This window comes from Leptolyngbya sp. PCC 6406 (genome assembly GCF_000332095.2).
In the GTDB taxonomy this organism is placed as follows: Bacteria; Cyanobacteriota; Cyanobacteriia; order Phormidesmidales; family Phormidesmidaceae; genus PCC-6406.
The window spans coordinates 1,477,286-1,591,724 of sequence record NZ_KI913949.1 but is presented as its reverse complement, the minus strand read 5'-3'; the positions used below and the strand labels follow the sequence as shown (position 1 = coordinate 1,591,724).

Genomic DNA, 114,439 nt, shown 5'->3' with positions numbered 1-114,439 from the left:
TTGGAGACGTCCGGCATACTGAGCTAGCTTGGCCTCCTGCATCCACTGGCCGTGGAGAGTCGCCAAACTGTAAGCCAGAGCGATCAGTAAAACTAAGGCTAAGAATCGGGTGTCATTGACCTTGGTATCCTCCAAGTTATAGCCCCCAGTCTTAAAGTCTTTGAAGAGCTGTTCAATGCCCCAGCGACATCGATAGACTGCTAAGGCTTGCTTCAAGGTGGGCAGATTAGTCAGGATATACCACGGTTCCTTCGGCCCCTTCTGGCGATAGGAGCGCTTCCAATACACCGCTAAATTAAACGGGCCCATACCATCGCCCTTGTTGCACAAAACTCCCTCATAAAATCGAGACTGGCCCGGTTTGAAGCCAGCGTTTTTGAGGACTTGATAGTCGGTATCGGTATCGGTCTTGAAATGGAAGTCCTTTTTCTGTCGGAGTGCAAAGGACACCCCGCGCTGCTCCAACCAGTCCGCCAGTTTAGGGCTATGGAACTCCCGGTCACCCAGCAGTAGAACCGGGTAGGACTTAAACAAGGACAGGGCCGCTTTCAGCAGTCGCCGTTGCGTTTTCAGGTCACTCGTACCCGCCCGCCCTAAACGCTCCCAATAGACGGGTAAAGCATGAGTCCCCCACACCACGCTGACCATGAAGATATTTCGCCCTTTCCATTCCGTGCGGTCCATTGCCAGAATCCAATAGCCGTGTTTATGGTGTTTGAGCGTTCTCAGACGACGGCGTTGGTCACGGTTCAAGCCCCGTCCCGTTTCCACTTGGCGGATCCAATATTTGAGCAGCGGAAACCACAGCACCTTGAGCGTGAGTTGGGGTAAGGCTAAAAAGCGTTGTAAGTTCCGTTTGCGACTTTGATACTGAATGGGCTGAGGAAAGACGCTGGCTAAGACGGAGAGTTTGACTTGGCGATGCGCTTGTAGCAATAACAACAGTAACTGGAAGGTCAAGTACTGCTTTTCACTGAGATGGGTGAGAAGGGTAGTTTGGTAGAATGTAGGGAACATATTTGGTTGGGGGAGCTGTACTGAGGCTCCCTTTTTTTTGTCCCCTCCATTATCTCAAAACCCTGTACCGTATGACGTTGAGTGCCCTTGTCACCCGTTAAGGTTCTTGGCATGACATCCTTACGGTGCATTGCTTCGCGTGGCTTCGCCCACGCGAAGCAATGCACCGTAAGGCACTCACAAAGGCGAAGTTGACAGACCACTAGCGCGATCGCACCCAGGTACAGCAAGGTAGCCCAATGATGGTGTATTTTCGACCCATAGCCCTGGGCGCGATCCTATTCCCGTATGGCCCATTGAGTGAGGGGTAACGCCATGCAACCAGTGGTAGGGGGGCCACAAGCTCTGTTCCCCCTCAGCAATCCCTGTCTATCCGGCTAGATGGCGGAGAGTAAGATGGGAAGACACCGGGCACAACCCAAGCTCGGCCAAGGGGGGAAAGATGGTTGTCGCCGTAGAGAAAATGGGCCTAGCCGAATTTTGGGCCGCAACCGAGAACCGGGAAGCCCTGTATGAGCTAGAGGCGGGAGAGCTACGGCAGATACCACCAGAAAGTGATCTCAATCAAAGGATTGCCATTCGGCTCTTGGCGTACTTTGTGCAGCAGGGACTCCCCCCCGCCCTGTTACGCATGAAAACTGAAATTGTGGTGAGTGGAGCGCGGGCGACAGTGCGGGTGCCAGACTTGGTGGTGTTGTCCCCCGAGGCAGACGCCGCCCTAGCCGGGGCCACCCGCTCCACCCTCACCCTAGACATGCCCCCACCCCGGTTGGTAGTGGAAGTTGTCTCGCCGGGGAAGGAAAACAAAAATCGCGATTATCGCTACAAGCGATCGCAATACCAATCCCGTGCGATCGACGAATACTGGATCATCGACCCCACCACCCAGCAAGTCACCCTACTAACCCTCCTGGACGGCCTCTACGAAGAAACCACCCTAGCGGGCACCCAAGCCATCCCCTCCCCCCTGCTCACCGAACTCGCCACCGAACTCACCGCCGCCCAACTCCTCGGAGCCGGAAACTGATTCGGTGCATCCCCCTGCCTAACGCCCTCAACATCCCCGAATACTGGATTGTGGGTGCGACGTGAAAGCTGTACCTGCTGACTGAGAGGCCGTCCTCTCTGGGGAATTCTTGCTCCCCATCGTCCCGTAACGGGGTCAATGACCCTGCCTACGTTGCTAGTAAGTAATGAACGCAATGGAATGCAAGGCACGCAAGCACGACCTCTGGCAGCCTCCATCTGGAGAGAGTGCAAGACGAAGACTGTGAAGGGTTAACGCGAGTGAATCATCGTAAGTGTCGTCACAGTAGCCGAGTGAAAGAGGCTGAAACACTCTGACCAAAAGGTAAGTGGGTGGGCGGTCAAAGTCTACGAGTTGACCGTGCAGGAACCGAACTCCCACCGGCATATAGATGGAACCCCCCACAGTCGCAGGTCACAGGTAGGGAACACGGTAAGCCCGATAGGGTCTGAGGCCAGGTCGATAGCCTCAGTAAGCCAGTCTGTAAAGGCGGCAGAACTCCCTAGCGGGTAAAGGAAACTGGAGAAAGCGAAGGCTGTGGGTAATGCCGCAGATAGGGGTTCAAGCTTTGCCCCGGACTGAAAGGTCGCAGACTTCCAGTGGGTCTTCACCGATAAACCACTGTAAAGGAACCTAATCGTGAGTGAAAGATAGAGTCGGCAACGACATCGGAACTACGACAGCGCAAGTGGACTGGCACAGCATCGTCTGGAAGTCGGTCAACAAGCGGTTGCGGAACCTGAGACGGCGAATTTACCGGGCGAGCCAACAGCAGCAGTGGAATCGGGTGAGAAGCCTGATGAAACTGATGCTACGGAGTCATGCCAACCTGTTGTGGTCGGTGCGACGAGTCACCCAACTGAATGCCGGACGCAAGACGGCGGGCATTGATGGTTATACCGCCCTAACACCCGCCCAGCGGGTGCACCTGGTCCATCAGATGTCGGCCTATGCGCCCGGTCAGGTGCGTCCAGCCCGACGGATATATATTCCCAAGGCTAAGGGTAAACAGCGTCCCCTGGGGATCCCTTGCGTCCTTGACCGAGTGGCCCAAAGCCTGGTCAAGAATGCCCTGGAACCCAGTTGGGAAGCTCGCTTTGAGGCACATAGCTATGGGTTTCGGCCCGGACGCAGTGCCCAGGACGCTATCGACCAAACGTGGATTCGCCTCAACCAAGGCCATGACAGTTGGATTCTTGATGCCGATATCAAAAGTGCGTTTGATACCATCAGCCATGACTTCATTCTCGATGCCATTGGGCTCTGTCCCGGTCGCGAATGGATTCGGCAATGGTTGAAGGCAGGCTATATGGAAGCGGAGGTGTTTCACACGACCGATGCGGGCACCCCGCAAGGCGGCGTCATCTCCCCGCTCCTCGCCAATATTGCCCTCGATGGCATGGGCGAGCTCTTGAGTCAGTTCCGGGACCGCAAAGCCTTTCCTCGTACCCAAGCGGGTCGGGAGGGGCAAGTCGGATACCGCCAGGTTACCCGCTACGGGTTCATCCGCTATGCCGACGACTTCCTCGTTACGGCCCGCAGTCGCGAAGCGCTTGAAGCCGTAGTCCCTATCCTGCAAGACTGGCTCCAGCAGCGGGGGCTGATGCTCCATCCTGAGAAAACGCGCATCGTCCACAAAGACGAAGGCTTTGATTTCTTGGGCTTCCATATCCAGTCCCGACAAGGGAAGTGCTTGATTACGCCCCAAGCGGCGAAGGTGAATGCCAAACTGCAAGCGCTACGAGCCTGGCTCAAAGCGCACCTGCACACCTCACCGGCCCTGGTCATCCGTTTCCTCAACCCGATTTTGCAGGGCTGGGGACGCTACTACCGTCATGTCGTGAGTAAGCGGGTCTTCAATGCCATGGATGACCAACTCTGGCGGGCGATTTGGCGGTGGTGCCTCAGACGGCATCCCAACAAATCCAAAACCTGGGTGGCTAAGCGCTATTTCAAAGCCTTTGGCTATCGGCACTGGGTGTTTGCGGCCACGGTTCACACGCCAACCGACGGCGACAAGTCCATCTCATTGTTTCGGCTCGATTCCTTAACGATTGAGCGGCATGTCAAAGTCAAAGGCACCGCCTCTCCGGATGACCCTGACCTGCACGACTACTGGCAACACCGTCAACAGCGGCATGGCAAGCGATACTGGAGTCGAGGCTCCACGTATTATCGACTGGCCCAAAGTCAGCAATGGCGGTGCCCTGTCTGTGGTGAAGGGCTCGTCAATGGCGAGGAAGTCCATGCTCATGACCGCTCTCCTGTCCAGGCGGGTGGTTTGAGTCAGGACGAGAACCTACAATTGCTCCATCAGGCCTGTCATCGGCAGGTACATGGTCAGGCCAAAACACCTGTTGGCTCACAGAGGGCTTGATCCGGATGAGAGGAAACTATCAAGTCCGGTTCTTAGGGGGGAGAGGGGCAGCGATGTCTTTCTCTCCTACCCAACAACATCCCCTCAAAAACTGCATCACCCTCATGCAGCCCGTCGATGACCTCTACGAAGAGACACGCCTCACAGGGGGCGATCTCATTCCCTCACCCACCTTCCCCGACCTCCCCCTCACCGTTGCTCAAATCCTCACGGCTGAGTAGCCTTTACGCAAATTACTTGCGATTTTGGGCAAAAGGAATGCTGTTAAAAACGCGATCGCCGATTCACCGAATGCATTGAACCGCACACAGCCCCTGAGACACCACGGGGTCAAATTCCGCATGATTCAGAAGTCAACAGTTTCCCTTCCAGCTTTTGAGCCAGCGCCAAGGCAAAACAGTCTGCTAATGAAATTCTGCGGAGGCTGGCTTTGTGGGATGCCCCCCGCTTCCATCAATCAGCCTCTACTTGGTCATAGATTTGCACCTCAAAGCTGCGCAAATCAGCCAGCACTTGCGCTGCTGCTTGGCCCCCTGCCCGCAAAAAGTCGTAGTACACCTCGCAAAGATTAATCGCGTGGATCCAGCAGCGATCCTCTTCAACGAGAAAGCGCTCCACTATCTCAGCCCCGGCCTCGCCCCGCTCATAGGCAATCACCGCGCAAGCATCCAAAATGATGTTCATCGATGCCGATCTTCCCAGTCAATTTCAGCCTGCTTTTGCTGGGCAAAGGCTTCACTGCTGTTAGGCAAATGGGCAAAGCGTCCCTTAGCCTGCTGACTCAGGGCGACTCGCTCTGACTGGGTCGTTGCTACACACTGAACGATGGACTCCGCTGAGCCGTTAACGCCCAGCACCTGATCCTGCTGCTGCACAAACTGGGCAAACGTCAGCACCAAATTAGCCTTGCCCTCTGGCAATGTTTTCACGAGTTCGTAAATGGTGTCTGCGATCGCCATAGCAGGAACTTCATCAACTATTAGCTGAACGGGACTGGCGCGATTCGAACGCGCGACCTGCCGCTTAGGAGGCGGCTGCTCTATCCATCTGAGCTACAGCCCCAGGCTGTTGTGACCCAATTCTACGGTTCGTCCAAGACCTATAGGCGCGATTTCTGTAGGCACTATATCCTGTCCCGTCCCCTGAGCCCAGAGAAATGATAGCGGGATTTATGGAGTCGCAAGCCCCTTAGCGGGCAGCGGAGCCTCGATAGATCCGTTCCGCCTGGGCGCGGGACAGGCGGTTGGCCCCCGGCAGATAGCTGGGCAGCGGATCCTCTGAGACAGGGTCGGGGGTGGAGATGGGCAGATCTTGCCGCGCTCTGAGGGTGGCGTCAGGGTCAATTGAGCTGTAGGGAGGGACAAAGGCATGTTTTTCCATGTCGTAGGTCAAGACCTCGCCCAACTCAATCTTGTAGAGCCAAGCGTGGATGGACAGGTCTCCCCGGTAGAGCTTGGAACGAATCACCGGATAGGTGCGAAGATTTTCAATTTGAGTCAGGACATTTTCTGCCACTAGGGCATCTAGCCGCTCCTTTTTATCCAAGTGGCCATAGTGATCTTCAATCAGCTTGCGGGTGGCTTCGGTGTGGTGCAGCCAGTCATAGATCAGGGGCATCTTCTCCTCCAGCTCCCCCAGTTGCAATAATCCCTTCATGGCACCGCATTGGGTATGGCCGCAGATGATCACCTGGCGAATGCCCAGAGCCTCTATCGCGTATTCAATGGTGGCTCCTTCGCCACCATTGGTCGCCTCAAAGGGGGGAATAATATTGCCTGCATTGCGGATGACAAAGAGATCGCCAATTTCCGACTGGGTAATCAGGGCTGGATCCACCCGAGAATCGGAGCAGGCAATGAATAACACCCGAGGATGCTGCCCCTTGCTCAGCTCCTCCATAAGTGCCTTGTGGGAGGGGATGTAGTCGCTCTGGAATTGTCGCAGTCCCTTAATTAGCTTCTTCATGCCTCTTTTTCCCTCGGCCCCTAGGTCTGTCTCAGTCTATCCTGGTGTGTGCTGCGACCCGATGGCTGACCGCAACCGCTTTTCTGGTTATCCCATAGATAGGGGCCTATCGGACAGCAGGTTTGCTTATGGCATCAATTGCTGCCCCTTCTTGATATCCATCCGGCTTGATATCCAGTTGTGGATTGTCACATCCCAGCGGGTGGGTCCATTATGCGAGGCTGTTATTTAAAGCCAGTGCGGGGGGGCGGCATACCGCAGCGACTGCCAAACATATAGGCATAGACAAAGGTCATTTCACTACCCAGCAAAAAGACTTGGCAGGTGAGAAACAACCACAGCATAAGAATCATGACACTGCCCACCACCCCATAGGATCGAAACTGTTCGCCCACTCGAATAATGCTGTTGCTCACTAAATGTTGCAGCAGCATAAATAATCCGGTAGTAACCAAGCCCCCCAGCCACACATCCCCCCAGCGGATCGGGGTTGAAGGCAGTACCTTAAACATCACCATAATCACGGTGGAGAGGATGACAAAAGTAAAGCTGGCCTGGAGCGATCGCAACAGCAACAAGTCATCAATCTGAAGGAAATCCATGACGCCATCCAGATTTGTGATCAGATCTAGAATTACCCTGATCACAATGTTGGATACTAGGGATACCAGCATCAGGGCAGTGGTGCTAAAAACGAGTAAAAACGCCAGCATCCGGTTCCGCAAAAAGGTGCCGACCGCTGTTTTCAGGTTGGTCGGGCTGTCTTCCATGGGATGGGTGCGCCAAATTTTATTCATCGCCCGTGTCAAGGCCCCAAAGACGCCGCTGGCGGTAAAAAAGAGTAATAGAAAGCTGATGATACCCGCCCCGACACTATTGCGATTCAGGTGAATCAGGGTATCGGTGACTAGGGTATAGGCTTCGGGGGGCAAGCCATTTTGAGCAAAAAATAGAATTTGATCGTAAACCTGACTTGTCGGGCCTGTGAGGGCTCCAAATACGCTTAGAATCACTAAAAATAGGGGAAACAGGGAAAATAGGGCGTAATACGATAGGGCTGCTCCCATCTCAAAGCAGTCATCCCGTTGCCATTTGAGGACGGTTTGGAGGACGAGGACAACGGGTTTGGCCTTAAGGAGGCGGAAGGGGGGCGTGTTTTTCAGATTCTTCAAAGGACAATAGGCTTACGAGTACTTCGATCGTACCCGTAACCCGACCTGCTCTATCCCCTGCTATGGACACTATCGATTTTCGTTCTGATACCGTGACTTGGCCCACCCCGGCGATGCGGGCGGCCATGGCGGCGGCTCCCGTCGGAGATGACGTGTACGGTGAAGACCCTACTGTCTCAGCCCTAGAAGCCAGGGCGGCGGAGAGGCTAGGCAAGGAGGCGGGTCTTTTTGTTAGCAGCGGTACCCAGGGCAACCTGATTGCCGCGTTGGTCCATGCCCAGCGGGGGGATGAGGCCATTCTGGGGGAAGATGCCCATACTTTTTGCTGGGAGGCGGGGGGCTTGGCGGTTTTGGGAGGGATTACCCCTCGGCCCTTGCCCACGGATGCCCTGGGGCAGATGGATTTGGCCCAGGTGCAGGGAGCTATTCGAGGGGACAATCCCCACTGGCCTAGAAGCCGCTTAATTCTGACGGAGAATAGTTCTGGCGGCAATCATGGGGCGGCCATTCCCCCCGTCTATTTTGAGGCGCTACGGGCGATCGCAAATGGCCACGATCTTCGTATTCACCTAGACGGTGCCCGGTTGTTCAATGCCACTACGGCCCTGGGCTGTGAACCCACTGCTATTACTCGCTCTGTGGACTCCGTCAGTATTTGCCTGAGTAAGGGCCTCTGCGCTCCGGTGGGGTCGGTGCTGGTGGGCGATCGCGAGTTTATCCATCAGGCCCGTCGCACCCGCAAGCTGGTGGGGGGCGGGATGCGTCAGGCGGGTATTCTAGCGGCAGCGGGGCTGATTGCCCTAGAGGAGATGACCCAGCGCCTGGGGGAAGACCATGCCCTGGCTCAGCGTCTGGCTCAGGGGCTGGCCTCTGTGCCGGGAATTGAGATTGACCCGGCTGTGGTGCAAACCAATATGGTGTTTTTCACCCTAGCGGCGGATGCTCCGCTGACACCCCCAGAACTGGTGGCGAAACTGTGGGATGGCTACGGTATTAAGGTGGGGATCTATTCCTATCGCACGCTCCGTGCTGTTACCCACTATTGGATCACCAATGACCATGTGGAGCTGCTGGTCAATGGACTCCGACACCTGCTGGCCCAGTCCTGATGTTCTGGGGGTGATCTGGAATTGAAGGTGAACTGGAATATTCTCAAGGAGGTTGACCCATGGGCATCCTTTCTCTGCTGGATCGGGCGAAGATGGGAGATGCCGATGCGATCGCGGATCTGATTAACCCGGCTCTCCAGGGCAGGGGGCTCACGGTGCATTGCGATCGCCAGGGTGAGCACCTGACTGTGTGGGTGAGTGGGGCCACCCTACCGCCGGAAAATGCCACCGCTCTGTATCTTCGGCAGGGGATTGAACGGTTGCAAATTCCCATGTTGCGAGAACTGCATATCTATGCCGAGCAGACGGGCAAGGCTGAGCAGACGGACAAGGGCGCTGGTGGCTGGCGCAAAACCATGATCCTCAGCCCTGCCCCTGGGCCGTCTGCCCCCCATCTCCAGGGAACTGCGTCTGGGCAAATGCCTGCTCCAGCTTCTGCGCGGCGTTCTGCGCCCTATTCCCATCCCCATGGGGTTCAAAATGGGGGCGGGAATTCTGGCGGGAATTCTGGCCCCCCGCCTTCAGAAACATCCTGGGAGCAGACCGCCGCCATCGCGGATGCCTATCAGCACCTTCGCCTCCCCCTGGGAGCCCCCTTCGAAGCTGTCAAAACGGTCTATTTCCAGCAGCGATCGGTCCTGATTCGCCAAGGGGAACGAGGGGAGCTAGAGCCCCTGAAAACCGCTTACTTGGTGCTCAAGGCCCATTTAGAGGCACTGCCCTCGGCTACCGATAGTTCTGGAGGAACTGGTCCGCTAGAGGAGGCGGAAATTCCGGCCCTGACCCAGCTTCCAACGCTCTTGCAACAACGGGGCTTCTCTGCCCAAGTCGCCCTCCGTAATGGCCAACTGCACATTGGTCTGCCCGCAGCTCGAACGCCGAATCCCGCTAAGGCTTTGGCCCAGATCTACACGTTTTTGGCCCAGCAAGACCTAGCGGCCCTGGGGCTAGGGGGGGTAGAAACCCTGGTGGTGTCTGGTCTCAGCAGCACGCAGAAAAGTACGCAGAAAAGTACGCCAAAAATAGTCTGGAAACGGACCGCTCTCCTACCCCGCCAGGATGCCCTATCTCCAGACAACACCGATTTATTTTCCTTTCGGAATCGCTATAGCAATACCTATATCTTCCCGGCCCTATTGGTGTTGGGCATGGTGATGAATGCCCTGCCCATCGTCAACTGGCTGCTGTTTGGCATCAAGATTTGGTTCCACGAATTTGGCCATGCTACGGTGGCTTGGCTGGCGGGACGGCGGGCGCTGCCCCTACCCCTGGGTTGGACCGCCGTGGACCCGACGCGATCGCTATTTGTGTATTTCGGTCTGCTGATTTTATTTGGCCTGCTGTTTGCCTATGGGCGGAAGGAGCAGCACCGCTGGCCCATGATCTTGGCCGTCGTGCTGATGGTGATGCAGTTTGCCATGACTTGGCTAATGCCCGCCCAGACCTTCGATATGCTGCTGTCCTTTGGGGGCATCGGGGGTGAACTGTACCTCTGTGCCCTGCTGATGGTCAGTTTTTACTTTCCCCTGCCCCAGTACTTTCGCTGGGACTTTTACCGCTATCCGGTGGTGTTGGGGGCAGCCTTTTGTTTCTGGGGCCAATTTTGGCTCTGGAAGCAAATTGTCCGCTTCCAAGCCTCCATTCCCTGGGGGGCGATGTGGGGCGACCCGGACCATGGTGATATGAATCGCCTTGCCAATATCCATCACTGGACGCCGGGGCAAATCATGGGGACTTATAATGCGATCGCGAATCTCTGTTTGATCGCAATTCTAGGGGTTTATCTTTATTTCTTCTGGAAATACAACCGCCAGATGCTCTTTGCCCTCTCCCAGCGATGGATAGCCCGCTCCCGTTAATTGTCCCCACGCCCTAGAACAGACCAGTGGTGGTCTTGATCTCGTCTAGGGCCACGATCAGGTACCGCTGGTGGATGTGAAGCCAGCCCTCGGCCTTAAAATCCTTGAGCAATCGGGTCACCGTAACGCGAGTGGTGCCGGTGGCATTCGCCAGTTGGTGATGGGTGAGGCGCACGGGAATGCGGACCCCCTCCCGTTCCACTTGGCCAAATTCTTCGGCTATCAGACACAGCAGTTGCCGGAGGCGATCCGCTACTAGCCGCTTGCCCGACAGCGCTAACCATGCCTCGGTTTGTTGTAGGCGCAGCATCAAATGGCGACACAATCCTGCCATCAACACCGGAGACTGTTCCACCTCTACCATGGGCAGGGGCAGCACATCCACATCGGTGAGCGCTGTGACCCAGTAGGGATGAACAATAGTCAGGGGGAGACCCACAGGCATAGATGGCCCTGCCAATCCCAGGAGAGTTTCGCTACCGTCCTGTTGAATGGTGAAGAGTTGCACGACACCACGACAGATCACCAGCACCTCCTCCAGGCGGAGGGGAATGGCTTGACCCGCTCGGTAGGGGGCTAGGGTGCGCTCCTGATAGAGCTGCTCTAGCACCGCCACAAAGCTCCGAGCGGTTAGGGGAGATAGGGGTCGAGACGGCAGCAGTGAGGATTTTGCCAGCACAGAAATCACCTTGATCGCAGCAAGCAGTCCCCGACAGGCGATCGCAGTTTTGCCGTGGGATGACAACCAAAGGGATCATCCGTCCCCCAGTCCTTGAGGGAAGTCGCAACAAGCTGCCGACAGATATGCTTACTGGCTATGGTGGGTGCTGTTTATTAACAGGTGACGATGCCAATATTAACAAGCCGTTAAGCTTTAGCGCTGGGTGCAGGGGCAATGGCTGGCGCGCTTAACAGCGATCGCACATCCCCCACCTTGCCCTCAATGGCGGCGGTGGCCACCATGGCTGGGCTCATCAGCAACGTCCGCCCCGAAGAGGATCCCTGCCGCCCCTTGAAGTTGCGGTTTGAGGAAGAGGCGCTGACTTGACGGCCTTGGAGCTTGTCGGGATTCATGGCGAGGCACATAGAGCAGCCTGCCTCCCGCCACTCAAAGCCAGCCGCCTCAAAGATTTTGTCCAGCCCCTCCGCCTCGGCCTGCTGCTTCACCCGTTCAGAACCGGGCACCACAAAGGCTTTGATACCCTGGGCCACCGAGCGCCCCTGGGCCACCTTTGCGGCTTCGCGCAAATCACTAATACGGCCATTAGTGCAACTGCCGATGAAGCACACATCCACTGGGGTGCCCAGGATGGGGACGCCCGGTTGTAGATCCATGTAGGCGTAGGCTTCCTGGGCGATGGCGCGATCGCCCTCGGCCATCTCCTCTGGTGTGGGGATGGCCTCATCCACCCCGACCCCTTGGCTGGGGGTGATACCCCAGGTCACCGTGGGGGCAATGGTCGCCGCATCTAGAGTGACCACATCGTCATAGACCGCATCGGCGTCGCTGCGGAGGGCATTCCACCAGGCCACCGCCCGCTCCCAATCCGCGCCTTTGGGGGCAAAGTCCCGCCCCCGCAGATAGTCGTAGGTGATGCCATCGGGGTTGACGTAGCCACAGCGGGCTCCCCCTTCGATGGACATGTTGCAGAGGGTCATGCGCTCCTCCATAGACATGGCCTCAATAGTGCTGCCGCCGTATTCGTAGGCATAGCCCACCCCCCCCTTTACCCCCAGGGTGCGGATGGTGTGCAGGGCCACGTCTTTGGCGTAGACTCCCGGTCCTAGGTCGCCGTTGACTTCAATGCGGCGGACCTTGAGTTTCCCTAGGGCTAGGGTTTGGGAGGCCAGGACATCCCGGACCTGACTGGTGCCAATGCCAAATGCGATCGCACCAAAGGCCCCGTGGGTGGAGGTGTGGCTATCACCGCAGGCAATGGTCATACCGGGCTGGGTCAGTCCCTGTTCTGGCGCAATGACATGGACAATGCCCTGGTTGCCAGAGCCAATGTTGTGGAAGGTAATGCCATTCTCTTGGCAGTTTTGCTCCAGAGCCTGCATCATCTCCTCCGCCAGGGTGTCCACAAAGGGACGGGCCTGGTTTTCCGTTGGTACAATGTGGTCCACCGTTGCCACCGTCCGCTGGGGAAACAGCACCTTCAGCCCCCGTTCTCTCAGCATGGCGAAGGCTTGGGGGCTGGTCACCTCATGGATGAGGTGGAGGCCAATAAAGAGCTGGGTCTGCCCCGAGGGCAGTGTCCCCACCGTATGTAAATCCCAAACCTTGTCGAACAGGGTGCCCTGACTCATGGTGCTAATGACTACAAAACCGCAAAGAACCATGGTAGCCCAAAGCCAAAGCCCTTCACTGCTGAGCAGCGACCCATTGTCTCAAATCTTGGCGCTTGATGGCGGCGGCCATCAGGTCAGGAAAGCGATCGGGGGTGCAGGCAAAGGCAGGGATGCCGAGGGTGGTCATAAATTGGGCCGTGGTGCCGTCATAGCAGGGAACGCCGTCATCATTCAGGGCCAGCAGGGTAATCATTTGGACACCGGAATGGACCAGAGAAGAGACACGCTGGCGCATTTCCGCTGCATTGCCCCCTTCAAACAGATCACTGATCAAGACCAAAATCGTGTCCTGGGGATTGCGAATCAGGCTCTGGCAATAGGTGAGCGCCCGGTTGATGTCGGTGCCGCCCCCGAGCTGGATGCCAAACAGAACTTCTACCGGATCTTGCAGCAGGTCAGTTAAATCCACCACCGCCGTATCAAACACCACCAGATGGGTTTTCATGGCGGGAATCATCGCCATCACGGCGCTAAAAATTCCGGCATAGACCACTGAGGTCGCCATGGAGCCGCTTTGATCTACACAGAGGACAATGTCTCGCAGGGCGGTACGTTTGCGGCCATAGCCAATGCGGGTTTCGGGGATGATGGTGCGGAGGGTGGGTTGATAATGCTTGAGGTTGGCGCGGATAGTGCGGTGCCAGTCAATTTCGTTGTGGCGGGGGCGACGGTTGCGGGTGGCGCGGTTGAGGCTACCGGCGATCGCTTGTCGGGTCGGATTCTCTAGCTTTCGGATCAGGTCATCGACGATTCGCCGTACTACGAGGCGGGCTGTTTCCTTTGTTTTTGCTGGCATGATGCTGCTGAAGGCCAGTAGATTCGACACCAGATTCACGTCTGGTTCCATGGCTTCTAGCAGCTCGGGCTCTAGCAGCATTTGACGCAGGTTCAGCCGTTCTAGGGCATCCTGCTGCATGACCTTGACCACTGAGGGAGGGAAGTAGGTGCGAATATCCCCCAGCCAGCGGGCCACCCGAGGGGAGGAGGCTCCTAGGCTCCCCTTGCGATCGCAGTCATAGAGAGCTTCCAGGGTTTGATCTATCGCCCTATCGGCGACGCCGAGGGAAACCTCACTGTCGCCCGCTGTGCCGCCAGCGCTAGTCTCCGCGCCTAGGATGAGCCGCCAGCGGCGTAGTCGTTCTTGGTTTAGGGCACTCAGGGCGTCGGTCATGGGATGGGTAGTCCAAGGAGCTGGGTAATCAGGGGCAGGGCAGCATCGGCACGATGCCAATCAAAGGCATTTGATTTGGCATTCCCCTGAGAACGGGTCTGACCCTGGCGTACCCGTTCAGCCATCTGTCGTCGTTCTGGCGCAGCAAAGGTGGCAAAGGTGCGACGCAATAGGGGCAAGGTGGCGGTGAAGCCCTCGGGGGAAAGCTGCATCACCCAATCCTCTAAGACCTCCCAGAGGGCGGGGTTATGCAGCAACAGCAGCCCGCTGCCGGATAAAAACCCTTCTATCCAGGCGGCGGCTTGGGGCGGATCGGTGGCCATCGATAGGGCAAACCCCAGGCGGCGGCTGGTTTCCTCTGGCGAGAAAAATCCGGCCTCAAAGAGCAGGCGACAGCAGCGCCCTGCAATCAGTCCGTGGAGTCCCTGCTGGTCGCTGAGTTGGGCCAAAACCTGTTGCCATTGGGCCAATGCATCGGGGTGCTGGAGCAGTGCGATCGCACCCTGCACCGAGATCAGCAGTTGATATAGATTGGCGGCGGCTCCATCGTCCAGGGACACTGCTGCCAGGGGGAGGCCAATACAAATCCGAGTGATTAGCCCTTCCACCACCGGAGCCACCATGATCGTGTCTACCTGCCGCACATTGCCGTAGCGCATCACGTTTACCAGGGGGGGCAGGGCCGCCATCAGGTGGGTGATGTCGCTGGCGATTGCCGCTTCTGATTCCAGCCGGGTGATCAAATGGGCGATCGCTTCGGGCAGGTTGGCCAGCAGGGTTTGCTCAATCAGATGGGTCAGGTCTGGCAGGGTGGCTCGATTTGCGCGATCGCAGGTCCAGGCCGTGGTGGCTTGCTCCAGGGTATTCCCCCAAATCCCAGCTTCAATCAGGCGCAGGGCAAATTCCGGCTGCCACTGCGAGAAATGCCAAGACTCGCGGAAGGTTCCCATCCCTTTGGTCCTGGTGGCGTCACGATAGCGAGCCCAGGTCAGCCCCAGCAGCACAAGCCGGTGGAGCAGGTGCGATCGCGCCAAATCCATGGGTTTACGTAGGTCTAAATCTAGCTCCGTATTGGCGGTCTCGGGCTTTAGCCGCAGCCGCTTTAACTGGCGAAACAGGTCTTGCTGGAGAGGCACCATCGGGGTTTCGGCAGGAACTTGCCCCAGCCGTTGGCCGACGATGAGCTGGTTGTGGATGACCCGCAAAGGCAGGGTATCGCCAAAGCACAGCACCGTTTGGGCAGCTTCGTTCAGTTCGCTCAAGCCGGGAAAACTGCGATCGCGCAGAGCCGACAAGGTCTCTGCCAGTCGCACGGCTTCAATCACGCTGGCGGAAGAGGCATCTAAGTCCTGTTGGCGCAGTAGACGCGCCACCCGAGTCATCCAGTGAATCGAGCTGGTTCTAGCGTCGGTTCCCTGAGTAGATCCCTGAATAGATGCCTGAGCAAAGTCCTGGCCAGATTCCGCCGCTTCCCCCTGCTGCCACAAATGCTCATACCATCCCGGCGACTCAATCCCTGCGCCGTAGCCGCTACTTCTAGCTAAATTGCGGTAGGTCCAGGGAATCCAGGTGGCGGTCACCTTCAGTTTGGGTAAGCCCTTCAGCAGCGCCGTGTCGGTTTTTGCGGTGGGCATAGTCGCTAGGGCAGGGGCGTGCCATGCACCGCAGACGACAGCAATGGTTTCAAAGCCCTGCCTCTGAGCCGCCCGAATGCGCTGCCGCATATAGGCTTCTCGCTGAGCCTCCAGCAGTTGCGGTGAAGCCCCTGGCTCCCCTGGAGATGCTTGAACTTCTGGCTGAATTCCTGAAGGTTCCCCTACGGACTGTTCTTCTGGAAACTCTTGAATTTCTGAGGGCTCCCCTACGGACTGTTCCCCTGGAGAGGCTTGAATTTCTGAAGGTTCAATCGGCAAGGATTCCCCTTTGGCCGGATGAACCGCTGCTTGCTCCACTTCGGCCCGCAGAACCGTCATTGCCTCTAGGATGGCGGCAAACAAGTCGGTGCTGTCCCGACGTTGCTCCACCAGATCTTCCCACCAGTGCTCGCTGTCTTGATAGCCTGCGGCCTGGGCCAGGAGACGTAGGGGATCGCTGCGATCTAAGGTTTCCGGGGTTTCCGGGCTGTCGCTGGTGTCGAGGGCAAACCGATGGGCCTGGGGCAGGTCGATCAACCAGACTGGAATCTGCTGGGTCAGCCCATAGTGAATCGCCTGCCATTCCGGGGAAAAGACAGCCAAGGGATAGTAAACCGCCTGTTGGGGGCAGTCAGGTACATAGACCAACAGAGCCACCGGGGGCTGCATCTCGGGATGCACCAGCAGGGGCAGCATTGCTTCAGCATCGGGTGGCCCTTCCACCAGCACAATGTCGGGTTTGAGGTGGGCGAGTGCCTGACAGAGGCTCCGGGCGGAACCGGGGCCGTGGTGACGGATACCGAAAATGTGAACTGACATGGCTTAGGGCTGATCGCAATTCCTAGAGCATCTCGCGGCTGGCGTGGTACAGATCTTGCCAGTCGTCTCGTTCCTTCACGACGGTTTCCAGATATTCCTTCCAGACAATCTGATCCTGCACGGGATCTTTGACGACAGCCCCGATTAACCCCGCCATCAGATCGCTGGCGTTGAGGGTGCCATCACCAAAATGGGCGGAGAGGGAGAGGCCGCTGTTGACGACGGAGATGGCCTCTGCCGGACTGAGGGTGCCACTGGGGGATTTGAGCTTGGTTTTGCCGTCCAGAGTGACGCCGTTACGCAGTTCTCGAAAGATGGTGACCACGCGCTGGACTTCGCCTAGGGCAGGCTTTTCGGCAGGGAGTTCTAGGGCTCGGCCTAGTTGCTCTACCCGCTGATGCACGATGCTGACTTCCTCTTCCATGGTGCTGGGAACGGGCAGCACCACGGTGTTAAAGCGGCGCTTGAGGGCGCTGGACAGTTCGTTGACGCCGCGATCGCGGTTATTGGCTGTGGCGATAACGTTAAAGCCTTTGGCAGCCTGAATCTCCGTATTCAGCTCGGGAATCGGCAGTAGCTTTTCCGACAGAATCGTGATCAAGGTGTCCTGCACGTCAGAGGGAATCCGGGTGAGTTCTTCCACGCGGGCAATTTTGCCATCGTTCATCGCCCGCATCATTGGGCTGGCGGTGAGGGCGGCCATGGAGGGGCCATCGGCCAACAGGCGGGCGTAGTTCCAGCCATAGCGAATCGCTTCTTCACTGGTGCCTGCGGTCCCCTGCACCAGTAGCTTGGAGGTACCAGAAATGGCGGCGGCTAGATGTTCTGAGACCCAGGATTTGGCGGTGCCGGGGACGCCGTAGAGCAACAGAGCGCGGTCGGTAGCCAGGGTTGCGATCGCAACTTCGATCAACCGCCGATTGCCCACATACTTGGGGGTAATTTCAAACCCGTTTTCTAAGGAGCCGCCTAGCAAATAGAGGGCCACGGCCCAAGGAGATAGATGCCAATTCGGAGGCCGATGTCGGGTATCCGTCTTGGCCAGCGCCGCCAACTCCTCGGCAAACTGCTGTTCGGCCTGTTGGCGCAGCAACCCCGATGGGGAGTCTGCCGGAGAGGACTGAGGATCGGACGAATGAGCCTTGGATTTTGCACTTGCCATAGGGTATTTAGGATAAATTTTGTCGTCGCATCGTACTAGCGGAGCAGGCGAACAGGGTTCCTGAGGTGGACAGGCAGACAGAGGTTATGGATCGGCAAAGGCTTGGTGCATTTCCTGGCGAAACTGAAGGATGGCCAAGAACTTTTGCAGTTCCTTCTCGTAATAGTCGTGGAAACGGGGCTCCGCCTGAAGCTGGCCACAGATGGCCGTCGCTTCCGGCAAAAAGTTGGGGTCGATACAGAGAACCGCGACTTTGAGCATGTCGAAGGTGTACCAGGTAGAGCCCTTAGGACTGTTCAGCGTTTGCAAGACGTTTTCCAGTGCTAAACGGGTTAGGTCATGGCTCCAGGGTTCTCGGTCTTCTGCCAACACTGAGAGTAACCAATCGCTAGCCTGGGCGGTCCACTGCTGGCGCGCTTCAACGGTTAGGTTGTCCATTAGCCACCGCACGTCCTTAGAATCAATTCCAACGTTGGTGAGCGTGTCCAAGTAGGTCAGCCATGCCCAAGACCAGCGGGGATTACCTTGGCGTTCGGTGGCCTTTAACCAACCGCGATGGAGAGGCTTCCTCCATTCATGGCCTGTGATCTGATGCAAAAAGGCTTCGACTACCACTCTGTCGTGCAGTTCCCCCTGTTGTTCCCAATAGGTCAGGGGAGTTGCCGCCAAAATTTGCTGTAGCCACCAAGCCCGCTCTCCGATAGTGATGGACTTTGGGGGTTTGGGGTCAATGCCGTCTTGCTCCATCGCCCCATCGCAGACCTCGGGCAAGGTAACTGAAATAGCCCCTACCTTGTCGTCCTGCACCGTCAACGAAATCAACGGCTGAATCCGCGCCACCATGCGCTGGGCCAAGCGTGAGTCGGGTAAATAGGTGAGTAAATGGGCCGCCGTATTGCGAGCTTTTTTGCGGTGATCCTTCAGTACCGCTTCCAAAAACGGTTCATCTGCCATCCTAAGTCCTGCTCGTAATGCCTCCAGCAATTTGGGGGCATCCGGAGCGGCTTCCTCGGGCCAGGTTTCGCAGAGGAGGGTTCGGGCTTGGTCGGGATCCTGCGATCGCAGTTTCTCTAAATAGGCCACCCGCTGCTCAATGCTGCCGGTGTGCCAATGGGCTGAAGTGAGCGGCAGACCATAGTGCCAGTCAGGGTTTTGCGCCGCCAACCATAGCCCCCGCCGTCCCAGCACCGGGAGGATGAAGGGGCGTAAATCCTTTTGTTTTTGTCCCAGCGCCAGCAGGGGAGACAAATAGGATTCGGGCAGGCGCTGCCCAGACCGGGCGACAGTTTCCAGCCATTCGGGCAGGACTTGAGCCTCCCGTTTCAACAACATTTGCTGAAGGAAGCGGCAGGCCAGTGGCCCACAGGGGGGCCGATCATCGACGGGGCAGGGGGCATCCGTGGGGGGCGGGGCCGATGTCGGTAGCCAGCCGATGCGGCGATGGAGGGACAAGGTGGCCGCTGTGGCCAGCAGGGCGACTTCAGGCGGTTGATGGCTCAGTTGGGCCAATACCTGACCCAGCCCCCCTGGGGCACTCGGGGGCTGAAAGGGCTGGCGATCAGTGCCGATGAGGGCGGCAGCCACCACCGCCTGCCAGGGGGAATCAGTTGCTAAGACCATAAAATTCGTCCTTGACCCACACACTTAACGGCATTAACTCAGTGCCATCCCATTCCCCCAGTACCGTGACCGGATGTCCACCACTCAGGGCTAACAGTTGCCAATTCGCGTCTGACTCGAGTCGGTTCGCTAAGGGCAAGACGACGCCTTGGGCATCTTGCAGCAGCCAGCGATCATCGACCCTTATCGGCGTCATCGCCATCAGCAACAGGGGAAAGTGGTCTAGCCAGGGGCAGGTGGTAAAAGCTTGGCTATAGGCTGCGATCGCAGTTTCAATCGACCCTTGACCAGAAGGAGTCTGGGTCTCGGAGATCCCTTCTTGCCGGGTTTTGATCACCGCCCGCTGGGGATAGGTGCTGGGATAAAACACCAGCTCCGCCTGAATTCCGCTGCCTTTGGGCAACACCTGCTCAAAGGTTCGATGTCCCTGGGCAAATTCCAGCAGCAGCGCCTGTTTACCGCTGGCGTCTCCCTGCAACCAAGTGCGTCTTACCTTGAGATTTTTCGCTTCTTCTTCTGTCCGCTGGCCCAGCACCCACCAGAGATCGGAGCATACGTCCGACTCCGCCGTTGTGGTCAAGACTTCTTCCTGGGTCAAGGTCCAGCCAATCTGCGATCGCAAATCTGCCTGTACCGCTGGAGGCAGCGTTTCAATCCGCCCATAGCTTTCCAACAGCAGATAGAGTCGCCCCCATTCTGCCAACATGAGATCGCACCACCCGTCTCCGGTATGGGCCATACCCGCCATGTTCCGCAACCGTCGCGCCAGCCCCGGAGCCTGGGCATCCACCATTCGGGCGGCGATACCATCCCAGAACTGATACGACTCCTGGGGTAACGTGGCTAATCCTTGCCGGACCCGATCCGCCAACCATAGGCGCAGTTCAGCAACGCCCGCTTTGATCTTCTCTTCCCGAGCTGCTGCCCGCTTTGCTTGGGCCTTGGCATCACGGGAGGCTGACGGGGATTTCTGGGCTGACTTGTCTTGACCTTCAGAGGATCCCTTTGGGCCGGTTCTTGCCTTTCGCGCCGCCAGCCATTCCGCCACCCAATCCGGCGGTGGTCCTTCAGCTATACCCTGCGGCTGTTCCACCAGTAACAGAAACAACCCCAACCCATGCTTGCAGGGAAACTTGCGACTCGGGCAACTACAGCGAAACGCAGGCTCAGTGATATCAATTTGGGTGCGGTAAGGGGTTTTGCCGCTGCCTTTGCATTCCCCCCAAACCGCAGGGTGATGGACTCCCAAAGAGAGCCATTTCTGCTGAGTCGCCAACCCCCGCCCGTTTTTAGCCGAGGCAGCATCGGGAGCCAGAGCTAATACTTGTTCAGTGGTCCAGTGACCAGGCGTATCCGCAGGCATAGTGGCTCCCGGTCAGTGAATACCCACCGCTATAATGGCCTCTTTCGGCAAATAGGAGCAACCTTGCTGTCTGGGCAGGGCTGGTCTAAAACTCCCGCCCAGATAGGTCAAAGTTATGAACGGGCAGCGAGGGTCACAGCATCCCCCATGGCCTGTTGCGGTGGTAATACTTCCCCTGTTTCCACGGGCTGCACGATGGGCAATTCCACTGTAAAAGTCGTGCCTGCGCCGGGGCTAGACTGACAGCTAATCTGGCCATGATGTTTTTCCACAACCACCTCACGACTGATGGATAGTCCCAAGCCCGTGCCCACCCCCGTTGGCTTGGTGGTGAAGAAAGCCTCAAAAATCTTAGCTTGGTGTTCCGTAGGAATGCCGGGGCCATTGTCAGCAATATGGATGGCCACGTGATCTGGACCGCTCCGTTCCGTCGTGATGGTCAGGATGGGAGAGTTCGGGGGCTCATCCTGGAAGGCATCTAGGGCATTGCTGAGCAGGTTCATAAATACTTGGTACAGCGATCCTGGGGAGCCCTCGATCAGAGGAATATCCCCGTATTGGAGCACCACCTCCACCCCCTTTTTGAGACGGTTATGGAGCAGCAACAGCGTGGTGTCGAGGCAGGCGTGGAGATCGACGGAGTGACTCGTGTCGTTGTCTAGGCGCGAGAAATTTTTCAGGCTCATGACAATCTGACAGGTGCGCTCTGAACCGATCTGCATGGACTTGAGCAGTTGGGGCAGATCCTCCTCTAAAAATTCCTGGTCAATGTCCTCGGCGACCACTTGGACTGAATCGGGGATCTCAGGCAAAGCGGCTTCGTAGGCATGGATCAGGGAGAGTAAGTCCGTGACATAGTTCTGGGCGTGGATAAGATTGCCATGGATAAAATTCACTGGGTTGTTGATCTCATGGGCAACCCCCGCCAGCATTTGCCCTAGGCCGGCCATTTTTTCGCTCTGGATCAGTTTTTGTTGGGCTACAGCCTCCTGCTCTGTCAACAAGGTCTGCACCCGTTGGGCCAGTCCATTCAAGGCCGCTGCCAAGGTGCCGATTTCATCCCGACTGGTGACGGGAGCTTGGAGAGCAAAGTTGTCTTCGCGGGTGATGCGCTGCGCGATCGCAGTGACCTGTCGCAGGGGTTGGCTGAGGGAATGGCTCAGATAGCGCCCCAGAACGAGAGCTAGCCCAATGGATAGGGTGACGCTGCCCAGAACAATCCAGCGGTTGAGCACAATGGCCTGATCCAGAGTGGCCTGCGTCTGTTGCAAGCGATTGTAGGCCGCTGCCGTCAGATCCTCTAACTCATGGGATAGGTCATCGAGATCCGCAGCGGCCTCGCTGTTGATCAGGGCCAACAGGGCAATCTCTGCCGCTTCTTGAGATACAGTCCCCTGACCTGCTGGGTTGGAAAGCTGGCGGTCTAGAGCTTCAACCTGCTGCAAATAGTCGGTGAGGCTGGCATCAAAAGCCTCAATAACCTGGGGAAGAGAGACTTCAGGATTACCGCCATGCCTGTGATCTTCATGCCCGTGATCTCCATGGCCATGGGGCTCCGCTTCAGAACCATGGCTGTGCTCGGGATCTGTGGCGTCCCCAGAAAACAGGGCTGCCGTCGCTTCCCCTGTTGCCTCTGGACCTGACTCGGCTAAAAAGACCTGAAGATCCCACCAAGCCAACTGGGTTTCCCGGCTATATTCAGCAAAAACAGCGCTCTCTTGGCGCAAACTCTCTGGATTGTCTAGGGCAGAGAACAGCAGATATTCGTGGAGACGGGTTTCCAGAACGCTGGTCCGCAACCGATTCAGCAATTCCGCTTTCGTCTGTGCCCAATTGGCAACCGCAAAGGCTCGCTGCTGGGTATGGGCTCCAATGCCCATACCCAGCAGCACACCACCAATAGCAATGCCTAGGGTTACCCCGTATCCCAGCCAGATTTTTTGGCCTATGCCTAGGACACCTAACCGGAATCCTTTCCCTTTAGAGGCCATAACTCATCATGGATGATCACTGATTCCCAGCAAGTTTTTCCTGCAAAACCCAGCCAGAGGGAAAAGTCTGGGCGAGTTCTACATAGGCTGGCCTACAGTCCGTCGAAGGTTTCCTCTTCGATCTCGATGGGCTGGCTCCCAACCCCGGACTCTTGTCGTAGGGCTTCTTGCTGACGTTGGCGGAAGGCTTCTGCTTCGGTACTAATTTGCCGCCCAGCCTGAACTCGGTACTCTCCAGAACTGATGGAAGGGGCCAGAATGGCCCGGTGGAGCAGATCAAAGGGATTTGAGCTGTCGCCAAACAGATTGGCTCCGGCATCGTTGTTACTGCCCAACCCTTCTAGAGGGTCAATATTGTTGGCTTGGGCCATCGCCCCCGGTACTAATACCGTCAGCCCGAAGGTGGTTAGAGCCGCGATGGTCAAGGACCGGCCCAAACGGGCCATCGCAACTCCATGAATAGAACGCTTGATCAGAGCCATGACCTCAGCCTCTTAAAGTTTTCAAAAATCAACTTCTCAAACCATCCACAGGGGCAATTCTGCCCCCAACCTTAGCAAATATCTACCAGAGATCTTCAGGGATAGGCAGGATTTTACCCAACGCCGAGCAGATCTATAGCAATCTCATTTGGTTTCTGAAGACCTTCGTAGCGTGGGTGAAGCGAAGCGTAACCCACGAAGAGGCTTAATCAAAGCTCATGCAGGATCGCTATAGCCCAGCCAGATCTAGTCAGTCCAGCCCAGATAGATGAGACGCCCTAGGTTTCAGGAAGTTGCCATCACCCTGGACTCATGCCACCTAGGCAATCCGCCGCCGTAACAGGGGTTGCACCAACACCAGGGACCCCAGACAAAATCCTCCCAATACAGCCAGGGCTGCCCCCAACGTAACGGCCCCAAAGGGTGCCGCCATCACCACACTCCCCAGGCCCCACTGGGGATGGAGATATAGATAGCGAATGGGCTCAATGGCATAGCTGAGGGGGTTCAGACTGGCCACCACCTGGAGCCAGGGGGGCATAAAGGCCAGGGGTACCAAGGCGGTGCTGGCAAACAGCAGGGGCAGATTGGTGACAAAAATCACCGCAATCAGTTCAATGTGTCCCGGCAGGGCAAAGGCCAACCCCAGGCTCAGGGCCGTCACTCCTAGCACCAGGGTCAACACGATCAGGGCCACCAGCGCCAACCCCAGGGGACTGGGCAAGCCTGCCCCCAGCGCCGCACTCAGGGCGACAATCGCCGCTGTCTGCACCAAGCTCATGGCAGCGATAAACAGGGCTGAAGCCATGACGATGGAATAGCGAGAAGCCAAGGGAGCCACCAGAAAGCGATTGAGAAATCCGAACTCCCGATCAAACATGATGGGTAATCCGGCATTCAGGGCTCCCCCAAAGGCGGTGAAGACGATGATGCCCGCCCCCAAAAACTGGCCATAGTTCTGGCTTTCCCCAAACAACCCCTGGGGCACATTCTGAAACAGGGCTCCGAACAGAATCAGCCACATCAGCGGCTGCACCACCCCCGCCACCAGGGTCGAGGGTCGCCGCTGGAGCTGGATAAAGAGGCGACGGGTCATGGCCGCCGTTTCCTGGACAAAGGCAGCGGAAAATAGTCCAGGGGGTGGAGTATTGGTCTCTGCGCCCTGGGCCGCCTTCCACTGGCGCAGCTCGGGGTTTTCTAGGGCAAGGGCTTGGGATTCCGGGGTCAAGGTGGTACTCATGGGTTTTATCGGGAAACGTTTTGACTTGTGACCTGGGGTTTTGAATTCGGAATTTTGCAAGTCTGCACTTTGACTGTCCCTAGGCCCCCTTCATGGCCTGCTTGCGCTCCGCTTTGAGGTCGCGGTTGCCCGCTGCCGCCATTTCGGCGTCGATTAGGGTGCGACCTGTCGCAGCAAGGTAGACATCATCTAGGCTGGGACGGGACTGGGCGATGCCAAAGGTAGGAAAGCCTGCTGCTTTGAGGGATTGCTGTACCGTCATCAGGGCATCAGTTTGCGCCGCCACCACGAGGTTGAGGGAATTACCCTGGGCGCTATTCACGATCACGTTCTGCACACAGGGAAGCTGTTGCAGCAGGGTCTTGGCTTGCTCGGCTTCGGGGGCGGGGGTGAATTCTCGCAGGCGCAGGGTGATGCGATCGCCGCCGATGCGATCCTTCAGCTCGTTTGGGGTGCCAGTGGCGATGACCACGCCGTTGTCAATGATGGCGACCCGGTTAGCCAGGGCATCCACCTCTTCTAAATAGTGGCTGGTGATCAGAATGGTGGTGCCGCTGTGCTGCAACTGGCGCAAAAACTGCCATACCGCCGATCGGGTTTCAATATCCAGGCCCACGGTGGGTTCATCCAGCACTAGGACATCGGGCTGGTGCAATAACCCCAGGGCTAGGTCTAGTCGCTTTTTGAGTCCGCCGGAATAGGTGCCGGATTGACGATCAGCCCAGTCTTGAAGCTCCAGTAGCTCCACCATTTGCTGAATGCGATCGCGGGCTACCTTAGCGGGAATGTGGTACAGCGCCGCCTGGAGTTGCAAGAGTTCCCGCCCCGTCAACATCTTGTCTAGGGCGACCTCCTGGGCAATGTAGCCGAGACATTGCCGCGCCAAACGGGGATTGTCCAGCACAGAAACCCCGTTGATCAATACCGTGCCACTATCGGGGGCCGTGAGGGTGCAAAGGCAGCGGATCGTCGTCGTTTTACCCGCCCCATTTGGCCCCAGGAGGCCAAAGATTTCCCCCGGCTCAATGGTGAGGGAAACGTCCTTCACCGCTTCGACGGTGCCATATCGCTTCCGTAAGCCTTCGATGTGAACAGCGGCGGCCATGGCAAGGGACTCAGGTAAGGAATGGGTTTACAGTTCTTATCTTAACGAAAGCTGTCCAGGGAGTTGTAGATGAAGCACCTCACACCCTCACACCCAAGCCCTGATGCCTTCGGCATCGCTACGCGAACGGGCAGGCTCCGCCTTTCTTGAATGCCGTTAGGCTATACACACCCTCATACCCAAATCCCCAACCCCATCCCCGCCAAGAGCAAAAACCCAAGGCCAACATTTTGCCGAAAGATCTGTCCGTACAGCTTAGGGGGAGGATTGTAGCGGCTGAGGAGATAGCTCTGGCGTAGCCACAGCCCTAGGGCGGCGACAAGGGTGAGCCAGTAGGGCCAAGCCAGCCCAATCACGATTCCCAAGGTGGCCAGCAGGGCTGTGGTGCCCACAAAGAAACTGCCCACCGCCAGGGGGGTGTGGGCTCCAAAAAAGCGGGCGCTGGAGTTGACCCCCAACTTTTCGTCAAAGGTGCGATCGGGTATGGCGTAGACTGTGTCGAAGCCCAGGGTCCACAAAACCACTGCCCCCCACAGCAACCAAGTCGCCAGTTCCAAAGCCCCTGTCACCGCTGTCCAGGGAATCAACACCGCAAAGCCCCAGGCAATGGCCAACACCAGTTGGGGCACTGGAAACACCCGCTTGGCTAGGGGATAAACCACAATTACGGGCACCGCAGCGACACAGAGGCCGTAGCTGAGGGCATTCAAGTATCCCGTTAACCCATAGGCACAGAGAAAAGCCGCGATCGCAAGTGCGATCGCAACTGGAACCGAGAGAGACTTCGAGGCCAACGGACGGGTGCGAGTCCGTTCCACCTGAGGATCAATATCGCGATCCCACAGGTCATTGACAATGCAACCCGCCGCACTCGTCACCACCGTCCCCACGACCACGACTCCCAACAGCGGCAATGGCGGGATGCCCCGCGCCGCCAGCACCAAGGCCCACAGGGCAGGCACCAGTAAAATCAGGCGTCCCGCCGGTTTATCCCAGCGCATAAGGCGCAATACCGCCCTCCAAGTCGGCTCCGGTCGGGATTCAGAAGAAGCTTCCATGAACCTAGAAGAAAGTGAAGAGACTTTACTTGTCAGGATAGGCCATAGGGAATCGTAACCCCCTAATCCCCCAATACCCAAACACCCCATCTCCCAATACCCAACCTTCGTCCATCGGCATCTCGCCTATATAATCTAGATGCAGTTTATATAGATGCGGCCTCAAGCCCAGATTGGGTTGGGCGCACTAGATTAGGCGCGCACTAGATTAGACGCACAGTATAGGGAGCTGACAAGGGCGGTTACATGAGTCAAGGCATTGACCTGCAAGGCAGTTTTATTCAACTACTGGTCCAGTTGGGGCTACCCGCTGGGGCAGCAAAGGCCATCTGGCTACCCATTCCCATGACCTTGGTGTTGATTGCAGCCACCGTCAGTATTTTCGTCACCGTTTGGTTGGAGCGAAAAATTTCAGCGGCAGCACAGCAACGTATTGGCCCAGAATATGCCGGTCCTCTGGGAACACTCCAGGCAGCAGCGGATGGGATCAAGCTGCTGTTTAAGGAAGACATTGTTCCGGCCAAGGCGGACACGATTCTGTTCACCCTCGGGCCAGCCATTGTCGTTATTCCAGTCTTTTTCTCCTTTCTGATCGTGCCCTTTGGGCAGCACATGGTGATTACGGACTTGGGCATCGGCATTTTTCTATGGATTGCCCTCTCCAGCATTACCCCCATCGGGCTGTTGATGTCGGGCTATTCTTCCAATAACAAATATTCTTTGCTGGGGGGGCTCAGAGCGGCGGCCCAGTCCATTAGCTACGAGATTCCCCTGGCATTGTCAGTTTTGGCCATCGTCATGATGTCCAACAGCCTCAGCACTATCGACATTGTCGATCAACAGGCCACCTATGGCATTCTGAGCTGGAATGTCTGGCGTCAGCCCGTGGGCCTGGTGATTTTCTGGATTGCGGCTCTGGCGGAATGTGAGCGACTTCCTTTTGACCTGCCGGAGGCGGAGGAAGAACTGGTGGCCGGATACCAAACCGAGTACACCGGCATGAAGTTTGGCCTCTTCTATGTCGGCTCCTACGTTAACTTAGTGCTGTCGGCCCTGATTTTCTCGGTGCTGTACCTGGGGGGCTGGGGCTTCCCAATTCCCGTTGAGATGCTGGCCAATCTCATTGGTGTCAGCGAGACGACCCCTTGGCTGCAAGTGATTACCGCTGGCCTAGGGATCATGATGACGGTGCTGAAGGCGTACCTGCTGGTATTTCTGGCGGTGCTGCTGCGGTGGACAGTGCCTCGGGTCCGTATTGACCAGCTTTTGGATCTGGGTTGGAAGTTTTTGCTGCCGATTTCCCTGGTCAATCTACTGCTGACGGCGGCGCTTAAAATTACTTTCCCCTTTGCCTTTGGGGGATAGTGACTAGACCAGCCCTAGCTTGAGATGAAAGGGCGATGGTCTGCGATGGTCAGAGACCGGCCCAAAGGGGCCATCGCACTTTCATCTCTGAACGTTGACCTGTATTGTGAATTCCCCTATTTTCCCTAAATTGGGATATTGCGACTGATGATGACCTGCTGCGGAGATGTCCCATGCTGAACTTTTTGAAGCAAGTTGGTGACTATGCCCAGGAAAGCCTACAAGCGGCCAAATATATTGGCCAAGGTCTTTCCGTCACCTTTGACCACATGCGGCGGCGTCCTGTCACCGTTCAATATCCCTACGAAAAGCTGATCCCCTCAGAACGCTACCGGGGACGCATCCACTTCGAGTTTGACAAGTGCATCTCCTGCGAAGTCTGCGTGCGGGTGTGCCCCATCAATCTCCCCGTCGTAGATTGGGACTTTGACAAAGCCTCTAAGAAAAAGACCCTAAACCACTACAGCATCGACTTTGGTGTCTGCATTTTTTGCGGCAACTGCGTCGAGTATTGCCCCACCAACTGCCTCTCCATGACTGAGGAGTACGAGCTAGCAGCCTACGATCGCCATGAGTTGAACTACGACAACGTCGCCCTAGGACGTCTGCCCTACAAGGTGACCCAAGATCCCATGGTTACTCCCCTGCGGGAGTTAGCCTACCTGCCCAAGGGCGTCATGGATCCCCACGATCTGCCAGTGGGCTCTCGGCGGGCGGGCAAACTGCCCCAAGAAATTTTGGCCGAGGCGCAAGCCAAGACGGATAATGACCCTGAGCAAAACTAGGGTGCATCAATCCATTCTCAGCCCAATTCTGGGCTGGAACCGTACTGTCAATAGCGTTCAATAAGGGGTTTACTGCGTGACACTTGCAGAAGGGGTTCAACTCGTTTCCTTCGGGCTGCTGGCGGCCATGATGATTGGCACAGCGCTGGGGGTGGTCTTACTCGCTAATATTGTCTACTCCGCCTTTTTGTTGGGAGGGGTGTTTATTAGTATGGCGGGCCTGTATCTGCTCCTGAATGCCGGTTTTGTGGCGGCGGCCCAGGTGCTGGTGTACGTGGGAGCTGTCAATATCCTGATCCTATTTGGGATCATGCTGGTCAACAAGCAAGAGGACTTTACCCCTATCCCACGCGCTTGGATTGGCCGTGTCGCCACCGCTGTGGTCTGCTTTGGGCTCTTTGCCCTCCTGAGCAGTATGGTCTTGGGCACATCCTGGGCTCTGTCTTCAGAGCCAGCGGCGGGAGATGGCGCTACGGTATTGATCGGCCTGCATCTCTTCAGTGACTTCCTACTGCCCTTTGAACTGGCCTCGGTGTTGCTGTTGATGGCTTTGGTCGGAGCGATTATTATTGCCCGTCGCGAATACATCCCCGACGACGTACCCACAGGTAGTACCGTGGACACCCTGAAACTGCCGGAGCGACAGCGAGAATTGGTCCCTGCGGCGGGTTCTGAGAGTTCTAAAGCCTCCTAAACCAACATCCTAAAACAGCGTCCTCAAACCCATGATTCAACTAGAGTATTTTCTGCTGTTGGCAGCGGCCCTGTTTTGTATCGGCATCTATGGTCTGGTGACCAGCCGTAATGTGATTCGGGTGTTGATGTCCATCGAGTTGATGTTGAACGCGGTCAACTTGAACCTCATGGCCTTTGCCAACTATCTGGATCCTGCTACGGCCACGGGGCAGGTGTTTGCCGTATTTGTCATTTCCATCGCAGCGGCGGAGGCAGCGGTGGGGCTGGCGATTGTCCTCTCCATTTACCGCAACCGGGACACGGTGGATATGGAACAGTTCAACCTCCTGAAGTGGTAGCTCCTGAAGTGGTAGATTCCCTAAAACATCCTTAAGGGGCATCAAAATGCGTCGGGCATCACATTCTGACGGATGCAGATCAAGTACCTTAAACCTGGTTGCTGTTGTGCGATGGCCCCTTTGGGCCGGTCTCTGACCATCGCGCTTGGGGCCAGATTCCGGTTTGAAGCCTCTGGGGCTATTGCCGCAAGGCTTACGCTGCATGATGATAGGCTAAGAAAAAGCCTGACGCCTGTAGAGTCTGAGGTCATCCCTGGATGTTGGTGTCCTAGAGATGGTCCGGTTCCCTCCAGGGTACTCCGTCAGTCTGACTTGGTTCGGAGATTTACAAAGCAGCACATGTACAATCCAAGCGTAAGTGGTGGGACCGCCAACTCTGTAGCGGGTAGCCGCCTGTTTGTCTATGAGGTCGAGGGCCTGCGGCAAAATTCCGAAACTGACAACACGGAATATCCCATCCGCCAAAGCGGTAGCGTGTTTATCACAGTTCCCTATGGCCGCATGAATCAGGAAATGCAGCGCATCACCCGTTTGGGTGGCAAAATCCTGAGCATTCGCCCCCTAGACAGCACCAACGGTCAAGCCGCGCCGACAGCAACCGCAACGCAAGACACTGGTAAGGCAATGACTCAAGCGACCCCCAAAGCAAAAAAGGCCGTTCCGGTCAACATTTACCGCCCCAAAGATCCCTTTATCGCCAAGGTAATTTCTAACGAACCCTTGGTGCAAGACGGCGGCATTGGGATTGTGCAGCACATCACCATCGATCTCTCTGGGGGCGACTTTGAGTACCTAGAGGGCCAGAGTGCTGGCATCATCCCCGCAGGTACCGATGAAAACGGTAAGCCCCATAAGCTGCGGCTCTATTCCATTGCCTCCACCCGCCATGGAGACCAGATGGATGACAAAACCGTTTCCCTTTGTGTGCGGGAATTGGTGTACAAGCACCCTGAGACAGGCGAGACCGTCTATGGTACCTGCTCCAGCTATCTGTGCCACCTAGAGCCCGGTTCTGAGGTTAAGGTGACCGGGCCGGTAGGTAAGGAAATGCTGCTGCCCGATGAGGAAGACGCCACCGTCATCATGTTGGCGACGGGCACGGGTATCGCCCCCTTCCGCGCTTTTCTCTGGCGCATGTTCAAGGAAGAAGAGCGCAAGGCTAACCCTGACTATGCTTTCAAGGGCCATGCTTGGCTAATCTTTGGGATTCCAGTCACCCCCAATATCCTCTACAAAGAGGAGTTGGAAGCGATGACGGCCCAGTACCCTGATAACTTCACCCTCACCTATGCCATTAGCCGGGAGCAGCAAAATGCTGAGGGTGGCAGAATGTACATCCAGCATCGGGTGGCGGAGAATGCACCTAAGCTGTGGGAACTGATGCAAAAGCCCAACACCCACACCTATATGTGTGGACTAAAGGGCATGGAGGACGGCATTGACGAGGCGCTTTCCGCTGAGGCGGCGAAGCATGGCGTCAACTGGGACGACTTCCGCAAGCAGATGAAGAAGGAACACCGCTGGCACGTAGAAACTTACTAGTACACCTAGGCTGAAATAGGCTTACTATTCTGTCGTACCAGCTCAACATTTTCTGGTCCCCTCTCCCCCTGGGAGAGGGCTAGGATGAGGGGCCGAGGTGTACCACGATGGAACAGTCAGAGTATTTATGCCGCACAGTACTGATACACCAAGGTGTAAATTCTGTGGGTATTGTGTCGTTACACAAGCCTTTCTAGACCTTTGAAAGTGCACAACAACAGCCGAGGGAAACTCCCTCGGCTGTTGTTGTGTTTAGGATACCGCTATGCCGCCATGGAGGGTGACCGTGCTGTCTCTCCGCCACTGAAAAGGGTTATGGACTGACAGATGCGGAAGGATTCACTTCTGCTTTCTTTGCCCTGATGCCGCTTTAGGCGTGACAGAGGGTGTCTCCCAGCCGTTGACGGCAAAAGTCCACCTCTGTGGCCTGTAGCTCGTCCATATCCACATCCCGCCGTAGCACCATGCCATTGTGGCCCGCTAGGAATCGGGGCAGTTGTTCAAACTCGATTAGTTCCAGCGTCTGGGCATCGTAGGTAGTGTAGGTGGTGAGATTGGGATCGGCAAAATTGATGTCTAGGACTGTAATGGCCTTGCGGGGGGCGAGATTGCTATCGATCAAGGGGCGGGGACCGGAGCCCAAAATACCCATGTGCAACAGTTGCAGATTGCCTCGGTGGGCAGGGTAGTAGGCGTGGTGGTGGCCGCTGATGTAGGTGTGCACGTCATAACGCTCTAGAAGCGTCTGGAGGGCTTCGGCATTCTCCAGCACCTCAGCAGGCTCATTGCGACCCACTGCCACCGCATAGAGGGGCAAATGTCCCAGAACGATCCGTAGTTTAGCCCCCTGGGCGGCTTCACTGGCTAGGGCCGTTTCCACCCATCTCAGTTTATCCTCAGGAATTATGTGGGAGGAGCCATCCCAGGCTAGGAAGAAAACATCGTCGTGCTTAAAGGTGTAGTAGAAGGGAAACTCGAAGCGATCCACAAACTCCACCCCTGGATCATGTTCTGGTACGGCCCAGTAGTCGAAAGCTAGATCCCGATCCTTCTGGAACAGGAACTTACCGCCGCTGCCTATGGCGCTGGAGGCGTCGTGGTTGCCGACGGTAAAGCCAAAGGGCAGGTTGTAGGCCCGCAGCCGACGGGCTACATGGGTTTCAAATCCATCCCACATGGCCTTGATTTGGGCCTCTGACAGGCTCAAGTCCTGACCTGCGACCATGTCGCCACTGCACGCCACTAAGTCAGGAGCCCAGAAGGGCAGGAGGCTGATGCCCTGATCTACCTCGGGGTCGTAGGTAATGGAACCGTAGGAAGCGTTGAGATCGCTGACTACCACTAGTCGCACATCGCCTCGGGGCGGGTTAAACAGCCCTCCCCCCGGCAAACCGTCGAGAACGGCTTGGGTTTCTGGGGGTAGGGGTGCGGAAGTTGCGATCTCAACCTCTTCAACCTCCTCAACACCGGATGGTACCGATTCAGTAACCTCCGGCCCCAATTGTCTCTCCCCAATACAGGCCACCCCCACAGCCATCAAAAAGCCTGCCAATAACAGCAGCAAGCCTTGTCGCCAAGCCCTAGCGGTCATCCTTCATCCCTCAAAATTCCAAGCCCACCATACCCTATCTCTGGGTAGAGGGCGTCTGTCGCAGCCATCCCAACTGGGGGGTAGTCGCCATATCCCACCGCGTCCAGCCCTGGGCTTTGTCATCTCTTTGGCGGAAAACTCGACTAGGCTATAGGGCGGATCTATGCATACGGCATGGATTCCCTCGTCTTGAAGCCGAGTTATCTGATCTAAACCTTGTCCAAGTCCAGAAGTGGAGTTTTCCCACCGGGAAAACTCCACTTCTGGACTTGGTATAAGCAGTCTCCCAAAATGAGATCTACAGTGCTCATGATTTCAGCGCTCCGAAGCTGCTGGTGTCCCTAGAACCTTAACCTTGTCCCCGGTCTTGATCTGGCCCGGTTGCAAGACTCGGGCATAAACTCGGCTAGAGCCAGGATAATGCTTCTGGCTGATACGGCTATAGCGCTTGTCGCTGAACCAGCGCATATTTTTTCGGCAGGGGGTGGTGTAGCTGACTACCTCCAATAGCACGGTGTCTCCTAATTTCAGCCGGACTCCTGGCCCGATTGCCGCCCAGTCCAACCCGGTGAGGGTGACATTTTCCCCGGCAGAGCCCGGTGCCAGGGCATGGCCTTCGGCCCGCAACTGCTGGATCACTTCCTGGGACCAGAGGCACACCGCCTTTTCTAGGCCACCATGGATGTCGGGGGCGTTGTGGCCATCCCCCACCAGTCCGGTCTCGGTTACCTCGACCTCGGGAATGGCAGTTTTGGGCACTCCTCCAGGGGAGATGCTGATTTGCAAGATTTTTGCGGTCATGGCCTTTTGTCCAATCAGCACTGCCAGTGAATCTGTCTCTGCCTGTATCGGTTGAAACTGTCGCGGCTGCGCGCCTACTGCTCCCCTCGCCTCGCTGCCGGGGCAGCTATCCCCTTCTACTTCTTCACAAAGATCGCCCGATATACCGGTAGCCCCTTCCCCAATGTGACCTCTTCCCGATCTGTCTGAGCCGGGAAGGGACTAGTGGGTAGCCAGGACTCAGGGGTTTGATAGAAGCCTGGGTGTTCAGCAAAGCGATCGCTCATGTCTACCGCCACGTCTAGAACATCGGATTGTAGGACGATGTCACCGCCAGAGGGAAGAACAGCGGCAAGGCAAGCCACTAATTCGGGCTGCACGACGCGGCGCTTTTGATGGCGCTTTTTGAACCAGGGATCGGGGAATTGGATGCTGACCCGTTGCAGCGTTGCGGGGGGCAGACTGGCCAAGAGGGGCTGTAGGGAGGTATTGGCGTTGCAGAAGAGAAAATGCAAGTTATGCTGTCCCGCCTCGTCACGCTGTCGTAGACAGTAGTCCACCAAGGGGGCACGAATCTCTAAACCCAGAAAGTTCCAGTCGGGGTAGTGGGTCGCCATCTGGCGTAGAAAATGGCCCTTAGCGGAGCCAATATCCAGGTGTAGGGGCTGCTCAGGTTGAGGATAGAGGGTGCCCCAATCTGGCAGGGCAGGGATGCCCTGGTATTTGTTGCTGAGGGGATTAACGTGCTGACGAACACGAATAAGGGCCAAAAAACACCTCCACATACCCGCAAATGGCTCGGAGCCCTACGGTAATTCGTGATGGAGTGCGATCGCAACTCCGCCCCAGAATTATGAGCGTCTATAAGCTAAGGGCTCATCACAATAATGGGGTATCACACAAGAGGGGGTATAGCATTGCTACACCCCCTCTTGGTTTGCATTGAGAAATACTGGTGATGGCAATAGTCAAAGACTCACCCCCAAGGGCCATTGCATCCAGCCCTAGAACCCTTGTCGAGACACCATCTTCTCAAAATTGGCCTGGGTCTGGTGGAGCAAGATCTCGCGGCGATCACTCTTTTGACTCAAGGAAGGCACAAGGTTACGAGCTTGGAGGGTCATGTGAAGCTGAAGATGAGCCACATAATCGCTGCAAGCTTCGCGGGATGCGTCGATTGCTTCAGTAGAATGCTCAGAGAATGCCAACACGCTTATTATGTCTCCGTTACGGAATGCAACGCTTAACAGGTTTGAAGCTATCACGAACCGTTAAACCCCTTGGCGATCTCGAAATGAACCTTAATGCACCTACCCATGCCCCTATCTGGTGGCCAACCATCCGATGGCTCTCCTGTAGATATGGGTAAGATATAGATACTGCAACAACGGTTCGCTGAAATGATGGATGTTCCTCCAATTCTGCGCTCCGCGATCGCGCGGGCCAAACCCCTAGCTCGACCCCTCTTCGTATCGTCGAGTCTCTTTACCGTGCTGTTGGGTATTTTTGTCTGGGAATATACCCACAATCCCGAGCGCTTTGGGGCCTTTGAAGAAGGGGAAGATGCCAATGCTGATGCTGATCTATCGGGGTTGACCCCTGATGAGCAGGCGCTTTTGGCTAATATTGACAACATTTCTGTATTACAACGCGATCTCGGCGATGTCCCTGCGGAGGGGGACAGTGATAGTGATGAAATTCAGCAAGACCTATCACTACTCCAAGAGCTACTGGGCACCGCGCCTAGGGAAGGTTCAGAGGGGGCACAAGCGACTACGCCACCCCTCTCTGAATATCTAGACCGCTATCAGTTTCTCGGGGCTCCTCAGAGGGCAGAGACCGCAGCCACCAATATCTACAGCGGTTTGTTTGGCCGCAATTCCTTGTCCGCTACTGCCAGTAATACTGCCAGTAACTTTTTTGCCGGAGATAGATCTCAGAACGATCCCACAGCGACTGAGGCTAACCGGACCATCAGTCCCCTAGAGGCTGTTTTGCGGGGCTATGACACTGCGCCGAATCAAAATGCTGCCCAAGGAACCACAACTACGGGCAATAATGGCGGTGGGAATACTGCTGAGACTGCCTCGGGGCAGCGCACTGCTAACACCTCTGGAATCGGCCCTAATGGCCTACCGGCACCCGTTTCAATTCCAGGGGTAGCGGGACCGTTTTTACCCACAACGCCCCAGATGTCGCCGCCGCCAGGAACGACGGGATATACTCCTCCTGCTTCTTTCCAGATAACTCCCACGATTCCCAATGCTACGGGGACATCTAGTAATGGCTTCCCCAACAGTGCCTTTCCCAACAATGCCTTTCCCAACAGCAGTGCACCCCTCAATCTGACAACCCCCAATGCCAATGTGGGCGGGGGATCGGTCTTGCCGACAACACCTGTTGTACCCGCCGCTCCGGCGATTCCCCCTGCTCCCTTCTCGGTCCAGAGACCGCCGGGATCCTACATTGGTGGCGGCTACATCAATACGTTTTCTAATCCTTCTGGACCGCCTCCAGAATATTAGGGGCTGTGGACAATCAAAGCTAGATTCCTGTTTATGGGGCGGTTACAGCCCCTAGCTTGATTCAGCAGAGCGTGGTCATCCCTACCCTGCAAGGGTTTCCTCGCTAATTATCCACACGCCCTAAGGCATTGCTTGGGCCAATTTGCTGGGAGTATTGCCTGAGGCGTCCCTCCTTCCTCCCACCCAGGCTCTGCTGCAAATTCGAGGGGGAGAGGGTTGTGGTTGCAGTGCGATCGCGGATTCTGTTATCGTAGCTGGGCGCTTAGATGCGCTCCCAGGCCGGGATAGCTCAGTTGGTAGAGCAGAGGACTGAAAATCCTCGTGTCGGCGGTTCAAGCCCGCCTCCTGGCATCTTCCAAGCTTTTCACCCTCGTCCCAGGCTCTACCTGGGGCGTATGCTGCGATGTTGTCCGATGGCGCTGCGTTGCCATTAGCACCGATGCCTCCATCCACCCTGCGGTCAGCTCTCCGCCGCCGGAGCGTCGGCTGTGAGCAGCGCCTGAAATCGCAACTGCTCCTGAAAAATTTCAAAAGCGGGCTCGGTGCGTGCCGAGTCTTTGAGCCCCGCAGCCAGCCCGATGGCGGCTTCCAATGCCTCTAACGCCGCAGAACTATTCCCTTGGTGGGCGTGGCAAAGAGCTTTTTGATACCCCTCTGCACCTCTTCACTCTTGATTGAACGTTCCCAGAGCAACAGCAACATAGACCAAAGAGGCAAGAGCACACATCGGCAGAAGGATAATCATCAACCAGGGCACAATGGCTGCTAAGTGAAAAGAGTCCCCTACATCAAGTCCAAACAGGTAACAAGCACCCACACCCCCTTCGTTGAGAGCGCATTGGGCTCGACTCGCAAAGTATGCAACAAACAGGATCCCAGTAATGGGCGGGCAAAATCCCAGATGCCAAACACTGAAAAACCCAATTAAGACACGATACCAGCCGCGAAAGCTTTTGTAGATTAAGACCAACAGACCGACCAAAACTGCCATGCCCAGCAGTGGAATCCCAAATATGATCAGGCTTGTAAACGTAAAAGTCCAGCCCACCAAAAGGCTGATGCTGTGGCCGATATTAATCCCTGCAACCCGACATACTGTCGCCGTTTCGCCTACCATTTGACAACCCGCTATGTTGCCAACAACGGCAAGCAAAGTTGCTAGCAGTATGGGTATGACTAGGCTAATAAGTATGACTCCTATTAACCACTGACGCTGAGTTCTGTGAAAACGGATAGCCATGTCACCTAGGAAAGTCTTCGTGGAAAACAAATTCATGTACCCAGTAGGAGTCTACCAAATGGGTGGGCGTGGTTCTATTCGCCCCCAGTACTGGGGTAGGAATCTGCTACCGTAGGCGGAAGCTCTGTGTCCAGGACCTGTAACGCTGTTGGATCAAGACTCTAGGTTTGCGACTCCGCCGACTCCGCCGACTCCGCCTATCCCACTGAATCCGTCAAATCCGCCCAAACGGCCCCATTCTGCCGCTGTCCCACCGGAACGTACTCTTACCCTCGGGGGCGTCACCATTACCCCTGGCAAGCGGGTCAAGATTGAAATTCCGGTCACACGCCTGCCCACAGGGACCGACCTATCTCTACCCGTCACCGTGATCCACGGTCACCGCGATGGCCCCTGCCTCTGGCTCAGCGCCGCCATCCATGGGGACGAGCTAAATGGTATCGAAATCATCCGCCGGGTGATGCGTCTCCTCAAGCCCAGCCACCTCTGCGGCACCGTCATTGCCGTACCTGTTGTCAATATTTTTGGTCTTCTAGAGCAGTCTCGCTATCTCCCCGACCGTCGGGATCTGAATCGCTCCTTTCCCGGTTCCCCCCGAGGGAGCCTCGGGGCGCGTCTCGCCTCTATCTTTATGCGGGAGGTTGTGACCCACTGCACCCACGGCATTGACCTCCACACGGGGGCAATTCACCGTACCAATCTGCCCCAGATTCGCGCCAACCTAAGGGATCCGGAGACTTACCGCTTTGCCAAGTCCTTTGGGGCTCCTATCGTTATCCATACTGGAATGCGGGACGGATCCCTGCGCCAAGCCGCCGCCCACCGCCACATCCCTACCCTGCTCTACGAAGGGGGAGAGGCGCTGCGTTTTAGTGAAGAGGCGATCGCGGTAGGCGTAGAGGGCATCCGCCGCGTCTTGGATTTTTTGGGCATGTATAGTGTTGCCGCCCCCACCTCTGTACCGCTGTCTTCAGAGGCCCACGATACCCGTTGGGTGAGGGCCTCGCGGGGGGGCTTTTGGCACTGCCGAGTGGGTCTAGGACAGTGGATTGCGCGGCGACAGACCCTAGGAGTGATTGCTGATGCCTTTGGTGATAAGGCGGTGGAGGTGCGAAGTCCCCTAGAGGGCTGGGTGATTGGCCATAACCAAAATCCCTTAGCCCATCAAGGGGATGCACTAGTTCATATTGCGATCGCAGTTAAGCGCGATCGCGACGACGACGGCTCACAAAGCCCAACCCTGCCACTAGCCCCAGACCCAAGACTGTAGTGGGTTCTGGAACCGCAGCGGCAGTGGCAGCCGTACCCACCACCTTGAAGTCAGGACCGTTGTAGCTGGTTTCGCTGGTCAGACGAATGCTTTGAATCGGACCTGAAACCCCCAGATCCGCCAGGGAAACCCCCAGAGAGCCGACGTTCTGGGCACCGCCAATTTCCGTGGTGTCAATTTTGAAGCCAGCATAATCCCAGGTTTTGGAATCCAACAGTAGGAAGTTGCCAACCAAGTTGCCAAAGGCATCCAGAGCTTGCACACCCAGCCTGCTGTTCTGCCCCCGCTCCCAAAACAGCAGATTATCCACCAGACCATTGAAGGTTACGTCGATGATGAATTTGCCGTTGTCCTCGCCATCAAGGATGTTATTTAAGTTCAGGTTGCCCAGTGCCTGCACCACATGGCCATTGGTGGGGTCTTCAACGTTAATGCCGCTGGCATTATCCCCTCGATCAGCACTAGCAGCCCCAGTGTTACCGCCCGTGTAGGGGGCGTTGTAGATAATATTGGCGCTATTCACCACTGCAAAGTTGCTAATGACCTGATCGCCAATGGTGACGGAATTGAGCCAGATATCCTCTTTGGCATTATTGCCAGTGAAGTTGGTGGTGAAGCTAAAGGCATTGGCGCTACCAGCAAGGGTCATCAGGGTCGCGATCGCGGTACCCGTTGCCATAGCGAATCGAGTCGAGTGTGAAGTCATAAGCCGTGTCCCAAACGTTTGATACCGAGTCAAGGTGGCAAGCATCCCTTACCAATGACAGTATCAAAATAGACCCAGATGCCCACAATCAGATGAGTGTCTTTACTGAAAAATTATCGGACGATTTAGCTACCATCAAGATCGACTAGGTCTTTCCCCGGTCATTACCAGAATTCATCACATACCATCACCCCTTCCCCTTTTATACCTGTGGAGGCTCGCCCAAAACACCATTAGAGTTCCAGTTCAACCGGGTAAGTGACCTCCCCCACCTGCACCCTGTCCCCCTGAACCAACTTGCGACCGCGACGGGTTTCCGGCTCCCCATTCACCCAAACCGAACCCGATTGAATCAGCATCTTGGCCTCTCCCCCCGTCTGGGCAAGCTGTTGCCACTTTAAGAACTGATCTAGTTTGATAAACGGCTGTGTCATAGGGTAAAGAAGGGCACTGGTCTCTAAAGAGGTGATGAATACCTGAAAGGCTGATCTTGCAAGGGCTCTAGCTGATTTGCCGCAAACAGGCTGAAACGCATGTCTGGTGGGGCTTCTAGAGGCTGGCCACCCGTCAACAGTCCAGTGCCCCGTAGGGGCAGGTTGCCCTTGTCGCCCGGTGTATAGCCTAACGGCATTCAAGAAAGGCGTTGGCGAAGCCACTCCCTGGAAATTAGCCTGCCCGTTGGCGAGGAGCCTGTCTTTGGCATAGGGCTTAGGGGTAGGGGCGCGGAAACCGCGCCCAATGTAGGGGGTGACAGGTGTGAACCGTGTTGGGCTGGTGTGGGGCTAACTGGATGCCTGTGCGCCGTGGCTGCGGGGATTGTCGCTGCGGATGGAGGGTGGGGTTTCCAGCTCTGAGGTGCGGCCCGTGTGCTGCTCGTAGGGCAAGGACTCGCCGCTGAGGAGGGCATCAAGATTGCTGGAGAGAATTGTCTGGGGCTGCTCCCCAATGGCCATGGACACGGTCTCTCCTCGATCATCCAAATAGACAAAGTGGGGAATGCCGTCTACCCGGTAGGACAACATCTCCGGAAGCCACTTACTGTTGTCGATGTTGAGCATGACAAAGTTGACGCGATCGCGGTATCCCTCTCGCAGATTTGCCATCTCCCCCGCCATGGCTTGACAGGAGGTACACCAATTGGCGTAGAACTCCACCAAGGAGGGTTTGCCATTTATTAGGGCCGATTCCAAGGGCACCGAATCCAGGGCAAGGGCCTCTAGAGAAGCTGCCGGAGTTTCGGTACGGATACCTAGGACTACCAAGACCGACAGGGTCACCGCCACTAAGACAATCAGCAAATTACGCCAGCGTTGGCCTAGGGAGGGGGAAGTGTTAGCCTCCGGTACAGCCCGGTTGATCGCATCAGTGGACTCAGAGGATATAGGCGGAACCGTCATAGGACTCTCCGAAGACATTTTAGGGTTGAGGGTCAGAACTGGGGGAGATAGGGACAGGGCTTGGATGTAAAGCCTGTCTTTACGATAACGAACCGTACGGGCAATCCAGAAACCGGGCTGTCTCCTGAGTTTTGTCAGGAAAGGTTCTGGGTATGCCCGTAAAAATGCATATCCTAGGTGGAGAGTGGGCTGTGAATTCAGCAGCAATACTGAAGAGATGGGAATCCTCAGGGAATACTGGAATTTTACAAGCAGGTGCATCCGTGACGCTGAGAAGTTGTGACATACGGGGCCAAGGTCTAGGTTAAATGGGGTGATGACAGCAGCAGGGCAGGACCAAGCATTACCAGGGCAAGGATCGGAGTCAGCGCGAGATCAGACGGCTGAACTTCAGCAAGAATTGGCGCGCCTACGGCAAGAGAATGAGGATCTTCAGATTGCACTGCTGACTACTACTGAGCACGGCGATTTGATTGAGGCGCAACTTTACCAGACCAACCAACAGTTACAAGCAGAGGTGGCGGAGCGGAAACAGGTTCAAGCCGTACTGCAAGAGATCTTTGAGAAGGTTTCCCAGGACAAGGCGGATCTGGAAATCATGCTGGAGGCTACTGCTCAGCATGGTGACACCGTGGAATATCAGCTCTACACGCAGGCCGTGGAAACCATGCGCCAGAGTGAGGCGCTGTTTCGTGCGATCGCAGAATCTACCCCGATTTTGATGATCCTGTCCCAAGCTCCCGATGGCATCATCACCTATGCCAACTCCATTTCGATACAGCGCCTCATGCCAGAGGAAGAGAGTCTCGTGGGTCGCCGCCTTGGCGAGTTTTTGCCCGACCCAAAAGATGACGAACAATTACAGCAACGTCTCCAGACTTCGGGCTACGTGCGGGACTACGAAGTGCAACTTCGTAATCATCAGGGATGTAACCTTTGGGTCTCAGCTTCCATCCATCCTTTGGTTTTGAATGGACAACAGATCCTGTTAACCACCCTCTACGACATCAGCGATCGCAAACAGGCCGAACTCCTCTTGCAAGACTCTGAGGATAAACTGCGGCAGCAGGCCCAAGAGCTAGAACTGCGCGTGGAACAGCGCACCCGTGACCTAGCGCAAGCTGAGGCCAAATATCGCGGCATTTTTGAACATGCAGCCCAGGGTATCTTTCAAATTACCGCCGAGGGTCGCTATCTCCAGGTCAATCCCGCTTTGGTGAGGATACTGGGATATGACTCCACCGCAGATTTAAAGGAAAACCTCACTGACGCCCGTCGGCAACTCTATGTTGAGTCCCATCGCTGGCATGAGTTGATGGCCTATCTAAAGCGCTATGACACTCTTTCGGATTTTGAATCTGAGGTGTACCGCAAAAATGGGTCCACGATATGGATCTCCGAGAGCATTCGCCCTGTCCGCGATCCCCAGGGCAAACTCCTCTACTACGAAGGCAGCGTCTGGAATATTACCCAACGCAAGCAAACCGAGGCAGCCCTACGCCAGGAGCGCCAGACCTCTGAGCGCCTACTGCTGAATGTGTTGCCCCAACTCATCGCCCAGCGCCTGAAGCGAGGCCAAAAAAACATTGCTGACTACTACGACAATGTGACAGTTCTTTTTGCTGATATTGTTAGCTTCACCAGTCTCTCCAGCCGCATCGATCCTAAGTCCATGGTTGCCCTGCTCAATGACATTTTCTCGACCTTCGATCAACTGGCAGATTACTATCGTCTAGAGAAAATCAAAACTATTGGGGATGCCTACATGGTGGCGGGGGGATTGCCCAAGCCTCAAATCGATGCCATATCCGCGATCGCGGATATGGCCTTAGCCATGCGAGAGGCCATGGACCCCTTCCAAATTGATGGCCAGCCCATTCGACTGCGAGTGGGCATTCATACCGGCCCCGTCATTGCTGGGGTAATTGGCACCCGCAAGTTTACCTATGACCTCTGGGGAGACACGGTCAATGTGGCCAACCGTATGGAATCCCAGGGAGAAAGCGATCGAATTCAAGTAACGGAGGCAGTTTATCAACGCCTAGAACAACGCTACAACTTTGAACCCCGAGGCCCCATCGAGATCAAGGGCAAAGGGCACATTCAGACCTATTGGCTACTGAGCCACAAGAGTGATTAGCAGATGTCTCCCATGCCTTTTGCAAATGCTGTATAGCGGTTCCCTAATGTATGAGGTACACCTCAACTTAACGACACTTCGGCGAACAAGGGGCTTAAGCCCCTTGCCTGTACTTAACCTGAGTGAGAACCGCTATAGAGTGTCCCATTCAAAAAATAATCCATCTGACTCCAATGCCAAAATTTGATGATCAGTTAGAAGCAATTTATGCTAACAATCGCAAAGAATGGAGGGAATGGCTAGAAAAACATCATCGTACTACGCTTGGTATATGGTTAATTTATTACAAAGTTAACAGTAGTCAGCCAAGTATTAAATATAGTGAAGCAGTCAAAGAAGCTTTATGCTTTGGTTGGATTGACAGCAAGGTTCAATCATTAGACGAACAGCGTTATCGGCAGATCTTTACACCCCGAAAATTGAAAAGTGTATGGTCAAAATTAAATAAGCAATATATTGAAGAACTCATTGAACAAGGTTTAATGACTGGAGCAGGTCTTGAAAAGATTAACACGGCTAAACAAGATGGCTCTTGGACTGCGTTAGATGCGATTGAGGCACTCATCATTCCAGCAGATTTGAAGCAAGCCTTAGAAAAAAATGAAACAGCTAGCCAGAACTTTGAGGCATTCAGTAATTCATTAAAGAAAAACGTTCTCTTTTGGATTGATAGTTCAAAACGTTCAGAGACAAGGTTGAAGAGAATTGAAAAAGTTGTAAATTCAGCAGCCCAAAACAAAAATCCGTTGACATAGAGATTTTTGTGATGATTCGGGACGGGATGGTGTCTGCGTTGCAAGATAAGTAGGTTGACCTCGTTAATCCGAGGTGAATCAGAGCCAGAAGCGCTGGATACCAAGCAGCCCAGATTTCATGTTCCGTAACATAAAACGAAATTCTAACGAAATTCTTAGGCCAACCTACTTAACTAGTACTGCCCACCCCACAAAGCCTGCAATTGATAAGGTCAAGCTGGGATTTTCTGTTCCGGAGATCGCCTTAACAATCCCCTTTGCCTCCGACGGGGGTTCGGCGGGAATATTGTCGGTTCGGAATCTCAAAGGAGATAGAACCCCTGGAGGAGGAGGTCGCAACGGGGGTAGGGGTGGGAGAAGGTGGCGGGTAACGGGAGGGTGCTGGGGCTGAGAGGGTGTCTGAGAAGTAGAAAGGCCCTCAAAAACGCTACTCTATCAGTCAGTAAGTACACTTGATAGGGTTTTTGAGGGCAATGCGATTATCCTACCCCACCGATTTGACTGATGAACAATGGGATATTCTCTCTCTCTTGATTCCTCCGGCGAAGCCTGGTGGACGACCTCGGAGCACGGATATGCGAGAAGTGGTCAATGCGATTCTGTACGTTCTGGACAATAGCACCAAGTGGCGGTGCTTACCCCATGATTTCCCGAAGGCCAAAACGGTCTACCATTATTTTCGCCAATGGCGCAATGATGGGGTGTGGGAACACATCAATCACCGATTGCGGGAGTTGGTGCGGTTAACGGAGGGGCGCGAAGCGTCTCCCAGTGCAGCGGTGATGGATAGTCAGTCGGTGAACAGCGATGTCTACATTTCGGAGTCGGTCGGCTTCGATGCAAACAAAAAGGTCAAAGGTCGGAAGCGAAACGTGGTGGTCGACACAATGGGTTTAGTGCTGATGGTTGTGGTTACCGCAGCGAGTCTCCCTGAGCGGGATGGCGCACGAAAGGTGCTAGAAAAAATGCATCAGGTTAGTCAGTGGTTCACTCGCCTGTGTGTCATTTGGGTTGATGGGGGATATAGCGGTAACGATTTCATGAAAGAGATCATGGACCGCTTTCGATGGGTGATTGAGGTGATCAAGCGCCCCGACTGTGCGCAGGGATTTGTGCTGTTACCCAAGCGGTGGGTGGTGGAGCGCACATTTGGCTGGTTTACTTTTTGCCGCCGCTTGAGTAAAGACTATGAGCGCCTACCAGAGACCGCTGAGGCATGGATTTATGTGGCCAATATTCGAGTCATGTTAAGGCGACTAACGTGCTAATTCATACCTACATTCCAGCTTTTCAGACACCCTCTGAATTTGGGGAACTGGAAGACTGGAGAGAAGATGCGGTTAGATTCTCCCGCTTCCCCGCCCGATCTACCAACATCTGAGGATCCGCCGAAATCGGCTGCATCTGGGCCTTGGCTTGGCGGTAATTAGACGCGATCGCGAGACCCAGCCCCCCCAACACCAGCCAGGGTAACCCCAGATCGGGATGGGTAAACCAGCCCTGGTGGCTAAGCCAGTCGTACCCCTGCGCCCCTGCAAATATCACCCCACAGCACAGCAGCCACAGCCGCATGGTTCTTGCCTCTCTACCCTTTCTCTCGAATCCTAGCTAATTCGATCCCCCTGTCAAGGGATTTCTCCGTTTCAGAGGTAGGTCTGAAAGCTACAGTAGATAAAGTAAATATAGCTTTGCTTATTTGCTGAGGACACCAGGCACCTCTCAGATGCTGAGTGCCACAGCAAATTGGTTTACAGTCCTGTTCTAACTGGGCTGGTAACCGCTATATACCGTGTCGCAACGAGATCATCGGGTACCGTGGAACAGCAAGATGTCATTACGCTGCTATCGCGGCGGGAAATTGAAAAAATGCGTCAGGCGGGGCAATTGGCCGCCCGTCTTCTAGACTATCTAGAGCCGATGGTGAAACCGGGTATCAGCACCCAGGAACTCAATGATGCAGCGGAGGCATGGACCCAAGACCACGGAGCCATCAGCGCCCCCCTAGGCTACAAGGGCACCGTCATTGATTTTCCCCGCTCCATTTGCACCAGCGTCAATGAAGTGGTGTGCCACGGCATCCCCAGTCCAGACCAAATTCTCCGTAACGGTGACATTATCAATATCGATGTCACCCCCATCCTAGAGGGCTACCACGGCGACACCTCCCGCACCTTCTTTGTGGGGGAACCGTCGCCCTTGGCCCGCAAACTGGTGGAGGTAACGGAGGAATGTTTGTGGCGCGGTATTCGCGCCGTCAAGCCCGGAGGACGGGTGGGAGATATTGGCGCAGCGATTCAAGCCTATGCCGAGGCGGAAGGCTTTTCCGTCGTGCAGGATTTTGTCGGCCATGGGGTCCATCGCATTTTCCACACTGCCCCCCAGATTCCCCACTACGGCACCGCTGGCAAGGGTAAGAAATTTCGCAAGGGGATGGTTTTCACCATTGAGCCCATGATCAACGTGGGCACCCATGAGGTAGAGATTTTGGCAGATGGCTGGACTGCTCTAACCGCCGATCGCAAGTTATCGGCTCAGTTTGAGCACACCATTGTGGTGACTACCGAGGGGGTGGAGGTGCTGACCCTGCTGCCCGCCCAAGTCCCCGCTTAATGGTCCCCGCCTAGGCCCAACTTTAACGGGGACTATCCCGCCTTGGGCATGGGCACTATTGGGCTTAGGTTGTGTTCCCCTAACGCTCTCCTGACCCTGTTCTTCATTGTGGCTTTATGTATCCCCCCGTCGATCCGATTATTTTTGAAATCGGCCCCTTTGCCCTACGGTGGTACGGGCTGCTAATGCTGGCGGCAATTCTGGCTGCCGCCCAGGTGGCGGTGCGGGAGGTGGAGCGCAAAGGGGAGGATCCAGATACCCTCTGGGATATGCTGTTCTGGATTCTGATTCCCGGCTTCATTGGGGCGCGGCTGTACTACGTATTTATCCAGTCTCCCCGAGGACCGGAAGGGCTGGGCTACTACCTAAGTAATCCCGGCACCATTCTACAAGTGTGGGGCGGAGGCATTCACATTTTCGGTGGGTTTATCTTTGGCGGCATTGCCCTGTGGTTGTTTAGCCGCATTCGCAATCTAGAGGTCCGGCGCTATCTGGATGCGATCGCACTCGGTTTACCCCTAGCCCAGGCCATTGGTCGTTGGGGTAATTTCATTAATCAGGAACTCTATGGTCCCCCCACCACCCTGCCTTGGGGACTACGGATCGATCCTCAGCATCGCATCGCCCCTTACAACGATTTGGGCACCTATCCCCTTGAAACCCGGTTCCAGCCTCTATTTCTCTACGAGTCGGTGTGGAATTTGGTGGGATTTGGGCTAATTTTTTGGCTGTCACGCCGATTTGCTAAGGATTTAAAAGAGGGGGACATTGCCCTGATGTACCTGATTTGGTATCCCTTGGGGCGGTTTTTTATCGAGTTTCTCCGCACCGATTCCTGGTTTTTCCCCGGTACTCCCTTTAATCCAGTACACGTTCTATCTGCGATCGCCATTATCGGAGCAGCAGCAGCCTTGTACTGGCGTCATCGCCCCACTTCGGAGCCGATAGGATGACAGACTGCCCCTACAATACGTCCTCAGGAAAGGCTGAAGCAGTGATCATCCGCTTGGCCCGGACCTCTAAAATGCGAGGACCATCCATGGCCACGACAGTCCATTCCAGCCCTCCATAGACGGTAGTATCCCCCTCCGTGGGAATTTTCTGGAGTTGATGGATCAGAAATCCAGCTAGGGTCTGATAGTCTTCCTCCAGCGGCAGATCCACATTGAGGAATTCGTTGACCTCTTCAATGTGAATCTGGGCTTGGACCTGATAGGTCTGGTCATCTACTATCCGTACCAGCACATCGGGCTCCTCTTCGGGCTCGTAGCCATCCCCCATAATTTCAGCAGTCACATCCGTCAGGGTGACGAGTCCGGCGGTGCCACCAAACTCATCCACCACCATCACCATGGATTTACCTGACCGCTGCATAATTTGCAGGAGTTCATGGAGTTGGGTGTATTCCGGCACAAATCGCGCAGGGCGAATCCAACTTTCAACAAGACTTTCGGGCGTGACCTGCTGGCGGGCCAAGGGCTCCACTAAATCCTTTAGGGACAGTAGCCCCGCCACATCATCCAGAGACTCACCAATCACCGGAAACTGGGCATAGCCCGTTTCCACCATGGTGTCGAGCAGCACTTGCAGGGTCGCGTTCTTGGGTAGCGCAGCAATCTGGGTACGGGGTACCATCACCTCCCCAACGGTGACATCCCGAAACTCAAAGACGTTATTGAGCAATTCTCGCTCCTCCTCCTCTAGGCCAGGGGATTCGGTGGAGGTGCGAATAATCAGATGCAGCTCCTCCGGTGTGACCCGGCTGTACCAGCTCTGGTTGCCGGAGTAGCGAATGCCCACCAGTTGCAATAGCCAGCGGGTGGACTGGTTCAACACCCAGATAAAGGGCATAAACAATCGAGCAATGGTGAGGCTGGGGGGACCCAGGAAACGGGCCAGGGCCTCGGGATAGAGCATGGCAACGGCCTTGGGGCAGAGCTCCCCCAAGACAATTTGCAGGTAGGCAATGGAGAGGAAGGCGACGGGAATGGCCAGGGAATGGGCCAAGACATGGAACCGGGAATCTGGCGGAGACACGGGGGGCAGGGTGTAAAGCAGCGCCGCTGCAATGGTGTCTTCCCCAATCCACCCCAGGGCAAGGCTGGAGAGGGTAATGCCAATCTGGGTCGTGGAGAGGAGCCGATCTAGACTGCGCTGGAATCGCTGTACGGTGCGGGCCTGGATGTCTCCGGCCTCCGCCAATTGATTGATGCGCGATCGCCGCACCGACACGATGGAAAATTCTGCCGCCACAAAAAAAGCATTGATGCTAATGAGCATCAACACCGCCAGTAGCCGCACCGCAATATCTTTTCCAGTCAGTTCCGGTCCGATCAGCAAAGGTAGATCACCGATTTGGGCAACGATCATTGAGCGGCTGGCTCAGCCTCCACTGCCGCTCCCGAGATTCGGGCCTGTACTTCGTTCAAAATATCTTGTTCGCTCCGGAGAACCGTGGCATTTCCAGCAGCAGGGGTAGGGCGGTTGGCGGCGGCACTATTGGCGGGTCGGGAGTCAGGTTGACGGACTCCCATGAGGGCTTGACGACCCAGGGCATATCCCCAGGAGGAGCTAACAATACCGGCTCCCACCATCAGGGCCAAGAGAATGGTTGTGAATGCAACGGCTGGATTGATGCGCATCGCCAGGTCAGGTCAAAAGGATTGGGGCAAAGGTGCATTAATCATAGTGGTTCTTGCCCAAGGCTTCCATTCCAATTTGAGGAAATTCCTATGCACCGCTGGCGCTGGCTAGGTTGGGTTTGTGTAAGTACGTTGATCGTATTGGGGTTAGGGAGCATTCATCCCCGAGGACTAGCCCAAACTGAGCCAGTGCCTCCGCCCTTGGTGGTGTATCAGCCTGTCCAACGGCTGGAGTGGGAGGGGCTCCAGAGAACGCCCCAGGGGCTGGAGTATTTTGCTTTGACGCCCCTACATGAGAATTTTTTTATTCCCAGTGAGGGGGATTTGTACCAGGCTCAGCAAATGGGGAATCGCGAGGCCGAAGCTGAAGCCCTCCTGAAGCTTGGCTTGGCAGACCATTTGGGCGGCAATTTCTATACCCAGGCCGAAGCCTATTACAAACAGGGGCTGGAGGTCGCGCAGGATCTGCGCGATCGCACTTTAGAGATTTTGCTGCTGGGGAATCTGAGCCTGCTGTATCTGCAACACTCCTTTTTCTATCGGGATGCGGTTGACTACCTAGAGCAGCTCTATGCCTATACCTGGCATGGAGCCTATTACTACGAGGGCAGCGATCCCCGCTGGGCGGAAATGGTTCTGGGGAATCTAGGAAACCTTTTTCTCGGTGCGGATTATTATAGCCGCGCCCTTGAGCTGCATCAGCAACGCTTGACCCTAGCCCAGGAACTGAGGGACACCGCAGGGGAAGGCAAGGCTCTGGGGGATTTGGGCACGGTCTATCAAGGGTTGGGGGACTATACCAAGGCCATTGATTATCATCAGCAGCGTCTTACCCTAGCTCGTCGCCACCAGGATGGGGGCGGGCTGGGGCAGGCCCTCTCTAGCCTGGGCATCGCCTATCACAGCCTGGGAGACTATGCCCAAGCGCGGGACTACCAGGAACAGTTTTTGCAGGTGGCCCGCGATCGCAATCAACTGCGGTGGCAGGAGCAAGCTCTAGCCAATTTGGCCGGAGCTTATTTTTTCCTGGGAGACACAGATCGTGCCATTGCCCTATACGAAGAGGCGATCGCGATTGCCCAGCAGATCAACGAAACCCAGATGCTGGCCACTATTCGCAACAATCTGGGGCTGGTTTATCAGCAACAGGGCAACTTAGAAGCGTCCCAATACCTCTATGAGCGTGCCCTCCGGTCCGCCACCTATCGCGATAATCTCCAGGGCGAGGCGATCGCCTGGAATAATTTGGGGGCAGGGCATCTCAAGGCAGGAAATATTGAAGCCGCGATCGCAGCCTACTACCAAAGTCTAACCCGTCTGGAATCAGCCCGAGGGCGGCTCGGCGGCAACGACGCCCACAAAATTTCCCTGTTTGAAACCCAGCGCTTTCCCTACGAAAACCTGCAAACCCTGCTACTGGCCCAGGGGCAATCCGAAACAGCACTAGCGGTAGCAGAACGGGGACGGGCCAGAGCCTTCGTCGATTTGCTCAGTCGTCGCCTGGGGTCTTCGGATGTCGCTGCCATGCAGATTCCCACCGTAGAGCAGCTCAAGACACTGGCCCGCGATCGCCAAGCCACCTTGGTCGAATATTCCCTCCTGTCAGCCCCCGCTGCCCAGGGGAGCCAGCCAAACCGCCTTGCCATCTGGGTTATTTCCCCCGAGGGCAGCATCACTGCCCGCCAAGTGCCCTTCGCAGAGACCTTGCCCACGGGCTCCGGTTCCCTACAGGAATTGGTGTGGATCAGCCGCCTTGCGATCGGCGCACGGGGGCTCGGCATTGCCGCCACGCCCGTCGCCTCCGCCTCTATCAGGGATGCCTCCTCCGGAGATCCGGCCCTCTCCACCTCACGGTTAGCCCGACTCTCCACAGTGCTGATTGATCCCATTGCCGATCTGCTGCCGTCAGATCCTGAACAACCTGTCATCATCGTGCCCCAAGCGGAGCTCTTTCTGGTTCCCTTTGCCGCCTTACCCACAGCAGATGGGCACACCCTGATTGACCAGCACACCCTAATTGTGGTGCCGTCGCTCCAGGCATTGGACCTCTCGACCCGCCTGGATTCTGGTTCCCAAAACGTTGTCAGGAGCGAAAACACGCTAATTGTGGGGAATCCCCAGATGCCTAGTGTGGCCCCCAGCTTTGGGGCCGCGCCCCAGTCCCTGCCGCCCCTACCGGGTACAGAGACGGAGGCCATCGCCATCGGTCAGTTGTTGGGGGTGTCACCCCTACTGGGTGCCCAGGCTACGGAAACAGCAGTGAAGGCCCAATTACGATCGGCGCGGCTGATTCACCTAGCCACCCATGGGCTACTGGATGAAACCCAAGGACTCAGCAGCGCCATTGCCCTTACCCCGTCAGCTCAGGATGATGGCCTACTTACAGCGGCGGAATTACTCTCCCTATCCCTACGGGCGGACTTAGTGGTGTTGAGTGCCTGTGACACGGGACGGGGCCGGATAACTGGGGATGGCGTGATTGGCCTCTCGCGATCGCTCTTAGCAGCGGGAGTTCCCCGCCTCGTCGTCTCCCTCTGGCAGGTGCCCGACCAGCCCACCGCTGACCTGATGACGGCCTTCTACACCGCCCTGCAATCCGGCGCAGACACAGCCCACGCCCTCCGTACCGCCATGATCCAAATCCGCGATCGCTATCCAACTCCCTCTGCTTGGGCTGGCTTCATCGTCGTCGGTGACGGGGTCAGGCGTAGCCCCGCCCAATGAGCTGCGATATGGCTGCTATATGAGGGACGTGTAATTGAATAACACCCCACCACCGACCCAATATCGACGCAAGGGATTTGTCCATTTTTTTGTTTTATCCAGATCCCTGACATCGGGGATACTACCCCCCACGCTACTGAAAGGCAATAAAACTTAATTGGCAACTTATTGAGAATAAATCCGATCTATGGTGAGATACTTATTGACATCGTAAGTCAATAGAGCTGGATCGGTTAAGCGTGAGTCTTCGGGTTGATGGAGCAGGGTCTATGGCCAAGCCCATGCCTTAAGGCATGTCGTGAATCTTTCGTCTTAGAATCATCCATCCTGTTCTGTCGCGTCAGCGATTGCTTTATGAACTACTTCCGTCCTGTTGGACAAGGTTGGTCTAGGGCCAAAGTCTCAATCATTACTGTTGACTTTTAGTATCAATAACAATACCCATGATTGCCCCAGAGAGGATGTGAGGATGTATTGATGGCACAAGGATTATTTTGGATGCCTTTGCTGCGATCTCTAGGCTGGTCGTTTCGCGTCACCGATCAGGTCGGTGCCCCCCTACTAGCCGGTAATGATCGTTTCAAACACCTATCCGGGCGACTGCTCGGTGCCCATGTGGCCCACGCTGGGCTGATTGTTTTTTGGGCCGGGGCCATGACCCTGTTTGAGCTGTCCCAGTTTGACCCAGCGCTACCCATGTACGACCAAGGACTGATCTTGCTGCCCCATCTGGCCACCCTGGGCCTAGGGATCGGGGCAGGGGGCCAAATTCTTAACACCTACCCCTACTACGCCATTGGCATGGTGCATTTGATCAGCGCCGCCGTGTTGGGAGCCGGAGGCATCTACCACGCCGTCCTGGGGCCAGAGCGGCTGGATGAGAAAGGCTTCGGCTACCGCTGGAATGATGGCAGCAAGATGACCACCATCCTAGGCATTCACCTAATGCTGCTGGGCATTGGGGCGCTGCTGTTGGTGCTGAAGGGAGCGTACTTTGGTGGCCTCTACGATCCCCTAGTGGATCAAGTGCGGCTGGTACAACCTAACCTCAACCCGATCCGCATTTTCGGTTACCTGTTTGGCTTTGGCCCCCAGGGCTGGACCCCGGCGGGCATGGCCAGCGTTGACAACCTGGAGGATCTGGTGGGCGGTCACTTTTGGGTCGCATTACTCTGCCTGGGCGGCGGCTTCTTTCACATTATGTCCAAACCCTTTGTCTGGGCCGATCAGCGCCTGATCTGGTCGGGCGAAGCCTACCTCAGCTATAGCCTGGGAGCCCTAGCGATCGCCGGTCTGAGCGTCGCCGTTTTTGTCTCCGTCAACGACATCGCCTACCCCAGTGTCTTCTACGGCCCCGTCAACGGTACTCCCTCTGTCCGCGCTGCCCTGGCCAGCGTCCACGCCGGACTCGGTTTCTTGGCCCTACTTGGCCACCTCTGGCACGCCTGCCGCGCCCGCGCCGCCGTCCGAGGCATAGCCTGGGGCACTTTCTTTGACGTGATGGCGAAGGAGTCGGGGATGGCAGGTGTGAGGGTGTGAGTCCGAACAATCAGCCGACCCATCCATCCACCCATCCACTCTCTACTCAAAGACTGAATTCAATAAGGAGTCTCTATCTATGACCATCACGATGGAATCAACATCTCAAATTCCCTGGCGGGCGGGTAATGCTCGGCTGGTGGATTTGTCGGGGCGATTGCTCGGTGCCCATGTGGCCCATGGGGGGCTGATCGTATTCTGGGCCGGAGCAATTACCCTGTTTGAAGTAGCGGGGTTTGACCCGGCGCGCCCAATGTACGAGCAAGGGCTAATTGTGCTGCCGAACCTGGCCCGGTTGGGCTGGGGGGTGGGTGAAGGGGGCCAGATTGTCGATACCTACCCCTACTTTGTAATTGGGGCGCTGCACCTGATTAGCTCGGCCTTTCTGGGGGCGGGCGGTATTTTCCATGCCCTGCGAGGCCCCGCCAAGCTGGAGGGTAAATTTTCCTTCTTTGGCTATCGCTGGGACGATGCCGATAAGATGACGACGATTTTGGGCATTCACCTGGTGCTGCTGGGGCTGGGAACCTTTTTGCTAGTGACGAAGGCCATGATCTTTGGCGGCCTGTACGACCCAACGGTGCAGCAGGTGCGGGTGATTGCTAATCCCACCCTGAATCCGCTGACGATTTTTGGCTATTTGTTTGGCACCCAAGGTCGGTTTTGGCTGGCCAGTGTGGACACCCTAGAGGATGCTGTCGGTGGTCACATTTGGGTGGGGCTAATGTGCATGCTGGGGGGCATCTGGCACATGCGCACCATTCCTTGGCCCTGGGCAAAGCGGCTGTTTGTCTGGTCGGGAGAAGCCTATCTCTCCTACAGTATCGGGGCAGTGAGCCTGATGGCCTTCGTGGCCACGCTGTTTGTGTCGGTCAATACCCTGGTATTTCCCACCGAGTTCTATGGGCCACCGTTGCAGTTGGTGTTTGACCGGTTCCCGGTGTTTCGCAGCATCGATGGTGCCCTGACGGCGCGGGTGTGGTTGGCCAATGCCCACTTCTGGCTAGGGTTCTTCTTCTTACAGGGACACCTATTCCACGCCCTGCGGGCAGCGGGCTACAGCTTCAAGGAAGGTAGAGTCGTGCAGTCAACACGAGGGCAGGTGAGCTAGCCATGACCGTTACTGAAGCAAATCCCCTCAAGCCCCTCGGCTTTTCCACCGATACGGCCCTGGCCACCAACTATGTGGCAGACTCGCTGAACCCCTATTCCTGGTGGGCAGGCAACTTCCGTTTTGCCAACCTGTCGGGCAAGCTGCTGGGAGCCCACATCGCCCATGCCGGATTGATTGTGCTTTGGGCCGGGGCCATGACCCTGTTCGAGTTATCCCGATTCGACCCCACCCTGCCCATGTACGATCAGGGGCTAATCCTGCTGCCCCACTTGGCCAATCTAGGCATTGGGGTGGGGACCGGGGGCGAAATTACTAGCACCTATCCCTATTTTGTAATTGGGGTGGTGCATTTAATTAGCTCCGCTGTGCTAGGAGCCGGGGGCTTGTACCATACGGTCCTTGGCCCAGATAAGCTCGACCCCAAGGGCTTTGGCTACGACTGGCAGGATGGCCGCAAGATGACCTCGATTTTGGGGATTCATCTGGTGCTGCTGGGGGTGGGGGCGCTGCTACTGGTGGTGAAGGCAACGACCTTCGGCGGCCTCTACGATCCAGCTCTGTCTCATGTGCGCCAAATTACCCAGCCCACCCTCAATCCCCTGACTATTTTTGGCTACTTGGTGGGCATCACCCCCAATGGTTGGAGCTTCCAGGGGATGGCAGCGGTGAATAATCTGGAAGATGTGGTGGGCGGTCACCTGTGGATTGGGGCAATCGCTATCCTGGGCGGCATTTGGCACATCCGCACTGAGCCCACCCCCTGGGCCAAAGGGCTGTTTGTCTGGTCGGGGGAAGCCTACCTGGCCTACAGTCAGGCGGCTCTAGCCTATATGGGCTTTTTTGCCGCTTACTTTGTCTGGGTGAATGGCACCGTTTACCCAGAGGTATTTTACGGCCCAGTCGCTACGACGACAGTAGGCGGGGCGATCACCGCCCGCACCTGGCTGATGCTGTTTCACGTTGTTTTTGCCAGTCTGCTACTAGCGGGGCACTTTTGGCATGGGCTGCGATCGCGGGCCATTGCCGCCGGGTACAACTTCAGCCAAATGCGGTTTAACCCCGATGCCCTCTACGGTGACACCCAGTTCAACAACGGCCCCCTAGTCCAGGGCATCGTTCAACCCTTCCGCCAAGACCCCCAACAGGGCAACCTAGCTACCCCCCTCAACAGCAGCGGCCTTACCCTCACCTGGGTCAAAAACCTACCCATCTACCGCCCAGGGCTCGCTCCCATCACCCGAGGTCTAGAAATCGGCATGGCCCACGGCTACCTGCTACTAGGGCCGTTCCTTAAGCTTGGCCCTCTGCGCAACACCGATGTTGCTCTCCCTGCCGGTTTCGGCGGTGCCTCTGGCCTAGTGGTGATTCTCAGTGTCTGTCTCTTCCTCTACGGCGGTGCCGTCTTCCAGGGGCGCGCCAAACCAAAAGGCGAACTTCCGGGCAACATCGCCACCTACAAAGACTGGAGCCTGTTTACATCCGGCTTCCTGATCGGTGGCCTCGGCGGCGTCACCTTTGCCTGCTTTATTTTGCTTGAGATTCAGCGGGCGGGAATTGGGTAGGTAAGTTTTGAGTTTTGGATTTTTTAGTTATCAATTCAAAACTCAAAGCTAAGAAGTCAAAACCCACCTCTCTCACCCATTCACCCATTCACCCAAAATGACCCTCCCTCTCCTCTCCTACTCCCCCTCCAGCCAAAACCAGCGGGTTCAGAACTTTGAAATCCCTGGGGATGAGCAACCAAGGGTGTTTTCCTTGGATAATGCGCTAGATAGTGTCGAGATGGATGACCTCATCCGAGCGGCCTATCGACAGATTTTCAACGAACAGCAGATGATTGCAGCCCATCGCCAAGTGGCGCTGGAGTCACAGTTGTGTAATGGCCAACTGACGGTGCGCGATTTTATTCGCGGTCTGCTGCTGTCGGACTCGTTTCGGCGGCTGGTATTTGACACCAACAGCAACTATCGTTTTGCCGAGCTGTGCATTCAGCGGGTACTGGGGCGGTCTATCTATAACCAGCGAGAGCCTCTAGCCTGGTCAATTGTGCTAGCGACGAAAGGATTGGCCGGATTTGTGAATGCTCTGCTCGACAGCGAAGAATACCTAAATCATTTTGGCGATGCCTGCGTGCCCCACCAACGTCGCCGCATTCTGCCTCAGCGGGCTCAGGGAGAGTTGCCCTTTGCGCGCATGGCCCGCTACGACAGTCACCACCTTGATCAATTGCTGCGCTCTGGACAACTGCGATCGCCCATCCCCGACATCGTCGATCGCAGCGCCGTAGTCTATCGCCGCGTCATCTTTCTGGTGCCTGCCACCTCGGTCGCTGTACTGCTGGCCACGCTGATTGTTGTAGCAGCGCCGAAATAGGTGTTAGGTGCTGGATCCCAGAACATCAGAATTAATATCGTTTTCGGCTAATTGCCCACAATTTTGAACAGGGCGAACAGCGGTTCGCCCCTACTAAGCAACCAATAGATTTTTGTGGCTAATTAAACAGACTTGATATAATGAGGTTTCAAATTTTGAGTTGTGAATTTTAAGTTGAACAACCCATTCAAAACTAAGAACTCAAAACTCAAAACTAAGAACTCAAAACTCAAAACTAAGAACTCAAAACTCAAAACTAAGAACTCAAAACTCATCCATTCCCGAGTACCCAAAACCCGATACCCCTCCCATGCCCTCCACCAACCTCCCCCTCTCCGGCGTACCCCGCACGATGCTGATGACCACTCGGGCTCGGGTTGAAGAGCACCAACGAGACGATGGTCTATTTCGTGATCCCACGATCGCAGAATGGTGGCCTACTCTACAGTGGGATGAGGCTTTAGACTCGATGTACAACCCCATTGCCCAGCTCACTTGGGCGGTGCGAGCCTATCTATTTGATCAAATTGTGCAGCGACATCTGGGCACCTACACCGATGCCACGGTGGTGGAACTGGGGGCGGGGCTATCGACTCGCTACTACCGGGTGGGGCAGAGTTGCCACCGTTGGATCGAGCTAGATCTGCCCGAGGTGACGGAGCTACGCCGCTATTTTGACCACGAGAGTGATCGCCACCGTTTTGTCAGTGCCTCGGCCCTTGACCCTAGCTGGATGGATACTGTGCCCGATGGTCTACCCGCATCACGGCTGATTATTGCTGAGGGGTTGCTGATGTATTTTGAAAAGGCTCAAGTGCAGGCATTGATTGCTCACCTCAAGCAGCGTTTTCCTGGTGCGACCCTAGCCTTTGATGCTGTGGGCGGGGTAACCCATGGCCAAGGATCTAAGCAGTTGGCGAGGCTAGGAGCCCCTCTGAAGTGGTTTGTCAAAAACGAAGCCGATGTAGTAGCAATGGGGCTACGACTGATGGAGGTGCGATCGCTGCTGCAAGAAAACTGCCGCTACCGCGATCGCATCGGTATTTTTCGATGGGTGCCTTGGTTCAGCCAGTTGCCGCCCCTGCGCAATGCGGGGTTGGTGATTGAAGCACGGCTGTAAGCTGACGGTTAATAGAATCAGAAATTTCCCCTCAAGAGGTCGTGCAGGTAAAAGAGTGGTCCTTGGGATCTGCGCCATGGGACACTAATCCTGTCACCGTGACGGATTGAGGGGCTGGGCATGACGGTTAACTCATTTTCTAAAGGGTCTAACGGGGCATTTGCCCCTGGCATCGAAACCCAAACCCGTAAGGCCGATCATCTGCGGGTGTGCCTAGAGGAAGATGTCCAGTGTCGTCAGGTGACAACGGGGTTAGAGCGGTATCGTTTTACCCACTGCTGCCTACCGGAACTGAATCGGGCCGAGATCAGCCTGGAAACGTCCTTCCTCGGCAAGCGGCTGGGATCTCCCCTGCTGATCTCTTCTATGACTGGGGGCACCGATCAGGCCCATACTATCAATCGTCGCCTTGCCCAAGTGGCCCAGCGCCACCGCCTCGCCATGGGAGTTGGGTCTCAGCGGGTGGCGGTGGAAAATACCCCCCTGATGAAGACCTTTGCCATTCGAGACGAGGCCCCCGACTGCCTCCTATTTGCCAATTTGGGGGCGGTCCAGCTCAACTACGGCTATGGCCTCGACCAGTGTCAGCGGGCTGTGGAGGGTTTGGCTGCCGATGCCCTGATCCTGCATCTGAATCCCTTGCAGGAAAGTGTGCAAACCCAGGGTGATACTAACTTCAAGGGGCTTTTAGGCAAGATTGAAGCCCTCTGCGATCGCATGTCGGTCCCCGTCATTGTGAAGGAGGTCGGCAATGGCATCTCCGCCCCCATGGCTCAGCACCTGATCAATGCGGGGGTACAGGCCATCGATGTAGCCGGAGCTGGGGGCACCTCCTGGGCCAAGGTGGAAGGAGAGCGAGCGCGGGATCTGCGCCAACGTCGTCTGGGTCAAACCTTTGCCGATTGGGGATTGCCCACCGCCGATTGCATTACCGCTGTGCGGGCGATCGCCCCCACCCTGCCCCTGATCGCCTCTGGTGGCATCCGCACCGGGCTAGATGTAGCCAAGGCCATCGCCCTAGGGGCAGACCTCGTAGGGCTGGCCTATCCCTTTCTCCGGGCTGCCGATGAGTCCACCGACGCCTTAGAAACCCTAGTCTCGCTGCTGCGAGAGGAACTGATCACCGCGTTGTTTTGCACCGGACAGGCGACCCTGTCGGAATTACAGGCGGCTCCAACCCTTCAGCGACTACCATAGAGGCATTCTTGACTCCCTTTTCGGTTGAACGGTTCCATGCGTGAATTTTTCAAATGGATGGCGGCTAGCGCCCTCGGCACCCTAGTGGGCCTCGTCACCTTTACAGCCCTAGTGGGCATCGGGGCCGGTAGCCTACTGTTTCTGATCATCGCCTCCACCAGTCGCGAAACGGAAACCACCCTGGAGCCCAACTCCATGCTAGTGCTGGATCTGGCCACGGATATCCGCGACTCGATTCCCCCCTCTGGCGCGGGAATCGTGTTTGGAGACACCCTTGCTGGCACCACCACCCAATCCATCTCTGTTTACCAAGCCCTGAACGCGATTCAGCAGGCTGCAACGGATGACGACATCTCCGGCCTGTTTATCTACGGCAACTCGGACTCGGGGTTTGCAACCCTCTGGGAGCTACGGCAGGCCCTCACTGACTTCCAAGAGTCTGGCAAACCCATTGTGGCCTACGAGGTGGGCTGGTCTGAGCGCGACTATTACATCACCTCCCTAGCGGATACCCTGGTGCTGGATACCACCGGCATTTTGGAACTCAATGGCTTTCAGGCAGAAACCCAGTTCCTCGCCGGAGCATTGGAAAAATATGGGGTGGGGGTCCAGGTGCTCCAGGCAGGACGCTACAAATCCGCAGTCGAGCCCTTCACCCGCAGCGACAATAGCCCTGAAGATCGGGCACAGACAGAGGCTCTACTAGCCAGCCTCTGGCAGGAATTTTTGACGGTGGTAGCGGAAAGTCGGGACTCTACCCCCACGGATCTCCAGCAGCTTGCCGATGCGGGGGGCATTTTGATGGCGACGGAGGCGGAAACCGCCAAGCTAGTAGACCGAGTGGCCTACTACGAGGATGTGCTGACGGATCTCCAAGCCCTCACTGAAAGCGATGCCGACCTAGGGGAAGATATTCCCGCCATTGATCTGGTGTCCTACAGCCATACTGTCTCCTCAGACCATGGCCGCTCCCGCGACGTGGTAGCCGTTCTCTATGCTGAGGGGGAAATTATTTTGGGTGAGGGGGGAATGGGGGTGATCGGCTCCGATAGCTTATCTCGCAGCCTCCGAGATTTGCGTCTGGATGACGATATCAAGGCCGTAGTCTTGCGAATCAATAGCCCAGGGGGCAGCGCTACTGCCTCCGAGATCATTACCGATGCAGTTAAACGACTCCAAGCAGAGAAGCCCGTGATCGTGTCTATGGGCAATCTGGCCGCGTCAGGCGGCTACATGATGGCAGCAGCGGGGGAGCGTATCTATGCCGCTCCCAACACCATCACTGGCTCCATTGGCGTCTTTGGCCTGATCTTGAATCTTCAAGAGTTGGCCAACCGCAATGGCATTACCTGGGATGTGGTTAAAACGGCCCGCTTTGCTGACATGGGCACTATCGCCCGTCCCCAGAGCCCTGAGGAACTCGCCCTGCAACAGGCGGTGGTAACCCAACTCTACGATCGCTTTGTCACGCTGGTGGCAGAGGGGCGGGATCTCACCAAGGCCCGCGTGGAGTCTGTAGCCCAGGGCAGGGTCTGGGCTGGTAATGATGCCCTTCAAGCAGGTTTGGTAGACGAAATCGGCGGGATAGAAGCTGCGATCGCGGCAGCAGCAGAGGCGGCGGAGCTAGACACTTGGCGGGTCCAAGAATATCCCCAGCCCCGGACCCTCAGCGACGAAATCTTCGAGCGTCTCTTTGGCAACGTGGTCAGTCGCCTTCAGGGTCAAAGAACCCACCCCGTTCTCATGGAACTCCAGCGCGCCCAGGCCCAGTGGACCCTGCTAGAGTCCCTCTCCGATCCCCACGGAATCTACACCCGCCTGCCCTTCAATACCGAAATTGAATAGCCCTGAATGTCTGGGAACCCCCTAAAACTCATCGTCGGCAGTCGAGTAACTCGGTGCATCCCCTTCACTGTCCCGCTTCGAGCCCAGGAGTTCCAAGCGATCCACCCGAATCACTGGAGTAGACCGTTGCGCCCCCGTGGCCCTATCGGTCCAACTATCTAGCTTAAGAGACCCTGTCACCCCTATCAATTTGCCCTTACGCACATAATTAGCCGCCACTTCGGCGGTGCGCCCCCACATCTCCAAGGTGAACCAATCCGGTTGATCATTATTGCGGCTGCGGCGATCCACCGCTAGAGAAAACTTGCACACCACACTTCCTGACTCGAAGTAGCGTACATCGGGATCCTGACCGGCTCGACCCACCAGGGTCACTGTATTAATGCTCATGGAAGAAAATGACTCCTGATCACTGCTCCGCTTCTATGGAATACTATCCTGACAGGCGTGGGCCTTGTCGAAAAATCAGTCATAGATTTTTGATGGAGCTAGGGCGTGTGGACAATTAACGAGGAAACCCTTGCGGGGTAGGCATGACCACCCCCGCCCTACTGCATCAAGCTAGGGGCTGTAACCGCCCCATAAGCAGGAATCTGGTTTTGATTGTCCCCAACCCCTAGCTCAACGGATTTTCCTAGGAGAAAGAAATTGGATCTGGCCCCAGAACGTATCGCTAGACGAACCGATACGAAACGTAATAGAATCCACTTCGATTGAACGGCGCAATTTCTAGCCATCATTCCTCCAACAGTTGCTCTGTTTCGATGCTAGGGTGACTCCAAGGTCTAGCCCGTTGATATAAAGTCGATAATTTACGCTTTAGCGCAGACCAATTGGCAATTTCGCTGTTACTACACTTCACAGGTTTTGGGGGCGTATAGACTCGTGGGTTTTTTTGATCGCTTTTCCTTATCTCGGGATATGGGTATCGACCTCGGTACCGCCAACACCCTTGTCTATGTCTCCGGCAAGGGGGTAGTGCTGCAAGAACCCTCTGTCGTCGCCATTGAGCAAGTCCACAAAAAGCCCCTAGCGGTCGGGGAAGAAGCCAAGCGGATGCTGGGGCGTACCCCCGGCAACGTGATCGCACTACGCCCCCTGAGGGACGGCGTAATTGCGGACTTTGACACCGCTGAGCTAATGCTGAAGCATTTTATTCGCCAAGTTCATGACGGACGGACTCTGGTCTCCCCCCGAATCGTCATTGGTATTCCCAGCGGTGTAACCGGGGTTGAGCGGCGGGCGGTGATGGATGCTGCCCAACAGGCGGGAGCCCGCACCGTGTACCTGATCGATGAACCTGTAGCTGCTGCCATTGGGGCGGGTTTACCCGTGGCGGAACCCACCGGCAACATGGTGATTGACATCGGCGGTGGCACTACTGAGGTTGCTGTGCTGAGTTTGCAGGGCACTGTGCTGAGCGAGTCGGTGCGGGTCGCCGGGGATGAGATGAGCGAGGCCATCTCCCAGTACATGAAGAAGGTTCACAACCTGGTCATCGGGGAGCGCACCTCCGAGGAAATCAAGATCAAGATTGGCTCTGCCTACCCCAGTGCCGATGATGGCGAAACCATGATGGATGTGCGGGGGCTGCACCTGCTGTCGGGCTTGCCCCGTACAGTGACGGTCAAGGCCGGAGAAATCCGCGAGAGCATGGCTGAACCGCTCTCGGTGATTGTGGAAGCGGTGAAACGTACCCTAGAACGGACACCCCCAGAACTGGCGGCGGACATCATCGATCGCGGCATTATGCTGGCGGGGGGCGGAGCCTTACTCCATGGCCTAGATACCCTACTCAGCCATGAGACTGGCATTGTGGTGCATGTGGCGGCGGATCCCCTAAGCTGCGTTGTGCTGGGCACAGGGCGGGTGATCGAGAACTTTAGCCAAATGGGTCGGGTTTTCAGCGGCAGCTCCAATATGTAGGCCAGCAGAGCACTAGAGTATGTTTGCACTGCGACAATGGTGGAATCAACATGCCCTGAGGACGGGGTTGATCGCGCTTGCGATCGCAACGGCCTGGGGAATGCGCCAAACCCAAGGGGCTCTGGTGTATGAGACCTACCGCTGGGTAACAAGTCCGTTGCAGCCCGGACCTTCTCGCCAAGCCTTGCTGGAGAGCAGCTACACCCAGGAGCTTCAGCAGCGCATTGTGGAACTGGAGGTGCAGAATCGAAACCTGCGCCAGATGGTGGAAACCGAGCCCTCAGTGCCCCTCAACGATATTCCGGCAGCGGTGATTGGTCGCAGTGCTGGGGATTGGTGGCAGCAGATTGTCATTAGCCGAGGGAGCCGTGACGGCATCCAAGTCGGCTACATTGTTACAGGTCCAGGAGGATTGGTGGGACGGGTCGTGGCGGTGTATCCCACCAGTAGCCGCGTCCTGTTATTGAGTGATGCTAGGAGCCGCGTCGGAGCCCGCATCAGTCGCAGTCGGTCTACAGGCTATATTCGCGGTCAGACCGGGCAACAGGTGGTGATGGAGTTTTTCGACAAAATGCCCGATGTGCGGGTAGGAGATGTCGTTATGACCTCCGCCTACAGCCGTCTGTTTCCCCAAGACATGCCCATTGGCCGGGTCGTAGAGTTGGATCTCAGCAAGAGTCCGGCCCCGGAGGTGACGGTGGAACTCTCTGCCCCGCTGAATATTTTGGAATGGGTACAGGTGCTGCCCTTTGCAGCACCGACAGAGGGTGAGCCCCTCCCCCTCCCCGCAATTGACCAAGACTCAGAGGAAAATGGTTTGGGGGACTTTGAAGTTCCATGACCGCCATCCTACCCGTATCCCCCGCTAGGGCGGCCCACTATCGTCGCCTCAATTTACTCATCATTATCGGTTCCGTGGCCCTCTGTTTATTGGTGCTGCCCATCCGCCCGCCAGGAATGGAAATCCTCGGGGTTGGTCCCAGTTGGCTCCTGATCTGGGTGGTGGCTTGGAGTGTAAAACGAACGGCCTGGGAAGGCGCGATCGCGGGTTTAGTTCTGGGACTAATACAGGATGCCATGACCGGGCCTTACCCGAGTCATGTAGTCAGTCTGGTGATAGTAGGCATCGTCACGGCACGGCTTCAAAAACAGCGGTTCATCCAGGAAGACTTTGTCTCCGTAGCTTTGATTGTCTTTGGCATGGTGGTCATGGCCCAAACCGCTATGGCGGTCCAGATTACGGCCCACCGCTTTACCCAGCCCGACTCCCTCTATCCTGTGCTGACGGAAATTTGGCTGCAACATCAGCGCATTGCCCTCAGCTCCGCGATTCTCAGTAGTCTGTGGGCTCCGGTGCTGTACTATCCCCTCAATCGCTGGTGGTCTTACCTGGAGCGTCACACGATGCCCCCCAGCATTTGATCTCAGCAGATGCACCCATGAATGGCAATCAGGTGCATTACAAGAGGCTGAAACCCTTGAAATCGCGTTAATACTTTCAGAAAAACCTGGTTTTTTCGAGGTACCCCTATATTCCGCCTGGGGAGGGGAGAAGCAAAAGCGAAGAAAACCCTAAGAAAAACCCTTCTTAAGGATTTAACGGGGATCAATATAAATAGGCTGATTTTATAGCCTTGAGGGGATAGATCGAACGACTAAGGGCCTGGAAATGTTGTCTGGAATACCCTGTTGCCAGAGGTATTTTGAATGGCGTTTCTATGACAGGTTCATTTTATTCCCCCCATTTTTGAAGATACTGTGCTACTGCGATGGTGGCGATGATTAGGAGCATCGCCCTAGATCATCTGTTTTATTAAAGCCGCCTTTGGTAGACTGCCCCACTTAAATACCAAAGGATTTTTGTGTTCTACTCCCGGTTTTGCAAAAACACCATTTGCAAAAACACTATTTGCGAAAACACCATTTAAGAAAGGTCTATCTATGCCAGTCGCCAACATAACCCTCGATTTGTCCTCTACTATCGATCTGGCTCAGCGCATTCTTCCCGCCGCTGACCACTTTCAGCAAGCCGATACCGATACTCGCCTCGTCATGCTTTGGATGATGGCCAAGCGTCTCCAGCAGGCATCTACCACAGCGGTTCCCGCTGCCATCTTTTCCCAAGTGGTACAGCGACTTATCCGGCAGCTCTACCAAGTCCGTCGTGAAGACCGCCTAGATGCCCTGCGAGATATGGTGTCTGGGGCTGATACCCGGCTTGCTGAAGCCTACGTCACCCTAGATGCGAATATGAAGTTGGCATTTTGGTATCGCTTGGTCAATGACAGTTCGCGGATGGCGATGGGAGCCCAGTTGACCCATCTTCAGGGACGTGGCCCCATGGAGGCGGTGTTGGAGGATCTGGATCGGCGCGATTTTAATGAGCTAGTGGGCATTTTCAAAGGGGCTGTAGCCGTCACCGGGCCTGCTACACCCTCGGGCGTATGAGTCATTAACGAGAAAACCCTTGCGGGGTAGACATAACCACGCCCGCCCTACTGAAGCCAGCTAGGGGCTGTAACCGATCCCTAGCCAGGAATCTGGCTTCGATTGCCCACAAACTCTAGGACTCTACAGAGTCATAATGCGCCTTCGCCTTCGATGCACTATACGCAGGGGCGAGGGTGCTTTTTTGTGGGTGTATATTTTCTGGACTGCGGGAATCGTTAAGGGGGCTTTACAATAGTCACTTTGGCTCATTTCTAAACTTAGGAAAATTGCGATCGCGGTTTTCCCTGTTCCAGGCTCCAAAACTGTCACCCATGCTGCCCCCCACCCTCACGATTCGGGATGCCTGTCGTCAGGATATTCCCTTACTTATGGACCTCGGTCGGCGCACCTTCTACGACGCCTTCGCCGCCGCCAATGATCCCGCCGATATGGCTGCCTATCTGGCGGAAGCCTTCGAGATAAAACAGATAGAGGCGGAATTTCACACGCTGCATTCTATTTTCCTGTTGGCCTACGATGACACCCGCCGCCCCGGTCAGCCCCTAGGCTACGCCCGTTTGCTAGGGGGGGATTCTAGCCCCTGCGTCACGGATCCCCATCCGGTGGAAATTATGCGGTTTTATCTGGAGCAGTGGGCCATCGGACAGGGCTATGGAAGTGCCCTGATGCAAGCCTGTCTGGATCGGGCTCTGGCGGAGGGATATCAAACGGTTTGGCTGGGGGTGTGGGAGCACAATCACCGCGCCCGTGGCTTCTATAGCCGGTTTGGCTTTCGGGAAGTGGGCCGTCAATCTTTTCCCCTGAGCAAAGACGTGCAAACCGATTTGGTGATGGTGCGATCGCTGGTTTAGGCACGGACAGGGCAGATTTTTAGTGGTTGCCTCGGAATTTCCCATCAGACACAAGGCAAACCCACCCCTATGGCAGCATTCTGCATTGGGCGCGAAGCCTCGCGCCCCTATAGAGACATCCTGTATTGGGCGCGGAAACCGCGCCCCTACCCCTAAGCCCTATGCCAACGGCAGGCTCCTTGCCAACGGGCAGGCTAGGGCGGGTTTTGAGGGATTTCCCAACGCAATTAACGTCAATCCTGGATTACCCGACACTGGGTAGGGCGGGTTTTGAGCCTCCCATTTGGGATTTCCCAGTAGACACGAGCTAAACCCGCCCCTACGGGATTTACCCCAATACCCCATCACCCCATCACCCCAATACACCATCACCCCAATACACCAATATCGGTCACCCGCGCACCGGGCAACCACCCTACGACTAGGTTGCTCCTGCGGAGCCGCTACGCGAACAGGGCAAGCAAGGGATTGCCCCTACGAGATCTATCTGTCACCCTCTGCATTGGGCGCGGAAACCGCGCCCCTACGGGATATTAAATTCCTGTCACCTGTCACCTGTCACCCCACTCCCCCCCATGCTCGCCTTCTCCAAAACAACAGCCCTCCGCACCGAAGCCCATGCCTTTCTAAAGCTCGCGATTCCCCTATCTAGTGCCCAGGTGGCGCAGGCGATGACGGGATTTGTGGATACGGTAATGATGGGCTGGCTGGGGCAGACGACCCTGGCAGCGGGGGGGCTGGCAGTGATGTTGTTCACCAGCTTTTTGTTTACGGGGGTAGGCGTGCTGTCTAGCATTAGCCCCTTAGTAGCGGCGGCCTATGGCGCGGGGCGACGACGGCAGGTAGGACCGATTACCCACCAGGGTCTCTGGTTAGCGGTGCTGCTGAGTCTGGTGAGTCTACCGGCGATCGCCCACTTAGACGGTCTCATGCTCCACTTCGGGCAAGATCCGGTGGTGGTGGATCTGGCGGATCGCTATCTCGGTATGGCTCGGTGGGGATTGCTGCCTGCCCTGGGCTTCGCGGTGCTGCGGGGCAGCGTGACTGCCCTCTCCCAGGCCAAGCCGATCATGGTGATTGTGGTGGCGGCGAACCTGCTGAACATCGCAGGCAATTACCTGTTGGCCTTTGGCAAGCTGGGGTTTCCGGCCCTGGGGATGGAGGGGCTGGCCCTGGCCAGTTCCCTGGCCCACGGCACCATGTTTCTGGCACTGCTGGGCTACATGGTGTGGAATCTGCGGGGGCATCTGGCGGACTATGGTTTGTTTCAACGCCTCCATCACCTGGACTGGCCGTTGATGGGACGGGTCTTGAATTTAGGGTTGCCCATTGGCTTTTCCACGGTTTTAGAACATGGGCTCTTTACCGTAATCACCTTCATGATGGGGGCTTTGGGGACGGCGGTACTGGCAGCAAATCAACTGGCTTTGCAAACGGTGGTGGTGGTATTTATGGTGCCTTTGGCCATGTCCTATGCTGCCACAATTCGGGTGGGGCAATGGTTTGGCCGGGGAGATTGGCTAGGGGTGCGGCGAGCCGCGATCGCAAGTGTGGGTCTATCTGCCGGGTTCATGGGAATAGCTGCAATTGCCCTGATAAGCTTGTCACGACCCTTAATTGGGCTGTATTTGGATCTAGGGGATCCCATGAACCAAGAGGTCTTGCAGGTGGGGACAGCACTGCTGATGGTGGCGGGGGTAGGGCAGGTGGTGGATGGCATTCAACGCACCGCCAATGGGGTCTTGCAGGGGTTGCAAGATACCCGCGTTCCCCTCCTGTTTGGCGTCATAGCCTATTGGGGGGTAGGGTTGACCAGTAGCTACTGGTTGGGGTTCCATACTCCCCTAGCGGGAATTGGGGTGTGGATTGGCTCCTATATTGGTCTGACCTTGGCGGCGATCGCCTACGTGGTGCGGTTTTGGGTGTTACTGAATCGGGGCCAGCGGCGGCTCTCGGTGCAGCCATGATAGGGGTACGTCCATTCCCGGCCTTGGCGTTGCCCCTGGCGCTCTTGGCGGCGCTCCGTCTGGGATTTTGGCTGGGGGCCTTTCCCAATCCCGATGAAGCCTATTACTGGCTCTGGGGACAGCATTGGAATTTGTCCTATTTTGACCATCCGCCCCTCCAAGCGTGGGGACAGGGGGCGTTTACAGCGCTGCTGGGGCGATCAAACTGGACCCTACGATTGCCTAATTTAATTAGCAATGGGCTGCTACTGGGGCTCTATGCCCAGATCTGCCATGACCTCTACGGGGGTCGGCGGGGGGTATGGAAGCTGACGGTGCTACTGCTATTCACCTCGCCGTTATTCTTCCTTTTTCTCGCCTTTGCATGGCATGACCATTGGCTGGTGCTGTTTGCGACGACGGCTAGCTATTGCCTGATGCGGTTTTTGCATCGCTACCCTACGGGCGCGTCCTGGGGGTGGCTCTATGCAGCAACCCTCTGTCTGGGAATCACGGCGCTGTGTAAATACCTGGCGGTGTTTCTGGCCCTAGGCATGGTGGCGGCAATTGTCAGCTATCGACCCTGGCGACCTCTGCTCTGGGATGGACGCTTCTGGGGAGGCATTGCGATCGCACTCCTTGTCGCCAGCCCGGTGCTAGTGTGGAATGCCCAAAACGACTGGGCTTCCTTCAATTTCTACTTGGGGCGCAGTGTTGGGGCACAAACCAGCCAGATCCGCTGGGGGGCACCCCTGGAGTTTTTGCTGCTGACGGGGATTATTTTTGGCCCGATCCATAGTTGGGCCACGGCACAGGTTTTGCGTCAAGGTCTCGGGGCAGGTTTTGGCAACACTTATCGTCGGGTCGCGATCGCGATTTTCCTGGTTTCCACCGGCTGCCTAAGCCTACTGGCTCTCAAGGCTCCAGTACTCTACTACTGGAATATTCTGGCCTATCCCCTCCTGATTCCCCTAATGACAGGGCTATTTATCTCCGCCCCTTCGGCGAACCATCGATCCCGCTACCGGGGTGGGCTCCGGGCGGCCCAGATCATCGGTATTGGTGCGATCGCGATCCTCCTCGTCCACTTCACCCTAGTGCCGCTGTCGGCCCTGATTGGCGTAGACGGCGACGAAGACTCGCGGATGCTGTTTGGCTGGAAAACCATTGGCTCCAGGATACAAACGGAAGCCGTTGCCCTAGGAACGGACGCTCCCCTGCTACTGACCACCGACTACCGCTCCGCCTCCGCCCTGGCCTACCAGCTCAGGGAGCCTGAAGTCATGGCCATCTCCGGTCGGCGCGATCAATTCGACCTGTGGTATGACGCTGCGGCTATGGAGGGACGCGATGCCCTGCTCTTAGGGGACAACTGGCATCCCATCTGCCCCACCCACGAGGCCATGTTTGACACCACGGAAACTCTGGATCCGATCACCATCAGTCGATTTGGCATTTTCATCAAACGCTACACCCTGATTCGGGGGCACAACTTCCACGCCGGCCCCAATGACCGCTATCCCCTATCGCCGGAGTATCCCCTCGCCTTCACCGGAGACGGCCAAACCTGCCAGTGAGGCATGGCCTCACTGGCGCTAGGATGAGCTTAGGTATTTAGGTTCTGGCATGGTCGATACGGCGTCATATCCACGGCCCAAGGGCATTGAAACTAATGCCTGGGTGTCAGCCCGGTGGGATGAGTATGTGGCTCTCTGTGATGGAGAGAAGGATCAGGGTGGAGATGTCCCCGCTATCGAAAAAGCACGGTGCTACTACGACAACGGATGGATGCGGATCGAGATGGCAGCCTTAGGCCCCTGGCACGGTCGCGATAATTCCATCGTGTCTAAGGTTATCTCCCTGTTTGCGACTCTTCGCATTATTCGCATGGTCGAGTTGACTAACACGTCATTTCGCAAAACTGGCGATCGAGAAGCACAACCGGATATTGCTTTTTATTTGGGGAACACCTTTAAACTACCGCCTCAAACCAATCAACCGGTTGATATTGAGCACTACGGTGCGCCCCATCTGGTGATAGAAATTGCCTCAACCACTCTCAGCGATGACTTGGGACGTAAGCGTCTGCTCTACGAACGGTTGGGAATTCAGGAATATTGGGTCGTCAATGTGGCCACATCAGAGGTGCTGGCATTTGCGATAGAACAGGGCGGCAGTCGAGAGATTCGAGACTCTCAGACTTTACCAGGGCTGGGCTTATCTACCGTAGAAGAAGTAATGCGGCGCAGCACCACTGAAGATGATGGCGCGATCGCCCGCTGGCTACTCCAGATCTTTCAGCCGTAGCGATCCGCGCCTGCATTTTCTGACATTCCCAGAGGGTTTATGACCTTCGCTAGGGTAATGATTCACTCCCCCCCCGGCTAAACCGCTGAAACCCTTAATCCCTCGTTCGAAGGTAGGGGGCAGGGTGGACGCTTACCTTTATTGAGCGCCAGAGTCGTTATTGGGTCACCGCCCACGCTGGCTACAAAGACGAGATGCTGTTCACCACAGGCACAGAACAGACTTGGCAATGGGCACAAGCTGCCCGGTTTATTCGTTGGTTCACAGACGGTGAACGACGTTATGGCAAAACCCTATGGGCTTTAGCCAGCGGATACCTATCCAAACAGCCGCGCAGACGGCGAAGTACTCCTGGCGCAAGGTTTGGCGAGAAGGTCTGGAAGTAGCAATGAAAATTGACGATGTTGTAGTACCTATCGCCGTCGCCAAAATCTCTATGCTAAGACGGTAGCAGGGTTACAGCGGGTATTAGAGGTGCAACGATTGATTTACAACTGGTGTCGCCCCCATTACAGTCTGGGGAAGAAAACCACCCCAGCTCTAGCGAAGCCATGCCCGGAGGGCTATTGGCCATGGGATACTGCAAGCGGCCCCTTTCAACCTATAAAATCCTCACCACCAGAAGGTTCCACGCCATCACCTCTTAGGCGACCAGTGCCGGAACACGCTAAGCAACGTTAGCACTTCACAGAAAGTCTTCAGGTCTATCCTGAATAGGGAAAGCTACACTCGGAAGTTAAGTAGAACCGTGGATCAGGCTGTAATGTTCAACCCTGCTGATTCTGGCTACTCTTGGCAAGCATTACTCTCTCAGTATCAGACCCTAACTGAGTTTAAGGGATGGCTGCCAGAGGCCGTAGGGAACTGGTTAGATACCTGCGAATGGACCCTCACCGCCCAAGCCGGGGAGGGCGGTATTCCCCTAATGGTGCTCCGGTGTCCAGGCCGGGTTCGCCTGCGCCATCCCCTATTACTGCAACTGGCAGAGGTAGCCCAAATCTACTGGGGACCGCTAGATTTCTCCCTCTTTTCCGGGGAAGCAACTACCCCAGTGCGAGTTCTCAGCACCACCCTCCTGGACCTGGGGCATCGCCTCTAGCCCCAGGGCTGAAACCGACAAGGCGAGAGACTATCGATGGAGGGTATTGATCACCCGCTCACCGGGCAGGCTCCGCCCTAGCGTTAGCCTTAGCGTAGCCATGCCGGAGCCCTATAGCCCTCCGGGCTATAGGGCTCCGTTGCTCCTCCGGAGCAACGGAGCGAACAGGACAGGCAAGGGATTGCCCCTACGGATCCAGATTAATATCGGTCACCCGGCACTGGGTAGGGCGGGCCTTGAGCCTCCCATTTGGGGTTTCCCAGTAGACACGAGCTAAACCCGCCCCTACGGGATTTACCCCCACACCCCATCACTCCCCCCTACCGATGGGATTCTGTGCAAACCCCTTAGGACTGTGCAGTTAAAAAGAAAGATTGAGGTAGCTGTCTTGGAATTTAGCGCCCCGCACAGCGCGATTGCGGAGGGCTCCAGGCAGATAAAGATTACGGCGCTGATCTCCAGCTTCGATAGTGACCTCGGGGCCAGACTGGGTGAGGTTGATTTGGGATTTTTCAAACCCAGGTAAAAAGAGCCGTACCGTTCCTGCTGCTTCGTCGATGGTTATGGCACGGGGGGCTGTTGCGATCGCACGCTCCACATCCGGTAGCGCCGCCAGCACAGCATCCCAATTTCCATCGCTCAGAGCAGGTAGAGGATGCATCGGTAGCGGCTCAAAGGCAGCAGCCAATTCCGTGCTATTGGCGGATTCCAGGGCCAGAACTCCACCGACCGTCAGACCCACCTGTTGGGCACTGCCCCAGAGGTAGCGACTAGCGGCGATTGCCAGAGGCTGATCCGAAGTCACCAGAAAGCCTAATACCCGTCGGGGATTCTGCACCGCCCTGCGCCCCGCATCCAAAAAGGTGCGGGCTTGGCCCAGGGGTTCTTGCCAGCGATCGGAGCCGCCACCTCCAGAAAAAATCACCCCAGCAATGGGCTGAATAAAGGGACTGAGGGAGCGGGCCAACTCTGACGCCTGAATCAATTCCTGAAAGCGGCGGATATACCAATCCAATCCATCTGGCATTCCCCACATGCGGAGCGTGGTTTGACCATCTCGACCGTCAAACACAATAGCGTCGTAGTCCCCGCTAGCGTCAAATTCCCGCAGCGCATTCAGCGCCAGGGCCTCATCCATGCCAGGGAGCACTGTCAGCTCCTGGCTATAGACTTGCTTCAGCAGAGGATCCCGCAGATATTGGGCCTCTAGGGTCTTAACGACATCCCAGCTATGGGCCAGCAATGGCGCTGCCCCCAAGTACACCGCCTGCACCCCTTCTGCGATCGCGGTAGGCGTACCAGACACCGGGGCTCCCCAGAGCTGGGTAGACCAGGGGCTACCCTCCTGAGAGGCCCACAGCACCCGCTGGCCCGATTGCCCCAAGCGACGGGCCATAGCCACGGAGGCCACAGCGCAGGCCGTGCGATCCGGCCCCAGAAAGGTCAAAAGTTGCGCCATGGTACTACTCAAATGCCCCTATTCAGGGGTGATTTCATCTTCAAAAAACCAAGTGGAAAACTTGTCATCAAACTCCACCACTAGGCCGACACCGCTGCCATCCACCATCTTGTACTGGCGAATGACACCACTTTTACCCAGTCGTCCAGCGGTGTCCTTATCCACGCGATCGCGCAATCGCCGTACCTTTACCCGTTGTCCAATCTCTAGACTCATGCCCTCTCATCCCAAATAGCTGAAGCCGATGTGGTTCCATGGCCGTACCTGGCAGGCCCAAAGTCCTAGACCGAGCATCCGTAAAACCAACCCACAGTTTATCAGCGTCTTGTGCCATCTTGATCTGTCTTGTGTCATCGTGATCTATGGTGAAAAGCGGAATCAGGAAACACCGAAACTATGCTGGCAAAGCGCATTTTGCCCTGCCTGGATGTGAAGGCGGGGCGGGTGGTCAAGGGGGTCAATTTTGTGGACCTGCGGGATGCCGGCGATCCCGTAGAGCTCGCCCAGGTCTACAACGAGGCCGGAGCCGATGAACTAGTATTCCTAGACATCACCGCTACCCATGAAGACCGCGACATTCTCATTGATGTGGTCTACCGCACAGCGGATCAGGTCTTTATTCCCCTGACGGTAGGAGGGGGCATTCAGGATCTAGCCAAGATTAAGCAACTGCTACGGGCAGGGGCCGACAAGATCAGCATTAACTCCGCCGCCGTGCGAGATCCGGACTTTATTAACCGGGCCAGCGATCGCTTTGGACGGCAGTGCATTGTTGTGGCCATCGACGCCCGTCGCCGCCCCGACCCGATCAATCCGGGCTGGGATGTCTACGTGCGGGGGGGCCGAGAAAATACAGGTTTGGATGCTCTGGCTTGGGCAGAGGATGTAGTACAGCGAGGAGCGGGGGAACTGTTGGTAACCAGCATGGACGCCGACGGCACCCAGAACGGCTACGACCTAGCCTTAACCCGAACCATTGCCCAGCGGGTACCCGTGCCCGTCATTGCTTCCGGCGGAGCAGGTACCTGCCAGCATATTCATGAGATTCTGACGGAGGGGCAAGCGGAAGCGGCGTTACTGGCGTCCCTACTCCATTACGGCCACTTAACCGTGGCGGAAATCAAAGCCTACTTAGCAGATCGAGCGGTTCCAGTGCGGCAATAGTAGCAACATTTCTGAAAGCCCTGTTACAATGCTTAATTAATAGGGAAGTATATTCAGGCTCCCGAGTCTGCTCATCAACAACATGTTGCTGTTGATTTTAATCATGGTCATTGCTCTGGTGGCTTGGGCGCTCCGTCTTATGGAGCGAGCCATTGAGAGTCAAGAATTTTCGCTGATGCTAGCCGGATTTTTGGTCGCATCCTCGGCAGCGGCTATGATGACCGTTTATTTCCTGATGGGGAACTACATGGTCTACATCCACCAAGCCTCCACTCACCTCCCTGCGGACTATGCCCTATCTCTGGAAGCAGAGTTAATAGATTTGCCGGTCGAGTCGAGTCAGGTCAGTTTTGATTTCCAATTTGGACGCTAATCATCCAGCGCTGATTCCCCTATAAATCTACCGTGTATATATAATCCTGAAACCCTTGCGGACAGGGCTTTCCCCACCCTTGGGGAGACGCTAAAGCGTTTGCTAAGCCTGTCTGAAAGACTTACGACTCCGCTCAACTAGCAGATCCCTTACCAGAAAAGGAGTAGCGGGACCGGAGTGAGATCCACCCCATGCTGTTTCCCCATGGATGGCGCGTTATGACAAGAGGGAGGCACTTTTTTCATGTCCCCCCAGGTGTCTGGATATAGCCCAATAGTTAAGGTGCTGTGCCAAACTAGTGACTATAGCCTCAAGGAGTGAGCAGATCGTTATAGGAGGGTCTATGCAGTCACAGGAATCCATCAAACCAGCCAGTTGGGATACGATTTCCACGCTACAGACAGCAGTCCTGACCCAGCGACCTTTTAGCGCCGAGCATTTAGATGGCTCGCACCCCCCTAATCACGCCCAGGGATTTGAACTCAGCCAGATTCCTGTATCCACCCCCATCCAAGCCAAGCTGACCGTTGGTCCCGTAGGCGATCGCTACGAGCAGGAAGCTGATCAAGTCGCTAGTCAAGTGGTGGACCGCATCAACTCCCCCGCTGCTGACGCCGTACAGCGAGATGCCCAAGAAGAAGAGCTACAAATGAAGCCCATGGTGGGTTCCCTGCAACGGGAAGCAGTGCCCGAAGAAGAGGAGCTGCAAATGAAGCCTATGGCGGGTTCCCTGCAACGGGCAGCTATAGAGGAAGAAGAACTCCTTCAGGGAAAATCCATGGACAGTTCCCTGCAACGGGCAGCTATAGAGGAAGAAGAACTCCTTCAGGGAAAATCCCTCCAACGCCAAGGTGGCCAAGAGGCCATGACTGCTCCAGCCGACGTAGAGCAAAGAATTGAGCAATCTCGCGGTCAGGGCCAAACTCTCCCCTCAGACATCCAGGGCAAAATGGAGTCCGCCTTTGGTGCCGACTTCAGTGGCGTTCGTGTCCATGCCAATTCCGCCGAATCCCACCAACTTAATGAGGCCGTAGGAGCCCGCGCCTTCACCACCGGGCAGGATATTTTCTTCCGGCAGGGAGCCTACAGCCCCAGCGATCGCGGTGGGCAAGAACTCCTTGCCCACGAACTCACCCATGTGGTCCAGCAAAATGGTGCCACCGTGCAAAAGCGGACTCAATCTTGAGGGAATCCTTCCCGATTACCCCAGTTTTGCTGAAATTCCCAGAACCTTTGCCACCAATCCGGGGGCTCATCCTTAGGGCCATCATGTTCCGTAGGGCGATCACTCGGCCCATCTAGTACCAGGCTACCTACATAGTCGGCATCGGCATAAACTCGATCAATCTGCTGACGAATCTCCGCCATATCTGCCGCCGTGACCACCCCATTGCTGGTGGCCTTGTAAAACTGAACCGTCACCCGAATCGGATAGGCCGGATCCCGCTCAATGGCAAGACCATCAATTTCCGTAAATGGTCCCTCTACTGCGCCATGACCAATCACCGCCTCCTCCACATCACTGGGACCACTCAGGCGGGCCAGCGGAGCCGCAGCTTGAGGCAGTGGCATGGCCTCATCCGCGAAGGCGGGAGAAAAGGGAGCCCGCTGTTTCAGCGGCACCTGAATCAGCAGCACCATGTTGAGGCCAGCGGTATCTTCATCCACCGTGCCCTCTGCCTCGGGGATTGATGCCTGGTCAGCCTGAAAGTCGCTGAGGCGTTGCCCCGTAAAGCTAGCCCGCTCACCATTTTTGTTGAAAAAGAGACGCTGTCCCCAAGTTCGCCCCGCCTCAAAGCCATCGCGTTGATTATCGATGATGGTTACACTCGTGCCCTCTCGGGTGGCCAGAATCGTCAAGACTGCCGGATCTCCCGGACGCGATTGGTAGTTGAAGAGTACTGGGTTAAAGGTGGCTATCCCCGCTTGGGGAATGGGCAGGAAGCACGCCTGGGCACTGACGAGAACGTGGCTATCACGTTCCGGAGCCAATAGAGATTGCAATCGTCCAGCCCAGGAGTCGGGGGTATGGAGGTAGCTGCGTAGGTCTCCCAGTACCTCAGCCAGAGACACCCGCCGCAGGTCTTCACCCTTTTCGTTCCCGACTCGCACAAAGAAGTTTTCTAGGGGAATATCGGCACTCAGGTCGGCAAAGTTGGGATGGCGGATGACGGGCATCAGGTGCAGTTGATACCGTTCTGTATCGGGATCCTGCTGCTGAACCTGGATAGTCATATCGCTGATGTTGGGGCCGACCGCAGATCCGTAAAAACGCCCTGTATCTTCCCAGGTAACGTTGAGGATATTCAGGTCTAGGGCGTCCGCCAGTTGGCGGGCCATGGGGTCTGACACCATGGCTTGGGTGCGCTCAATGACTTGGCGATAACGGTTGTAGTGATGACGGCGCACAATCAGGGGAGTATGACGGGGCGTGGCTTCGGTTCGATCTAAACCCTCGGGCGCGGGGGTTGGCCATGCAGGCGCGGCTAGGGAAATTGCAGGTACGTTGGCTAACCCTGCCCAGAGGGCAATGGTCAGGGACCGACCCAAAAGGGCCATCGCCCCCAGTGGCAACCAAAACCTTAATCTGTGGACCATCCTTGGCTTCCTCCGGTTCCTATTCTCTTACCCTAGGGTGGCTTGCAGTCACCACCAGGATGGTTGCCAAAACTGTAACGATACCTGGCCTGTAACGGCAATGTCCCCGCGCTCCACACCCATTCCCCTTGCATGGGGAATGAAGGCAGCCTTCGGCGCTTGACGATAATGGCCATAATCTGAGCTTTTTAAGGCCCAAAGCCAGTTACCCGGATAGACTTCCTCCATGTGGAGAGTTGGATCCGCCGCTAGGGTTTGACGTAGGGTGCGTGATGGCCTTAGTAGATACACATCACTGTAGTCCTCTAGGGTGGGTCGTTCAAAACCCTCCTCTTCTGGAAATAATTGCAGGGTTACGGTTCCTTCTAAGCTGTAGCTTAGAGCTAGAACCTCCCCAAAGTTCTGCCGATAGGTGTTGGCTATCACTAAAGGCTGGGGCGAAGCGTTAATTAGACGGGCAATTTCGGGATGGTGGTGGCTAATCTTCTGGGTCCACCAGGTCTCTGACTGGGAAATTGTCATACAGGACACGAGCCCAGCTCCTATGACCAGAAGAGTGATCCCCTGCCATAGTGAACGCCTCTGGATGTTCGACCCTTCTCTGGTTTGCCAATGACTGGCTAGGACATAGGCGACGGCTATTTGAAATCCTAGTGCCGTCGGGAGTAGGTAGCGGGCGATGGCAGAGCGCTGGCCCCCCAGCAGTAGATCTGCTCCGACCAGGGGCAGAGCACTGGTGCCGATCAGTAACCATAGGAATATCTGAGCTTGCTTGGGAGCCTCCCGACTAAAGGAATAGAGACTATAGGCGACTAGGCATCCCATCACTAGTACCCCCGGTGCACTGAGCAGGAGCGGATCCTCTACGTCAAAGTTGAGGTCAAAGAACAGACGACTGGTATTTGCCGCCCAGGTTTTTACCAGGGTGGTCCAGGGTACTGGCTGGGCTGTCCATCTGGTTGCCGCCTGGGCCTGCTGTAGTCCCTCTACCATTACCCAGGCCCAAGGGATAAAGGCAACGCTTCCTAGTAGTCCACTCAGACCATAGCGCCGGGTTAGTTGCCGCAGGGGGAGCCCATCTACTCCCAGGCAATAGAGGCCATGGCCCAGCACTGTAAAGAGAAAGAAGGGAAAGGTGTAGAGTCCTAGGGCTATGGTGATGGCGTAGATTAGCCAACTGGGGATCGTATTTAAGCGCCTTGCCCGCAGTAGGGCGGCACTGGCCACTACGATCATCAAGGTCCAGAGGCTAAAGGGTCTGCCCTCTTGGGCATAGATTAGGTGAAAGGGGGAGAGGGCCAATAGGGCCGCTAGCATCAAGGCGGTTCTAGCATGGGGAAATAATTCCCGTCCTAGCCAATACCCTCCTAGAATGACCAAGGCTCCACCCAGGGCGGCTAGACCCCGCATCCCGATGACAGCGGAGTTTAGCATAATGGCCCAGAGCCGCGCTCCAGCATAGTACAGGGGGGGATGTTGGGGATCTCGTAGGGCTAGGTTGTGTAAGGTATCGCTTAGGGTAGTGCCGGGTTGGGGCGATAGCAAAGATACTAATTCCGACGGGGACAGGGGAAGCCCTGAAAAAGTCTGGGTTTTGATCTCATTGGGAGACAGTCCTGAAATCCATATCAGGGTGAAGATTTCGTCGTGCCAGGGAGGTTTGAAGCTGAGGTGATAGAACCGCAGGAGGGTGCCTAGTGCGATCGCGATTATTAGACACCCAAATCCAAGCCATCCAAACCCTGAAGCTCGGAAAAATCTAGCCAGACTGTCCCGTTTTTTTCTGTTGGTCATTTGCCATGCAGATCTCTTTGGAGAAAGTCTACAGAACGGGTGGATATTAGACTTGTTGCTTAATAAGGGACGTGCGCCTAAATAAAGTACCGGAACCGTTGAGCACTGGTAGGGTGCATAGCGCTAAGGCGCGGCTTCGCCTTTTATATCGCTTGCGAAACGCGAAGCAATGCACCAATAGGCAAGGTGGCAATTGGTACCTTATTTTCTTGCGAGTCCCTAAGAGGTCTTAGAAGCAAGACACAGACTGTCTTTCCCTTCCCTTGGCGAATTAAGCAGCATGCAAATAAAAGTTCCATAGTCCTGCTGCGGTGAGCATGAGATGTGAGATGGGTAACCGTTCACATCCCCCCCTACCTTCGAACGAGCAAGGTGGTTTCATACCAGCCAGCGTAGAAAAATGAGGATGGGCTGAGTCATGATCTTGAGCCTCAGCCCATGACCCTCATAGAGCAATTAAAACAAATTCCCGACCATCGCCATCTGCGGGGGCGTCGCCACCCCTTGTGGATGCTGCTAATCCTGAGTTTGCTAGGCTTTCTCTGCGGCTATCGTGGCTATCGCCCGCTGGCTGACTTCGCCCAGCAACATGAGGCCCAGTTGCGTGAGCTGCATAGGTTAGCCGATGCCCAACCTATGCCCTCCTATTCCACCTTGCGACGAACAACGGCACGCTCAGGTGTTTCCCCCCAGTCCAGCACTGGAAGCAAAGTGGCCCCAACTGGCCTTTGTTGGCGCTGTGCATCGAACCGGGGTACGCAACCAGAAAGCCTTTGCTGAAACGCTCTACTACCTTGGCAGTGCACCCTGGACGGCTAACGACCTCTTGCACGCTAGGATTACCCGACACTGGGTAGGGCGGGTTTTGAGCCTTCCATTCCAGATTCCCCAGCAGATACGAGCTAAACCCGCCCCTACGGGATTAACCCCATCACCCACACACCCCAATATCGGTCACCCGCGCACCGGGCAACCACCCTACGACTAGGTTGCTCCTGCGGAGCACCAGACCCAACCCAAAATGTTGGGTAATGCACGGAAGAAACAGGGGGATGGGTCTATCGTAATCGTAAGCTCTAACAGTTAAGGCCGCAGCGCCACTGGTGCCTCAGTGCCCGTTACGGAGCATGGTCCTGGGATATATGGTGATGACACTGGTGAAGCCCTAGCTATCCCGTTTAGAAGACTCTCTAACAACCGTCCCAGGTTAGAGCCCCTTATCTTCTCCTAGAATTGCCATGACTCAGCCATCTACCAAGAGTTCGGTGCATCAGCTCTGTCCTAACGCCGCCGGAATTGACATTGGTGCAGATACCCACTGGGTCAGTGTGCCGCCTGAGCGAGATCGGCAGCCCGTCCGCCCGTTTGGGTGCTTTACCAATGATCTCCATGGGTTAGCGGACTGGCTGCAACAATGTGGTATCACCAGCGTCGCGATGGAATCGACCGGAGTCTATTGGATACCGGTGTTTCAAATCCTAGAAATCCGAGGGTTTGAGGTCTGCTTGGTCAACGCGCATCATCTGAAAACGGTACCGGGACGAAAGAGTGATGTCTTAGATTGCCAGTGGTTGCGGCAGTTGCATAGTTATGGCCTACTGGCAGCGGCGTTTCGTCCCGACGATGCCATCTGCGTCTTACGAAGCTATATCCGGCAGCGCGAGCGGCTGACCGAGTGTGCCAGCGTTCATATTCAACGGATGCAAAAGGCGTTGACGGAAATGAATCTGCAGCTACCTCGGGTGGTCAGCGACATTACGGGGGTAACTGGCATGAAGATTATTCGCGCCATTGTGGCGGGTCAACGAGACCCGCTCCAGTTAGCGGCGATGCGAGACCCACGCACCAAACGCAGTACGGACGAGATTGCGGCAGCTTTAGAGGGGGACTACCGGGGGGAACACGTGTTTGTGCTGGAGCAAGAATTGCTGTTATATGACACCTACCTTCAGCAAATTGCCCGGTGCGACGACCAGATTCAAGCCTGTCTGGAGACCTTTGAGGATAAGAGTGCTCCGGATGCGCCGTTGCCGCCAAGACCTAAAGGTCGAAAGCCCAGTCGCAATGCGCCCCAGTTTGACCTGCGCTCCCATCTCTATCGCCTCTGTGGCATTGACTTCACCCAGATTGATGGTCTCGAAGTGCTAACCGTGCAAACGATTCTCTCCGAAGTCGGACTTGATCCCAGGCGCTTTCCGTCGGTGAAACACTTCGCCTCTTGGTTAGGGCTCTGTCCCGGTAGCCGAGTCAGTGGGGGTAAAGTCTTGAGCTCCAAAACCCGTAAAGTTGTCAACCGAGCGGCAAAGGCGTTTCGGATAGCGGCACAATCGTTGGCTCATAGTCAGACTGCTATGGGCGCGTTCTATCGACGGATTCGCAATCGCCTTGGGGCACCGAAAGCCGTTACCGCAACTGCGCACAAACTGGCATGCCTCTTCTATCGGTTATGGTCAACTGGCGAGGCTTATGTCGATATTGGAGCTGATGCTTATGAACAGCAGTATCAGCAACGAGTGCTTAAGCACCTTAAACAGCGAGCCCAGCAGATGGGGTTCGAGCTTGTCCCTAAACCCCCGCTCCCGGAAGTTTCTTAGAAGCCGCTACGCGAACAGGGCAAGCAAGGGATTGCCCCTATGAGATCTATCTGTCACCCTCTGCATTGGGCGCGGAAACCGCGCCCCTACGGGATATTAAATTCAAAATTCCTGTCACCTGTCGCCTGTCACCTGTCACCCCACCCAACACCCCATCACCCCTCCTCCTTCATCCGACTCAGCAACCAATTCGCCATGGTCGCCCGCCGGGTAAGCCGGGGAATAAGCTGATCTACGGAATAGCCCTTGAAGCCTAGGACATCCTTCAAAAGCTGTTTATTCTCCGGGGGAATGGAGCGGGTAAGCTGCACCGTGGCGGGACGGCTCTCGATAAAGTTAGGGGCTTGGGGATACTTCTCAGCCCACTGGGGAGGCGTGGACGGTCCCGCTTGCCAGGTGTCGGCGGCATCATCGTAGCCATAGCCTAGGTGATGCCACACCAGAGCATTCACGGTAGCGTCATCCAGAACCTCGTTGAGGATATCCCAGAGGGTATCGGTGGTTAGGGGCGGTAGGTCATTCATGGGGCAGGTCAAGTCCGGCTGGGGAAGGGCTGGGGAACGGCGTGTCCTATGTGCCCGTTGCCCTCAGCATACCGATTTCCAGGTTAGGGATTTGCGAAAAAAATCCCCGACTGGGGTACAGCCGGGGAGTTGTTAGTACGTTTCTTGGGAGTGCTCGTGCTCTCGTCATCTTCAGGGAACAACTTGAGAACCCTTGACCTTTACGGTCCATCTCCTTACGGTATGTGGGGTTCTTCACCGTTGCTATGGTTCTAGCTTGCCCTAGCATCAGGTCTGATGTGATACACTTCACCAAACCTTGTTGCCTTCGATACATTTATTTCACAATTCGTTCTCGATGGCTCCCCTAGGCATCCCAGCACAGAATCCTGCCTTACACCTTGGCATAGTGCTGTTTGAGGGACTCGATGTAGGGGGCACGGAGAATGCCTCGGTCCGTAATTAGCCCTGTCACTAGAGTATGGGGGGTGACATCAAAGGCGGGGTTGCGCACGGAGATGTTCAAGGGGGCAGTGCGGCGATCCCCAAAGTGGGTCACCTCCGCCTCGCCGCGCTCCTCAATCACGATGGTGCGGCCCTCGGCGGTGGCAAAGTCGATGGTGGAGTAGGGGCAAGCGACATAGAAGGGAATGCCGAAATATTGGGCCGCGATCGCAACTCCTAATGTGCCAATCTTGTTGGCCACATCTCCATTTGCCGCCACCCGGTCGGTCCCTACAATCACCAGATCGATTAATCCCTGACCCATGAGATGGGCAGCCATGTTGTCACAGATCAGAGTTACATCCAGGCCACTCTGCTGGAGTTCCCAACTGGTCAGTCGGGCTCCTTGGAGCAGGGGTCGGGTTTCATCGGCATAGACCCGAAACTCCACCCCCTGCTGGTGGGCCAAGTACAGCGGCGCTAGGGCAGTCCCCAACTCCGAGGTAGCCAAGGCTCCGGCATTACAGTGGGTGAGTATCCCCATTCCGGGCTGGATCAGGGGCAGACCGTGCTCACCAATGGCACGGCAGAGACGGCGATCTTCGTCATGGATTTTGATCGCCTCCTGTTCCAATGTGATCAAAATCGTTGCCGGATCTTCCTCCCCCAGTCTCCGAGCGACAGTGACCATACGGGTCAGCGCCCAGTGCAAATTCACGGCGGTGGGACGGGCGCTGTCCAGGTAGGCGGCAAGGCGCTCTAGTTCCCCGAGGAAATCGGGGGGGGACAACTGGATCTGCGATCGCAGTCCCACCACCAAACCATAGGCTCCAGCAATACCAATGGCGGGAGCTCCCCGCACCTTGAGTTGCTTGATGGCATCCCACACCTGCTCCACAGTGTCCTGTTTCTCAATCACCGTTGCCAGGGGCAACTGAGTCTGATCCAAAAGGTACAGATCTGCGCCGTCCCAGTGGATGCTGGTAGGTAGGGTAGCCATGGCGATTGCCTCCAAACGTTTATGATTCCCCGTAGTGATGTTAGCGGACTCTAGGAATGCAAATCATCGTGGCATGGGGGTTTGGAACCTGGGGGCTATTAGCGGTAGTTGCGATCGCGGCGAATTTGATTTTTCAATCTCGGTTGAATCGCTCGCTCAAATCAGCCCCCGTCTTGCTGCCCCTAAAAGACCTGCCTCCACAACTCCCCAGAGTCACGGTGGTCATCCCCGCCTACAACGAAGCGGTGAACCTGAGGCCCTGCCTAGAGGCGGTGCTAGCCAGCCACCTACCAGACCCCAGCCATCTCCAGGTCATTGTCGCGGATGATGAGTCCACCGATGAGACCGCCGCGATCGCGCAGCACTTCGCCGCCTGCGATACCCGCATCACCGCCTTCACGGTGCCACCGCGCCCCACCGATGTGGCATGGCAGGGGAAAAACTGGGCCTGCACCAATGGCGTGGAGCGGGCCACGGGGGACTATTGGCTATTCATCGATGCCGATGTACGGTTAGAACCAGATGCGATCGCGATTGCGGTGATGGAGGCGGAACGCACCCAAGCAGACCTCCTCAGTTGCGCCCCCACCATCCTCTGCGGCTGCCTAGCGGAATGGCTGGTACAACCCCTCGTGATTGCCCTGATTGCGGTAGGCTTTGACTTCACCCCAGTCAATGATCCTGCCCAGCCGGACAAAGCCTTTGCCGCTGGGCCTTTTATGCTATTTCGCCCCAGCGCCTACAACCAAATTGGCGGCCATCGGGCCGTCGCCGCCACCGCCCTAGAGGATGTCACCCTAGCTCGACGCATCAAGGCAGCAGGGCTCAAACTGCGCTACGTGCTGGCAGGGGCTCCCATTAAGGTCCGCATGTACGAAAATTTTGCTGGGCTCTGGGAGGGCTGGACCAAAAACTTTCACCTAGGAGCCAATCGTCAGGTCGGAACAACCCTCTTCGCTGCCCTAGCAGTAAAGCTAATCTTTGTCCTGCCCTGGAGTTTGGCCCTAGGGGCAGGACTGGTTGCGATCGCAAACCCCGCTCCCACAACAGCCGCGATTGCCCTAGTCGGCATCAGCATCCTGGCCCTGCACCTGCGGTTGCGCCTTTCCCTAGCGCAACAACTGGGCGTCCCCCCCCGATACCTTTGGCTGGGCTGGCTGGGGGGCTTACTGATGACCGCCATTCCCCTCGTCTCCATCATCAAAGTAGAAACTGGCTGGGGTTGGACTTGGCGGGGTCGCCCCCTGGCCAATGCCCCCCAAGAGTCACCCTGACCCGCCCAACGGTCACCATGAACAATGTTAAAATTCCATCGCAGAACCAAAGGCATCGGTTAAGCAGCCAGCGTTGACGCTGCCCCTAGCCCAGTCTCCTGTCAGCAAGGGCACTTGATAGCCTACGCCCGCGTCATGGGGACAGCAGAGAAGAAACGTTCTGGGAACGCAAATCCAATTGGAGGTTCAACACATGGGTTCTAAAAGCTGGCTTCGTAATTTGACCTTAAGCGCCATCGCTGTCGCCGGATTCGGCGTCGTGGGCGGACAAACCGCCATCCAGGCTACCCCGGCTCTAGCCCAGCTCACCCAAACCTGTCAGGGCCTCACCCTCTTTGGGGGGGTTGAGAGTGAATATCGTCTGGGCTACTGCCTAGACAACAACAGCCGTCGCAATACCCGCGCCCGCTACTACCTGTATGTGGGGGGACGCACCTTTACCCGCGACATCATTGAGCTACAAATTAGCTACCCTGAAGCCTTTGAAGAGGAGCGGGGACATTTTAACAACGCCACCATTGAACTGCGGGAAGGGACAGGCCGAGGGGGTGCCACGATTCCCATCAGCGAAGTCGTGGTCGATAGCGATCGCAACATGATCGAGATCTATCCTGAAAATCCCATCCCTGGAAATCGCAACTTTATGGTGGTGATCTCCAGCGTCCGCAACCCCAACAACTTTGGCGTGCACAACTTTAATCTAGACGCCATGTTCCAGGGAGACAGCTTCCGGCGCTTTGTCGGCGTTTGGCCCCTAGACGTGGCTGCTCAGTAGACCCAATTGGGTCAGTCGGGGTATGGGGTAAAGCCTGATTAGGCCGTTTCTCGCAAAGGAATGAGGATTCTTGGGTATCAACTCAAAGCGGGACAAATCTCTTGGGGAGGAGTTAGGCGTTAGGAGCCAGAATCCAGGAGAGTAGTGGATTCTGACTCCTGAATTCTTCGGAACCAATATTGTCTCGGCTTACGTTGATACCCAAAAATAGTCTTTTTCCCCTATTGTTCTAATGCCTGCTCGCAAACAGCCCATCTACCAGCTCAAAGTCGCCCTGAGAGGCAGCCGTCCGCCGATCTGGCGACGAATCCAGGTGCCCAGCACCATAACCCTGGCTCAACTCCATCAGGTGATTCAGACCAGCATGGGCTGGTACAACTGTCACCTCCATGAATTTGAGATTCAGGGTCAAACCTATGGCCAGCCAATGCCAGAATATGATGAGTTTGGCATTAAAGATGAAGGCCGCATCCGGCTGGACAAGGTGATTTCAGGGGAGAAATTCAAGTTTTCCTACATATATGACATGGGAGATGGCTGGGATCACCAGATTCTGGTGGAAAAAATCCTACCCCCTGACCCTGAAGTGTCATATCCCCTCTGCGTCAAGGGCAAGCGAGCCTGCCCTCCAGAGGACTGCGGTGGGATTTGGGGCTATGCCGAATTTCTGACAACCATCCAAGATCCCAGCCAGGATGACCATGACTCCATGCTGGAATGGGTGGGGGGTAGCTTCGATCCAGAAGCGTTTGACCTAGAGGAGATCAATCGCCAGCTCAAACACGAATTTGCTGGCGGTTGATCTCCTCACCGAAGCCCGATAGGTCTATATCAATATCAATGCCAACACATCAGTAACCCTAGACAAGGAGCTGATGATGATACAATTACGGATTGTGTCTTTGGTTAGCCAAAACACCTGCACCCATCTGGAGAAAAACAGCTATGACTAAGCGCACTTTGGGAGGAACGGTTCGCAAGCGCAAGCGGACTTCTGGCTTCCGTGCCCGGATGAGAACGCCAACCGGACGGCGGGTGATTGCCACCCGGCGACGTAGAGGGCGGGCTCGACTGGCGGTCTAGATTCTCTACTTTTCTTGAGGCTCTAGACCCTGACAGATTGCCCCCATATCGGTTCTACCCAGCACCTTGGCCCTGCCTAAGTCTCTCCGCCTCCATCGTTCTGATGCCTTCTCCGCTGTGCATCGACAGGGGCGTCGTCGTCGCTCTGATCACCTCAGCGTGGGAGTTTTGCCTATCCGCAACTCCCCAGAGCCCCACTCCTCCCGCTTTGGCATCACAGTGAGCAAAAAGGTGAGTAAGCGAGCTGTAGTTCGCAATCGTCTTAAGCGTCAGATTAGCGCCGCTCTTCAGCAGCTTTTGCCTGCGATCCAGAACAGCTACTGGGTAGTGGTAGTGGTGCGTCCTCCAGCGGTGGAATGCACCTACCGTCAATTTCTGCGAGAATTGAGTCAATTGTTGGCAGATCTTGAGGTGATCGATGGGGATTCGAGAGGACGTTTACTATGAGGGTGGCCCCCACATCGGGGATTTGATTCTCAATGTGTTACTGGGCTTCACAGTGATTTGCCTACCCTTGACGGTGGGAGCCATTGTGCGGGCATTTTGGTTGCGCTATCGCATCACCAATCGGCGCATTTCGGTGAGCGGTGGATGGATGGGTCAGACCCGCTCCGACATCATCTACTCAGAGGTGGCTAAGGTGGTCACAGTGCCTCGGGGCTTTGGCTTTTGGGGTGATATGGTGGTCACCCTCAAGGATGGGAGTCGCCTCGAACTGCGAGCCATACCCAAGTTCAGAGATCTCTCTGACTACATCAACGACAAGATTTCACCTAAAGCCCAAGCCGCCAGCGGGGCAATTGGCAGCTAGGGGCTGTGGACAATCACAGTCGGATTCCTGCTTATGGGGCGGTTCCAGCCCCTAGCTTGATTCCGTAGGGCGGGGCGTGATCAGACCTACCTCGCAAGGGTTTTCTCGTTAATTGTCCACACGCCCTAGGCTTTAAGGTTCCACCCATCTTAGAAATATTTCTGGGAGTGAACCAAAAGTTTTTGGGGGTCACTCACTACAGCTTCCCCAGGATGTGACGCTTTTCGATAGAGTAGGGTCAGACTTAAAGTTGTATAAACACCAGGCAGGTTGAGGTAGAGCACGCATGGATTTTGGGATCGGATTCCTGTCGAACAACATCATGCTGCCAATCCTGGATTTTTTCTACGGGGTTGTGCCGAGCTACGGACTCGCGATCGTGGCGCTGACCTTGGTGATCCGATTTGCGCTCTATCCGCTGAACGCGGGATCTATCCGCAATATGCGCCGGATGAAGGTCGCCCAGCCCGTGATGCAGAAGCGGGTGAAGGAGGTCCAGGATCGCTATAAGGATGATCCAACCAAGCTCCAAGAGGAAATGAGCAAGGTCTATAAGGACTTTGGCAACCCCCTTGCAGGCTGTTTCCCAGTGCTGTTGCAGATGCCAGTACTGTTTGCCCTGTTTGCGACCCTGCGGGGATCACCCTTCGCTGACATTACGTACCCTGTGAATCTGCAAATTGTGCCCCAGGAGCAGATCGAGCAGGTTCAAATCCAACCTTTGACCAGTGGTCCCAAGAGTCTCTACATCACTGATGGTATTCACTTTCCTGTATCAGCGGTGGTGCCCAGTGGTAACCGACTGGCGGTGGGTGACCAAACCGATGTAACCCTCCAGACCTCTGAAGGCAAAAGCTTAGGCACCCTAACGGAAGAGTACGATTCCAGTCATCCCCTAGATCTGCAATGGCAGGTCACCAAGGGTCAAGAACTAGTCGCTGTTAGCCCCGAGGGCCACATCACCGCGATCGCGCCGGGAGATGTCACGGTCCAGGCCAAGGTATCGGGATTGGCCTCCAACAAGGGCTTCCTTTTTATCAAAGCCCTTGGACGAGTGGGAGTAACTGGAGATGATGGCACCATCCACTGGGACATCTTGATTATGGTGCTGTTCTTCGGGGTTAGTCTCTATGTGAACCAACTGCTCTCGGGCCAAGGCCAGCAGAGCGACAATCCTCAGCAGAACGCCATTAACAAGTTCACCCCCATCATTTTCTCCGGCATGTTTCTTTTCTTCCCCCTCCCTGCCGGGGTGCTGATGTACATGCTGATTGCCAACATGTTCCAGACCCTCCAAACTTTTATTCTGTCGCGGGAACCCCTGCCGGAAAACCTCCAAAAAATTGTGGATGCTCAGGAAAGTGGTAAGTCTAAAGAAGAGGGTGGACGTCAGACTCTACCCTTTGAACCAGGACGTTCCAAGAAGAAGGCATCCTAGCCATGGGTGAGCAGGCGAAGCAAATCGGTGTTGACTGGTTGGAGCGCCTAGTGGCACTCCAGGGCCTTTCTACATCGATTACAGCGGCTTGGGTAGAGGATGAGGCGGGGTCAAGCTGTTGGCTCACTCTAGATGAGGGGGCATTTTCCCCAGAACAGGTGGCTCAACTCCAGGGGGATCGGGGTGAAGTGCTGGATGCAATGCAGTATCTGGCCAATACCATTCTCAATCTGGGGCGATCGCCGGAGCAGCAGCAGGCTTATACCATCGAGCTAGCGGGATATCGCGCCCGACGACAGGAAGCCCTCAAAGCTCTGGCAGCGGCAGCGGCGGAAACGGTTCGCGCTACGGGTGAGGAATATGAAGTGGAACCGTTGTCTTCAGCAGAACGGCGGCAGATGCACCATATTCTGAAGGGCTATGAAGGACTGGAAACCTTCAGTCGAGGGAAGGAGCCGGACCGGCGCTTAGTCGTGCGGCCTGTACCTTAGCCATACATTTCTAGCGATAAATTGGGGCTGCTCTCAGGCCCCGTCTGTGGATCTTCGGAAGACCCGTGATGAATTCGATCTACATTCCCCATCTGCTAAGCGCGCCAGAACGGCAACGTAGCCTTGCCTTAGAAACCCGGTTTCCTGATTTGGATACCCTAATGCCGGTGCGGGGAGAGGTGAGAGTAAGGCACTGTACCACCTATTTGGAGGTCAGGGGGCGGGCGGAAACCATTGTTACCCTCACCTGCGATCGCTGTCTCCAACAGTACAACCATCGTCTCTCTCTAGACACCTCTGAGTTGATCTGGTTAGAGGAACCTCTGCCAGAGGGCGAAGCCTTGCCCCTAGAACGGGAGGTCAGTACGGAAGACTTGGTGGAAACCCTGGCTCCCCGAGGGCATTTCGACCCTGAAACCTGGCTCTATGAGCAACTGTGCTTGGCGCTACCCCAGCGGAAAATCTGTGATGACCTGTGTCAGGGCATTCCCTTAAAAGATGACAATCCTGCACCGACAATGGAGGAGCACGATCACCGTTGGGCCGCCCTTGCTGCCTTAAAAGGGCAACTGCCAGAGCTTTAGAATCGCTATGGGCTTTATTGATGAACTAACTCTGCTCCTACGAGCCCGCTATCCGATCATCTATCTGGCCACCCAGGAGGAGGAGCGGGCAGAGCAGGCTATTGCCCACTGTGCTCGTCAGGAGGGCAACCGCAGCCTGTATGTATGGGACTTTGTCGATGGGTATCAGGGCAACCCCAACGATGCCGGAGCGGCCCGTCGCAATCCCCTCCAGGCCCTAGAGCAGGTGGAGAAGCTCCCTGCCACCGTCGCTGCCGTTTTTGTGCTGCGGGATTTCCACCGCTTTCTGGATGATGTTGCGATCGCACGTCAATTGCGTAACCTAGCCCGTCGTCTCAAGTCCCAGCCCAAGAACTTGGTCATCTTAGCTCCCCAAGTCACCATCCCCGACGACCTCAGCGAAGTCGTGACCGTGGTATCCTTCGACCTCCCCGACGCCGAAACCATTCGCACCGAAGTCACCCGCCTTTTAGACGCCTGTGGTACCCGCCTGCGCGATCGCGATACTGAAGCACTGGTCCGGTCCTGCCAGGGACTCTCCATTGAACGCATCCGCCGGGTCTTAGCCCGAGGTATTGCCGCCCACGGCAAGTTTCGCCCCGAAGACATCGACCTCGTCCTAGAGGAAAAACGCCAAACTATTCGCCAGACCCAAATTCTCGACTTCTATCCCGCCACAGAGAGCATTGCCGATATCGGTGGTCTAGACAACCTCAAAGACTGGCTCCTACGCCGAGGTCAAGCCTTTTCCGATAAAGCCCGCCAGTACGGTCTACCCCATCCTCGCGGACTCTTGCTGGTGGGCATCCAGGGCACGGGAAAATCCTTGACGGCCAAGGCGATTGCCCACCATTGGCACCTGCCCCTCCTGCGCTTGGACGTGGGCCGTCTGTTTGCAGGGCTGGTAGGGGAATCAGAATCCCGCACCCGTCAGATGATCCAAATTAGTGAAGCTCTCGCCCCCTGCATCCTTTGGATCGACGAGATCGACAAAGCCTTTGCTGCTGTTGACGGTCGGGGAGATGGCGGCACCAGTAACCGAGTCTTTGGCACCTTTGTCACCTGGCTAGCAGAAAAAACCTCCCCCGTTTTTGTCGTCGCCACCGCCAATAACATCCAGACTCTACCCCCAGAAATGCTACGGCGCGGACGGTTCGACGAAATTTTCTTTGTTGGGTTACCCAGCCAAGAAGAACGCTGCGCCATTTTCAATGTTCACCTCTCTCGGCTCCGAGCCCATAACCTCCAGAGTTACGACCTCCCCCGTCTGGCCTACGAAACTCCCGACTTCTCCGGAGCCGAGATTGAACAGGCAATTATCGAAGCCATGCATTTGGGCTTCAGCCAAAACCGGGACTTCACCACCGAAGATATCCTAGAGGCGGTCAGCCAGATGATTCCCCTAGCCCGCACCGCCCAGGAGCAAATTGAAGCCCTAAAGGACTGGGCTGCCGCTGGCCGTGCCCGCCTTGCCTCCCGCAACAGCGACCTCAGCACCCAATTACAAAATCGTCTCCGCCCCGAATCTTCTTGAAGAGGACATCAACGTAAGCCGAGACAATATGGGCTCCGAGGAATTCAGGAGTTAGGAGCCAGAATCTAGGAGAGTACTGAATTCTGACTCCTGGATTCTGGATTCTGACTCCTTGCTAAGGATCTCGGACTACGCTGAGGGATCGAGATTCCTCTCTCCGTTTCACTTCGCTCGGACCAGCCCTTAATCCTCCTGCCCCTCACGGGGACCCTGAAGCTCGGCTTCACGCCGCTCTAGGTCCGCCCGCTCTACCTTGAGACTCTTCTCTAGTTCCTGAATTTCATCGCGCCGTGCTGCTGCTTCTAAGGAGCGCCGATCCACCTCTTGACTTTCTAAGGTGAGGGACTGCCGCCATTGTTCTGCCCGCTCTACCTCCTTTTCCAGAAAATCAGGCGTGATGCCCCGCGCCAAGAAGGTGTCAATCAACTCCAACACCCAGGGCAGGGCGTCTTCAACAGCCTGGACTGTCATGTCGTCAGGATTGAGGCGTAACAGCACTAGGGTAGCCTCAGAAAACCCAATGGGACTATCGGTCTCCAGCCTCTGGGGCTCCGCCAAGCGTTCCCACATATAGCCTTCTATTTGCTGTGCTAGGAGCTGTAACGTTGCCCCCCCGAGGAAAGAGGCTTTATCCACCTTTGCCAGGTATCGCATGGGCCTTTCAGACGGTTACGGCTTGAGTATACCTCTCCCTTTCCCGGTCTTCAGCAGAGGCTGAAGGTAGAGTTTGTAGATGTGCCAAAAAAATGAGAGGCACATGACCACTATGACGGGGATAGACAATCACAGTACAACTCAACTAACACCTGTAGTGCATCGCCCTTCATAGCAGTCGCCAGTCCCGTTAGGACAAGACTAAAAGGCAATGTGCTTTGACACTAAGCATCAGCGATGTCCCCAGTGTCCTCAGCAAATTGACCAAAGCTATACCAAGTCCAGCTCGAAATCTGGAGTTTCCCCACCGGGAAAACCCCGCTTCTGGAGTTGGTCAAGGTTTATATATCCGGGCTTTGCCCCTATCTGGGCCAGGGCCATCCCATTTGTTTTTGTTTCCGCCGCGATTACTGGATCTACACCTATGAGTCAGTCATTATCCGCGCTCTGGTCTTCTTCCCCATTTCCCGTTGTGCTCAGACAGGTTCGGCCAGCCAACCTGTCTAACTATGACTTGATCCAACAGTGTCAAACCCAAAACCGTCCAGATAAGGTCATCTTTTCAGAACTGGTCCGCCGATACCAAAGTCATGTAGAGCGGTTGCTCTATCACTTGGCCCCAGACTGGTCTGATCGTGCCGATCTATCCCAAGAGGTATGGATTCGGGTCTATCGCCACATCCATCGGCTCCACGAGCCTAATCGATTTAAGGGCTGGCTCAGCCGAATTACTACCAACCTGTTTTACGATGAGTTGCGCAAGCGCAAGCGCCATAGGTCTCCCCTCTCCCTAGACGCACCTCGCCTTTTGGATGATGGTGAGGTGGATTGGGAGCTGCCCTCCCAAGAGCCCAGCCCCGTAGACACGATGATGACAGACGAGTTCTACGGACAATTACATAAAGCGATCGCAACCCTTCCCGAGGTTTTTCGCACCACTATCGTTCTGAGGGAGATTCAGGGCCTCAGCTACGAGGAAATTGCAGAGATTACAGGTGTTTCCCTCGGTACTGTCAAATCTCGCATTGCCCGCGCCCGCCATCGGCTACAGCACGATTTAAACGGATATTTACACGATGAGGCATTGGCCTAAATTCCTTCTTCAGGAGGTGGCCCTGTAAAAAAAAACAATCCTGAATGCCTCCAGTATGCAGATCTTCCGAGTATGATTGGATGCGATTAAAATATTGGCCAGTGGATTCAGAGGTTGATTGTTCCTACGTGTAGTCCGTGACTGTGTTAGCTTGACTCAAGCTAGGCTAGCAGCTAGGTTGCTCTGGGAACAGAACTGGAGCCATAGGCTTCTAAAGCTAAGGTGGGCTTTCTGCGATTACAGGGTACGGCAATTAATATGACTGCACACCGCAACCAATTTACTCTGCCCAAGATTGAATCTGAAAAAGACTGTTCACCAGGCACCTCCCAGGTACAAGAGCCCCTGACGCGGCAACTGGATGTGGTGAAGCGAGATCGCTTTGAGTTACTGAGTGCTTACCTAGATGGGGAGGTTACCCCTGAGGAGCGTCGGCTAGTACTTCAATGGCTGGAAGAGGATCCTACAACTCAATGTTTGTACCAGCGACTCCTTCACCTCAGAAATGGTTTTCATGTGTTGTGTCAATCTTCTTGGTCAGCCAATGCAGCGGATGCCACTGCTCAGAAGGTTGTAGACCGCCTCAATCATCGTTTTAACCTTACCTGTATGGCAGGGTTTGCAGCCTTAGCGGTGGCTGTTGTCGGGACCTTGTCTGGAGCCATCGGTGGGCGTCCTTTCGGTGGGTTACTCCAAACCGCAGGCGGATATCCCAGTGATGCTCCCCTCGAAATTGCTCTGGATCAGCCTGTGATTCCTATTCCCAAATCGGTAGTAGGCTCCCAACCCCAGCCCAAGCTGATGGATACTGAGCTTTATTAGGCTCTAATGCGGGAGGCGCACTTAGTTTTTGTGAGTGCGCAAGTCTCCTGACAAAATATCAACTCTTAAACAAATGTCCTTTCCCTTTGACTTCGGCAACAGCAATTGTTCTGAGGGGTCTGCGGTCAAATAACGTACCGACCAACCCGGTTTTCTCCCTTCGGGAGAGGCATAAGGGAATAGGGACTATATGGAATGCGATCGCAGCGCACATTACCCAGGTCACGGTCCTGTACTTTACCGTACAGGGCCGTCGCAGTGTCGGGGGCGGTAGTATCGAGGTTCCCTCTGCCGGGAAACGGCGGCGGATTCTGCCTGGGATCTGGCAGCAATGCATCGGGTCAGAAAGGAAGCGCCTAGGGACTATTGAGGGAATTTTCGAAATTCCTGCTCATGAAGTTGTAGCATCACCCTAGCCAGGCTTGAGTTCAAGCCGCTTTTTGTCCTGAACGCTTTAATCAGACTATGCCGACGACTCAACACCCCCTCCGTCGCGGGGCCGACCCTCGCCTTACCATTACCTACGATCGCGGGTGGAAAAATATTGTTCTCACCCTGGATGGCCAGGAACTCGCCAGCTACCCTAATCGCAAGGCGTTAGCCACCGCCCAAACCTTTACCCTAGAGGATGGATCTACCCTAAGCGTGCAGTTTCAACGGGGGCTAGATCTGCGGCTCAATGGCCAGCCCTTGCCAGATTCGGCCCAGGATCCGATGAAAGCCCTTGCCGGTGCCTATTTCATGGCCTATTTCCTGGCTGCCATGAACTTGATTATCGGTTTCGTATTTGTGGCTATGAACCCTGAACAGGGAGCACTGCTTCTGCTCACCATTATCACGGCAGTTATTTATGGCGTTTTGGGGTATTTGATCCATAAGCGACGATCGCTGCCAGCCTTGGTGCTGATCACTATCATCTACAGTGTGGACACGATAGTTGTTCTGGTGAACCAGGCGGCAAACGGCGGTAACATCGGCGTGGTTCTGCCTATTCGGATTGCCTTTTTGTTTGCCTTTATCCAGGGTTTTTCTGCCATTAAAGCATTGAAGCAAGAGGCCGAAACGACAGCGCCCAAGCTACTCTAGCTCGATCTCTACATCTAGCCAGTCACCTCACCAAGGTTGGAATACAGCTAAATCGTCCAGATCCGTTATCTTACCTGTGATACCTGAGTTCGACTTGGGCTGCGCTGCCCATCCGCCAGGGAATAAATTGCCCTGGCTCACCACAAATGTCCGTTAAAACGGACTTGCCCCCCTGCCCCCAGTCCATTTTCAATGGACTTGAGCCTGTTAGCCGGGAATTCAAAATTCCCGGCGGGGCGGCAAATCTGATCTGAAACTGACGTTAACACGGGTTAGTAAGTCGGCGAAGGCCGACTTTGTTTGTATAACAGCGGTTTTAACCGCCGTGAGTCTAGCGGCAAGCGGGACGCTGGCGCGACGATGGTAGGGCTTCCACCAAGCAGTACTAGGGAGATGCCTCTACTGGGCTGACTTTGGCCCGATAGAGCAACCGTTCCCCTTGTCGATATCCGGTGTAGCGCACCCGGACGAGATCTCCGGCTTGGGCGCTACCCTCCATCAGTTGGTGTAACTGGGGATCATAGGGGACTTCAGCGCCAACGGAGGCCAGGGATTCGATATTCCACTGGTGCAGCAAGTCCAAGACGGGTTGGACCAGGGGTATGAGGCGTTTGGCTGGGAGATCGGGATTTTTGGCAATGGCATGGACCGCTGTGGGCCACTGGAGCAACCAGGGTTCAAGCTGGGCGATCGCGGTCTGTTGTAACGTCTGGCGGGCGATTGCTTCCCGTTGGGTTACCTCCGCCTGAAGTCGCTGGTATTCTGCTTCTAGGGCCGGGATGCGATGGTCCTTTTGGGCCGGTCTCTGACTATCGTGGTTGTCGGATTGAGAGATGACGGCAAGATCTAACATTCCAAACCGCTGCAATAGATCCACCACAGATAAGCCTAAGGCTTCTGCCAAGGCGGTCACCGTCCCTACCCGCATCTGCTGAATCTGCCCCTGCCGCAGTTGGGTCACGCTCCAGTCAGACACCTGGGCTGCGCGGGCTAGGGCACGAAAACTGGGAATCCCTGCCGCCACCATTAGGGCGCGGAGAATAGGGGTGGTATCGGCACGATGGGCCATGACTTCTGCAACCTCTAAGCGTCGCAGGATAGGGGGGGAATATCCGCTCGGTCTAGAATCTGGGGAATCAAATCCTCCCGTCGCACCGCCATCAGGTGGACCCCTTGGCAAATATGACGGGCAGCCTGCACCTGCTCTGCGGCGATGCGGATCCCCTCCTGGAGGGGATCGACGGCGGCGGCAAGGCGATCAATCACTCCTGAGGGAATCTGGACACCGGGAACATTGCGGTTAATGAACTGGGCGTTTTTGGCGGATTTGAGCAGAAAGATCCCCGCCAGCACCGGGCGATCACACCCCGCCGCCACCTGATCCATAAATTTGGTCAACCGCTCGAAATCAGTGATGAGCTGGCTTTGGAAAAATTGGGCTCCCGCCTCTACCTTGCTGTTAAAGCGGCGCTGGAGGCCAGACCAACTGGAACTTTGGGGATCTACAGCGGCCCCGGCAAAGAGGTCGGTGGGTTGATCCGTCAGGGGCCGATCTTGAATGTCTAGCCCATGGTTAAGCTGGCGGATCACCCGCAACAGCCGAACTGATTCCAGGTCGAACACGCTGCGGGCATCGGGATGATCTCCCGCTTTAACGGGATCTCCGGTTAAGGCCAGAATGTTGCGTAGCCCCAGGGCGTGGGCTCCCATTAAGTCGGCCTGGAGGGCAATGCGGTTGCGATCGCGGCAAGCCATTTGGCAAATTGCTTCGATGCCGTGGCGTTGCAAGATCACCGCTGAAGCCAGGGACGACATCCGCATGACAGCGCGGCTACCGTCAGTGATATTTACAGCATGAACCCGTCCCTTAAGGGCTTGGGCCATGGTCACCATGTGGCTAGGATCCCCCCCCTTCGGCGGCATCACCTCCGCTGTGATAAGGAATTCCCCGGCTTTAACCGCTCGTCGAAACTCCTGCCCCACCCCATACTCCTGTGTTGATGCCGCTACCATTCAACTCTGCGTTCTGTGACTGAAGCTCTTTTCCCAATATTCAACCGTAGCACTCCCAGACCAGCCTGGGGAAGCATCGGGAATTCAGGAACTCAGCCCCTGTAGGCGGTCCTAGGAAAACGGGGAGAATTCACCCGCAGGATTAACTGCTAAAAACGTTGACCATGGATCCATAGATGGATCCGGCCATGGATTCTAATAGATAGATCCCAGGAATAATGTTCAGGGTGTTCCTGGAATTCCACTGAACTCTCTCACTCCAATTCCTCCACAATCACACCCGGTTTCTAGAAAAATAAAGTATAAAATAAAACATCAATTACAAGGGCAGTGGAGTGGCATCAGACACCTCGGTAGAAGTGCGATCTCGAATTCCATAAACAGACCCCATCCTTCTATAAGTTCTACGGAAATCCACGTAGCCCCCTGAAATAAAAGGCTCTGGGTAATAGGCTCAGTGGAGAGAATCTCCTCTTTGGATCCTTGAAGGGCCTAGCTCGGTAGCTTACACCTAATCTTTATCTTGTTAGAGCCTACGTGATGACTTGATAAACTTTTGGTGTCAAAGATTACTTCCCTGCACGCAATGGGTATGTTTAATACATGACCCGGCTGGGTCGCCATACATCACTTCAGACGACTCTGAGCTAGGAGATGAGATCCATGTTTTCAATAAAACGTCTTTCCACCGCTGCTGCCTTTACCGGGGGACTCATGATGTTTGTGCCGGGAATGGCTGAAGCCGCCAGCTTGACGCCCTCCGGCGCGAGCTGTAGCAACGCTACCGGGATGAGCTTCGTGGCCTGTAGTGGGTCTTGGCAGGGGAATGACTCCAATCAGATTCCCGCCATTTTGCAGCAGCTCACCACTGATTTTGGATCCATATTGGGAGAGGGAGCCTGGAACTATAGCGGGGCCAATAAATCCGATGCTGCCGGAAATGGCATCTTTACCAGCAACCCAAGCAGTACCTCGGGAAAGCTCACCTTTGATACCGTTCAGAAAGGGTTCTTTGTGGTTTCTCTGAAAGCTGCCAATGCCTTCAGCTTCTATCTGTTTGATGGGGGTGATGAGGGGCTTCTTTCTATTGACTTCAATACCCTCGGCACGTCAACGAACAATAACGGTCAAGCTCAAGGGCTATCCCATGCCAGTTTCTTCAGCTTTGCCCCTACTGTGCAGCCTCCTGTTGAGCAGCCCCCGATCTTTGAGGAGCCTCCCGTTGTTGAACAGCCTCCCGTTGTTGAGGAGCCTCCTGTTGTTGAACAGCCTCCCGTTGTTGTAGCGCCTCCCGTTGTAGAGCAACCGACAGCGCCCCAGTCCGTACCGGAGCCGATCACCGTTCTCGGCACTGCGATCGCAATGGGTCTAGGCTTCAGCAACAAGCGGCGCAAAGACTAGTACTGGGCAGCGTCAATACTCTGGCCGTTTCATCGTGTCACACCTCGACCCCTCTCCCTCTCCCTCTCCCAAGGGGCGAGGGGACCGGGAAGTGTTGGGCTGGTGCGACAGAACAGTCCATTTCCCCTAGGCGGTGCATTGCTACGGTGCATTGCTTCGCGTTTCGCAAGCGACATAAAAGGCGAAGCTGCACCTTAGCGCTATGCACCCTACGAAACTTCTGTCCTGGTTCCCAGGCTCTGCCTGGGAATCCTAACCGAGGCTCTGCCTCGTCGTTAGAAAACGGAAAGGCTATTTACGCCGCACAGTCCAAACCCGATTGCGCGGGTTGGTGAGTCGGCGAAGGCCGACTTCGTTTGTATAGCAGCGGTTTTAACCGCCGTGAGTCATCTGAAGAACAAAAGCCCCGTCCCCTTTATAAAGGGGACGGGGCTTTTGAATGGGACGAATTTACCGATCCCTTAACCCGCAGACGGAGCCTTCTTCACGTTACGGGCCATATCTCTAAAGGGAGACAGGCTAGGCCCCGGACGCCGCCGACTGGTGAAGGTCAAATCGGGGTTGACCAAAAAGTTGGGGGCAAAGGTTAAGGCTGGCTGGGCCGACGCCGACACCGTAACCGGCTTAGACTCAGCTACCGGAGCCACCGGAGCCGTAGTCTGGGCCTCAGGTTTCGCTACCTTTTCCACCTTGGCGGGCGGGGATGCGGGGGTCTCCGCCGGAGCCGCTGACTCATCTAGTTCCATGAAAAACTCAGACTTCTTGCCCAAGCCAAACACACCGCCCACCGCTCCCAATAGGCCGCCGATGAGGGCAAAAATACTACCAAAAATCTTTTTCACTAAACCCATGACTCTTAGGACTCCCGAGGTCGTCTTGAGGGGATTACCGCTGGGGCAACCGATGATACAAGCCGTTACGCTTGTTTGTCATTATCAGATTTTGCGTTACGACAACGCAAGGATTCTCAGGAAAGCGGTTATAAAACTTCGTAAACAGAATGCCCGTGGACAGTCTTGAGACTGCCCACGGGCATTCTAGGTTGTTCTGCGGACGGTGGATATAGGGCTAGCGCTACTCAGCCCCTTGGGGCAACAAAAGTTCTCGCCGCTCTCCGGCCTGAATCATTACCTTGCCCTGGTCGTCTACATCTACGGTGGCAGTACTCCCATCCTTCAGACGGCCCGACAGAATTTCTTCCGCCAGGGTGTCTTCCAAAAGGCGCATGATGGCGCGACGCAGGGGACGGGCTCCGTAGCTCGGGTTGTACCCCTCTTCGACTAGTCGATCCTTAAATCGCTCGGTGACCTCCAGCGTGATGCCCTGTTCCGTCAGACGGCCAAATATCTCCCGCAGCAGAATGTCGCTGATGCTCTTGACTTCATCTTTGGTGAGCTGACGGAAGACGATGATCTCGTCTAGACGGTTGAGGAACTCAGGACGGAAGTACTGTTTCAGTTCCTCGTTGACCAAGGAGCGGATGCGGTTGTACTGAGACTCGGCTTGGTTGTCCTCGAAATCGAAGCCCAGACCGCCGCCGCCTTTTTCAATGACCTTGGAGCCGATGTTGGAGGTCATGATTAGCAGGCTATTTTTGAAGTCCACTGTGCGACCCTTGGCGTCGGTCAGGCGACCGTCCTCCAGGATTTGCAGCAGCATGTTGAATACATCGGGGTGGGCTTTCTCAATTTCGTCGAACAGAATCACCGTGTAGGGGCGACGGCGTACAGCTTCGGTAAGCTGACCACCCTCGTTGTAGCCCACGTAGCCGGGAGGGGAGCCGATGAGTTTAGAAACGGTGTGGCGTTCCATGAACTCCGACATGTCTAGGCGGATCATGGCTTCTTCGGAGCCGAAGAAGTAGGCGGCCAGGGACTTAGCCAGTTCTGTTTTCCCAACGCCGGTGGGACCGGAGAAGATGAAGCTGGCAATGGGTCGGTTGGGGCTCTTGAGACCGACACGGGCACGGCGAATAGCACGGGAAATGGCTTTCACTGCTTCGTCTTGACCGATGAGCCGCTGGTGCAGGGTATCTTCCATGTGCAGCAGCTTTTCGGACTCGGATTCGGTGAGCTTGTTTACCGGGACTCCGGTCCAGGAGGCGACGATGTGGGCAATGTCTTCCTCGGTGACCACGGGAGAATCATCCCCGTCTTCACTTTCGGCCTTCTTACCTTGGGCAATGGTGCGGATTTCCGCTTTGATTTCCATTTCCCGATCCCGCAGTTCTCCAGCCCGATCAAAGTCCTGGGAGCGGACGGCATTGTCCTTTTCCTTCAGGAGCTGACGCAGTTCCTTATCTAGTTCCTTCGCAGCGGGGGGGAGTTGGGAGTTGATCAGGCGCACCCGTGAGCCTGCTTCATCAATCAGGTCGATGGCTTTATCTGGCAGAAACCGATCGCTGATGTAGCGATCGGAGAGTTTTGCGGCGGCATTCAGGGCTTCATCCTCAATGCGGAGCTTGTGGTGCTGCTCATAGCGATCGCGCAGGCCATGGAGAATTTCAATAGTCTCTTCTACGCTGGGTTCGCCCACCATCACGGGCTGGAAGCGACGCTCTAGGGCGGCATCCCGCTCAATGTGTTTGCGGTACTCGTCTAGGGTGGTGGCTCCAATGCATTGGAGTTCTCCCCGAGCAAGGGCGGGCTTGAGGATGTTGGCGGCGTCAATGGCTCCCTCGGCAGCGCCGGCCCCAATTAGGGTATGGACCTCATCGATGACCAGGATGACATTTCCCGCTGAGCGGATCTCATCCATGATTTTTTTGAGGCGTTCTTCAAATTCCCCGCGATATTTGGTGCCCGCTACGAGGAGACCAATATCTAGGGTGACGACCCGCTTCTCTTCCAAAATGTCGGGAATATCGCCGGTGGAGATACGTTGGGCCAGACCTTCCGCGATCGCGGTTTTGCCCACCCCCGGTTCCCCAATCAGCACCGGATTGTTCTTGGTGCGGCGACCGAGAATCTGAATTACCCGTTCAATTTCGTTCTGACGACCCACAACGGGATCCAGCTTGCCCTCTCCCGCCATTTGGGTCAGGTTGGAGCCAAACTCGTCCAGGGTGGGGGTTTTGGTGCGGCCCTGGCCGCCCCCCGCAGATACCTCCGCAGTTTCCCCCAGCATACGAATGACTTGGGTGCGGACCTTGGAGAGATCAACCCCAAGATTTTCGAGGACACGGGCGGCGACCCCTTCGCCTTCGCGGATCAGCCCTAGGAGCAAGTGCTCCGTACCGATATAGTTGTGGCCCAGTTGGCGGGCCTCCTCTAGGGATAGCTCTAGAACGCGCTTAGCCCGAGGCGTGAAAGGGATTTCCACTGCCACAAAGCCAGAGCCACGACCAATGATTTTCTCGACTTCAATGCGAGCGTCTTTGAGATTGACGCCCATGGACTTTAATACCTTGGCAGCGACACCAGTACCTTCACCGATGAGGCCCAGGAGGATTTGCTCGGTACCCACGAAGTTATGACCCAGGCGGCGGGCCTCCTCTTGGGCGAGCATGATAACCTTAATTGCTTTTTCTGTGAAGCGTTCAAACATTGGCGGAAATCCAAATACCTGCTGCGCGCTGGGTACGCTGATTCTAGCACAGGGGTATTGGGGAACTGTGGCCTAGCAAACAGCCTGTAGAATCAAGGGATTTGGCGATTTCTAGAGGGGTAACCGCACTACCGGGGTACGGGAGGCCAAGAGAGCATTATTCAGCAGCGGCGATCCCGGAGACTAGGGCTGGAGCAGCACGAACGGGTAGCCGCCATCCTTGGGCGCGAAGCTGGCGATCGCTCTGGTCTTGCCACTGGTCCCAGGCGTCGGCCCAATGTGGGGTTTGAAGGCCGTTGCACCAGAGGATAAGGGCATCTTCGCCATCGTCGTAGTAGCCCCGGCGGCGGCCTGCGGTCTTAAAGCCTAGGCATCTATAGAGGGCTAGGGCTGGAGCATTGCTGGCTCGCACTTCTAAGGTGGCCCGTTCCATACCGCGATCGCGGGCTCCCTGTAGCAGATGGAGCAACAACCATCGTCCCAACCCCTGACCTCGATAGGGGGGGGTTACCGCTAGAAGCGTAATGTGGGCCTCGTCTAGAATGGCCCAGTAGCAACCCAGGCCAATTACCGTTTCTGGGGACTGGGAAGAATAGGGAAGCACCGCCGCTGGCCCCCGGTCCCCAGACGAAGGATTCCTAGCTTGATCTGCCGGTATCTGGCTTCCAGGCTGATCCCCACCAGAACCCCGATCCCCAGAGCTTGGCTCCATATTGGGATAGCTAGCCCCCCCTTCCTCAGCTCTGGGATTTCCGCTCATAGGAAGATCCCCACCTATAGCAGGCCCTTCATTGATTTGCTCCCAGGGGGAAGCTGCACCCCCTGGGATTAGGAGCACGCGCATATCGCTGTTGGGGCTATCCATCTCTCGTCGATAGCTTGCCTCTGACCAGAGTCCGCCAAAACAGACCTGATCGAGGGCCAAGACCGCTGGCAAATGGGATTCCGTCAGAGGGCAGCAACGCAAGGAGTTCACATCAGGACGAAGAGACCGCCAGCGATAATTCTACATGGGTTGCCGAAAATCTCTCCATTCTGGATTTTCCGCTGCTGGGTAGGGCGGGTGTTGAACCGCCCATACGGTCTGAAGGCCCGTTTGAAACGTATGATTGCTAAAGAACGGTTCAGGGGGTTGACTCGCCAGCGATCCGTCGCGCTCTGAATGAGGGGCGTTGAAGCTTGGCGAAAATATTCCCGTTGGCCTCCTTCACTGCAATATCGGCCACTTCAATATCGAAATATCGACATTATTATCTTTGACCCATGGTCTCCACCCTAGAGTCTGCCCCTACCAGCCACCGCTATTTGCCCTTGACGGCCACCGCGAATCCTTCGCCCAACCAGTCCCTTTTGCCCCTGACAGCTACGGTATCCGGGGCAGATCATCTGGTCATTGGCGACTGTGATGTGCCTGCTTTGGTGGCCCGCTTTGGCTCTCCTCTCTATATTCTGGATGAGACCACACTGCGGACTGCCTGCCGCCAGTATCGCGAGGCGATGGTGCGCCACTATCCCGGTGAATCCCTGGTGCTCTATGCCTCTAAGGCGTGGAGTTGTCTGGCGGTCTGCGCTATTGTAGGCAGCGAAAATTTGGGTATTGATGTGGTGTCTGGGGGGGAACTTCAGACGGCTCTAGGGGCAGGGTTTCTCCCTGAGCGCATCTACTTCCACGGCAATAACAAATCTCGGGAAGAGTTGGAACTTGCGATCGCGACCCACTGTCGCATCGTGGTGGACAACTGGCATGAGCTACACACCTTGGTGGATCTGCTGGTGGGGGCTGAGACTCCGGTTTCCATTCTGTTGCGGCTCACCCCCGGCATTGAATGCCATACCCACGAATACATTCGCACTGGCCATTTAGACAGTAAATTTGGCTTTGATCCCGATCAGATCGAAGCGGTATTTGCCTACGTCAGTCAGCAGCCCGCCCTGCGTTGCATCGGTCTCCATGCCCACATTGGGTCGCAGATTTTTGAACTCCAGCCCCATGAGGATTTGGCCGGGGTGTTGGTGCAGTGGTTCCAAAAGGCCACTCAGTATGGTTTACCTGTCACGGAATTGGATGTGGGCGGGGGCTTGGGAATTTGCTATACCGAAGCTGATGATCCCCCCACTATTGACGCCTGGGTTCAAACTGTAGGCACTGCGATCGCGGCAGCCTGCGAGGCCCAAGACGTTCCCCTGCCGCGCCTGCTGTGTGAGCCGGGACGCTCCTTGGTGGGCTCCGCCTGTGTCACCGCCTACACCGTCGGCAGTCAAAAAACCGTCCCCGGTATCCGCACCTATGTGGCGGTGGATGGGGGCATGTCCGATAATCCCCGCCCTATCACCTACCAATCGGTCTATCGCAGCCTGGTGGCCAACCGCATGGGCGCGCCCCTCACGGAAACCGTCACCCTAGCGGGTAAACACTGCGAATCTGGGGACGTGGTCATCGCCGCAGCCCAACTCCCCCCCCTAATGGCGGGAGATATTGTCGTCGTACCGGGGACAGGTGCGTACAATTACAGCATGGCCTCTAACTACAATCGGGTTCCCCGTCCCGCTGCTGTTTTAGTGGGGCAGGGAGAAGCCCATCTGATTATTCAGCGGGAAACCCTCCAGGATCTTCTTCGTCAGGACTGTATTCCCGCCCACCTCCAGTCTCTGACAGAAACCAGGCCCCAGTAAATCACCGGTCGGTCTACAACGCTGGGCTAAGATTGGTCTGCCTTGATCTCTGGAAGCCCGCATCTCTCGAAGTCCCCTAGGATCGAGGTAGAGGGGATCCCAGCGACGGAGCCGGGAATCGGGGAGACCTCGCGGCGGGGGCGTTGCACACATACGGGTTGGGTTCACGCAACAGTACTACTCATGGGTTATTTCTGGGAGTACGGCCAGATCATCCTCAACCTAATGAGACTCTGGCTGCTGCCTGTCCTGGATATTACCCTGGTGCTGCTACTGATCTACGCCATGCTGGTGTTGATCGGGGAGCGCCGTAACCTGTGGATGGTGCGCGGCTTTATTGTGCTGATATTAGCGGCCACCCTCAGCGAGCGGATCGGTCTGGGATTGCTGGCCTTTGTCCTCGACAAATTGGTGATCGGGGCTGCCGTCGCCATGGCCTTTATTTTGCAAGGGGAGTTGCGACGACTGCTGGAGCAGATGGGCCGGGGGCAGTTCGCACAGTTATTAGCCATCAACCCGCAGGAGACTCCCCCCCAGACCGATAACGTCATAGACGAACTGGTGGACGCCATCAAGGAGCTGTCCCAAAATCGGATCGGGGCCTTGATCATCCTGGAAACAGATCGTCCCATTGACGAGCGGGATTTTTCGGTGCCGGGGGTTCGCCTCAATGCCGATATGTCTAAAGAACTGCTGCAAACGATTTTTCAAACCACGACGCTACTCCACGATGGCGCAGTATTGATTCGGGGATCGCGGTTACTGGCAGCGGGGGTGATTTTGCCCATTTCGGAGCGGGTCGCCTCCCGCCAACTGGGAACCCGTCATCGGGCCGCCATGGGGATCACGGAGCGGGTTGATCACTGCATCTGTCTAGTTGTGTCGGAGGAGACAGGCTCCATTTCTCTGGCAGAAAGGGGAACACTAAATCGCCCCCTGACCAGCAGTAAACTGAGGGAGTTGTTGCACGCTAGGCTCTCTAAGAGGGTAGATCGAGATGCGGTTACCCCACAGTTGTGGAGCCTCGGTAAACGGCTTCCGGGTCAAGCCCTGGCCTTTTTTCAGCGACTATTACGTTTCCCGTCCTCAGCCTCCCGTGAAAAAAGATGACTGCTGAGCCTGCTGTTAAATCGCCGTTGCCCGTGGATTTGCATCCAGAGCGCTTGCCCTATCACGTCGCGGTGATCATGGATGGCAATGGGCGCTGGGCCAAGCAGCGGGGGTTGCCCCGAGTGATGGGGCACCGTCGAGGGGTGGATACTCTGAAACAACTCCTGCGTCGGTGCAGCGATTGGGGCATTGGAGCCCTGACGGCCTACGCCTTTTCTACGGAAAACTGGGGCCGCCCCTTGGAGGAGGTGGGGTTTCTGATGACCCTATTTGAGCGGGTGCTGCGCCAAGAACTGACGGACATGATGGCGGAGAATGTGCGGATTCAGTTTGTGGGAAATCTAGCGGGTCTGCCGGCCTCTCTCCAGACGGAAATCGACCGGGCGGTGGAGCAAACTCGCCAAAATCGCGGGATTCGCTTTACTGTAGCGACGAACTATGGCGGGCGGCAGGAAATTTTGCAAGCCTGTCGTGCGATCGCAACCCAGGTGCAGGCAGGGGTGCTTCAGCCGGAGGACATTGACGAAAATCTTTTTGGCCGTCACCTATACACAGCGGATCTCCAGGATCCTGACCTGCTGATCCGCACCAGTGGCGAAATGCGGATTAGCAACTTTCTGCTGTGGCAGCTAGCCTACGCCGAAATCTATGTGACCGATACCCTGTGGCCTGATTTTGACGAGGGAGAGTTCCACCGTGCCCTGCAAACCTATCAGGGTCGCGATCGCCGCTTTGGCAAGGTGTCTTCGTAGGGCAGAGGGGGGGTGATGGGGTGATGGGGTGATGGGGTGATGGGGTGATGGGGTGTTGGGGTGATGGGGTGTTGGCGTTATAGGTGGCAGAAAGTTTTGAGTTTTGAGTTTTGAATTGATCCCGCCCGGAGGGCTTAGGGGTGATGGGGTGACAGGAATTTTAAGTTTTGAGTTTTGAATTGAATTTCCTGTAGGGTGCATAGCGCTAAGGCGCGGCTTCGCCCACGCGAAGCAATGCACCGTAGAGATGCCGCGCCCAATGCAGGGAGTGACAGGGGACAGGTGGCAGGAATTTTGAGTTTTGAGTTTTGAATTTTGAATTTTGAATTTTGAATTGAATATCCCGTAGGGGCGCGGTTTCCGCGCCCAATGCAGACGGTGACAGGTGGCAGGAATTTTGAATTGAATATCCCGTAGGGGCGCGGTTTCCGCGCCCAATGCAGACGGTGACAGGGTGATTGGGTGTGGATGTTGCCGAACCGTAGGGGCAATCCCTTGTGGTTGCCCGGTGGGCGGGCGATCAATATGGGGGATGGGGGCGATGTTCTCAAACCGTTCTCCAATGGAAGAAGTCAGATCTTGGGGTCTGATAGCCATTAAAATGGGCAGGATTTGTAACACTGTGCCCCTAGGGAACCTATGCCACGCCGCAACGACCTCAAGAAAATTCTGCTGGTTGGGTCTGGCCCCATTGTGATTGGGCAAGCCTGCGAGTTTGACTACTCCGGCACCCAAGCCTGCAAAGCGTTGCGGGAGGAGGGGTATGAGGTGGTGTTGGTGAACTCCAACCCCGCCACCATCATGACGGACCCCGAGACCGCCGACCGCACCTACATTGAGCCTCTGACGCCGGAACTGGTGGCCCAGGTGATTGAGCGGGAGCGGCCAGACGCCATGCTGCCCACGATGGGGGGGCAGACGGCTTTGAATATTGCCGTGGATCTGGCCCAGTCGGGGGTGCTGGAGAAATACGGTGTGGAGCTGATTGGGGCCAAGCTGGAGGCGATCCAAAAGGCGGAGGATCGCAAGCTATTCAAGGAGGCCATGACCCGGATTGGGATCGCGGTGTGTCCCTCGGGTCTGGCGGAAACCCTGGCGGAGGCCCGGACGGTGGCGGCTCAGATTGGCAGCTTTCCTTTGATTATTCGCCCTGCTTTCACCATGGGTGGAGCGGGGGGCGGCATTGCCTACAACCATGAAGAGTTTGAGCAGATTGCTCAGTCGGGGTTAGATGCCAGCCCGATGTCACAAATTTTGATCGAGCAGTCGCTGCTGGGTTGGAAGGAATACGAGCTGGAGGTGATGCGGGATCTGGCGGATAACGTGGTGATTATCTGCTCGATTGAGAATGTGGATCCGATGGGTATCCATACGGGGGATTCCATCACCGTGGCTCCGGCCCAGACGTTGACGGATAAGGAGTACCAGCGGCTGCGGGATGCATCGATTCAGATCATTCGGGAAATTGGGGTGGAGACGGGGGGCTCCAATATCCAGTTTGCGGTGAACCCGGAGGATGGGGCGGTGATTGTGATTGAGATGAATCCCCGTGTCTCTCGCAGTTCGGCCCTGGCCTCTAAGGCGACGGGGTTTCCCATTGCCAAGTTCGCGGCCAAGCTGGCGGTGGGCTATACGTTGGATGAAATTCCCAATGATATTACCCAAAAGACTCCTGCCAGTTTTGAGCCCACCATTGACTATGTGGTGACGAAGATTCCCCGGTTTGCCTTTGAGAAGTTTCCCGGCACGCCTCCGATTCTCACCACCCAGATGAAGTCGGTGGGGGAAGCGATGGCCATTGGTCGTACCTTCCAAGAGTCCTTTCAAAAGGCGCTGCGATCGCTGGAGACGGGCCGCGCTGGGTGGGGCTGCGATCGCAGGGAAACTTTGCCGAATCTCTCCAGTTTGCGATCGCAACTCCGTACCCCCAATCCAGAGCGCATCTTTGCTGTTCACCATGCTATGCAATTGGGCTTAGACCTGGGGGAAATCTACCAACTCACGGGCATTGACCCCTGGTTTCTGCACCAGTTAGCAGGGCTACTGAAAACAGAGAAATGGCTGAAGCGCACCCCTCTAGCCTCGATGTCCGGGGCTCAAATGTATGCGGTGAAGCGCCAGGGTTTTAGCGATCGCCAGATTGCCTTTGCTAATGGCATCAACGAAGACACGGTGCGAGCCTATCGCCAATCCCTCGGGGTCAATCCCGTCTATAAAACCGTAGACACCTGCGCGGCGGAATTTGAAGCCTACACCCCCTACTACTACTCCACCTATGAGGAGGAGACGGAGGTACTGCCAAGCGATCGCCGCAAGGTGATGATTCTGGGAGGGGGTCCCAACCGCATTGGCCAGGGCATTGAGTTTGACTACTGCTGCTGCCATGCCTCCTTTGCCCTCCAGGCGGACGGCTTTGAAACCATCATGGTCAACTCCAACCCAGAGACGGTTTCGACGGACTACGACACCAGCGATCGTCTCTACTTTGAGCCCCTGACTAAGGAGGATGTGCTCAACATCATCGAAGCGGAACAGCCGGAGGGGATCATCGTCCAATTCGGGGGGCAGACGCCGTTGAAGTTGGCGGTTCCGCTCCAGACCTATCTGGCAAAGATTGCAACCCACGGCGATGAGTCCCGACCCGTCACCCAAATTTGGGGCACCTCCCCCGATTCCATCGATATGGCGGAGGACCGGGAGCGCTTTGAAAAAATCCTGCGGGAATTGGATATTCTCCAGCCCGCCAATGGCATTGCCCGCAGCTATGACGAAGCTCTGCGTATTGCCCACACGATTAACTACCCGGTGGTGGTGCGTCCCAGCTATGTGCTGGGGGGACGGGCCATGGAAATTGTCTATTCCGACCGGGAACTGGATCACTATATGACCCATGCGGTGCAGGTGGAGCCGGATCATCCCATTCTCATTGACCTGTTTCTAGAAAACGCTATTGAGGTGGATGTGGATGCGATCGCGGATGCCACCGGAGCCGTGGTCATCGGCGGCATTATGGAGCATATCGAGCAGGCGGGTATCCACTCCGGCGATTCTGCCTGTTCCCTGCCCACCATTACCCTGCCGGAGGCCGCCCTTACTACCATTCGTAACTGGACTGTGAAGCTGGCCCAGCGGCTGAAGGTGGTGGGGCTGATGAATATTCAATTCGCCGTCAAGGGCGAGCAGGTGTACATTCTGGAGGCCAACCCCCGCGCCTCCCGCACCGTCCCCTTTGTCTCCAAAACCACGGGCCGCCCCCTAGCCAAACTGGCGGTGCAGGTGATGGCGGGCAAAACCCTAGCGGAACTGGGCATTACGGAGGAAATCATTCCCCGCCACATCGCCGTCAAGGAAGCGGTGCTGCCCTTTGACCGTTTTCCTGGCACCGACACCATCCTCGGCCCTGAGATGCGATCCACCGGAGAGGTGATGGGCATCGACACTGACTTTGGTAAAGCCTTTGCCAAGGCGGAGTTGGGAGCCAACCAAAAGCTACCCCTTGCCGGCACCGTGTTCATTTCTATGAACGATCGGGACAAGGAGGCGGTGGTGCCCGTGGCGCAGGATCTGGTCAGTCTCGGCTTCACCCTAATGGCTACTAGCGGCACCCGTGCCGTGCTGCAAGACCATGGGATCGCGGTGGATCTGGTGCTGAAAATCCACGAGGGCCGTCCCCACATTGGGGATCAGATCAAAAACAGTCAGATTCAACTGATTATCAATACCCCCGTGGGGGACAAGGCCCAACAGGACGATCGGGCCATTCGCCGCGCCGCCCTAGCCTACAAAATCCCTACCATTACCACCATTGCCGCCGCCCGCGCTACCGCCGCCGCCATCCGTTCTTTGCAGCAGGCGGGGCTTACGGTGCGGGCACTCCAGGATTATCTCGCCGCCGCCCAGGCGGACTGATCCCTGGCTTAATCCACGATGATGCGGTAGCGGGGGCGCTCGGGGATGGGGACCTCCGGCAGGGGTTGGCGCTGCAAAATCACCATCTGATTCCCCACGACGGGGCTGCGGGCGAGGAGATCTGCTGCTGGAGACCGCATCTCCAGTGCCCCAAATTGTAGATCTCCGGCCCGTTTCAGTAGGTCCGCTGCTAAATTGTCCTGTCCGGTGGCCGTCAGTCGATACCAGCCATCGCTGAGGTTCACGGTCAACCGCGATCGCGGCAAGTTTGCCTGTACCGACTGCACCAAGCCCTCGCCATAGAGGGCGGAAACTGCCTTCAGTTGGGCCTGAATCTCTCCAATACGATGGCCCATTTGGGCCGGTCTCTGACCATCGCTGCCCTCTGCTTCCACCTGTAGCTGCCCTTGATCCAGCCCGATTTCCTGCTCCTGCAACCTCAGATCTGAGGGGGGGCGGGTGGTGATCTCGGGCCTCGACCCAGACTCCGTTGCCGGGGCAGGACTGCCCCCTAAGCCATTGATGAGGGTCAGCAGCAGCACCAAGCTACCCACGATCACGCCCCCCAGTACCCCATCAGAGAGGGCGGCGGCGGCGGGAATCCGCGATCGCACCCCCGCCAGTAGGTGTTGCCAGAGTCTTTGCCCCTGGGACCAAAGCTGCCGCCATTGCCCCATAAATTCCATTGCCATCCCTGGCGCTTTCGGCTCCGGTGGGGGCATTGATGGCGGTGTCTCCCAGGTGGAATCGTCCAAATCCCAGTCTTCTGCCTCCGCCGCTGAAATGGCAGGGGTTGGCATCTCTTCCGCATCATCCAGACGCTCCGAGGGTGGGGCAGGAGAATCGTCTGAGAACTTAGGCTCTGAGAACTTGGGCTCCTCGGTCATGGGTTACTCCATCTGGGCTCCCTGCTATTTTCCCTCAAGATTCTCCCGGCGATGAGCCCATTGGGGCCATTCCGGCAAATCCAGATGTGTGTATACAGTCTTCTGCCTGCTACGCACGGGCAAAGAAAGCCCTACTTACTCCTGCCCTTCTCTACTTGTCTCCTGGGCAACTTGGCCTTCAGCGTAGGCGGCGTACACCCCCTGCACGTTGTACCAGTTCAGAAAGATGCGGGCAATTTCCTGGGCCAGTTGGGGTTTCCCCTGATTCACAATCCATTGGAGGAGGGGGGTCATCGTCTTTTCATTCAACCGTCCCCCCAGGGAGAGCAGCCCCCACAGAGCCCGATGCAGCCAGGTCATTTGAATCATCATCCGCACGTTCCAGGTGGGATGTTTTTGATAAAACACCACGCCCATGCGGCCCCGCTGAATTTCCTTTTCGATTAGGCTGGGGATCTCGGCGACCGAAAAGGGGGCGTGCCAATGGTAGCCAATGGCGGCGGGGCATTTTGCCACCGTCAGCCCCATATTTTTCAGCCGTACTCCCAGTTCCAGATCCTCCCAACCGTACTGGGTGAACTGGGTGTCAAAGAGTCCTGCCTCGATTAACCAGTGTTTTGCGATCGCAACATTATTGGTCTCAAAAAAGGCCGCTGAAAAGTCCGTCACCTTCACCTGAGCCGCCGTGGGATTGTCAAAATCACAGGTGCTGATCAACTGACCATAGGTAAAGCATTTCTCCTGACCTGCCTGGGCGCGGGTGTGGAGCAACTGGGCATGGTTGTCTAGACAGGTGGGCTGGACAATGACATCACTATCGATAAAGACAATCACATCCCCCGCCGCGCTAGTTACCCCCAGATTTCGCGCCTCGGCGATGCCCTTGTGATCCTGGGGCACCAGCCGCACATGGGGAAACTCGGCTCGATGGCGATCCAACCATTCCACTGTGCCATCGGTAGATCCATCGTCCACCAGCACTAGTTCGTAGCGCTCCACAGGGCTATCGGCGGTAAACACCTGAGCCTCTAGGGCACGCAGGCATTTCGCTAAAATCGGCTGGCGGTTGTAGGTGGGAATGACAACGCTCAAAAACACAACAGAACCTCCACAGAGCTATCCCATCCTAACCATAGGCCGTGAAATCACTGCCTTTAGAGTTTTTCCGCTAAATCCTTGTGGCTCTGAGCAGCGCCGAGCCCAACCTGAGGTTATTTCCTGAGGCTATTTATAGCTGCGTTGGGTGAGTTCAACGTTCTCAAAGACAAGGGCCTCCCGGTGGAGTTCTGGTAGGCGGTCCTCGCCGCGATACGCCCAGGCGGCAACGTAGGCAAAGTCGTCATCGTCCCGCTTGGCTTCCCCCTCAGGTGTTTGGGACTCTTCCCGAAAGTGGCCACCGCAGGACTCTTCCCGGTGCAGGGCATCCCGTGCCATCAGTTCCCCTAGCTCCATAAAGTCCGCCACCCGTCCGGCAAATTCCAGATTCTTGTTCAACGTATTGGCGGTTCCCGGCAGCTTCAGATTTTGCCAAAATTCCTCCCGCAGATCTTGTATTCGGGCGATCGCCCCTTCCAGCCCTTCCCGATTCCGGGCCATCCCAACGTGATCCCACAGGATGCGCCCCAGTGCCCGGTGGAAGTCCATCACCGTTTTCTCTCCCTGGATGGCGAGGAGACGAGAGATGCGATCGCGGGCCGCTGACTCGGCCTCGGCAAAGGCGGGGTGATCGGTTCCGACCTTTGGCAACTCCACCCCAGCGATGTAGTGCCCCAGGGTATAGGGAATGACAAAATAGCCATCCGCTAACCCCTGCATCAGGGCGCTGGCCCCCAGTCGATTGGCCCCGTGATCGGAGAAATTGGCCTCCCCCAGAACAAAGAGACCGGGAATCGTGCTCATCAGGTGATAGTCCACCCACAGGCCGCCCATGGTGTAGTGGACGGCGGGATAAATCCGCATGGGCACCTCGTAGGGGTCTTCCCCAGCAATGCGCTGATACATATCGAACAGGTTGCCATATTTAGCCGCGATCGCAACTTGTCCCTGCTCCCGAATCGCATCCCGAAAATCCAGATACACCGCCAGCCCCGTCTCCCCCACACCGCGCCCGTCATCGGTCATGGCCTTGGCATTGCGAGAAGCCACATCCCGAGGCACCAAATTGCCAAAGGCCGGGTAGCGCCGCTCCAGGTAATAGTCCCGTTCCGATTCTGGAATCTCCTGGGGCGGTCGCCGATCCCCCGGCGTTTTCGGCACCCATACCCGACCATCGTTCCGCAGTCCCTCACTCATCAGGGTCAGCTTCGACTGGTAATCCCCCGACACAGGCACACAGGTCGGGTGAATCTGGGTATAGCAGGGGTTGGCGAAATACGCCCCCCGCTGATGACAGCGCCAAGCCGCCGTCACATTAGAATTTTTCGCATTGGTAGAGAGGTAATAGACATTGCCATAGCCCCCGGTGCAGAGCAGCACCCCATCCCCCCCATGGCGCTCTAGTTCCCCGGTGATCAGATTGCGGGTAATAATGCCCCGCGCCTGTCCATTCACCACCACCAGATCCAACATCTCCCGACGGGCAAACACCTCCACCTGCCCCACCTGCACCTGACGCATCAGAGCACTATAGGCCCCCAGCAAAAGTTGCTGTCCGGTCTGACCCTTGGCGTAGAAAGTGCGAGACACCTGGGCTCCGCCAAAGGAACGGTTCGCCAGCAGGCCGCTATATTCCCGCGCAAAGGGCACCCCCTGGGCCACACACTGATCGATAATGTGGCTGCTAATTTCCGCCAGCCGGTAGACATTAGCCTCACGGGAACGGTAGTCACCCCCCTTAATCGTGTCGTAGAACAGCCGCCACACGCTGTCCCCATCGTTGGGATAGTTCTTCGTCCCATTGATACCCCCCTGGGCAGCGATGCTGTGGGCGCGGCGAGGGGAGTCTTGAATACAGAAGCTCTTGACCCGATACCCCAGTTCCGCCAAGGTTGCCGCCGCCGAAGCCCCCGCCAACCCAGTGCCCACCACCAGAATGGTGTGTTGCTGCTTGTTCTTAGGGCTGACTAGGCGACAGTGCTCCTTAAAAGTGCTCCACTTGTCGCGTAGGGGGCCGGAGGGGATGTGGGGGTTGGGCATGGGGGGTGATGGGGTGGGGGGGTGATGGGGTGGGGGGGTGAT

101 protein-coding genes, 2 tRNA genes and 2 pseudogenes (1 of these 105 only partly in view) are annotated in these 114,439 nt (G+C 56.1%); 59 read left to right on the top strand and 46 right to left on the bottom strand.

The genetic code is table 11. The features are described from left to right. Positions 1-1,017: the 5' portion of an IS4 family transposase gene (locus LEP6406_RS0207295; RefSeq protein ID WP_027268927.1), read on the bottom strand. The gene continues 183 nt to the left of window position 1, outside the view; only the first 1,017 of its 1,200 coding nucleotides appear in the window; the start codon lies at positions 1,015-1,017; its stop codon lies beyond the left edge, outside the window. A 442-nt stretch (positions 1,018-1,459) separates the two neighbouring features. Between LEP6406_RS0207295 and LEP6406_RS0207290 the strand changes: the two genes are divergently transcribed. The 3 genes from LEP6406_RS0207290 to LEP6406_RS32730 all read left to right on the top strand — a co-directional run bounded on the left by LEP6406_RS0207290 (position 1,460) and on the right by LEP6406_RS32730 (position 4,642). Continuing rightward, positions 1,460-2,044 (top strand): Uma2 family endonuclease, encoded by a 585-nt coding sequence (locus LEP6406_RS0207290; protein WP_008315231.1) that lies wholly within the window; start codon positions 1,460-1,462, stop codon positions 2,042-2,044. Positions 2,045-2,687: 643 nt separating this feature from the next. Next, positions 2,688-4,421, top strand: coding sequence for a group II intron reverse transcriptase/maturase (gene ltrA / locus LEP6406_RS0207285; RefSeq protein WP_027268926.1), 1,734 nt, complete (start codon positions 2,688-2,690; stop codon positions 4,419-4,421). A 53-nt stretch (positions 4,422-4,474) separates the two neighbouring features. Further along, the gene (locus LEP6406_RS32730) at positions 4,475-4,642 is read left to right on the top strand and encodes a hypothetical protein (RefSeq protein WP_155834649.1); all 168 of its coding nucleotides are present in this window, start codon (positions 4,475-4,477) and stop codon (positions 4,640-4,642) included. A 232-nt stretch (positions 4,643-4,874) separates the two neighbouring features. On the opposite strand, the gene LEP6406_RS31980 is transcribed toward LEP6406_RS32730, so the two are convergent. The 5 genes from LEP6406_RS31980 to LEP6406_RS0207250 all read right to left on the bottom strand — a co-directional run bounded on the left by LEP6406_RS31980 (position 4,875) and on the right by LEP6406_RS0207250 (position 7,558). Then, the gene (locus LEP6406_RS31980) at positions 4,875-5,105 is read right to left on the bottom strand and encodes a PIN domain-containing protein (RefSeq protein WP_008314883.1); all 231 of its coding nucleotides are present in this window, start codon (positions 5,103-5,105) and stop codon (positions 4,875-4,877) included. Continuing rightward, positions 5,102-5,380 carry a hypothetical protein gene (locus LEP6406_RS33535; RefSeq protein WP_008314885.1) on the bottom strand — a complete coding sequence of 93 codons (279 nt, stop codon included), beginning with the start codon at positions 5,378-5,380 and terminating at the stop codon, positions 5,102-5,104. Before LEP6406_RS33535 ends, LEP6406_RS31980 begins: the two co-directional genes overlap by 4 nt. Positions 5,381-5,409: 29 nt before the next feature. Further along, positions 5,410-5,483, bottom strand: a tRNA-Arg gene (locus tag LEP6406_RS0207260). A gap of 126 nt (positions 5,484-5,609) precedes the next feature. Beyond that, positions 5,610-6,386 (bottom strand): carbonic anhydrase, encoded by a 777-nt coding sequence (locus tag LEP6406_RS0207255; RefSeq protein WP_008314887.1) that lies wholly within the window; start codon positions 6,384-6,386, stop codon positions 5,610-5,612. A 224-nt stretch (positions 6,387-6,610) separates the two neighbouring features. Further along, complete coding sequence (locus LEP6406_RS0207250; protein ID WP_008314889.1) at positions 6,611-7,558, bottom strand: YihY/virulence factor BrkB family protein; 948 nt, start codon at positions 7,556-7,558, stop codon at positions 6,611-6,613. Between the two features lie 62 nt (positions 7,559-7,620). Between LEP6406_RS0207250 and ltaE the strand changes: the two genes are divergently transcribed. Continuing rightward, on the top strand, positions 7,621-8,667 hold the full coding sequence (ltaE, locus tag LEP6406_RS0207245; protein ID WP_008314890.1) for a low-specificity L-threonine aldolase: 1,047 nt from the start codon (positions 7,621-7,623) through the stop codon (positions 8,665-8,667). Between the two features lie 59 nt (positions 8,668-8,726). After that, complete coding sequence (locus tag LEP6406_RS30060; protein WP_008314892.1) at positions 8,727-10,526, top strand: hypothetical protein; 1,800 nt, start codon at positions 8,727-8,729, stop codon at positions 10,524-10,526. 13 nt (positions 10,527-10,539) lie between these two features. Here LEP6406_RS30060 and LEP6406_RS0207235 read toward each other — a convergent pair whose 3' ends face one another. The 12 genes from LEP6406_RS0207235 to LEP6406_RS0207180 form a co-directional block, all read right to left on the bottom strand. Further along, positions 10,540-11,271 (bottom strand): Crp/Fnr family transcriptional regulator, encoded by a 732-nt coding sequence (locus tag LEP6406_RS0207235; protein WP_263971145.1) that lies wholly within the window; start codon positions 11,269-11,271, stop codon positions 10,540-10,542. A 122-nt stretch (positions 11,272-11,393) separates the two neighbouring features. Next, positions 11,394-12,836 carry a 3-isopropylmalate dehydratase large subunit gene (gene leuC / locus LEP6406_RS0207230; RefSeq protein WP_008314895.1) on the bottom strand — a complete coding sequence of 481 codons (1,443 nt, stop codon included), beginning with the start codon at positions 12,834-12,836 and terminating at the stop codon, positions 11,394-11,396. A 55-nt stretch (positions 12,837-12,891) separates the two neighbouring features. Next, the gene (locus tag LEP6406_RS0207225; protein WP_008314898.1) at positions 12,892-14,049 is read right to left on the bottom strand and encodes a VWA domain-containing protein; all 1,158 of its coding nucleotides are present in this window, start codon (positions 14,047-14,049) and stop codon (positions 12,892-12,894) included. Then, positions 14,046-16,502, bottom strand: coding sequence for a DUF5682 family protein (locus LEP6406_RS0207220; protein WP_008314900.1), 2,457 nt, complete (start codon positions 16,500-16,502; stop codon positions 14,046-14,048). The genes LEP6406_RS0207225 and LEP6406_RS0207220 overlap by 4 nt, the downstream gene beginning before the upstream one ends. A 22-nt stretch (positions 16,503-16,524) precedes the next feature. Continuing rightward, entirely contained in the window at positions 16,525-17,664 is a 1,140-nt protein-coding gene (locus tag LEP6406_RS0207215; protein ID WP_008314901.1) for an ATP-binding protein, read from the bottom strand. Between the two features lie 84 nt (positions 17,665-17,748). Further along, positions 17,749-19,284: a DUF5691 domain-containing protein gene (locus tag LEP6406_RS30055; protein WP_008314903.1), complete on the bottom strand. Its 1,536-nt coding sequence runs from the start codon at positions 19,282-19,284 to the stop codon at positions 17,749-17,751. After that, on the bottom strand, positions 19,268-20,647 hold the full coding sequence (locus LEP6406_RS0207205) for an SWIM zinc finger family protein (protein ID WP_008314904.1): 1,380 nt from the start codon (positions 20,645-20,647) through the stop codon (positions 19,268-19,270). The genes LEP6406_RS30055 and LEP6406_RS0207205 overlap by 17 nt, the downstream gene beginning before the upstream one ends. Positions 20,648-20,760: 113 nt before the next feature. Then, a complete protein-coding gene (locus tag LEP6406_RS26950; RefSeq protein ID WP_008314907.1) occupies positions 20,761-22,638 on the bottom strand; it encodes a sensor histidine kinase in 1,878 nt (625 codons plus the stop codon). Positions 22,639-22,730: 92 nt separating this feature from the next. After that, positions 22,731-23,120: a hypothetical protein gene (locus LEP6406_RS0207195; protein ID WP_008314910.1), complete on the bottom strand. Its 390-nt coding sequence runs from the start codon at positions 23,118-23,120 to the stop codon at positions 22,731-22,733. A 319-nt stretch (positions 23,121-23,439) separates the two neighbouring features. Then, on the bottom strand, positions 23,440-24,360 hold the full coding sequence (locus tag LEP6406_RS0207190; RefSeq protein ID WP_008314912.1) for an ABC transporter permease: 921 nt from the start codon (positions 24,358-24,360) through the stop codon (positions 23,440-23,442). 79 nt (positions 24,361-24,439) lie between these two features. Beyond that, on the bottom strand, positions 24,440-25,465 hold the full coding sequence (locus LEP6406_RS0207185; RefSeq protein ID WP_008314913.1) for a daunorubicin resistance protein DrrA family ABC transporter ATP-binding protein: 1,026 nt from the start codon (positions 25,463-25,465) through the stop codon (positions 24,440-24,442). A 173-nt stretch (positions 25,466-25,638) separates the two neighbouring features. Beyond that, on the bottom strand, positions 25,639-26,523 hold the full coding sequence (locus LEP6406_RS0207180) for a 4-hydroxybenzoate solanesyltransferase (protein ID WP_008314915.1): 885 nt from the start codon (positions 26,521-26,523) through the stop codon (positions 25,639-25,641). 246 nt (positions 26,524-26,769) lie between these two features. On the opposite strand from LEP6406_RS0207180, the gene nuoH reads away from it, so the two are divergent. The 5 genes from nuoH to petH all read left to right on the top strand — a co-directional run bounded on the left by nuoH (position 26,770) and on the right by petH (position 31,249). Further along, complete coding sequence (gene nuoH, locus LEP6406_RS0207175) at positions 26,770-27,888, top strand: NADH-quinone oxidoreductase subunit NuoH (RefSeq protein ID WP_008314917.1); 1,119 nt, start codon at positions 26,770-26,772, stop codon at positions 27,886-27,888. 176 nt (positions 27,889-28,064) lie between these two features. Beyond that, on the top strand, positions 28,065-28,673 hold the full coding sequence (gene ndhI / locus LEP6406_RS0207170; RefSeq protein WP_193364937.1) for an NAD(P)H-quinone oxidoreductase subunit I: 609 nt from the start codon (positions 28,065-28,067) through the stop codon (positions 28,671-28,673). A 76-nt stretch (positions 28,674-28,749) separates the two neighbouring features. After that, positions 28,750-29,367, top strand: a complete 618-nt coding sequence (locus LEP6406_RS0207165) for an NADH-quinone oxidoreductase subunit J (RefSeq protein ID WP_027268924.1) — start codon at positions 28,750-28,752, stop codon at positions 29,365-29,367. Between the two features lie 34 nt (positions 29,368-29,401). Beyond that, positions 29,402-29,707, top strand: a complete 306-nt coding sequence (gene nuoK / locus LEP6406_RS0207160; protein WP_027268923.1) for an NADH-quinone oxidoreductase subunit NuoK — start codon at positions 29,402-29,404, stop codon at positions 29,705-29,707. A gap of 339 nt (positions 29,708-30,046) precedes the next feature. Further along, the gene (petH, locus tag LEP6406_RS0207155; RefSeq protein WP_008314925.1) at positions 30,047-31,249 is read left to right on the top strand and encodes a ferredoxin--NADP reductase; all 1,203 of its coding nucleotides are present in this window, start codon (positions 30,047-30,049) and stop codon (positions 31,247-31,249) included. A gap of 370 nt (positions 31,250-31,619) precedes the next feature. Here the strand turns inward: petH and LEP6406_RS0207150 are convergent, their stop codons facing one another. The 4 genes from LEP6406_RS0207150 to LEP6406_RS26945 form a co-directional block, all read right to left on the bottom strand. Next, positions 31,620-32,840, bottom strand: coding sequence for a metallophosphoesterase family protein (locus LEP6406_RS0207150; RefSeq protein ID WP_008314928.1), 1,221 nt, complete (start codon positions 32,838-32,840; stop codon positions 31,620-31,622). A 315-nt stretch (positions 32,841-33,155) separates the two neighbouring features. After that, positions 33,156-33,641 carry an MOSC domain-containing protein gene (locus tag LEP6406_RS0207145; protein ID WP_008314933.1) on the bottom strand — a complete coding sequence of 162 codons (486 nt, stop codon included), beginning with the start codon at positions 33,639-33,641 and terminating at the stop codon, positions 33,156-33,158. A gap of 116 nt (positions 33,642-33,757) precedes the next feature. Beyond that, positions 33,758-34,390 carry a tRNA (guanosine(46)-N7)-methyltransferase TrmB gene (gene trmB, locus LEP6406_RS0207140; RefSeq protein ID WP_027268921.1) on the bottom strand — a complete coding sequence of 211 codons (633 nt, stop codon included), beginning with the start codon at positions 34,388-34,390 and terminating at the stop codon, positions 33,758-33,760. A gap of 234 nt (positions 34,391-34,624) precedes the next feature. Continuing rightward, positions 34,625-34,765, bottom strand: coding sequence for a hypothetical protein (locus LEP6406_RS26945; RefSeq protein WP_162160827.1), 141 nt, complete (start codon positions 34,763-34,765; stop codon positions 34,625-34,627). 255 nt (positions 34,766-35,020) lie between these two features. On the opposite strand from LEP6406_RS26945, the gene LEP6406_RS0207130 reads away from it, so the two are divergent. Continuing rightward, positions 35,021-36,145, top strand: coding sequence for a hypothetical protein (locus LEP6406_RS0207130; RefSeq protein ID WP_027268920.1), 1,125 nt, complete (start codon positions 35,021-35,023; stop codon positions 36,143-36,145). 278 nt (positions 36,146-36,423) lie between these two features. Then, positions 36,424-36,496: transfer RNA gene (locus LEP6406_RS0207125), tRNA-Phe, on the top strand. Positions 36,497-36,605: 109 nt separating this feature from the next. On the opposite strand, the pseudogene LEP6406_RS34690 reads toward LEP6406_RS0207125, so the two are convergent. Then, positions 36,606-36,782 (bottom strand): annotated as a pseudogene (locus tag LEP6406_RS34690) (TPR end-of-group domain-containing protein); the annotation flags it as partial. A gap of 27 nt (positions 36,783-36,809) precedes the next feature. Then, a complete protein-coding gene (locus tag LEP6406_RS0207115; RefSeq protein ID WP_155834648.1) occupies positions 36,810-37,262 on the bottom strand; it encodes a hypothetical protein in 453 nt (150 codons plus the stop codon). A 271-nt stretch (positions 37,263-37,533) separates the two neighbouring features. Here LEP6406_RS0207115 and LEP6406_RS26940 point away from each other — a divergent pair, with 271 nt between their 5' ends. Then, complete coding sequence (locus LEP6406_RS26940; protein ID WP_008314942.1) at positions 37,534-38,655, top strand: succinylglutamate desuccinylase/aspartoacylase family protein; 1,122 nt, start codon at positions 37,534-37,536, stop codon at positions 38,653-38,655. Here LEP6406_RS26940 and LEP6406_RS0207105 read toward each other — a convergent pair. The 3 genes from LEP6406_RS0207105 to LEP6406_RS0207095 all read right to left on the bottom strand — a co-directional run bounded on the left by LEP6406_RS0207105 (position 38,585) and on the right by LEP6406_RS0207095 (position 40,758). Beyond that, positions 38,585-39,361, bottom strand: coding sequence for an exosortase-dependent surface protein XDP2 (locus tag LEP6406_RS0207105; protein WP_051463633.1), 777 nt, complete (start codon positions 39,359-39,361; stop codon positions 38,585-38,587). The two genes, LEP6406_RS26940 and LEP6406_RS0207105, sit on opposite strands and share 71 nt — an antisense overlap. Before the next feature lie 233 nt (positions 39,362-39,594). Continuing rightward, a complete protein-coding gene (locus LEP6406_RS0207100; RefSeq protein WP_008314946.1) occupies positions 39,595-39,795 on the bottom strand; it encodes an RNA-binding S4 domain-containing protein in 201 nt (66 codons plus the stop codon). A 348-nt stretch (positions 39,796-40,143) separates the two neighbouring features. Further along, positions 40,144-40,758: a thioredoxin family protein gene (locus LEP6406_RS0207095; RefSeq protein ID WP_036028220.1), complete on the bottom strand. Its 615-nt coding sequence runs from the start codon at positions 40,756-40,758 to the stop codon at positions 40,144-40,146. A 316-nt stretch (positions 40,759-41,074) separates the two neighbouring features. On the opposite strand from LEP6406_RS0207095, the gene LEP6406_RS30050 reads away from it, so the two are divergent. From LEP6406_RS30050 to LEP6406_RS0207080, 3 genes are all read left to right on the top strand, one after another. Then, positions 41,075-42,898 (top strand): adenylate/guanylate cyclase domain-containing protein, encoded by a 1,824-nt coding sequence (locus tag LEP6406_RS30050; protein WP_008314950.1) that lies wholly within the window; start codon positions 41,075-41,077, stop codon positions 42,896-42,898. Positions 42,899-43,071: 173 nt separating this feature from the next. Next, the gene (locus LEP6406_RS0207085) at positions 43,072-43,653 is read left to right on the top strand and encodes a YdeI/OmpD-associated family protein (RefSeq protein WP_008314951.1); all 582 of its coding nucleotides are present in this window, start codon (positions 43,072-43,074) and stop codon (positions 43,651-43,653) included. A 473-nt stretch (positions 43,654-44,126) separates the two neighbouring features. Then, positions 44,127-44,921 carry an IS5 family transposase gene (locus LEP6406_RS0207080; RefSeq protein WP_027268711.1) on the top strand — a complete coding sequence of 265 codons (795 nt, stop codon included), beginning with the start codon at positions 44,127-44,129 and terminating at the stop codon, positions 44,919-44,921. Positions 44,922-44,943: 22 nt separating this feature from the next. Here the strand turns inward: LEP6406_RS0207080 and LEP6406_RS26930 are convergent, their stop codons facing one another. Continuing rightward, a complete protein-coding gene (locus LEP6406_RS26930) occupies positions 44,944-45,225 on the bottom strand; it encodes a hypothetical protein (RefSeq protein WP_008308984.1) in 282 nt (93 codons plus the stop codon). Between the two features lie 243 nt (positions 45,226-45,468). On the opposite strand from LEP6406_RS26930, the gene map reads away from it, so the two are divergent. Further along, the gene (map, locus tag LEP6406_RS0207070) at positions 45,469-46,263 is read left to right on the top strand and encodes a type I methionyl aminopeptidase (RefSeq protein ID WP_008308982.1); all 795 of its coding nucleotides are present in this window, start codon (positions 45,469-45,471) and stop codon (positions 46,261-46,263) included. 116 nt (positions 46,264-46,379) lie between these two features. Continuing rightward, a complete protein-coding gene (gene lgt, locus LEP6406_RS0207065; protein WP_008308980.1) occupies positions 46,380-47,216 on the top strand; it encodes a prolipoprotein diacylglyceryl transferase in 837 nt (278 codons plus the stop codon). Between the two features lie 10 nt (positions 47,217-47,226). Here the strand turns inward: lgt and LEP6406_RS0207060 are convergent, their stop codons facing one another. Together LEP6406_RS0207060 and LEP6406_RS0207055 are read right to left on the bottom strand one after the other, a co-directional pair. Next, entirely contained in the window at positions 47,227-48,633 is a 1,407-nt protein-coding gene (locus LEP6406_RS0207060; RefSeq protein WP_008308974.1) for a hemolysin family protein, read from the bottom strand. Continuing rightward, on the bottom strand, positions 48,630-48,905 hold the full coding sequence (locus LEP6406_RS0207055) for a hypothetical protein (RefSeq protein WP_008308972.1): 276 nt from the start codon (positions 48,903-48,905) through the stop codon (positions 48,630-48,632). The genes LEP6406_RS0207060 and LEP6406_RS0207055 overlap by 4 nt, the downstream gene beginning before the upstream one ends. A 90-nt stretch (positions 48,906-48,995) precedes the next feature. Here LEP6406_RS0207055 and LEP6406_RS26925 point away from each other — a divergent pair, with 90 nt between their 5' ends. The 8 genes from LEP6406_RS26925 (at position 48,996) to sppA (ending at position 60,817) form a co-directional block, all read left to right on the top strand. After that, complete coding sequence (locus LEP6406_RS26925; RefSeq protein WP_008308970.1) at positions 48,996-51,629, top strand: CHAT domain-containing protein; 2,634 nt, start codon at positions 48,996-48,998, stop codon at positions 51,627-51,629. A 477-nt stretch (positions 51,630-52,106) separates the two neighbouring features. Further along, complete coding sequence (locus tag LEP6406_RS0207045) at positions 52,107-53,168, top strand: chlorophyll a/b binding light-harvesting protein (protein WP_008308967.1); 1,062 nt, start codon at positions 52,107-52,109, stop codon at positions 53,166-53,168. Between the two features lie 79 nt (positions 53,169-53,247). After that, positions 53,248-54,279, top strand: a complete 1,032-nt coding sequence (locus LEP6406_RS0207040) for a chlorophyll a/b binding light-harvesting protein (protein ID WP_008308966.1) — start codon at positions 53,248-53,250, stop codon at positions 54,277-54,279. A gap of 2 nt (positions 54,280-54,281) precedes the next feature. After that, positions 54,282-55,844 (top strand): chlorophyll a/b binding light-harvesting protein, encoded by a 1,563-nt coding sequence (locus LEP6406_RS0207035; protein WP_008308965.1) that lies wholly within the window; start codon positions 54,282-54,284, stop codon positions 55,842-55,844. Between the two features lie 97 nt (positions 55,845-55,941). Next, complete coding sequence (locus tag LEP6406_RS0207030) at positions 55,942-56,655, top strand: phycobilisome rod-core linker polypeptide (protein ID WP_008308963.1); 714 nt, start codon at positions 55,942-55,944, stop codon at positions 56,653-56,655. Positions 56,656-56,965: 310 nt separating this feature from the next. Further along, positions 56,966-57,775, top strand: coding sequence for a class I SAM-dependent methyltransferase (locus tag LEP6406_RS0207020; protein ID WP_008308107.1), 810 nt, complete (start codon positions 56,966-56,968; stop codon positions 57,773-57,775). Between the two features lie 120 nt (positions 57,776-57,895). Continuing rightward, positions 57,896-58,972 (top strand): type 2 isopentenyl-diphosphate Delta-isomerase, encoded by a 1,077-nt coding sequence (gene fni / locus LEP6406_RS0207015; protein ID WP_008308110.1) that lies wholly within the window; start codon positions 57,896-57,898, stop codon positions 58,970-58,972. A 36-nt stretch (positions 58,973-59,008) separates the two neighbouring features. Then, positions 59,009-60,817, top strand: a complete 1,809-nt coding sequence (gene sppA, locus LEP6406_RS0207010; protein ID WP_008308111.1) for a signal peptide peptidase SppA — start codon at positions 59,009-59,011, stop codon at positions 60,815-60,817. Positions 60,818-60,838: 21 nt separating this feature from the next. On the opposite strand, the gene LEP6406_RS0207005 is transcribed toward sppA, so the two are convergent. Further along, positions 60,839-61,207 carry a single-stranded DNA-binding protein gene (locus LEP6406_RS0207005; RefSeq protein ID WP_008308112.1) on the bottom strand — a complete coding sequence of 123 codons (369 nt, stop codon included), beginning with the start codon at positions 61,205-61,207 and terminating at the stop codon, positions 60,839-60,841. A 531-nt stretch (positions 61,208-61,738) separates the two neighbouring features. On the opposite strand from LEP6406_RS0207005, the gene LEP6406_RS0207000 reads away from it, so the two are divergent. From LEP6406_RS0207000 to LEP6406_RS0206955, 10 genes and pseudogenes are all read left to right on the top strand, one after another. Then, complete coding sequence (locus tag LEP6406_RS0207000; RefSeq protein ID WP_008308113.1) at positions 61,739-62,743, top strand: rod shape-determining protein; 1,005 nt, start codon at positions 61,739-61,741, stop codon at positions 62,741-62,743. 19 nt (positions 62,744-62,762) lie between these two features. Further along, positions 62,763-63,584 carry a rod shape-determining protein MreC gene (mreC, locus tag LEP6406_RS0206995; protein WP_008308114.1) on the top strand — a complete coding sequence of 274 codons (822 nt, stop codon included), beginning with the start codon at positions 62,763-62,765 and terminating at the stop codon, positions 63,582-63,584. Next, on the top strand, positions 63,581-64,165 hold the full coding sequence (mreD, locus tag LEP6406_RS0206990) for a rod shape-determining protein MreD (RefSeq protein WP_008308115.1): 585 nt from the start codon (positions 63,581-63,583) through the stop codon (positions 64,163-64,165). Before mreC ends, mreD begins: the two co-directional genes overlap by 4 nt. A gap of 519 nt (positions 64,166-64,684) precedes the next feature. Continuing rightward, on the top strand, positions 64,685-65,191 hold the full coding sequence (locus LEP6406_RS0206985; protein ID WP_008308117.1) for an orange carotenoid protein N-terminal domain-containing protein: 507 nt from the start codon (positions 64,685-64,687) through the stop codon (positions 65,189-65,191). A gap of 314 nt (positions 65,192-65,505) precedes the next feature. After that, positions 65,506-66,045 carry a GNAT family N-acetyltransferase gene (locus LEP6406_RS0206980; protein ID WP_008308119.1) on the top strand — a complete coding sequence of 180 codons (540 nt, stop codon included), beginning with the start codon at positions 65,506-65,508 and terminating at the stop codon, positions 66,043-66,045. A 575-nt stretch (positions 66,046-66,620) separates the two neighbouring features. Continuing rightward, complete coding sequence (locus LEP6406_RS0206975) at positions 66,621-68,012, top strand: MATE family efflux transporter (RefSeq protein ID WP_008309389.1); 1,392 nt, start codon at positions 66,621-66,623, stop codon at positions 68,010-68,012. Further along, positions 67,907-69,568 carry an ArnT family glycosyltransferase gene (locus LEP6406_RS26920; protein ID WP_193364916.1) on the top strand — a complete coding sequence of 554 codons (1,662 nt, stop codon included), beginning with the start codon at positions 67,907-67,909 and terminating at the stop codon, positions 69,566-69,568. The genes LEP6406_RS0206975 and LEP6406_RS26920 overlap by 106 nt, the downstream gene beginning before the upstream one ends. A gap of 49 nt (positions 69,569-69,617) precedes the next feature. Then, the gene (locus LEP6406_RS0206965) at positions 69,618-70,298 is read left to right on the top strand and encodes a Uma2 family endonuclease (RefSeq protein WP_008309391.1); all 681 of its coding nucleotides are present in this window, start codon (positions 69,618-69,620) and stop codon (positions 70,296-70,298) included. Between the two features lie 122 nt (positions 70,299-70,420). Continuing rightward, a pseudogene (locus LEP6406_RS34130) lies at positions 70,421-70,945 on the top strand (IS1 family transposase); the annotation flags it as partial. Positions 70,946-71,061: 116 nt separating this feature from the next. Continuing rightward, on the top strand, positions 71,062-71,397 hold the full coding sequence (locus LEP6406_RS0206955; RefSeq protein ID WP_008309392.1) for a hypothetical protein: 336 nt from the start codon (positions 71,062-71,064) through the stop codon (positions 71,395-71,397). Between the two features lie 361 nt (positions 71,398-71,758). Here LEP6406_RS0206955 and LEP6406_RS0206950 read toward each other — a convergent pair whose 3' ends face one another. Further along, complete coding sequence (locus LEP6406_RS0206950) at positions 71,759-72,856, bottom strand: Get3/ArsA fold putative tail anchor-mediating ATPase NosAFP (RefSeq protein WP_008309395.1); 1,098 nt, start codon at positions 72,854-72,856, stop codon at positions 71,759-71,761. A gap of 18 nt (positions 72,857-72,874) precedes the next feature. Further along, positions 72,875-73,072: a cytochrome b6f subunit PetP gene (locus LEP6406_RS0206945; RefSeq protein ID WP_008309397.1), complete on the bottom strand. Its 198-nt coding sequence runs from the start codon at positions 73,070-73,072 to the stop codon at positions 72,875-72,877. Between the two features lie 180 nt (positions 73,073-73,252). Here LEP6406_RS0206945 and hisF point away from each other — a divergent pair, with 180 nt between their 5' ends. The 3 genes from hisF (at position 73,253) to LEP6406_RS34120 (ending at position 75,579) form a co-directional block, all read left to right on the top strand. Continuing rightward, entirely contained in the window at positions 73,253-74,020 is a 768-nt protein-coding gene (hisF, locus tag LEP6406_RS0206940; RefSeq protein WP_008309400.1) for an imidazole glycerol phosphate synthase subunit HisF, read from the top strand. Positions 74,021-74,123: 103 nt separating this feature from the next. Beyond that, positions 74,124-74,393, top strand: a complete 270-nt coding sequence (locus LEP6406_RS35455) for a hypothetical protein (RefSeq protein WP_202807638.1) — start codon at positions 74,124-74,126, stop codon at positions 74,391-74,393. A gap of 343 nt (positions 74,394-74,736) precedes the next feature. Continuing rightward, positions 74,737-75,579 carry an eCIS core domain-containing protein gene (locus tag LEP6406_RS34120; RefSeq protein WP_008309404.1) on the top strand — a complete coding sequence of 281 codons (843 nt, stop codon included), beginning with the start codon at positions 74,737-74,739 and terminating at the stop codon, positions 75,577-75,579. Here the strand turns inward: LEP6406_RS34120 and LEP6406_RS0206925 are convergent. Further along, positions 75,570-76,952 (bottom strand): hypothetical protein, encoded by a 1,383-nt coding sequence (locus LEP6406_RS0206925; RefSeq protein ID WP_225886447.1) that lies wholly within the window; start codon positions 76,950-76,952, stop codon positions 75,570-75,572. The two genes, LEP6406_RS34120 and LEP6406_RS0206925, sit on opposite strands and share 10 nt — an antisense overlap. Before the next feature lie 87 nt (positions 76,953-77,039). Further along, positions 77,040-78,785, bottom strand: coding sequence for a glycosyltransferase family 39 protein (locus tag LEP6406_RS26910; RefSeq protein WP_008309408.1), 1,746 nt, complete (start codon positions 78,783-78,785; stop codon positions 77,040-77,042). Between the two features lie 438 nt (positions 78,786-79,223). Between LEP6406_RS26910 and LEP6406_RS26905 the strand changes: the two genes are divergently transcribed. Next, complete coding sequence (locus LEP6406_RS26905) at positions 79,224-79,565, top strand: transposase family protein (protein WP_008309409.1); 342 nt, start codon at positions 79,224-79,226, stop codon at positions 79,563-79,565. A 458-nt stretch (positions 79,566-80,023) separates the two neighbouring features. After that, positions 80,024-81,379 carry an IS110 family RNA-guided transposase gene (locus tag LEP6406_RS0206910; RefSeq protein ID WP_027268916.1) on the top strand — a complete coding sequence of 452 codons (1,356 nt, stop codon included), beginning with the start codon at positions 80,024-80,026 and terminating at the stop codon, positions 81,377-81,379. A 155-nt stretch (positions 81,380-81,534) separates the two neighbouring features. Here LEP6406_RS0206910 and LEP6406_RS0206905 read toward each other — a convergent pair whose 3' ends face one another. Further along, a complete protein-coding gene (locus LEP6406_RS0206905) occupies positions 81,535-81,903 on the bottom strand; it encodes a DUF1823 family protein (RefSeq protein ID WP_008312149.1) in 369 nt (122 codons plus the stop codon). Between the two features lie 373 nt (positions 81,904-82,276). Then, positions 82,277-83,326, bottom strand: a complete 1,050-nt coding sequence (mtnA, locus tag LEP6406_RS0206900) for an S-methyl-5-thioribose-1-phosphate isomerase (RefSeq protein ID WP_008312151.1) — start codon at positions 83,324-83,326, stop codon at positions 82,277-82,279. 68 nt (positions 83,327-83,394) lie between these two features. Here mtnA and LEP6406_RS0206895 point away from each other — a divergent pair, with 68 nt between their 5' ends. The 10 genes from LEP6406_RS0206895 (at position 83,395) to LEP6406_RS0206855 (ending at position 91,316) form a co-directional block, all read left to right on the top strand. Then, the gene (locus tag LEP6406_RS0206895) at positions 83,395-84,600 is read left to right on the top strand and encodes a glycosyltransferase family 2 protein (protein WP_225886445.1); all 1,206 of its coding nucleotides are present in this window, start codon (positions 83,395-83,397) and stop codon (positions 84,598-84,600) included. Positions 84,601-84,793: 193 nt separating this feature from the next. Continuing rightward, entirely contained in the window at positions 84,794-85,375 is a 582-nt protein-coding gene (locus LEP6406_RS0206890; protein ID WP_008312155.1) for a DUF2808 domain-containing protein, read from the top strand. A gap of 232 nt (positions 85,376-85,607) precedes the next feature. Continuing rightward, the gene (locus tag LEP6406_RS0206885) at positions 85,608-86,177 is read left to right on the top strand and encodes a plasmid pRiA4b ORF-3 family protein (RefSeq protein WP_008312157.1); all 570 of its coding nucleotides are present in this window, start codon (positions 85,608-85,610) and stop codon (positions 86,175-86,177) included. A gap of 143 nt (positions 86,178-86,320) precedes the next feature. Then, the gene (rpmH, locus tag LEP6406_RS30975; RefSeq protein WP_008312159.1) at positions 86,321-86,458 is read left to right on the top strand and encodes a 50S ribosomal protein L34; all 138 of its coding nucleotides are present in this window, start codon (positions 86,321-86,323) and stop codon (positions 86,456-86,458) included. Between the two features lie 66 nt (positions 86,459-86,524). After that, positions 86,525-86,905 (top strand): ribonuclease P protein component, encoded by a 381-nt coding sequence (rnpA, locus tag LEP6406_RS30970; protein WP_008312161.1) that lies wholly within the window; start codon positions 86,525-86,527, stop codon positions 86,903-86,905. Then, positions 86,877-87,269 (top strand): PH domain-containing protein, encoded by a 393-nt coding sequence (locus LEP6406_RS0206875; RefSeq protein WP_008312163.1) that lies wholly within the window; start codon positions 86,877-86,879, stop codon positions 87,267-87,269. Before rnpA ends, LEP6406_RS0206875 begins: the two co-directional genes overlap by 29 nt. A gap of 286 nt (positions 87,270-87,555) precedes the next feature. Further along, a complete protein-coding gene (gene yidC, locus LEP6406_RS0206870; RefSeq protein WP_008312165.1) occupies positions 87,556-88,707 on the top strand; it encodes a membrane protein insertase YidC in 1,152 nt (383 codons plus the stop codon). A gap of 2 nt (positions 88,708-88,709) precedes the next feature. Further along, the gene (locus tag LEP6406_RS0206865) at positions 88,710-89,198 is read left to right on the top strand and encodes a Jag family protein (protein ID WP_008312167.1); all 489 of its coding nucleotides are present in this window, start codon (positions 88,710-88,712) and stop codon (positions 89,196-89,198) included. Between the two features lie 68 nt (positions 89,199-89,266). Then, positions 89,267-89,782, top strand: coding sequence for a YceD family protein (locus LEP6406_RS0206860; protein ID WP_008312169.1), 516 nt, complete (start codon positions 89,267-89,269; stop codon positions 89,780-89,782). 7 nt (positions 89,783-89,789) lie between these two features. After that, positions 89,790-91,316: an AAA family ATPase gene (locus tag LEP6406_RS0206855; protein ID WP_008312171.1), complete on the top strand. Its 1,527-nt coding sequence runs from the start codon at positions 89,790-89,792 to the stop codon at positions 91,314-91,316. A gap of 183 nt (positions 91,317-91,499) precedes the next feature. On the opposite strand, the gene LEP6406_RS0206850 is transcribed toward LEP6406_RS0206855, so the two are convergent. Then, complete coding sequence (locus tag LEP6406_RS0206850; RefSeq protein WP_008312174.1) at positions 91,500-91,970, bottom strand: hypothetical protein; 471 nt, start codon at positions 91,968-91,970, stop codon at positions 91,500-91,502. A gap of 424 nt (positions 91,971-92,394) precedes the next feature. Here LEP6406_RS0206850 and LEP6406_RS0206845 point away from each other — a divergent pair, with 424 nt between their 5' ends. From LEP6406_RS0206845 to LEP6406_RS0206835, 3 genes are all read left to right on the top strand, one after another. After that, entirely contained in the window at positions 92,395-93,063 is a 669-nt protein-coding gene (locus tag LEP6406_RS0206845; protein ID WP_008312176.1) for a sigma-70 family RNA polymerase sigma factor, read from the top strand. 258 nt (positions 93,064-93,321) lie between these two features. Next, the gene (locus LEP6406_RS26900) at positions 93,322-93,885 is read left to right on the top strand and encodes an anti-sigma factor family protein (RefSeq protein WP_008312178.1); all 564 of its coding nucleotides are present in this window, start codon (positions 93,322-93,324) and stop codon (positions 93,883-93,885) included. A 465-nt stretch (positions 93,886-94,350) separates the two neighbouring features. Then, complete coding sequence (locus tag LEP6406_RS0206835; RefSeq protein ID WP_008312180.1) at positions 94,351-94,971, top strand: hypothetical protein; 621 nt, start codon at positions 94,351-94,353, stop codon at positions 94,969-94,971. A gap of 385 nt (positions 94,972-95,356) precedes the next feature. On the opposite strand, the gene LEP6406_RS0206830 is transcribed toward LEP6406_RS0206835, so the two are convergent. Beyond that, positions 95,357-96,040, bottom strand: coding sequence for a helix-turn-helix domain-containing protein (locus LEP6406_RS0206830; RefSeq protein WP_008312182.1), 684 nt, complete (start codon positions 96,038-96,040; stop codon positions 95,357-95,359). A 14-nt stretch (positions 96,041-96,054) separates the two neighbouring features. Then, positions 96,055-96,984 carry a methylenetetrahydrofolate reductase gene (locus LEP6406_RS0206825; RefSeq protein ID WP_008312184.1) on the bottom strand — a complete coding sequence of 310 codons (930 nt, stop codon included), beginning with the start codon at positions 96,982-96,984 and terminating at the stop codon, positions 96,055-96,057. Between the two features lie 663 nt (positions 96,985-97,647). Between LEP6406_RS0206825 and LEP6406_RS30045 the strand changes: the two genes are divergently transcribed. Continuing rightward, complete coding sequence (locus tag LEP6406_RS30045; protein WP_008312186.1) at positions 97,648-98,385, top strand: PEP-CTERM sorting domain-containing protein; 738 nt, start codon at positions 97,648-97,650, stop codon at positions 98,383-98,385. A 461-nt stretch (positions 98,386-98,846) separates the two neighbouring features. Here LEP6406_RS30045 and LEP6406_RS0206815 read toward each other — a convergent pair whose 3' ends face one another. The 3 genes from LEP6406_RS0206815 to rimI all read right to left on the bottom strand — a co-directional run bounded on the left by LEP6406_RS0206815 (position 98,847) and on the right by rimI (position 102,691). Next, positions 98,847-99,236 carry a hypothetical protein gene (locus LEP6406_RS0206815; RefSeq protein WP_008312188.1) on the bottom strand — a complete coding sequence of 130 codons (390 nt, stop codon included), beginning with the start codon at positions 99,234-99,236 and terminating at the stop codon, positions 98,847-98,849. A 223-nt stretch (positions 99,237-99,459) separates the two neighbouring features. Then, positions 99,460-101,931 (bottom strand): ATP-dependent Clp protease ATP-binding subunit, encoded by a 2,472-nt coding sequence (locus LEP6406_RS0206810; protein ID WP_008312190.1) that lies wholly within the window; start codon positions 101,929-101,931, stop codon positions 99,460-99,462. Positions 101,932-102,088: 157 nt separating this feature from the next. Next, the gene (gene rimI, locus LEP6406_RS26890) at positions 102,089-102,691 is read right to left on the bottom strand and encodes a ribosomal protein S18-alanine N-acetyltransferase (RefSeq protein WP_008312192.1); all 603 of its coding nucleotides are present in this window, start codon (positions 102,689-102,691) and stop codon (positions 102,089-102,091) included. A 503-nt stretch (positions 102,692-103,194) separates the two neighbouring features. Between rimI and lysA the strand changes: the two genes are divergently transcribed. The 4 genes from lysA to carB all read left to right on the top strand — a co-directional run bounded on the left by lysA (position 103,195) and on the right by carB (position 110,375). Continuing rightward, positions 103,195-104,604, top strand: coding sequence for a diaminopimelate decarboxylase (gene lysA / locus LEP6406_RS0206800; RefSeq protein WP_008312193.1), 1,410 nt, complete (start codon positions 103,195-103,197; stop codon positions 104,602-104,604). Positions 104,605-104,787: 183 nt separating this feature from the next. Further along, positions 104,788-105,714, top strand: coding sequence for a diadenylate cyclase CdaA (gene cdaA / locus LEP6406_RS0206795; protein WP_008312195.1), 927 nt, complete (start codon positions 104,788-104,790; stop codon positions 105,712-105,714). Further along, positions 105,711-106,466, top strand: a complete 756-nt coding sequence (locus tag LEP6406_RS0206790; protein ID WP_008312197.1) for an isoprenyl transferase — start codon at positions 105,711-105,713, stop codon at positions 106,464-106,466. The genes cdaA and LEP6406_RS0206790 overlap by 4 nt, the downstream gene beginning before the upstream one ends. A gap of 639 nt (positions 106,467-107,105) precedes the next feature. Then, positions 107,106-110,375 (top strand): carbamoyl-phosphate synthase large subunit, encoded by a 3,270-nt coding sequence (gene carB / locus LEP6406_RS0206785; RefSeq protein WP_008317034.1) that lies wholly within the window; start codon positions 107,106-107,108, stop codon positions 110,373-110,375. An 8-nt stretch (positions 110,376-110,383) separates the two neighbouring features. Here carB and LEP6406_RS30040 read toward each other — a convergent pair whose 3' ends face one another. The 3 genes from LEP6406_RS30040 to LEP6406_RS0206770 form a co-directional block, all read right to left on the bottom strand. After that, positions 110,384-111,262 carry a hypothetical protein gene (locus LEP6406_RS30040; protein ID WP_008317035.1) on the bottom strand — a complete coding sequence of 293 codons (879 nt, stop codon included), beginning with the start codon at positions 111,260-111,262 and terminating at the stop codon, positions 110,384-110,386. Positions 111,263-111,397: 135 nt separating this feature from the next. Beyond that, positions 111,398-112,360, bottom strand: coding sequence for a glycosyltransferase family 2 protein (locus LEP6406_RS0206775; RefSeq protein ID WP_008317036.1), 963 nt, complete (start codon positions 112,358-112,360; stop codon positions 111,398-111,400). Positions 112,361-112,486: 126 nt separating this feature from the next. Next, positions 112,487-114,439: fumarate reductase/succinate dehydrogenase flavoprotein subunit (locus LEP6406_RS0206770; RefSeq protein ID WP_263971143.1), on the bottom strand; the 1,953-nt coding region annotated here is incomplete at its 5' end.

What these genes read in the sequence shown, in the direction of transcription:
- LEP6406_RS0206825 (WP_008312184.1), bottom strand. Translation starts at nt 96,984, where the DNA reads ATGGTAGCGGCATCAACACAGGAGTATGGGGTGGGGCAGGAGTTTCGA.
- LEP6406_RS31980 (WP_008314883.1), bottom strand. Translation starts at nt 5,105, where the DNA reads ATGAACATCATTTTGGATGCTTGCGCGGTGATTGCCTATGAGCGGGGC.
- LEP6406_RS0206945 (WP_008309397.1), bottom strand. Translation starts at nt 73,072, where the DNA reads ATGAGTCTAGAGATTGGACAACGGGTAAAGGTACGGCGATTGCGCGAT.
- LEP6406_RS0206910 (WP_027268916.1), top strand. Translation starts at nt 80,024, where the DNA reads ATGACTCAGCCATCTACCAAGAGTTCGGTGCATCAGCTCTGTCCTAAC.
- LEP6406_RS0207185 (WP_008314913.1), bottom strand. Translation starts at nt 25,465, where the DNA reads ATGGCCGCCGCTGTTCACATCGAAGGCTTACGGAAGCGATATGGCACC.
- LEP6406_RS0206955 (WP_008309392.1), top strand. Translation starts at nt 71,062, where the DNA reads ATGTTCAACCCTGCTGATTCTGGCTACTCTTGGCAAGCATTACTCTCT.
- rimI (WP_008312192.1), bottom strand. Translation starts at nt 102,691, where the DNA reads ATGAGCGGAAATCCCAGAGCTGAGGAAGGGGGGGCTAGCTATCCCAAT.
- sppA (WP_008308111.1), top strand. Translation starts at nt 59,009, where the DNA reads ATGCGTGAATTTTTCAAATGGATGGCGGCTAGCGCCCTCGGCACCCTA.
- LEP6406_RS30055 (WP_008314903.1), bottom strand. Translation starts at nt 19,284, where the DNA reads ATGGTCTTAGCAACTGATTCCCCCTGGCAGGCGGTGGTGGCTGCCGCC.
- petH (WP_008314925.1), top strand. Translation starts at nt 30,047, where the DNA reads ATGTACAATCCAAGCGTAAGTGGTGGGACCGCCAACTCTGTAGCGGGT.
- LEP6406_RS0206865 (WP_008312167.1), top strand. Translation starts at nt 88,710, where the DNA reads ATGGGTGAGCAGGCGAAGCAAATCGGTGTTGACTGGTTGGAGCGCCTA.
- LEP6406_RS0206950 (WP_008309395.1), bottom strand. Translation starts at nt 72,856, where the DNA reads ATGGCGCAACTTTTGACCTTTCTGGGGCCGGATCGCACGGCCTGCGCT.
- LEP6406_RS0206855 (WP_008312171.1), top strand. Translation starts at nt 89,790, where the DNA reads ATGGGCTTTATTGATGAACTAACTCTGCTCCTACGAGCCCGCTATCCG.
- lgt (WP_008308980.1), top strand. Translation starts at nt 46,380, where the DNA reads ATGTATCCCCCCGTCGATCCGATTATTTTTGAAATCGGCCCCTTTGCC.
- hisF (WP_008309400.1), top strand. Translation starts at nt 73,253, where the DNA reads ATGCTGGCAAAGCGCATTTTGCCCTGCCTGGATGTGAAGGCGGGGCGG.
- LEP6406_RS0207080 (WP_027268711.1), top strand. Translation starts at nt 44,127, where the DNA reads ATGCGATTATCCTACCCCACCGATTTGACTGATGAACAATGGGATATT.
- LEP6406_RS0207100 (WP_008314946.1), bottom strand. Translation starts at nt 39,795, where the DNA reads ATGACACAGCCGTTTATCAAACTAGATCAGTTCTTAAAGTGGCAACAG.
- LEP6406_RS0207045 (WP_008308967.1), top strand. Translation starts at nt 52,107, where the DNA reads ATGGCACAAGGATTATTTTGGATGCCTTTGCTGCGATCTCTAGGCTGG.
- LEP6406_RS26910 (WP_008309408.1), bottom strand. Translation starts at nt 78,785, where the DNA reads ATGACCAACAGAAAAAAACGGGACAGTCTGGCTAGATTTTTCCGAGCT.
- LEP6406_RS0206925 (WP_225886447.1), bottom strand. Translation starts at nt 76,952, where the DNA reads ATGGCCCTTTTGGGTCGGTCCCTGACCATTGCCCTCTGGGCAGGGTTA.
- rpmH (WP_008312159.1), top strand. Translation starts at nt 86,321, where the DNA reads ATGACTAAGCGCACTTTGGGAGGAACGGTTCGCAAGCGCAAGCGGACT.
- LEP6406_RS30045 (WP_008312186.1), top strand. Translation starts at nt 97,648, where the DNA reads ATGTTTTCAATAAAACGTCTTTCCACCGCTGCTGCCTTTACCGGGGGA.
- LEP6406_RS0206790 (WP_008312197.1), top strand. Translation starts at nt 105,711, where the DNA reads ATGACTGCTGAGCCTGCTGTTAAATCGCCGTTGCCCGTGGATTTGCAT.
- LEP6406_RS0206885 (WP_008312157.1), top strand. Translation starts at nt 85,608, where the DNA reads ATGCCTGCTCGCAAACAGCCCATCTACCAGCTCAAAGTCGCCCTGAGA.
- mtnA (WP_008312151.1), bottom strand. Translation starts at nt 83,326, where the DNA reads ATGGCTACCCTACCTACCAGCATCCACTGGGACGGCGCAGATCTGTAC.
- LEP6406_RS0207020 (WP_008308107.1), top strand. Translation starts at nt 56,966, where the DNA reads ATGCCCTCCACCAACCTCCCCCTCTCCGGCGTACCCCGCACGATGCTG.
- LEP6406_RS0207060 (WP_008308974.1), bottom strand. Translation starts at nt 48,633, where the DNA reads ATGATCGTTGCCCAAATCGGTGATCTACCTTTGCTGATCGGACCGGAA.
- LEP6406_RS26930 (WP_008308984.1), bottom strand. Translation starts at nt 45,225, where the DNA reads ATGCGGCTGTGGCTGCTGTGCTGTGGGGTGATATTTGCAGGGGCGCAG.
- LEP6406_RS0207220 (WP_008314900.1), bottom strand. Translation starts at nt 16,502, where the DNA reads ATGTCAGTTCACATTTTCGGTATCCGTCACCACGGCCCCGGTTCCGCC.
- LEP6406_RS0206985 (WP_008308117.1), top strand. Translation starts at nt 64,685, where the DNA reads ATGCCAGTCGCCAACATAACCCTCGATTTGTCCTCTACTATCGATCTG.
- ltaE (WP_008314890.1), top strand. Translation starts at nt 7,621, where the DNA reads ATGGACACTATCGATTTTCGTTCTGATACCGTGACTTGGCCCACCCCG.
- LEP6406_RS0207005 (WP_008308112.1), bottom strand. Translation starts at nt 61,207, where the DNA reads ATGAGCATTAATACAGTGACCCTGGTGGGTCGAGCCGGTCAGGATCCC.
- LEP6406_RS32730 (WP_155834649.1), top strand. Translation starts at nt 4,475, where the DNA reads ATGTCTTTCTCTCCTACCCAACAACATCCCCTCAAAAACTGCATCACC.
- LEP6406_RS0206845 (WP_008312176.1), top strand. Translation starts at nt 92,395, where the DNA reads ATGAGTCAGTCATTATCCGCGCTCTGGTCTTCTTCCCCATTTCCCGTT.
- LEP6406_RS0207215 (WP_008314901.1), bottom strand. Translation starts at nt 17,664, where the DNA reads ATGGCAAGTGCAAAATCCAAGGCTCATTCGTCCGATCCTCAGTCCTCT.
- LEP6406_RS0207195 (WP_008314910.1), bottom strand. Translation starts at nt 23,120, where the DNA reads ATGGCTCTGATCAAGCGTTCTATTCATGGAGTTGCGATGGCCCGTTTG.
- LEP6406_RS0207190 (WP_008314912.1), bottom strand. Translation starts at nt 24,360, where the DNA reads ATGAGTACCACCTTGACCCCGGAATCCCAAGCCCTTGCCCTAGAAAAC.
- LEP6406_RS0206835 (WP_008312180.1), top strand. Translation starts at nt 94,351, where the DNA reads ATGCCGACGACTCAACACCCCCTCCGTCGCGGGGCCGACCCTCGCCTT.
- LEP6406_RS0206875 (WP_008312163.1), top strand. Translation starts at nt 86,877, where the DNA reads ATGGGGATTCGAGAGGACGTTTACTATGAGGGTGGCCCCCACATCGGG.
- LEP6406_RS0207105 (WP_051463633.1), bottom strand. Translation starts at nt 39,361, where the DNA reads ATGACTTCACACTCGACTCGATTCGCTATGGCAACGGGTACCGCGATC.
- fni (WP_008308110.1), top strand. Translation starts at nt 57,896, where the DNA reads ATGACGGTTAACTCATTTTCTAAAGGGTCTAACGGGGCATTTGCCCCT.
- LEP6406_RS0207150 (WP_008314928.1), bottom strand. Translation starts at nt 32,840, where the DNA reads ATGACCGCTAGGGCTTGGCGACAAGGCTTGCTGCTGTTATTGGCAGGC.
- LEP6406_RS30040 (WP_008317035.1), bottom strand. Translation starts at nt 111,262, where the DNA reads ATGACCGAGGAGCCCAAGTTCTCAGAGCCTAAGTTCTCAGACGATTCT.
- LEP6406_RS0206905 (WP_008312149.1), bottom strand. Translation starts at nt 81,903, where the DNA reads ATGAATGACCTACCGCCCCTAACCACCGATACCCTCTGGGATATCCTC.
- carB (WP_008317034.1), top strand. Translation starts at nt 107,106, where the DNA reads ATGCCACGCCGCAACGACCTCAAGAAAATTCTGCTGGTTGGGTCTGGC.
- LEP6406_RS0207115 (WP_155834648.1), bottom strand. Translation starts at nt 37,262, where the DNA reads ATGGTAGGCGAAACGGCGACAGTATGTCGGGTTGCAGGGATTAATATC.
- LEP6406_RS0207145 (WP_008314933.1), bottom strand. Translation starts at nt 33,641, where the DNA reads ATGACCGCAAAAATCTTGCAAATCAGCATCTCCCCTGGAGGAGTGCCC.
- LEP6406_RS0207035 (WP_008308965.1), top strand. Translation starts at nt 54,282, where the DNA reads ATGACCGTTACTGAAGCAAATCCCCTCAAGCCCCTCGGCTTTTCCACC.
- LEP6406_RS0207095 (WP_036028220.1), bottom strand. Translation starts at nt 40,758, where the DNA reads ATGACGGTTCCGCCTATATCCTCTGAGTCCACTGATGCGATCAACCGG.
- mreC (WP_008308114.1), top strand. Translation starts at nt 62,763, where the DNA reads ATGTTTGCACTGCGACAATGGTGGAATCAACATGCCCTGAGGACGGGG.
- LEP6406_RS34120 (WP_008309404.1), top strand. Translation starts at nt 74,737, where the DNA reads ATGCAGTCACAGGAATCCATCAAACCAGCCAGTTGGGATACGATTTCC.
- LEP6406_RS0207180 (WP_008314915.1), bottom strand. Translation starts at nt 26,523, where the DNA reads ATGGAAGCTTCTTCTGAATCCCGACCGGAGCCGACTTGGAGGGCGGTA.
- LEP6406_RS0206815 (WP_008312188.1), bottom strand. Translation starts at nt 99,236, where the DNA reads ATGGGTTTAGTGAAAAAGATTTTTGGTAGTATTTTTGCCCTCATCGGC.
- LEP6406_RS0206890 (WP_008312155.1), top strand. Translation starts at nt 84,794, where the DNA reads ATGGGTTCTAAAAGCTGGCTTCGTAATTTGACCTTAAGCGCCATCGCT.
- nuoH (WP_008314917.1), top strand. Translation starts at nt 26,770, where the DNA reads ATGAGTCAAGGCATTGACCTGCAAGGCAGTTTTATTCAACTACTGGTC.
- LEP6406_RS0207255 (WP_008314887.1), bottom strand. Translation starts at nt 6,386, where the DNA reads ATGAAGAAGCTAATTAAGGGACTGCGACAATTCCAGAGCGACTACATC.
- LEP6406_RS0206830 (WP_008312182.1), bottom strand. Translation starts at nt 96,040, where the DNA reads ATGGCCCATCGTGCCGATACCACCCCTATTCTCCGCGCCCTAATGGTG.
- LEP6406_RS0206975 (WP_008309389.1), top strand. Translation starts at nt 66,621, where the DNA reads ATGCTCGCCTTCTCCAAAACAACAGCCCTCCGCACCGAAGCCCATGCC.
- LEP6406_RS0207030 (WP_008308963.1), top strand. Translation starts at nt 55,942, where the DNA reads ATGACCCTCCCTCTCCTCTCCTACTCCCCCTCCAGCCAAAACCAGCGG.
- LEP6406_RS0207085 (WP_008314951.1), top strand. Translation starts at nt 43,072, where the DNA reads ATGCCAAAATTTGATGATCAGTTAGAAGCAATTTATGCTAACAATCGC.
- LEP6406_RS0206850 (WP_008312174.1), bottom strand. Translation starts at nt 91,970, where the DNA reads ATGCGATACCTGGCAAAGGTGGATAAAGCCTCTTTCCTCGGGGGGGCA.
- cdaA (WP_008312195.1), top strand. Translation starts at nt 104,788, where the DNA reads ATGGGTTATTTCTGGGAGTACGGCCAGATCATCCTCAACCTAATGAGA.
- LEP6406_RS33535 (WP_008314885.1), bottom strand. Translation starts at nt 5,380, where the DNA reads ATGGCGATCGCAGACACCATTTACGAACTCGTGAAAACATTGCCAGAG.
- LEP6406_RS0206810 (WP_008312190.1), bottom strand. Translation starts at nt 101,931, where the DNA reads ATGTTTGAACGCTTCACAGAAAAAGCAATTAAGGTTATCATGCTCGCC.
- leuC (WP_008314895.1), bottom strand. Translation starts at nt 12,836, where the DNA reads ATGAGTCAGGGCACCCTGTTCGACAAGGTTTGGGATTTACATACGGTG.
- LEP6406_RS26950 (WP_008314907.1), bottom strand. Translation starts at nt 22,638, where the DNA reads ATGGCCTCTAAAGGGAAAGGATTCCGGTTAGGTGTCCTAGGCATAGGC.
- LEP6406_RS0207225 (WP_008314898.1), bottom strand. Translation starts at nt 14,049, where the DNA reads ATGACCGACGCCCTGAGTGCCCTAAACCAAGAACGACTACGCCGCTGG.
- LEP6406_RS0207130 (WP_027268920.1), top strand. Translation starts at nt 35,021, where the DNA reads ATGATGGATGTTCCTCCAATTCTGCGCTCCGCGATCGCGCGGGCCAAA.
- lysA (WP_008312193.1), top strand. Translation starts at nt 103,195, where the DNA reads ATGGTCTCCACCCTAGAGTCTGCCCCTACCAGCCACCGCTATTTGCCC.
- mreD (WP_008308115.1), top strand. Translation starts at nt 63,581, where the DNA reads ATGACCGCCATCCTACCCGTATCCCCCGCTAGGGCGGCCCACTATCGT.
- LEP6406_RS26905 (WP_008309409.1), top strand. Translation starts at nt 79,224, where the DNA reads ATGACCCTCATAGAGCAATTAAAACAAATTCCCGACCATCGCCATCTG.
- LEP6406_RS0207000 (WP_008308113.1), top strand. Translation starts at nt 61,739, where the DNA reads ATGGGTATCGACCTCGGTACCGCCAACACCCTTGTCTATGTCTCCGGC.
- LEP6406_RS0207040 (WP_008308966.1), top strand. Translation starts at nt 53,248, where the DNA reads ATGACCATCACGATGGAATCAACATCTCAAATTCCCTGGCGGGCGGGT.
- LEP6406_RS30050 (WP_008314950.1), top strand. Translation starts at nt 41,075, where the DNA reads ATGACAGCAGCAGGGCAGGACCAAGCATTACCAGGGCAAGGATCGGAG.
- LEP6406_RS30060 (WP_008314892.1), top strand. Translation starts at nt 8,727, where the DNA reads ATGGGCATCCTTTCTCTGCTGGATCGGGCGAAGATGGGAGATGCCGAT.
- LEP6406_RS0207055 (WP_008308972.1), bottom strand. Translation starts at nt 48,905, where the DNA reads ATGCGCATCAATCCAGCCGTTGCATTCACAACCATTCTCTTGGCCCTG.
- LEP6406_RS0206980 (WP_008308119.1), top strand. Translation starts at nt 65,506, where the DNA reads ATGCTGCCCCCCACCCTCACGATTCGGGATGCCTGTCGTCAGGATATT.
- yidC (WP_008312165.1), top strand. Translation starts at nt 87,556, where the DNA reads ATGGATTTTGGGATCGGATTCCTGTCGAACAACATCATGCTGCCAATC.
- LEP6406_RS35455 (WP_202807638.1), top strand. Translation starts at nt 74,124, where the DNA reads ATGGTCATTGCTCTGGTGGCTTGGGCGCTCCGTCTTATGGAGCGAGCC.
- LEP6406_RS0207205 (WP_008314904.1), bottom strand. Translation starts at nt 20,647, where the DNA reads ATGCCTGCGGATACGCCTGGTCACTGGACCACTGAACAAGTATTAGCT.
- LEP6406_RS0207290 (WP_008315231.1), top strand. Translation starts at nt 1,460, where the DNA reads ATGGTTGTCGCCGTAGAGAAAATGGGCCTAGCCGAATTTTGGGCCGCA.
- LEP6406_RS26900 (WP_008312178.1), top strand. Translation starts at nt 93,322, where the DNA reads ATGACTGCACACCGCAACCAATTTACTCTGCCCAAGATTGAATCTGAA.
- LEP6406_RS26925 (WP_008308970.1), top strand. Translation starts at nt 48,996, where the DNA reads ATGCACCGCTGGCGCTGGCTAGGTTGGGTTTGTGTAAGTACGTTGATC.
- LEP6406_RS0206965 (WP_008309391.1), top strand. Translation starts at nt 69,618, where the DNA reads ATGGTCGATACGGCGTCATATCCACGGCCCAAGGGCATTGAAACTAAT.
- LEP6406_RS0206860 (WP_008312169.1), top strand. Translation starts at nt 89,267, where the DNA reads ATGAATTCGATCTACATTCCCCATCTGCTAAGCGCGCCAGAACGGCAA.